Origin of the sequence: Agarivorans sp. QJM3NY_29 (assembly GCF_050870835.2) — a bacterium.
Classification (GTDB): Bacteria; Pseudomonadota; Gammaproteobacteria; order Enterobacterales; family Celerinatantimonadaceae; genus Agarivorans.
In genome coordinates, this window is sequence record NZ_CP194036.2 from 1,912,402 (window position 1) to 2,027,744 (window position 115,343).

Annotated in this window: 112 protein-coding genes, 1 tRNA gene, 2 pseudogenes and 1 riboswitch (2 of these 116 only partly in view); of the genes and pseudogenes, 82 read left to right on the forward strand and 33 right to left on the reverse strand. The window is 42.2% G+C overall.

Going from position 1 to position 115,343, the window contains the following annotated elements; genetic code table 11:
- From cysN to ACRRS0_RS08930, 28 genes are all read left to right on the forward strand, one after another.
- On the forward strand, positions 1–35 hold the final stretch of the coding sequence (gene cysN / locus ACRRS0_RS08795; protein WP_432453581.1) for a sulfate adenylyltransferase subunit CysN. Its footprint begins 1,387 nt before the window's first position; the window shows 35 of its 1,422 coding nt (coding positions 1,388–1,422); its start codon lies off the left edge, out of view; it ends in the stop codon at positions 33–35.
- Positions 35–1,765, forward strand: coding sequence for an SLC13 family permease (locus ACRRS0_RS08800; RefSeq protein ID WP_432453580.1), 1,731 nt, complete (start codon positions 35–37; stop codon positions 1,763–1,765). The genes cysN and ACRRS0_RS08800 overlap by 1 nt, the downstream gene beginning before the upstream one ends.
- A 109-nt stretch (positions 1,766–1,874) precedes the next feature.
- A complete protein-coding gene (gene cysC / locus ACRRS0_RS08805; RefSeq protein WP_432453579.1) occupies positions 1,875–2,480 on the forward strand; it encodes an adenylyl-sulfate kinase in 606 nt (201 codons plus the stop codon).
- 88 nt (positions 2,481–2,568) lie between these two features.
- Positions 2,569–3,543, forward strand: a complete 975-nt coding sequence (locus ACRRS0_RS08810) for a DHH family phosphoesterase (protein ID WP_432453578.1) — start codon at positions 2,569–2,571, stop codon at positions 3,541–3,543.
- A 326-nt stretch (positions 3,544–3,869) separates the two neighbouring features.
- Positions 3,870–4,325, forward strand: a complete 456-nt coding sequence (locus tag ACRRS0_RS08815; protein WP_432453577.1) for an outer membrane beta-barrel protein — start codon at positions 3,870–3,872, stop codon at positions 4,323–4,325.
- 9 nt (positions 4,326–4,334) lie between these two features.
- Positions 4,335–4,841: a transcription/translation regulatory transformer protein RfaH gene (gene rfaH / locus ACRRS0_RS08820; RefSeq protein WP_432453576.1), complete on the forward strand. Its 507-nt coding sequence runs from the start codon at positions 4,335–4,337 to the stop codon at positions 4,839–4,841.
- A 259-nt stretch (positions 4,842–5,100) separates the two neighbouring features.
- Positions 5,101–7,761, forward strand: a complete 2,661-nt coding sequence (locus ACRRS0_RS08825) for an SLBB domain-containing protein (protein ID WP_432453575.1) — start codon at positions 5,101–5,103, stop codon at positions 7,759–7,761.
- 73 nt (positions 7,762–7,834) lie between these two features.
- Complete coding sequence (locus tag ACRRS0_RS08830) at positions 7,835–8,830, forward strand: Wzz/FepE/Etk N-terminal domain-containing protein (RefSeq protein ID WP_432453574.1); 996 nt, start codon at positions 7,835–7,837, stop codon at positions 8,828–8,830.
- A 45-nt stretch (positions 8,831–8,875) separates the two neighbouring features.
- On the forward strand, positions 8,876–10,000 hold the full coding sequence (wecA, locus tag ACRRS0_RS08835) for a UDP-N-acetylglucosamine--undecaprenyl-phosphate N-acetylglucosaminephosphotransferase (RefSeq protein WP_432453573.1): 1,125 nt from the start codon (positions 8,876–8,878) through the stop codon (positions 9,998–10,000).
- A 180-nt stretch (positions 10,001–10,180) separates the two neighbouring features.
- On the forward strand, positions 10,181–11,278 hold the full coding sequence (gene rfbB, locus ACRRS0_RS08840; RefSeq protein WP_432453572.1) for a dTDP-glucose 4,6-dehydratase: 1,098 nt from the start codon (positions 10,181–10,183) through the stop codon (positions 11,276–11,278).
- Positions 11,278–12,174 carry a glucose-1-phosphate thymidylyltransferase RfbA gene (gene rfbA / locus ACRRS0_RS08845; protein ID WP_432453571.1) on the forward strand — a complete coding sequence of 299 codons (897 nt, stop codon included), beginning with the start codon at positions 11,278–11,280 and terminating at the stop codon, positions 12,172–12,174. The genes rfbB and rfbA overlap by 1 nt, the downstream gene beginning before the upstream one ends.
- Positions 12,171–13,043, forward strand: coding sequence for a dTDP-4-dehydrorhamnose reductase (rfbD, locus tag ACRRS0_RS08850; protein WP_432453570.1), 873 nt, complete (start codon positions 12,171–12,173; stop codon positions 13,041–13,043). Before rfbA ends, rfbD begins: the two co-directional genes overlap by 4 nt.
- A gap of 11 nt (positions 13,044–13,054) precedes the next feature.
- On the forward strand, positions 13,055–13,603 hold the full coding sequence (rfbC, locus tag ACRRS0_RS08855; RefSeq protein ID WP_432453569.1) for a dTDP-4-dehydrorhamnose 3,5-epimerase: 549 nt from the start codon (positions 13,055–13,057) through the stop codon (positions 13,601–13,603).
- The gene (locus tag ACRRS0_RS08860) at positions 13,600–14,649 is read left to right on the forward strand and encodes a DUF1972 domain-containing protein (RefSeq protein WP_432453568.1); all 1,050 of its coding nucleotides are present in this window, start codon (positions 13,600–13,602) and stop codon (positions 14,647–14,649) included. Before rfbC ends, ACRRS0_RS08860 begins: the two co-directional genes overlap by 4 nt.
- Before the next feature lie 103 nt (positions 14,650–14,752).
- Positions 14,753–15,811, forward strand: coding sequence for a Gfo/Idh/MocA family protein (locus ACRRS0_RS08865; protein ID WP_432453567.1), 1,059 nt, complete (start codon positions 14,753–14,755; stop codon positions 15,809–15,811).
- A gap of 3 nt (positions 15,812–15,814) precedes the next feature.
- Positions 15,815–16,273 (forward strand): acyltransferase, encoded by a 459-nt coding sequence (locus ACRRS0_RS08870; RefSeq protein ID WP_432453566.1) that lies wholly within the window; start codon positions 15,815–15,817, stop codon positions 16,271–16,273.
- A gap of 10 nt (positions 16,274–16,283) precedes the next feature.
- Complete coding sequence (locus tag ACRRS0_RS08875; protein ID WP_432453565.1) at positions 16,284–17,411, forward strand: DegT/DnrJ/EryC1/StrS family aminotransferase; 1,128 nt, start codon at positions 16,284–16,286, stop codon at positions 17,409–17,411.
- A 2-nt stretch (positions 17,412–17,413) separates the two neighbouring features.
- Positions 17,414–18,940 (forward strand): asparagine synthase (glutamine-hydrolyzing), encoded by a 1,527-nt coding sequence (gene asnB / locus ACRRS0_RS08880; RefSeq protein WP_432453564.1) that lies wholly within the window; start codon positions 17,414–17,416, stop codon positions 18,938–18,940.
- The gene (locus ACRRS0_RS08885) at positions 18,934–19,374 is read left to right on the forward strand and encodes an adenylyltransferase/cytidyltransferase family protein (RefSeq protein WP_432453563.1); all 441 of its coding nucleotides are present in this window, start codon (positions 18,934–18,936) and stop codon (positions 19,372–19,374) included. The genes asnB and ACRRS0_RS08885 overlap by 7 nt, the downstream gene beginning before the upstream one ends.
- Positions 19,375–19,409: 35 nt before the next feature.
- A complete protein-coding gene (locus ACRRS0_RS08890; RefSeq protein ID WP_432453562.1) occupies positions 19,410–20,390 on the forward strand; it encodes a sulfotransferase in 981 nt (326 codons plus the stop codon).
- Positions 20,390–20,989, forward strand: a complete 600-nt coding sequence (gene hisH / locus ACRRS0_RS08895; RefSeq protein WP_432453561.1) for an imidazole glycerol phosphate synthase subunit HisH — start codon at positions 20,390–20,392, stop codon at positions 20,987–20,989. The genes ACRRS0_RS08890 and hisH overlap by 1 nt, the downstream gene beginning before the upstream one ends.
- Positions 20,967–21,695, forward strand: coding sequence for a HisA/HisF-related TIM barrel protein (locus ACRRS0_RS08900; RefSeq protein WP_432453560.1), 729 nt, complete (start codon positions 20,967–20,969; stop codon positions 21,693–21,695). Before hisH ends, ACRRS0_RS08900 begins: the two co-directional genes overlap by 23 nt.
- A 41-nt stretch (positions 21,696–21,736) precedes the next feature.
- Entirely contained in the window at positions 21,737–22,843 is a 1,107-nt protein-coding gene (locus tag ACRRS0_RS08905) for an N-acetyl sugar amidotransferase (protein WP_432469369.1), read from the forward strand.
- Between the two features lie 67 nt (positions 22,844–22,910).
- On the forward strand, positions 22,911–24,083 hold the full coding sequence (locus ACRRS0_RS08910) for a hypothetical protein (RefSeq protein ID WP_432453558.1): 1,173 nt from the start codon (positions 22,911–22,913) through the stop codon (positions 24,081–24,083).
- A complete protein-coding gene (locus tag ACRRS0_RS08915; RefSeq protein ID WP_432453557.1) occupies positions 24,080–25,216 on the forward strand; it encodes a hypothetical protein in 1,137 nt (378 codons plus the stop codon). The genes ACRRS0_RS08910 and ACRRS0_RS08915 overlap by 4 nt, the downstream gene beginning before the upstream one ends.
- Positions 25,216–26,142: a glycosyltransferase gene (locus ACRRS0_RS08920; RefSeq protein ID WP_432453556.1), complete on the forward strand. Its 927-nt coding sequence runs from the start codon at positions 25,216–25,218 to the stop codon at positions 26,140–26,142. The genes ACRRS0_RS08915 and ACRRS0_RS08920 overlap by 1 nt, the downstream gene beginning before the upstream one ends.
- Positions 26,143–26,357: 215 nt before the next feature.
- Positions 26,358–27,632, forward strand: coding sequence for a hypothetical protein (locus ACRRS0_RS08925; protein ID WP_432453555.1), 1,275 nt, complete (start codon positions 26,358–26,360; stop codon positions 27,630–27,632).
- 371 nt (positions 27,633–28,003) lie between these two features.
- Entirely contained in the window at positions 28,004–29,170 is a 1,167-nt protein-coding gene (locus ACRRS0_RS08930; RefSeq protein ID WP_432453554.1) for a nucleotide sugar dehydrogenase, read from the forward strand.
- 74 nt (positions 29,171–29,244) lie between these two features.
- Here ACRRS0_RS08930 and ACRRS0_RS08935 read toward each other — a convergent pair whose 3' ends face one another.
- The 3 genes from ACRRS0_RS08935 to ACRRS0_RS08945 are packed head-to-tail and all read right to left on the reverse strand — an operon-like array spanning position 29,245 to position 32,998.
- Positions 29,245–31,395: a YjbH domain-containing protein gene (locus tag ACRRS0_RS08935; protein ID WP_432453553.1), complete on the reverse strand. Its 2,151-nt coding sequence runs from the start codon at positions 31,393–31,395 to the stop codon at positions 29,245–29,247.
- Positions 31,388–32,296, reverse strand: coding sequence for a capsule biosynthesis GfcC family protein (locus tag ACRRS0_RS08940; protein WP_432453552.1), 909 nt, complete (start codon positions 32,294–32,296; stop codon positions 31,388–31,390). The genes ACRRS0_RS08935 and ACRRS0_RS08940 overlap by 8 nt, the downstream gene beginning before the upstream one ends.
- 33 nt (positions 32,297–32,329) lie before the next feature.
- A complete protein-coding gene (locus tag ACRRS0_RS08945) occupies positions 32,330–32,998 on the reverse strand; it encodes a YjbF family lipoprotein (protein ID WP_432453551.1) in 669 nt (222 codons plus the stop codon).
- A 408-nt stretch (positions 32,999–33,406) separates the two neighbouring features.
- Between ACRRS0_RS08945 and ppiC the strand changes: the two genes are divergently transcribed.
- Positions 33,407–33,685, forward strand: coding sequence for a peptidylprolyl isomerase PpiC (ppiC, locus tag ACRRS0_RS08950; protein WP_432453550.1), 279 nt, complete (start codon positions 33,407–33,409; stop codon positions 33,683–33,685).
- A gap of 92 nt (positions 33,686–33,777) precedes the next feature.
- Positions 33,778–34,149, forward strand: coding sequence for an AAA family ATPase (locus tag ACRRS0_RS08955; RefSeq protein ID WP_432453549.1), 372 nt, complete (start codon positions 33,778–33,780; stop codon positions 34,147–34,149).
- A 73-nt stretch (positions 34,150–34,222) separates the two neighbouring features.
- Here the strand turns inward: ACRRS0_RS08955 and ACRRS0_RS08960 are convergent, their stop codons facing one another.
- Entirely contained in the window at positions 34,223–36,004 is a 1,782-nt protein-coding gene (locus tag ACRRS0_RS08960; RefSeq protein ID WP_432453548.1) for an AMP-dependent synthetase/ligase, read from the reverse strand.
- A gap of 710 nt (positions 36,005–36,714) precedes the next feature.
- On the opposite strand from ACRRS0_RS08960, the gene galE (ACRRS0_RS08965) reads away from it, so the two are divergent.
- From galE (ACRRS0_RS08965) to galK, 3 genes are read left to right on the forward strand one after another with little or no spacing between them, the layout of a single operon-like run.
- The gene (gene galE, locus ACRRS0_RS08965; RefSeq protein WP_432453547.1) at positions 36,715–37,734 is read left to right on the forward strand and encodes a UDP-glucose 4-epimerase GalE; all 1,020 of its coding nucleotides are present in this window, start codon (positions 36,715–36,717) and stop codon (positions 37,732–37,734) included.
- A 54-nt stretch (positions 37,735–37,788) separates the two neighbouring features.
- Positions 37,789–38,871: a UDP-glucose--hexose-1-phosphate uridylyltransferase gene (locus ACRRS0_RS08970; protein WP_432453546.1), complete on the forward strand. Its 1,083-nt coding sequence runs from the start codon at positions 37,789–37,791 to the stop codon at positions 38,869–38,871.
- Positions 38,864–40,033 (forward strand): galactokinase, encoded by a 1,170-nt coding sequence (galK, locus tag ACRRS0_RS08975; protein ID WP_432453545.1) that lies wholly within the window; start codon positions 38,864–38,866, stop codon positions 40,031–40,033. Before ACRRS0_RS08970 ends, galK begins: the two co-directional genes overlap by 8 nt.
- A gap of 187 nt (positions 40,034–40,220) precedes the next feature.
- Here the strand turns inward: galK and ACRRS0_RS08980 are convergent.
- Positions 40,221–40,296, reverse strand: a tRNA-Arg gene (locus tag ACRRS0_RS08980).
- A 358-nt stretch (positions 40,297–40,654) separates the two neighbouring features.
- The gene (locus tag ACRRS0_RS08985; RefSeq protein WP_432453544.1) at positions 40,655–41,797 is read right to left on the reverse strand and encodes a flagellar assembly protein T N-terminal domain-containing protein; all 1,143 of its coding nucleotides are present in this window, start codon (positions 41,795–41,797) and stop codon (positions 40,655–40,657) included.
- 105 nt (positions 41,798–41,902) lie between these two features.
- Between ACRRS0_RS08985 and ACRRS0_RS08990 the strand changes: the two genes are divergently transcribed.
- The 3 genes from ACRRS0_RS08990 to ACRRS0_RS09000 are packed head-to-tail and all read left to right on the forward strand — an operon-like array spanning position 41,903 to position 43,749.
- A complete protein-coding gene (locus ACRRS0_RS08990) occupies positions 41,903–42,487 on the forward strand; it encodes a FlgO family outer membrane protein (protein WP_432453543.1) in 585 nt (194 codons plus the stop codon).
- Positions 42,468–42,944 (forward strand): LPP20 family lipoprotein, encoded by a 477-nt coding sequence (locus ACRRS0_RS08995; protein ID WP_432453542.1) that lies wholly within the window; start codon positions 42,468–42,470, stop codon positions 42,942–42,944. Before ACRRS0_RS08990 ends, ACRRS0_RS08995 begins: the two co-directional genes overlap by 20 nt.
- 58 nt (positions 42,945–43,002) lie before the next feature.
- Positions 43,003–43,749: a FlgO family outer membrane protein gene (locus tag ACRRS0_RS09000; RefSeq protein WP_432453541.1), complete on the forward strand. Its 747-nt coding sequence runs from the start codon at positions 43,003–43,005 to the stop codon at positions 43,747–43,749.
- A gap of 814 nt (positions 43,750–44,563) precedes the next feature.
- On the opposite strand, the gene flgN is transcribed toward ACRRS0_RS09000, so the two are convergent.
- The 3 genes from flgN to flgA form a co-directional block, all read right to left on the reverse strand.
- Entirely contained in the window at positions 44,564–44,983 is a 420-nt protein-coding gene (flgN, locus tag ACRRS0_RS09005) for a flagellar export chaperone FlgN (protein ID WP_432453540.1), read from the reverse strand.
- Positions 44,984–44,990: 7 nt separating this feature from the next.
- Positions 44,991–45,314, reverse strand: a complete 324-nt coding sequence (flgM, locus tag ACRRS0_RS09010) for a flagellar biosynthesis anti-sigma factor FlgM (protein WP_432453539.1) — start codon at positions 45,312–45,314, stop codon at positions 44,991–44,993.
- 76 nt (positions 45,315–45,390) lie between these two features.
- A complete protein-coding gene (gene flgA, locus ACRRS0_RS09015; protein WP_432453538.1) occupies positions 45,391–46,071 on the reverse strand; it encodes a flagellar basal body P-ring formation chaperone FlgA in 681 nt (226 codons plus the stop codon).
- A 174-nt stretch (positions 46,072–46,245) separates the two neighbouring features.
- On the opposite strand from flgA, the gene ACRRS0_RS09020 reads away from it, so the two are divergent.
- From ACRRS0_RS09020 to ACRRS0_RS09135, 24 genes and pseudogenes are all read left to right on the forward strand, one after another.
- On the forward strand, positions 46,246–47,157 hold the full coding sequence (locus ACRRS0_RS09020) for a chemotaxis protein CheV (protein ID WP_432453537.1): 912 nt from the start codon (positions 46,246–46,248) through the stop codon (positions 47,155–47,157).
- Between the two features lie 18 nt (positions 47,158–47,175).
- Positions 47,176–48,000: a CheR family methyltransferase gene (locus ACRRS0_RS09025; RefSeq protein ID WP_432453536.1), complete on the forward strand. Its 825-nt coding sequence runs from the start codon at positions 47,176–47,178 to the stop codon at positions 47,998–48,000.
- A gap of 182 nt (positions 48,001–48,182) precedes the next feature.
- Entirely contained in the window at positions 48,183–48,581 is a 399-nt protein-coding gene (gene flgB, locus ACRRS0_RS09030; protein ID WP_432453535.1) for a flagellar basal body rod protein FlgB, read from the forward strand.
- The gene (gene flgC, locus ACRRS0_RS09035; RefSeq protein ID WP_432453534.1) at positions 48,581–49,000 is read left to right on the forward strand and encodes a flagellar basal body rod protein FlgC; all 420 of its coding nucleotides are present in this window, start codon (positions 48,581–48,583) and stop codon (positions 48,998–49,000) included. Before flgB ends, flgC begins: the two co-directional genes overlap by 1 nt.
- 10 nt (positions 49,001–49,010) lie before the next feature.
- Positions 49,011–49,682 carry a flagellar hook assembly protein FlgD gene (locus ACRRS0_RS09040; protein WP_432453533.1) on the forward strand — a complete coding sequence of 224 codons (672 nt, stop codon included), beginning with the start codon at positions 49,011–49,013 and terminating at the stop codon, positions 49,680–49,682.
- Between the two features lie 30 nt (positions 49,683–49,712).
- Complete coding sequence (gene flgE / locus ACRRS0_RS09045; RefSeq protein WP_432453532.1) at positions 49,713–51,050, forward strand: flagellar hook protein FlgE; 1,338 nt, start codon at positions 49,713–49,715, stop codon at positions 51,048–51,050.
- A 156-nt stretch (positions 51,051–51,206) separates the two neighbouring features.
- Positions 51,207–51,953, forward strand: a complete 747-nt coding sequence (flgF, locus tag ACRRS0_RS09050) for a flagellar basal-body rod protein FlgF (RefSeq protein WP_432453531.1) — start codon at positions 51,207–51,209, stop codon at positions 51,951–51,953.
- Positions 51,954–51,969: 16 nt separating this feature from the next.
- A complete protein-coding gene (gene flgG / locus ACRRS0_RS09055; RefSeq protein WP_432453530.1) occupies positions 51,970–52,758 on the forward strand; it encodes a flagellar basal-body rod protein FlgG in 789 nt (262 codons plus the stop codon).
- Positions 52,759–52,784: 26 nt separating this feature from the next.
- On the forward strand, positions 52,785–53,459 hold the full coding sequence (gene flgH, locus ACRRS0_RS09060) for a flagellar basal body L-ring protein FlgH (protein WP_432453529.1): 675 nt from the start codon (positions 52,785–52,787) through the stop codon (positions 53,457–53,459).
- A gap of 26 nt (positions 53,460–53,485) precedes the next feature.
- Complete coding sequence (locus ACRRS0_RS09065) at positions 53,486–54,586, forward strand: flagellar basal body P-ring protein FlgI (RefSeq protein WP_432453528.1); 1,101 nt, start codon at positions 53,486–53,488, stop codon at positions 54,584–54,586.
- A gap of 2 nt (positions 54,587–54,588) precedes the next feature.
- On the forward strand, positions 54,589–55,599 hold the full coding sequence (gene flgJ, locus ACRRS0_RS09070) for a flagellar assembly peptidoglycan hydrolase FlgJ (protein WP_432453527.1): 1,011 nt from the start codon (positions 54,589–54,591) through the stop codon (positions 55,597–55,599).
- A gap of 5 nt (positions 55,600–55,604) precedes the next feature.
- Complete coding sequence (gene flgK, locus ACRRS0_RS09075) at positions 55,605–57,578, forward strand: flagellar hook-associated protein FlgK (RefSeq protein ID WP_432453526.1); 1,974 nt, start codon at positions 55,605–55,607, stop codon at positions 57,576–57,578.
- 6 nt (positions 57,579–57,584) lie between these two features.
- A complete protein-coding gene (gene flgL / locus ACRRS0_RS09080) occupies positions 57,585–58,796 on the forward strand; it encodes a flagellar hook-associated protein FlgL (protein ID WP_432453525.1) in 1,212 nt (403 codons plus the stop codon).
- Between the two features lie 407 nt (positions 58,797–59,203).
- A complete protein-coding gene (locus ACRRS0_RS09085) occupies positions 59,204–60,022 on the forward strand; it encodes a flagellin N-terminal helical domain-containing protein (protein ID WP_432453524.1) in 819 nt (272 codons plus the stop codon).
- A gap of 610 nt (positions 60,023–60,632) precedes the next feature.
- Entirely contained in the window at positions 60,633–61,448 is an 816-nt protein-coding gene (locus ACRRS0_RS09090) for a flagellin N-terminal helical domain-containing protein (RefSeq protein WP_432453523.1), read from the forward strand.
- Between the two features lie 78 nt (positions 61,449–61,526).
- The gene (locus ACRRS0_RS09095; protein ID WP_432453522.1) at positions 61,527–61,979 is read left to right on the forward strand and encodes a flagellar protein FlaG; all 453 of its coding nucleotides are present in this window, start codon (positions 61,527–61,529) and stop codon (positions 61,977–61,979) included.
- Between the two features lie 23 nt (positions 61,980–62,002).
- The gene (gene fliD / locus ACRRS0_RS09100; RefSeq protein WP_432453521.1) at positions 62,003–63,448 is read left to right on the forward strand and encodes a flagellar filament capping protein FliD; all 1,446 of its coding nucleotides are present in this window, start codon (positions 62,003–62,005) and stop codon (positions 63,446–63,448) included.
- A gap of 19 nt (positions 63,449–63,467) precedes the next feature.
- Positions 63,468–63,875: a flagellar export chaperone FliS gene (gene fliS / locus ACRRS0_RS09105; RefSeq protein ID WP_432453520.1), complete on the forward strand. Its 408-nt coding sequence runs from the start codon at positions 63,468–63,470 to the stop codon at positions 63,873–63,875.
- 13 nt (positions 63,876–63,888) lie between these two features.
- A complete protein-coding gene (locus tag ACRRS0_RS09110; protein ID WP_432453519.1) occupies positions 63,889–64,194 on the forward strand; it encodes a hypothetical protein in 306 nt (101 codons plus the stop codon).
- 20 nt (positions 64,195–64,214) lie between these two features.
- Positions 64,215–67,163 carry a motility associated factor glycosyltransferase family protein gene (locus ACRRS0_RS09115; protein WP_432453518.1) on the forward strand — a complete coding sequence of 983 codons (2,949 nt, stop codon included), beginning with the start codon at positions 64,215–64,217 and terminating at the stop codon, positions 67,161–67,163.
- The gene (locus ACRRS0_RS09120; RefSeq protein WP_432453517.1) at positions 67,156–67,536 is read left to right on the forward strand and encodes a hypothetical protein; all 381 of its coding nucleotides are present in this window, start codon (positions 67,156–67,158) and stop codon (positions 67,534–67,536) included. The genes ACRRS0_RS09115 and ACRRS0_RS09120 overlap by 8 nt, the downstream gene beginning before the upstream one ends.
- 146 nt (positions 67,537–67,682) lie before the next feature.
- Positions 67,683–67,970: pseudogene (locus ACRRS0_RS09125) on the forward strand (ISAs1 family transposase); the annotation flags it as partial.
- A gap of 46 nt (positions 67,971–68,016) precedes the next feature.
- Positions 68,017–69,176, forward strand: a protein-coding gene (locus ACRRS0_RS09130; RefSeq protein WP_432453516.1) for an IS3 family transposase whose coding sequence is annotated in 2 segments (ribosomal slippage) — positions 68,017–68,266 and positions 68,266–69,176 — 1,161 coding nt in all. Because the reading frame shifts where the segments join, the coding sequence is not laid out codon by codon here.
- Between the two features lie 43 nt (positions 69,177–69,219).
- A pseudogene (locus ACRRS0_RS09135) lies at positions 69,220–69,513 on the forward strand (ISAs1 family transposase); the annotation flags it as partial.
- A gap of 175 nt (positions 69,514–69,688) precedes the next feature.
- On the opposite strand, the gene ACRRS0_RS09140 reads toward ACRRS0_RS09135, so the two are convergent.
- Genes ACRRS0_RS09140 through pseB form a run of 8 tightly spaced genes read right to left on the reverse strand, consistent with a single transcriptional unit; the run spans position 69,689 to position 77,076 of the window.
- Positions 69,689–70,444: a hypothetical protein gene (locus ACRRS0_RS09140; RefSeq protein ID WP_432453515.1), complete on the reverse strand. Its 756-nt coding sequence runs from the start codon at positions 70,442–70,444 to the stop codon at positions 69,689–69,691.
- A gap of 3 nt (positions 70,445–70,447) precedes the next feature.
- Complete coding sequence (gene pseI, locus ACRRS0_RS09145; RefSeq protein WP_432453514.1) at positions 70,448–71,491, reverse strand: pseudaminic acid synthase; 1,044 nt, start codon at positions 71,489–71,491, stop codon at positions 70,448–70,450.
- A 1-nt stretch (position 71,492) separates the two neighbouring features.
- Positions 71,493–72,164, reverse strand: coding sequence for an HAD family hydrolase (locus tag ACRRS0_RS09150; RefSeq protein WP_432453513.1), 672 nt, complete (start codon positions 72,162–72,164; stop codon positions 71,493–71,495).
- Entirely contained in the window at positions 72,157–73,107 is a 951-nt protein-coding gene (locus tag ACRRS0_RS09155) for an ATP-grasp domain-containing protein (RefSeq protein WP_432453512.1), read from the reverse strand. The genes ACRRS0_RS09150 and ACRRS0_RS09155 overlap by 8 nt, the downstream gene beginning before the upstream one ends.
- Positions 73,082–74,224 carry a UDP-2,4-diacetamido-2,4,6-trideoxy-beta-L-altropyranose hydrolase gene (gene pseG / locus ACRRS0_RS09160; protein ID WP_432453511.1) on the reverse strand — a complete coding sequence of 381 codons (1,143 nt, stop codon included), beginning with the start codon at positions 74,222–74,224 and terminating at the stop codon, positions 73,082–73,084. The genes ACRRS0_RS09155 and pseG overlap by 26 nt, the downstream gene beginning before the upstream one ends.
- A 4-nt stretch (positions 74,225–74,228) precedes the next feature.
- A complete protein-coding gene (pseF, locus tag ACRRS0_RS09165; RefSeq protein WP_432453510.1) occupies positions 74,229–74,933 on the reverse strand; it encodes a pseudaminic acid cytidylyltransferase in 705 nt (234 codons plus the stop codon).
- Positions 74,930–76,078: a UDP-4-amino-4,6-dideoxy-N-acetyl-beta-L-altrosamine transaminase gene (gene pseC, locus ACRRS0_RS09170; protein WP_432453509.1), complete on the reverse strand. Its 1,149-nt coding sequence runs from the start codon at positions 76,076–76,078 to the stop codon at positions 74,930–74,932. The genes pseF and pseC overlap by 4 nt, the downstream gene beginning before the upstream one ends.
- A complete protein-coding gene (pseB, locus tag ACRRS0_RS09175; RefSeq protein ID WP_432453508.1) occupies positions 76,075–77,076 on the reverse strand; it encodes a UDP-N-acetylglucosamine 4,6-dehydratase (inverting) in 1,002 nt (333 codons plus the stop codon). Before pseB ends, pseC begins: the two co-directional genes overlap by 4 nt.
- 326 nt (positions 77,077–77,402) lie before the next feature.
- On the opposite strand from pseB, the gene ACRRS0_RS09180 reads away from it, so the two are divergent.
- From ACRRS0_RS09180 to ACRRS0_RS09190, 3 genes are all read left to right on the forward strand, one after another.
- The gene (locus tag ACRRS0_RS09180; RefSeq protein ID WP_432453507.1) at positions 77,403–78,881 is read left to right on the forward strand and encodes a sigma-54 dependent transcriptional regulator; all 1,479 of its coding nucleotides are present in this window, start codon (positions 77,403–77,405) and stop codon (positions 78,879–78,881) included.
- 101 nt (positions 78,882–78,982) lie between these two features.
- Positions 78,983–80,026 carry a sensor histidine kinase gene (locus ACRRS0_RS09185; protein ID WP_432453506.1) on the forward strand — a complete coding sequence of 348 codons (1,044 nt, stop codon included), beginning with the start codon at positions 78,983–78,985 and terminating at the stop codon, positions 80,024–80,026.
- 1 nt (position 80,027) lies between these two features.
- Positions 80,028–81,362, forward strand: a complete 1,335-nt coding sequence (locus ACRRS0_RS09190) for a sigma-54-dependent transcriptional regulator (RefSeq protein ID WP_432453505.1) — start codon at positions 80,028–80,030, stop codon at positions 81,360–81,362.
- Positions 81,363–81,427: 65 nt separating this feature from the next.
- Here the strand turns inward: ACRRS0_RS09190 and ACRRS0_RS09195 are convergent, their stop codons facing one another.
- Positions 81,428–81,619 (reverse strand): PEP-CTERM sorting domain-containing protein, encoded by a 192-nt coding sequence (locus tag ACRRS0_RS09195; RefSeq protein ID WP_432453504.1) that lies wholly within the window; start codon positions 81,617–81,619, stop codon positions 81,428–81,430.
- 663 nt (positions 81,620–82,282) lie between these two features.
- Between ACRRS0_RS09195 and cmk the strand changes: the two genes are divergently transcribed.
- The 6 genes from cmk to pyrF all read left to right on the forward strand — a co-directional run bounded on the left by cmk (position 82,283) and on the right by pyrF (position 87,393).
- Positions 82,283–82,963: a (d)CMP kinase gene (gene cmk, locus ACRRS0_RS09200; RefSeq protein WP_432453503.1), complete on the forward strand. Its 681-nt coding sequence runs from the start codon at positions 82,283–82,285 to the stop codon at positions 82,961–82,963.
- A gap of 105 nt (positions 82,964–83,068) precedes the next feature.
- The gene (gene rpsA, locus ACRRS0_RS09205) at positions 83,069–84,742 is read left to right on the forward strand and encodes a 30S ribosomal protein S1 (RefSeq protein ID WP_432456190.1); all 1,674 of its coding nucleotides are present in this window, start codon (positions 83,069–83,071) and stop codon (positions 84,740–84,742) included.
- Between the two features lie 109 nt (positions 84,743–84,851).
- The gene (locus tag ACRRS0_RS09210) at positions 84,852–85,136 is read left to right on the forward strand and encodes an integration host factor subunit beta (RefSeq protein ID WP_432453502.1); all 285 of its coding nucleotides are present in this window, start codon (positions 84,852–84,854) and stop codon (positions 85,134–85,136) included.
- A 93-nt stretch (positions 85,137–85,229) separates the two neighbouring features.
- Entirely contained in the window at positions 85,230–85,520 is a 291-nt protein-coding gene (locus ACRRS0_RS09215; protein WP_432453501.1) for a LapA family protein, read from the forward strand.
- On the forward strand, positions 85,520–86,689 hold the full coding sequence (gene lapB, locus ACRRS0_RS09220; RefSeq protein WP_432453500.1) for a lipopolysaccharide assembly protein LapB: 1,170 nt from the start codon (positions 85,520–85,522) through the stop codon (positions 86,687–86,689). Before ACRRS0_RS09215 ends, lapB begins: the two co-directional genes overlap by 1 nt.
- 5 nt (positions 86,690–86,694) lie before the next feature.
- Positions 86,695–87,393: an orotidine-5'-phosphate decarboxylase gene (pyrF, locus tag ACRRS0_RS09225; RefSeq protein ID WP_432453499.1), complete on the forward strand. Its 699-nt coding sequence runs from the start codon at positions 86,695–86,697 to the stop codon at positions 87,391–87,393.
- Here pyrF and rrtA read toward each other — a convergent pair.
- Positions 87,382–87,957 (reverse strand): rhombosortase, encoded by a 576-nt coding sequence (rrtA, locus tag ACRRS0_RS09230; protein WP_432453498.1) that lies wholly within the window; start codon positions 87,955–87,957, stop codon positions 87,382–87,384. The two genes, pyrF and rrtA, sit on opposite strands and share 12 nt — an antisense overlap.
- Positions 87,958–87,996: 39 nt before the next feature.
- Positions 87,997–88,659 (reverse strand): 7-cyano-7-deazaguanine synthase QueC, encoded by a 663-nt coding sequence (queC, locus tag ACRRS0_RS09235; protein WP_432453497.1) that lies wholly within the window; start codon positions 88,657–88,659, stop codon positions 87,997–87,999.
- 66 nt (positions 88,660–88,725) lie between these two features.
- Here queC and queE point away from each other — a divergent pair, with 66 nt between their 5' ends.
- On the forward strand, positions 88,726–89,400 hold the full coding sequence (queE, locus tag ACRRS0_RS09240; RefSeq protein WP_432453496.1) for a 7-carboxy-7-deazaguanine synthase QueE: 675 nt from the start codon (positions 88,726–88,728) through the stop codon (positions 89,398–89,400).
- Positions 89,401–89,454: 54 nt separating this feature from the next.
- Complete coding sequence (gene galE, locus ACRRS0_RS09245) at positions 89,455–90,468, forward strand: UDP-glucose 4-epimerase GalE (RefSeq protein WP_432453495.1); 1,014 nt, start codon at positions 89,455–89,457, stop codon at positions 90,466–90,468.
- Positions 90,469–90,512: 44 nt separating this feature from the next.
- Here the strand turns inward: galE (ACRRS0_RS09245) and ACRRS0_RS09250 are convergent, their stop codons facing one another.
- Positions 90,513–90,920 carry an H-NS family histone-like protein gene (locus tag ACRRS0_RS09250; protein WP_432453494.1) on the reverse strand — a complete coding sequence of 136 codons (408 nt, stop codon included), beginning with the start codon at positions 90,918–90,920 and terminating at the stop codon, positions 90,513–90,515.
- 178 nt (positions 90,921–91,098) lie between these two features.
- Positions 91,099–91,270, forward strand: a riboswitch (Lysine riboswitch).
- A gap of 59 nt (positions 91,271–91,329) precedes the next feature.
- On the opposite strand from ACRRS0_RS09250, the gene ACRRS0_RS09255 reads away from it, so the two are divergent.
- A complete protein-coding gene (locus ACRRS0_RS09255) occupies positions 91,330–92,898 on the forward strand; it encodes a Na+/H+ antiporter NhaC family protein (protein ID WP_432453493.1) in 1,569 nt (522 codons plus the stop codon).
- A 43-nt stretch (positions 92,899–92,941) separates the two neighbouring features.
- Positions 92,942–93,526 (forward strand): thymidine kinase, encoded by a 585-nt coding sequence (locus tag ACRRS0_RS09260; protein ID WP_432453492.1) that lies wholly within the window; start codon positions 92,942–92,944, stop codon positions 93,524–93,526.
- A gap of 21 nt (positions 93,527–93,547) precedes the next feature.
- Here ACRRS0_RS09260 and ACRRS0_RS09265 read toward each other — a convergent pair whose 3' ends face one another.
- The 4 genes from ACRRS0_RS09265 to ACRRS0_RS09280 form a co-directional block, all read right to left on the reverse strand.
- Positions 93,548–93,928 (reverse strand): MerR family transcriptional regulator, encoded by a 381-nt coding sequence (locus ACRRS0_RS09265; protein ID WP_432453491.1) that lies wholly within the window; start codon positions 93,926–93,928, stop codon positions 93,548–93,550.
- A gap of 100 nt (positions 93,929–94,028) precedes the next feature.
- A complete protein-coding gene (locus ACRRS0_RS09270; RefSeq protein WP_432453490.1) occupies positions 94,029–95,285 on the reverse strand; it encodes an outer membrane protein transport protein in 1,257 nt (418 codons plus the stop codon).
- A gap of 442 nt (positions 95,286–95,727) precedes the next feature.
- Complete coding sequence (locus tag ACRRS0_RS09275) at positions 95,728–96,447, reverse strand: DUF3379 domain-containing protein (RefSeq protein WP_432453489.1); 720 nt, start codon at positions 96,445–96,447, stop codon at positions 95,728–95,730.
- Positions 96,440–97,006, reverse strand: coding sequence for a sigma-70 family RNA polymerase sigma factor (locus ACRRS0_RS09280; RefSeq protein WP_432453488.1), 567 nt, complete (start codon positions 97,004–97,006; stop codon positions 96,440–96,442). Before ACRRS0_RS09280 ends, ACRRS0_RS09275 begins: the two co-directional genes overlap by 8 nt.
- A gap of 142 nt (positions 97,007–97,148) precedes the next feature.
- Between ACRRS0_RS09280 and ACRRS0_RS09285 the strand changes: the two genes are divergently transcribed.
- Positions 97,149–97,433, forward strand: coding sequence for a YfcZ/YiiS family protein (locus ACRRS0_RS09285; RefSeq protein ID WP_432453487.1), 285 nt, complete (start codon positions 97,149–97,151; stop codon positions 97,431–97,433).
- Between the two features lie 7 nt (positions 97,434–97,440).
- Here the strand turns inward: ACRRS0_RS09285 and ACRRS0_RS09290 are convergent, their stop codons facing one another.
- Genes ACRRS0_RS09290 through ACRRS0_RS09315 form a run of 6 tightly spaced genes read right to left on the reverse strand, consistent with a single transcriptional unit; the run spans position 97,441 to position 104,271 of the window.
- Positions 97,441–99,051 (reverse strand): BatD family protein, encoded by a 1,611-nt coding sequence (locus ACRRS0_RS09290; protein WP_432453486.1) that lies wholly within the window; start codon positions 99,049–99,051, stop codon positions 97,441–97,443.
- Positions 99,052–100,866 (reverse strand): vWA domain-containing protein, encoded by a 1,815-nt coding sequence (locus tag ACRRS0_RS09295; protein WP_432453485.1) that lies wholly within the window; start codon positions 100,864–100,866, stop codon positions 99,052–99,054.
- Positions 100,866–101,870 carry a VWA domain-containing protein gene (locus ACRRS0_RS09300; protein WP_432453484.1) on the reverse strand — a complete coding sequence of 335 codons (1,005 nt, stop codon included), beginning with the start codon at positions 101,868–101,870 and terminating at the stop codon, positions 100,866–100,868. Before ACRRS0_RS09300 ends, ACRRS0_RS09295 begins: the two co-directional genes overlap by 1 nt.
- Positions 101,863–102,408, reverse strand: coding sequence for a DUF4381 domain-containing protein (locus tag ACRRS0_RS09305; RefSeq protein ID WP_432453483.1), 546 nt, complete (start codon positions 102,406–102,408; stop codon positions 101,863–101,865). The genes ACRRS0_RS09300 and ACRRS0_RS09305 overlap by 8 nt, the downstream gene beginning before the upstream one ends.
- Positions 102,401–103,315 (reverse strand): DUF58 domain-containing protein, encoded by a 915-nt coding sequence (locus ACRRS0_RS09310; protein WP_432453482.1) that lies wholly within the window; start codon positions 103,313–103,315, stop codon positions 102,401–102,403. Before ACRRS0_RS09310 ends, ACRRS0_RS09305 begins: the two co-directional genes overlap by 8 nt.
- Entirely contained in the window at positions 103,315–104,271 is a 957-nt protein-coding gene (locus ACRRS0_RS09315) for an AAA family ATPase (protein WP_432453481.1), read from the reverse strand. The genes ACRRS0_RS09310 and ACRRS0_RS09315 overlap by 1 nt, the downstream gene beginning before the upstream one ends.
- Before the next feature lie 178 nt (positions 104,272–104,449).
- Here ACRRS0_RS09315 and fadI point away from each other — a divergent pair, with 178 nt between their 5' ends.
- Positions 104,450–105,757, forward strand: a complete 1,308-nt coding sequence (fadI, locus tag ACRRS0_RS09320; protein ID WP_432453480.1) for an acetyl-CoA C-acyltransferase FadI — start codon at positions 104,450–104,452, stop codon at positions 105,755–105,757.
- A complete protein-coding gene (gene fadJ, locus ACRRS0_RS09325; RefSeq protein ID WP_432453479.1) occupies positions 105,757–107,880 on the forward strand; it encodes a fatty acid oxidation complex subunit alpha FadJ in 2,124 nt (707 codons plus the stop codon). The genes fadI and fadJ overlap by 1 nt, the downstream gene beginning before the upstream one ends.
- 54 nt (positions 107,881–107,934) lie before the next feature.
- Here fadJ and ACRRS0_RS09330 read toward each other — a convergent pair whose 3' ends face one another.
- Positions 107,935–110,724, reverse strand: a complete 2,790-nt coding sequence (locus ACRRS0_RS09330) for an insulinase family protein (RefSeq protein WP_432453478.1) — start codon at positions 110,722–110,724, stop codon at positions 107,935–107,937.
- Between the two features lie 156 nt (positions 110,725–110,880).
- Between ACRRS0_RS09330 and sixA the strand changes: the two genes are divergently transcribed.
- Complete coding sequence (gene sixA, locus ACRRS0_RS09335; RefSeq protein WP_432453477.1) at positions 110,881–111,345, forward strand: phosphohistidine phosphatase SixA; 465 nt, start codon at positions 110,881–110,883, stop codon at positions 111,343–111,345.
- Between the two features lie 186 nt (positions 111,346–111,531).
- Positions 111,532–111,741, forward strand: coding sequence for a DUF1107 family protein (locus ACRRS0_RS09340; RefSeq protein WP_432453476.1), 210 nt, complete (start codon positions 111,532–111,534; stop codon positions 111,739–111,741).
- A gap of 30 nt (positions 111,742–111,771) precedes the next feature.
- On the opposite strand, the gene smrB is transcribed toward ACRRS0_RS09340, so the two are convergent.
- The gene (gene smrB, locus ACRRS0_RS09345) at positions 111,772–112,311 is read right to left on the reverse strand and encodes an endonuclease SmrB (RefSeq protein ID WP_432453475.1); all 540 of its coding nucleotides are present in this window, start codon (positions 112,309–112,311) and stop codon (positions 111,772–111,774) included.
- 62 nt (positions 112,312–112,373) lie between these two features.
- Between smrB and prmB the strand changes: the two genes are divergently transcribed.
- The 4 genes in view from prmB to ACRRS0_RS09365 are tightly spaced (at most 54 nt apart) and all read left to right on the forward strand, a layout consistent with a single transcriptional unit that may run on beyond the window.
- On the forward strand, positions 112,374–113,297 hold the full coding sequence (gene prmB / locus ACRRS0_RS09350; RefSeq protein WP_432453474.1) for a 50S ribosomal protein L3 N(5)-glutamine methyltransferase: 924 nt from the start codon (positions 112,374–112,376) through the stop codon (positions 113,295–113,297).
- An 11-nt stretch (positions 113,298–113,308) separates the two neighbouring features.
- Entirely contained in the window at positions 113,309–114,397 is a 1,089-nt protein-coding gene (gene aroC / locus ACRRS0_RS09355) for a chorismate synthase (protein WP_432453473.1), read from the forward strand.
- Positions 114,398–114,451: 54 nt separating this feature from the next.
- Positions 114,452–114,979, forward strand: coding sequence for an elongation factor P hydroxylase (locus tag ACRRS0_RS09360; RefSeq protein ID WP_432453472.1), 528 nt, complete (start codon positions 114,452–114,454; stop codon positions 114,977–114,979).
- 13 nt (positions 114,980–114,992) lie between these two features.
- Positions 114,993–115,343 carry the start of an ATP-NAD kinase family protein gene (locus ACRRS0_RS09365; protein ID WP_432453471.1) on the forward strand. The gene runs 813 nt beyond the window's last position, so 351 of the gene's 1,164 nt are visible here — the first part of the coding sequence; its start codon is at positions 114,993–114,995; its stop codon lies off the right edge, out of view.

Below are 115,343 nucleotides of genomic sequence, written 5' to 3' on the forward strand. Positions count from 1 at the left end.
GGGATGCGAAAGACCTTCGCGAATTGTTAAAATAATGTCGATACAAGCAATTCTAGTGCTAGTTATTTTTACTGGCACTATTGCTGCTCTGATTCGGTATCAGCAATATCCGGCTAAAATATTTGGCGGGGTTATGTTGATATTGTTTATATTAAACTTAGTTAGTTCTGAGCAAATATTGGCCAATATCGCAAATCAAGGATTGATGACGCTGGTATTGCTGATGCTTTGTTCGATCGCCTTAGAAAAAACCCGCTTATTACGCTTATTAGCGGCCTCGATTATTAAGCCTTCGTTGCGGGCAACTTGGTTGCGTCTTTTTGCAAGCACTGTGCTGTCGTCGGCTGCGCTCAATAATACTGCTGTGGTGGCTACGTTGTTGGCGCCGATCCGTAATAACCCTTACCATAGCGCTAGTAAGTTGCTGTTGCCTCTGTCTTATGCGGCGATATTAGGTGGAACTTTGACCCTCATCGGTACCTCTACCAATTTAATCGTGAACAGCTTATTACTTGAAAGCACCGGCCAAGAACTCGGATTTTTTGATTTTACATTGATTGGCCTCGCCGCTGTGGTTTGTTGCGGACTTACCTTGGCATTTTTCTCTCGTTATTTACCCGATCATCAGCGTGAGGTCGATAGTTATCAAAGCTATTTTATCGATGCCAAGATCCAACAGGACTCGGGTCTCATTGGTAAAAGTGTCGAAGATAACGGCTTAAGGCACCTCGAATCATTATTTTTGGTGGAAATCGTCCGTCAAGGGAAGTTGATTAGCCCCGTTTCTCCCAGTGAAGTGCTTAGTCAAAATGATCGTTTAATATTTAGTGGTGATGTCACCAAAGTCATGCAATTAAATCAATTCTCGGGATTACAAACTTTCGCGGATTCAAATGGTTTGTTGGGGACCAATTTAACCGAAGTCGTGATTCGGCCTGAAAGTATTTTGGTGGGTAAAAGCCTTAAAAGAATGGGGTTTCGGGCGCTATTTGATGCAGCTGTCGTGGCAATCAAGCGTGACGGCGAACAAGTGTCTGGAAAGCTTGGAGAGTTAGTCTTGCAAGCGGGTGATTTTTTAGTACTTGCTGTAGGAGACGATTTTAAATCTCGGAGCAACTTAACTAAGAATTTTATTGTAGTTAGCGGTGTTGAACCAGATACACGGCTTAATGGTTGGTCTGAGCTGATCGCGATTGCTGGCTTTGCTATCGCCGTCATCTCCGCGGCAGTTGGTGTACTGAGCCTATTTAAGGCGATGGTATTGCTGCTGGGTGGTTTATTGTTTTTTCGTTGCTTAACCCCAAGTGAGATAGTTCGACGTTTTCCTAAAGACATCTGGCTGATCGTCGCTTCTGCGCTTACTTTGTCACAAGCTTTATATAATGTTGGTCTGGTCTCTTTACTTACCGAAAGTTTTGGTCAAATCTTAAGCCCTCAGTGGGTGATGGTGACCTTAATCATTATGTACTTATTAACCTGGTTGTTTACGGAATTAGTCACCAATAATGCAGCTGCTGCTTTGATGTTTCCGGTGGCCTATGGTGTAGCAAATGCAATTGGTGCAAATCCAATGACCTTTATTATGACCGTTGCCTTTGCCGCCAGCGCTAGCTTTGTGAGCCCTTATGGTTATCAAACGAATCTCATGGTATATAACGCCGGGCGATACAACTTAAAAGATTTTGTAAAACTGGGCTTACCGGTGGCGATTGTATACGCAGTCGTGGTGATTGGCTTAGTTCCATTATTGTTTCCTTTACACTAGCAGAAGAGTGCAAAGAACTTTAGTGGGTGATAAGTCATCCAAATTACAAGCTATCGCTGACTTGAGCTATTTACAGTTCGAATTTTTATTTAATATTTTTGAGGTTGTTATGAACAATAAAAGTGAAAATGTAGTTTGGCATCATCACAGTGTAAGCCGAGATTTACGGATCACTCAAAAGGGACATAAGCCTTGTGTGCTTTGGTTTACCGGTTTAAGTGGCTCGGGTAAATCTACAGTTGCAAATGAGGTCGATTATTTATTACATCAGCGAGGTGTTCATACTTATGTGCTCGATGGTGATAATGTTCGCCATGGACTAAATGGTGACTTAGGGTTTTCAGATAAAGACCGTGTAGAAAATATTCGCCGTATTGGTGAAGTTGCCAAGCTTTTTGTCGATGCAGGGATGGTGGTTTCAACTGCGTTCATTTCGCCGTTTAAAGCAGACCGAAGTATGGTTCGTAAGCAGCTAACGGAAGGTGAGTTTTTTGAAGTGTTTATTGATACACCGATCGAAGTCTGTGAGACGCGTGATCCAAAAGGTTTATATAAGAAGGCTCGTGCAGGAGAGATAAAAAACTTTACCGGAATTAGTTCTGCCTATGAGGCTCCGGAACAAGCCGATGTACATGTGAAAACCGAGGGTAAAACGGTTGAAGAATGTGCCGCGGTGGTCATCCAAGCCTTGCTAAAAGCAGGTATCATCGACTAGGGCGTTGAATTTGCTTGAACTCCAAATAAGCAATTAATGAGCTATATTTTGTTCGCGTGTCGAAGTGCTGACTCAAGTAGAGGTTGTTGTGCGATATATCGATATTTTTAACGGTGATGCCGATGGTATCTTGGCTTTGTTGCAATTGCGCTTAGCCGAGCCCCGGCAAAGTTTGTTAGTCACTGGGGTGAAGCGAGATAACCAGTTAGCTGTAAAACCACAATATGAAGAAGGGGATGTGGTCACCGTTCTTGACTTATCTTTAGAAAAAAATATTGAAGGGGTGAATCGTGCACTTAAGGCTGGTGCGAGAGTGCATTACGTTGACCACCATCGGCCTGGAAATATTCCGGAGCATGAGTTGTTAACCACCCAAATAGATACTAGCGTTGATGTCTGTACTGCGTTATTAATCGACAAGCAACTCAATGGTCGTTTTCATTTGTGGGCGATTACTGCTGCCTATGGAGATAATTTACTTGAGGTGGCTGAGGGCTTGGCTGTCGCCCAAGGTTTAAGTCTTCAACAGAGAACGCAATTAAAAGACTTAGGTGTACTGATTAATTATAATAGTTACGGGCACTCTATTGCTGATTTGCATATCGCACCAGCAGCGCTGTATCAAGCTTTATTGGCTTATTACTCTCCTTTTGATGCGATAGCTGACCTAAGTTCGCCATATCATCGTCTAAGAATTGCCTATGCTGAGGATATGCAAAAAGCACAACTCGCCGAAGTTTATTATAAGAGCGATATCTTAAAAGTCGTTAAATTGCCTGACCAAGCATGGGCGAGACGGGTAAGTGGTGTGTTAGGAAATGATTTGGCCAACAGTGACCCTGAGCGGGCTCATATCGTACTCAGTCAGAGCTGCAGCGGTGATTTTATGGTGAGCCTACGAGCACCCAAGAATAATAAACAGGGTGCAAGTCAAATATGTAGCACATTTAAAACAGGTGGTGGTAGAGAAGCCGCTGCGGGTATTAATTGCTTACCAGCTGACAATATAGAGGCGTTACTTACTGTGACGGAACAGTTTTATGCTAGCTCAAGCGGTGAATAATTAGGCGAATTACTTGTTTGTTATTCACACATTCACTAAAAATATGTTTGAGACTTAAATTTATTTAATGAATTTGTAAATAGTAAGTTTGCCTTTAAAAATACCGGGGCTCCATAACTATTTGATTTAATTGTCTATATCTGTTTTCTTTAGGTTTTAGCTCAGCTTTTATTGATATTTATCGGCGGTCTGCTTTACTTTATCCCTCAATTCAGTGTGATATACTTCCCGCGATTTCAATTTGAGTTTAGGGAACGTTCTCTGTGATGTGTTTTAAAAAAACGCTTTGTTTAGTTGTTGTTAGTGTTAGCTTTTTTTGCAGCGCAATGGCAAATGCTAGCTACTATGGCGGCGCGATATTGAGTTATTCTTCGGCTGAATATACTGCCTCAGCAGGGGCGGAGAATGCAGACGGTAACCCGTTTGTTTTACAAGCTCAAGTTGGACGATTTTTTAATGATTATATCGCCTTAGAAGGTCGTTATGGTTTATCTACTGGGCGTTCTGATGGTATATCAATCGATAGTTTAGCTTCTATATTGGTAAGAGCGAATCTGCCAGTATCAGAGCAAACGGCCATGTATGCACTGGTGGGCGCTTCCTCGGCTAAACTAAACCAGCAAAATGTTGGTAGTAGTACCGAAAGTGGTACCAGTTTTGGCTTAGGCGTGCATTATGCGTTTGACTCTTCGCGTGCGATGACGATTGAGTACCTCAGTAGTTTGAATAAAGATAAAACTAAGGTCGCAGGGCTAAGCTTAGCCTTTCAGTACCGCTTCTAAACTTTCGATATGAATCAGCTACAAGCTACTTGGTACCTACTTTATTGCAAAGCGGGTCAAGAGGCTCGCGCACAATTGCACCTCGCTAATCAAGCTTACGTTTCCTATTGTCCTTATATCTGTGTAGAGCGAATTAATAAAGGAAAACTTAGACACAAACAAGAAGCGCTATTTCCTAACTATTTGTTTGTGCAACTGAATGAAGAAAGCAATTTTAACGCTGTACGCTCAACTCGAGGCGTGATTGATTTTGTTAAGGTTGGCCGAAACTATCAAGTGGTTGCTGATGACATAATTGCTCAAATAAAAAGTAGTGAGCACGCCCACAGTCAGCCAACGATTGAGCAGGTATATCAGCCAGGGATGAAAGTAGCTGTTCAGCAAGGTGCTTTTCAATCACTTGAGGCAATTTATCAGCGAGCCGATGGTTTAGAGCGCTCGGTAATTTTGGTTCGTTTATTGAATCAGCAAGCGTCCTTAGTTGTTAACAATAGAGATATTTGTCTCACCTGTTAATTTTATGTTGCAAAAATATAACCAAGCATGGATGGCGAATTGGGGGCCGAAACCTAAGGGCGGTAGCGTTTTTAATTTGATGTTCTATCTAAAGTACTATATTTCAACAAATCAATTTATCTACTTAGAAAATGAGCGTATTAATCACTTTGTAAGTTTACGTAAGCAAGGTAGTTGAAGTAATATGTAGCCAGTTATTATTAACGTTTTAATTTGATTGAAACTCCGCAACCTAGTTTGAGAAAGAGAATATAACGGAATGAAATTTGGACTAAAAAGTCTTATCGCGATCTGCTTGGTAGCTTGTTCACAGAATGTTTTCGCTGTAAATGTAAGCCCAGAACAGATGCAGATGCTTAAGGCGCTTCCCGCAGAGCAACAGGCGGCACTTGCGAAGCAATATGGCGTGGATGTTTCTCAACTTAACTCGTCAAATGCATCTCAGGAGGAAGTTTTGGCTGCTCCAAAACTTCCCGAAAAACGCAATACTCAGGAAGACGAAGAGCAAAATATAGCAAAAAAGAATAGTGCGGGGCAGGTTGAAGAACTACAACGCTTTGGTTTAGACGTATTTGCGACCCAACCGGCAACTTTTGCTCCCTTAAGCAATGTGCCAGTAACCGATAATTATCGACTAGGGCCTGGTGACACCTTAGTTGTTCAATTATTTGGTAAAGAAAACAGTAAATTTGAATTTCGGGTGAATCGTTATGGCTCGATTAGTTTTCCCGAATTGGGCCCGGTTAATGTCGCGGGCTTAAGTTTTTCAGAAGTAAAAGAGTTACTCACTAAGACGATTTCGGAGAAGAAAATTGGAGTGCGCAGCAGTATCACCATGGGTGAACTGCGCAGCATCGAAGTTTTTGTGCTTGGCGAAGCCTATCAGCCGGGTAAATATTTAGTCAGTTCTTTGTCGACGATGACACATGCCTTATACGCCAGTGGAGGGGTTAATGGTAAGGGCAGCTTAAGAGATATTCGTTTACTTCGAGACGGTAAGTTAGTGAATCGTTTGGATGTGTATGATTTGCTGATTAATGGAGATACTTCTGATGACTTGCAGCTACGTTCTGGCGATGTGATTTTCATTGCCCCTTTGGGGCCGACTGCGAGCATAGATGGAGAAGTTGTTCGCCCTGCAATTTATGAGCTAAATGACCATGAGACAGTAAAAGATCTTGTCTCTATGGCTGGTGGATATACAACCAAAGCTTATAAAAATTCAGTCAGTTTTGAGCGGATTACTAAAGAAGGTTTAATTGATTTAAATACCCTCGATTTAAACGACAAAACAGATTTATCTAAAAGACTGAATAATGGCGATTTTTTAACTATAGACGCTATCGTTAAACATACAAAAAATTATGTTTCAGTGAAAGGTAACGTGGTTCGCGAAGGCCGTTTTCAGTGGCGAGCAGGTATCAAAGTGTCAGACCTGTTTCCGAGCATTCATCGCAGTTTGTATCAAAGTAGTGACCTCAATTATGCCTTGGTCGTGAGGCGTAAACCGGATCAAACGATTCAAGTTCTACAAATCAATTTAGGTCTGGCGATTAGTAATAAACAATCACAAAGCAATATTGAATTAAACGCCGAAGATGAGATATTAGTCTTCACCAAATATGACCTCGCTAAGTTTGACGATGCTTTTTCCATCGCGACTAACGAAAAGGATGTATTGTCAGTTGATGCTGCCGAAATTAATGCCAAGGTAGAAGAGACAGAACACGCGCAGAATAAAACCGTTGGTAACATCCAAGGTGATGACGGTTATGACTTTGAGCGTGCATCTCAGTTAACTCGTATACCCGTGGAGCAAATTAAAAAAGCATTTGCATCCACCCGAGAAAAGTTACTTGCACCAGTGTTAACGCTGCTGCAGGGGCAGTCATCTATTGATGATGATGCCCATCTCGTAGAAATATTTGGTGAAGTGAAATTTCCTGGCGTTTATCCCATCACGGATAAAAACACCATTAAAGACTTAATTACGGCAGCTGGCGGACTAAATAATGGTGCTTATGCGCAACATAGCGAACTTTCGCGCACTGTTGTTCGGGATGGCCATGCGAAAGTTAACGTATTGCGTTTAAATCTTAATGATGCCTTGCAAAATAATCCGGCGGATAATTTGGTGTTGCAGTCGCGTGACCGACTCAATGTATTGGCGGTTCCTAATTTACGTAAACAACGTACCGTGAATATACAAGGGGAAGTGCGTTTTCCTGGAACATACGTGATTAAACGCGGTGAGACTTTGGGGGCAGTGATTAAGCGTGCGGGAGGCTTAACCGACTACGCTCACGAAGACGGTGCGGTATTTACGCGTGAGGCGTTGCGTTTACGAGAACAAAAACAGATTGACTCCTATGCTGAGGCGATTCGCCAAGAGGTGGCGAAGAAGAGTTTACGGCAAACCGGACCCGGCAGTTTTTCTTCATCGGCATCGCCTTCCGAGCAGTTGGCTCTAATTGAAGAGATGAGTTCAACCAAGGCTTTGGGGCGAATGGTGGTTGATTTACCGGCTATTTTGGCACATGACGATTCCAAGGATTTTATGTTGGAAGATCAAGATTTACTTTATGTGCCGCAATATCGCAATACAGTCACGATTATGGGTGAAGTACAAATCTCGACATCTTATTTGTTAGACGAGAAGTATAGTTATAAAGATTATATTAATTTTGCTGGTGGGACTAAAAAACAAGCCGATGAAGATCGGGTGTTTGTGGTTAAAGCAAATGGAGCAGTCTATAAACCCGAATCAGGATTTTGGTTTAAAAACAACTCTCAAGATTTACAACCGGGTGACACAATTGTAGTCCCTATTGATACCGACTACCGTGATGCGCTAAGTATGTGGACGGCGGTAACTCAAATTATGTATCAAATAGGTGTTGCGGTTAACGTTATTAAGTAACTGTACATTATTTCGGGCCTTGGTTTGCGCTAAGGCTATTGCTTTATCTAACTTATCGGTATTTGACTTAACTATGAACAGCAGTACGCCACAGCAACATCAGCAGCGGTTTCAAGATTATCCGCCTCAGTTTCAGCAGCAAGAGGATGAAATTGACTTACGTGAGTTATTTGCTGTTATTTGGCGTGGTAAATGGCTAATTTTAGCCTGTACCACACTTTTTGCGGTGGCAGCGGTTTTTTTTGCAATTAGCCAACCCAATATTTACCGTGCAAACGCCTTGTTGGCGGCGACTAATCAAGAAAATAACAAACTCAATAGTATGGCTTCGCAGTTTGGTGGTTTGGCATCGTTGGCGGGGATTAACCTTGGCAGTGGAGGCGGAACCGATCAGACAACGCTGGCCATCGAAGTACTCAAATCCAGGCAGTTCTTTAGTGAATTTGTTAACAAATACCAAATAAAACCACAGTTGATGGCGGCCTTATCATGGGATCCAATTAGCGAGAAATTAGATTTAGATCCGGAATTGTATGACGCCGGCTCAAAGACCTGGGTGCGCGAGGCCAAACCGCCGCAACAGCCAGAACCATCCATGCAAGAAAGCCATGAGTTCTTTTTGAAGGAAATTCTGAGCGTTTCTACTGATAAAGAAACCGGTTTAATCACTCTTGCCGCGGAGCATATTTCGCCAGTGGTTGCCCAACAGTGGGTGAGTTGGTTGATTGAAGATATTAACCAAGTGATGAAACAACGTGCTCGTTTAGAAACCATGGCAAATATTAATTATTTAAAACAGCAGCTGGAAAAAACGTCGGTTGCGCAGATGCAGAGTGTTTTCTATCAATTGATTGAAGAGCAGACCAAAACGTTAATGTTAGCCGAGGCCAATGAGGACTTCGTGTTTAAAGTGATTGATCCACCTGTTGTTGCAGAAAAAAAAGTAAAACCTAAACGAGCGTTAATTTGTGTATTAGGGACCTTGTTGGGTGGAATGCTTGGTGTGATGCTGGTACTTATTCGCCATTTTTCTCGAAGCGAACAACAAAGTACAGAAAACAATGAGTAAAATACTCTTGATAGCTTTAAGCTTAAATTTTATAGGTTGGCAGGGATGAGCATCTTCGTTTTGTCTTTATTTGTAGCATTTGGTGGTACTTTTAGTGCGATTAAATTGTTAAAACCGATTGCGGTGAAACACCAGCTGGTGGATAAACCAAATGAGCGAAAATTGCACGTAGGCGCCATTCCGCTGATTGGTGGGATTGCGGTATATGTGGGTTTTGTATTGTCACTGATGGTGATTGCTCACGGCTATGATGTTTCTTTCAAGTATTTTTTACTGGCTTCTGGTGGGATCTTGTTAGTCGGAATGCTGGATGATAAATATGATTTAAGTGTACGCCTCCGGATGTTTTGTCAAGCCGTGGCTGCTAGTGTCATGATGTTTGCCAGTGGAGATAGAATTGAAAATTTAGGTAACTTACTTGCTTTTGGTGATATTCATTTAGGATGGATTTCTATCCCCTTTACTTTGTTAGCGGTTATGGGCGCGATTAATGCCTATAACATGGTGGATGGTATCGATGGCCTTGTGGGTGGCGTAACTTTTAGTAGTATGTTGTCGTTGTCTTTGCTGTTTATATTGGAAGGCTATTTAATTGAATCATGGATAGCAATGTGTTTGGTGGTATCGCTGATCCCTTATCTTATTTTTAACCTCACTCGCGCCGATAACCCCAACGGTACAAAAATTTTTATGGGGGACGCGGGTTCAATGTTTGTAGGCCTGAGTGTGGTTTGGTTACTCGCCATTGGCTCTCAAGGCGAATCAGCAGCATTTAATCCAGTGACTTCACTATGGGTTATTGCGATTCCTCTGATGGATATGGCCGGAGTGATGATCCGTCGTAAACGTAAAGGCTGTTCTCCTTTTAAGCCTGACCGAGATCATCTTCACCATATTTTCATGCGTGCAGGCTTTAACTCCAAACAAACACTTATTTGTATTACTAGTTTAAGTTTTACTATTTCTATGTTTGGCGTGCTACTCGATCATCTTAACGTACCTGATTGGTTTTCTTTTGGGCTGTTTCTCGTGGTTTTTGCGGGATACTTGACGGCTTTACGATATATTTGGCGTTTGCTAAAAGCATTTCGAAAAATCGAAGCATTCCGGCGAATGCGACGCGTGAATCAAATAAAGCTATCGAGAAGTTATAAGCACAAAAGCGTTTAGAAAAATATATAGATTACCCACTGGAATGAGAGTCCAAAATTAGGTGCAGTCAAGGTATTGCAAGGACTGGTGAAAAATCGTCTGGAATAAAATGGGCTATCAAAGTAAAAATTTCTCACGTGTTTAGGAATATCTTCTAAATTTTCAAAAATTTGACTTATGTATAGAAAGGTTTAATCAGTGAAAATTCTTGTAACCGGTGGTGCGGGCTTTATAGGCTCAGCAGTCGTTCGCCATATTATTCAAAATACTTCAGATTACGTAGTCAACGTCGATTGTTTGACGTATGCAGGCAATCTAGAGTCTTTAACTGTTGTTGAATCAAATGAGCGCTATGAGTTTGAGCAAGTCAATATATGCGACAGTGCTCAGTTGGCGCGGGTGTTTGCTGAGCATAAACCTGACGCAGTGATGCACTTAGCTGCGGAAAGTCACGTTGACCGCTCTATCACAGGGCCTGCTGCGTTTATTGAAACCAACATAGTTGGCACATATACCTTACTTGAAGCCACGCGTGATTATTGGAACAAGCTAAATGATGTAGCTAAGCAAGCTTTTCGCTTTCACCATATCTCAACCGATGAAGTGTATGGTGATCTACCACATCCAGATGAAGCAGAAGTGGGTACAGAGCTCCCCATGTTTTTAGAAACAACCTCGTACGAGCCTTCTAGCCCTTATTCTGCCTCTAAAGCGTCAAGCGATCACCTGGTGCGTGCATGGCTGCGAACATATGGCCTGCCAACGATGGTAACTAATTGTTCGAACAATTATGGGCCTTATCACTTCCCTGAAAAACTCATACCACTTGTGATATTAAATGCTTTAGAAGGTAAACCGCTACCTATATATGGCAAAGGTGACCAAATCCGTGACTGGCTCTATGTAGAAGATCATGCCCGTGCGCTTTACACCGTAGTTACCGAAGGTAAGGTGGGTGAAACTTACAACATTGGTGGGCACAACGAAAAGCAAAACCTAGAAGTCGTACAAACGATTTGTTCCATTTTAGATGCGTTAGTACCGAAAGAAAGTGCCTACTCAAGCCAAATAACCTATGTGCAAGACCGCCCCGGTCATGACAGGCGTTATGCAATTGACTCGAGTAAGATGCAAAGAGAGTTGGGATGGTTGCCAGTTGAGACTTTTGAAACGGGCTTAAAGAAAACCGTTCAGTGGTACCTCGAGAATACAGAATGGTGTCAAAACGTGCAAGATGGCAGCTACCAACGTGAACGCTTAGGTGTAGAGAATATTACCGAAGAGGATCGAAAATAATGAAAGGGATCGTTCTTGCAGGTGGCTCGGGAACGCGCTTATACCCTCTAACGCGCGGAACGTCTAAACAGATGTTACCAATTTATGATAAGCCTATGATTTATTACCCTATTTCAACTCTAATGTTGGCGGGTATTCGCGATATTTTGATTATTACCACCCCAGAAGATCAAGCTGGCTTTAAACGCCTTTTAGGAGATGGCTCAGATTATGGTATTAATCTAGAGTATAAAGTTCAACCAAGCCCGGATGGTCTAGCACAAGCTTTTATTATTGGTGAAGAATTTATTGGTGATGATTCTGTATGTCTAGTGCTTGGTGACAATATCTACTACGGGCAATCTTTTAGTGGACAACTCAAGCGCGCCAGTGAACTAACCTCGCAAGGTTTAGCCACTGTGTTTGGCTATCAAGTGAAAGACCCTGAGCGATTTGGTGTGGTGGAATTCAATAGTGACATGAAAGCAGTTTCTATAGAGGAAAAACCGCAGCGGCCAAAATCAAACTATGCCGTAACAGGTTTATATTTCTACGATAATCGCGTAGTTGAATGGGCTAAGCAGGTGAACCCCTCTATTCGTGGTGAACTTGAGATTACAACGTTAAATCAAATGTATTTAGAAAATGGAACTCTTAACGTTGAACTACTTGGCCGTGGTTTTGCGTGGTTGGATACAGGCACTCATGAAAGCTTGCATGAGGCATCATCGTTTGTGCAAACCATTGAAAATGTGCAAGGGCTTAAGGTCGCTTGCCTTGAAGAGATAGCCTGGCGTAATCATTGGTTAAGTGATGAAGTATTGCTTGAAATCGCGAAGCCAATGATGAAAAACGAATATGGCCAATACTTGGCTGAGTTGGTTGGGGGGCCAAACAGCTGTGAGGTGAAGAAATGAAGATATTGATAACCGGAAGTAAAGGGCAAGTTGGACATTGCTTAGTGAACCTGTTGTCAGAGCGTAGTAGTACTGAAGTAATAGCTTATGATCGGGACGAGTTAGATATCACAGATGAGCAGCAAGTGAAACAAATGGTTGCAGAGCTTAAACCTGATGTGATCATCAATGCCGCTGCGCATACGGCAGTAGACAAGGCTGAAACTGAAATCGATATGAGCTATGCCATCAATCGAGATGGCCCACTTTACTTAGCTAAAGCTGCTCAGTCATTAGATGCATTGCTGCTGCATATCTCAACTGACTATGTATTCGATGGCGACAAAGCAGCCCCTTACCTTGAAACTGACATACCTAATCCCAAAAGTGTATATGGTCAAAGTAAGCTAGCTGGTGAACAAGCTGTCGCTAACTATTGCTCTAGATACGCTATTTTGCGAACATCCTGGGTGTTCGGAGAACACGGTAATAACTTTGTAAAAACAATGCTGCGCCTCGGCAAACAACGGCCAGAGTTACGCATTATAGGTGACCAATACGGTAGTCCGACGTATGCTGGTGATATTGCTAAAGCACTTGTGGTAATTCTGGATAATTTTAGTGGTTTAGTCTTATCTGGAATATACCATTTTTCAGGGCAACCATACGTTAGTTGGTATCAGTTTTCTAAAGCGATTTTTGATGCTGCAGTGCAAAATGAAGTGATTGATGAGGCTCCAATAGTCAACGAAATTGGAGCTAATCAATATTTGCTACCCGCACCGAGACCTGCAAACTCACGTTTAGATAGCACCAAAATTGAAACTATATTTGATGTTAAACCAAGTGATTGGATACATGCTCTCAACAATATAAAAGCCTATAGTTAGGGTGAATAATCATGAAAGTTATTAATACAAAAATCCCAGAAGTAAAAATAATAGAGCCACAAGTGTTCGGTGATGAACGTGGCTTTTTTATGGAAAGTTGGAACAAAAAAAAGTTCGAAGAATTGGTCACGGGCAAACCGACTACTTTTGTTCAGGACAACCATTCTAAATCGAGTAAAGGTATTCTACGTGGTCTTCACTATCAAACAGAAAATACTCAAGGAAAGCTAGTTCGAGTAGTTTTAGGTGAAGTGTTTGATGTAGTGGTTGACGTTCGAAAAGGTTCCGCTACATTCGGGCAATGGGTAGGAGAGTATTTATCTGAAAAGAATAAACGTATACTTTGGGTGCCTGAAGGTTTTGCTCATGGGTTCTATGTGACATCGAATGAGGCTGAATTCGTTTATAAGTGTACAGATTATTATTCACCCCAACATGAACTTTCTCTCTCTTGGTCTGATTATTTTATTAATATAAATTGGCCTCTTGATGGTGAACCTAAGCTATCACAAAAGGATAAAGAAGCAATGACATTTAAAGAGTTAGTTAATAAACTATGAAAACGATTTGTGTTATTGGTACGGTTGGTATACCTGCTTGCTATGGTGGTTTTGAATCTTTGGTTGAAAACTTAGTTGATAATGCAAGTGAAAAAATAAAATATAGTGTTTTCTGTTCATCAGATAATTACGCTGAAAAAATAAAAAACCATAATGGCGCTAATCTAATATATATACCTATTAAGGCTAATGGTGTGCAAAGTGTGGCATATGATATTTGGTCATTGATTAAATGTCTGAAAATTCGTCCTGATATTGTGCTTATATTAGGTGTCTCCGGATGTATTTTTTTACCTATATTTTCAAAGTTATCTGATAGTAAAATTATTACTAACATAGATGGTTTGGAATGGCGAAGAGAGAAGTGGAATAAATTAGCAAAGAAATTCTTGAGAATTTCGGAATCATTAGCAGTAAAATATTCGAGTTCAATAGTAACTGATAATAGAGCTATTTTTGATTATGTACTTGATGAATATGGTGTTGAGAGCACTGTTATAGCATACGGAGGCGATCATGCGCTACGAAATATTGAACCGGTTGATGCAGAGCATGACTATGGTTTGGCTATATGCAGAATTGAACCTGAAAACAATATTGAGATGATTTTGAAAGCATTTTCGAGAACAAATCAACGCTTAAAGTTTATTGGTAATTGGGAGGCTAGTGAATATGGGATAAGGTTGAAGAAAGAATATTCACGCCATGAAAATATAGAAATAATTAATCCAGTTTATGACCTTGATACTTTGTATTCTTTTAGAAAAAACTGTTCTATGTATATTCACGGACATTCCGCTGGTGGTACAAATCCATCCTTAGTTGAAATGATGCATTTTTCAGTTCCCATCATTGCTTATGACTGTGACTTTAATAGAAATACAACACACAATTATGCATTTTTTTTCAGTAATAGTCATGATTTACGAAATAAGATTGAAAAACTCGATAAGAATTGGAATTTATCTTGTAGCAAGTTGTTGAAAGTTGCTCGTGAGAATTACACATGGAAGCGAATCAACGAACAATACGAGAGCCTCTATTAATCACACCATATAGGTTTTCTTTAGGTAACAGTATCGAGTTTTAATACCTTGCGTGGTGACTTATTAGGACCATTACTTACATAAATTAGGTTAGGAGGTGAAAATGTTAAATTTAGCTTTGGTTGGCTGCGGTCGTATCGCAAAAAGACATTCCGAGTTACTTGGATTTGGACAAATCGAAGGTGCACGTTTAGCTGCTGTCTGTGATATTGTCAAAGAAAAAGCTGAGAAAATAGGCAACAAGTTTGATGTACCTTACTTCACAGATATGCATGAAATGGCAGGAAGTGAAAACATAGACGCGTTTGTCGTACTTACAGAAAGTGGTAACCATGCAGATAACGTAGTTGATCTTGCTTCATATGGGAAGCACATAATCGTTGAAAAACCGATAGCACTAACCTTAGAAGATGCGGATCGGATGATTGAAGCCTGTGACTCGGCCGGAGTAAAGCTTTTTGTTGTTAAACAAAATCGATTCAATGTTCCAGTAATGAAATTGCGTGAAGCTTTGGAAGATGGTCGTTTTGGTAAATTAGTTTTAGGGACTGTACGTGTCCGTTGGTGTCGCCCCCAAGCATATTACGATCAGGATTCTTGGCGAGGAACTTGGGCGATGGATGGTGGTGTGTTAACTAACCAAGCAAGTCACCACATCGATTTGCTTGAATGGATGATGGGTGAAGTCGAGAGTGTCCATGCTATGAGTACAACCGCATTAGTCGACATTGAAGCCGAGGATACTGCGATTGTAAATGTTCGTTTTAAAAACGGTGCTTTAGGTATCATCGAAGCTACGACAGCTGTTAGGCCTAAGGACTTAGAGGGGTCCATTTCTATTCTAGGCGCAACTGGAACTGTCGAAATTGGTGGTTTTGCTGTAAATGAAATGAAAACATGGAATTTTTCTGAATCGCAAAAGGGTGACGAAGACATTCTAAGTGAGTATTCTGTAAATCCGCCCAATGTCTATGGGTTTGGACATCAAGCTTATTATCAACATTTTGTTGATGCAATTGAAAATAACACTAAGCAGCTTGTTGATGGTCTTCAAGGCCGAAAAAGCCTGGAATTGATTAATGCCATATATGAATCTATCGAGAGCAAAAAAGAAGTTTATTTGAGATTCAAACCGAAGCGATGTCGTTTAGGTAAGGAATAATAAATGTTTACTCAACGAGAAGTGACTATTAGAAATGTTACTTTTGGCAAAAAAGTCAAGGTGATTGAACCCGTAAACCTTTATGGCTGCTCCTTAGGTGACGACGTGTTTATTGGACCATTCGTTGAAATCCAAAAAGGAGTTGTGATTGGAAATCGAAGTAAAGTTCAATCTCATTCATTTATTTGCGAATTGGTTACAATCGGTGCTGATTGCTTTATTGGTCACGGTGTAATGTTTGTCAATGACCTTTTTTCATCAGGAGGACCTGCAAATGGAGAACAGTCGAAATGGTGTTCAACCTCGATTGGCAATAACGTATCAGTCGGTAGTAATGCGACAATTTTACCAGTATCAATATGTGATCATGTGGTAGTTGGTGCAGGAGCTGTCGTTACAAAAAATATCGCAGTATCTGGAATATATGTGGGTAACCCTGCCAGATTAATCAGAAAACTATAATAGGTGCTATATGAATAAGGGAATACCTTTTAATGATTTGTACGCGCATTATCAGTCAATTAAAACTGAAATTGATAATGCTTTACAGGATGTGTTGGAAAACACTAGTTTCGTCAGAGGCCCACATGTTGAAGCTTTTGAAGCTAACTATGCTGAGCTAATGCAAGTAGAGCATTGCGTCTCTTGTGCTAATGGCACTGATGCGTTGTACATAGCAATGAAAGCTCTTGGTTTAAAAGAAGGTCAGGAAGTTATTGCTCCAGCCCACTCTTGGATCTCAACTACAGAGACGATTACTCAAGCCGGAGGAACAGTCGTCTTTTGTGACACTCAAGTGGATACTTTCACTATCGATCCCGAAGAGATTAGAGCCAAGATTACTGATAAAACAGTAGGTATAATCCCTGTTCATTTGTACGGCCAAGCCGCAAATATGACTGAGATAATGGCTATTGCTAAAGAACATTCATTGTGGGTTCTAGAAGATTGTGCTCAGGCGCATTTGGCTACCCATAAGAACAAGCAAGTTGGTACTTTCGGAGATGTTGCTAGTTTCTCGTTTTATCCAGGTAAAAATTTAGGGGCTATGGGAGACGCTGGAGCTACGACGACCAACAATAAAAAACTTGCTGATCAAATGGCAAAATTCGCGAGACATGGGGGCTTAACAAAGGGTGTTCATGAGATTGAAGGTATTAACAGTCGGTTAGATGGACTTCAAGCCGCAATACTAAATGTTAAACTCAAGTATTTAGTAGGTTGGACGAAAGAGCGACAACGTGTCGCGGCTAGATACACTGAGCTACTTGGAGGAATTGAACAAATAGAGTGCCCAAAAGTTGCAGATGGTAATGAGCATGTTTGGCATCTATATGTTGTGAAAGTGGAAAATCGCGGTGAGCTCGTTGAATATCTAAAGCAGAATAATGTACACACGGTTATCAATTACCCTGTAGCTTTACCGTTCTTAAAAGCGTATGAACGCTTTAGTCACAAATATGATGATTTTCCAAACGCATATAATAGTCAACGGCAAATTCTGTCACTTCCAATTTATCCCGAAATGCCAGATGAGTTTGTAGTTAGGGTTTGCGATAAGATCCGTAATTTTTATTCAACAAATCAGACAAGTAGCTAAGTATGTGTGGGATATTTTTTGCAAAGTCACTTCAAAATATTACAGAGTCCTGTTTTGTTAAAGCTTTAAAAAAACAAGAATGGCGTGGGCCAGATGCTATTGGGTATCTAAACATTGGTGATGTTCATCTTGGACATGTTCGATTGTCAATATTAGACCTGACATCGTCAACAAATCAGCCTATGTCTTCTAAGTGCGGCCGTTATAAAATTATTTATAATGGCGAAATTTATAATCATTTAGATATCAGAAAGCGTTTAGATCTTACATGTGATACCGATTGTGATACTGAGACTATTATTGAAGGCTTTGCATCAGAAGGTAAAGCCATTTTCTCTATGCTAGATGGTATGTTTGCGCTAGTGATCTACGATCTTAAAGAGAAAAGCTGGTGGGCAGCTCGAGATAGGTTCGGCATTAAGCCTCTCTTTAGTGCAAGTACCGACCAAGGATTCTTTCTATCATCTGAAACTATTTCAATTAGAGAAATGTTCGATTGTTCCGTTAGTAGTGAATCTTTAGCTGAGTGGAGTTTGATTCGGCGGCCAATGCCAGGGAAAACGTTCTTCAATGAAATTGATGAAGTTCTACCGGGCACAATCCTAAAAAATGGTGATGTAGTCGATGTTCTTACAATAGATAGTTCTTCTACAGAATCGGAAATCGATCAAGCTAAAGTTGAACAGTTATTAAGGGATTCAGTGAAATTCCATGAGTTAAGTGATGTAACTAACGTGTGTCTCCTATCTGGAGGAATTGATAGTTCGCTTATTACAAAACTTAGCTCAGCGCGAAAAACTTATACTATAGGCCTAGAAGCGCATAACGAGATAGCCGAAGCTAAAGAGACTGCTAGTATATTAGGAAAGTCGATTGAATCCTTAACTCTATCAGAAGAACAATTGACTGAAGTATGGAAGCACCTCATTAAATTGCGTGGTGAGCCTTTGAGTGTGCCAAATGAAGGTATGATTTATGCGATCTGTAATCAAATGACAGCCAACGAAAAAGTCGTTTTGACTGGGGAAGGCGCGGATGAATTATTTTTTGGTTATGATCGGATCTTCAGAGCATTCATTCACATCGATGGTGAATTTAGTCTAAAGCAGTTTCTTGAACTGTATGGGTATGCACCTAAAGAGCTATGCACTAAAAGACTTGAAAGTTATCTTCTCGATTTGAAAGCCAATAAAAAACCAATTGAGTTCCTTGAAGACTTTTTTCATAAGGTTCATTTGACGGGGTTGTTGAGAAGAATGGATACTGCGAGTATGGCAGCATCGAAAGAGGCTCGTGTTCCATTTGTAAGCTATGGTCTGGTCAGCTATTTATATCGTGGGAATCCATCAGATAAGATCAACAATACTTATTCAAAACTTCCACTGAGAAAAATGTGTGAAAACTTAGGGTTGTATGGGCCTATTAATCGAAATAAAATTGGCTTCAGTTCTACTTTTGGTGCTCACAATAGTCGTTTCGAAGAATATGAAAAATTCAGAGCATTTAATTTAGAGGTACTCGGATGGTAGTTGGATATACAACAGGTGTTTTTGATCTTTTTCATGTCGGGCATGTAAGGGTTCTCCGGAATGCAAAGGCCATGTGCGATAGGTTGATTGTAGGGGTTACTAATGACGAACTAGTTTCGTATAAAAACAAAAAGGCAGTAATACCGTTCGAAGAGAGACTAGAAATAGTTTCAGCGTGTGAATATGTAGATTTAGCAGTGGAGCAATCCACAATGGATAAAATGGACGCTTTTAACCGTTACAAATTTAACATTATGTTTGTGGGCGATGATTGGTACAAAACTGATAAATGGGATCAAATAGATAGGGAATTAACAGTTGCTGGTGTGCGTTTAGTATATTTCCCTTATACGAAATCTACATCTTCTACATTAATAAACAATACTCTTCTTTCTTTACGCTCTGAAGCTATAGATAGCAAGGAACTAAAGTGACATTAGAAGCTTGGTAAGATGGAGGAGTCTTTTTGGTGGAAAAAAAATCTTTACTGTTTGTAGCAGGACTTGGTTCTACAGGCTCTAGTGCTCTATGTGATGTTCTATCAGAGTATAGCGGTGTCTTGTGTCCGAGTCAGGAATGGCGAATATGGGTCGATCCGGATGGATTGATTGATCTTGGTAATAAGCTCAGTGGTGAAACGAGTATGTTTCATATTACGTCGAGTATTAATCGCTTTACTGAGCTTACTAAGCGATTAACGAAACCCAGCTTCGGTCCATACAGTAAGTTGAAACTAAAAGGTTACTTGAAAGAAGCATATATACAAATTGAAAGCGACCTAAAGAAAGAGTTCGGCTACGAAGGTTATAAAGGCCTGTGGTATGGAAATTCGCAATCATTTTTAGCTTCGGCTAACTTTGTGATGAATCGAAAATTCTGGAAGAAAAACCTAATAAATAAACAAATGTGGCTAACTGATTTTTCAACAAAAGAAGAAGCTTTTTCAATCATTGGTACTGTTGTGGAAAAACAGTTATTCAAACATTTAGAGAAAACAGGTAATAAGCATTTTGCTATCAATGAAAACTTTAGCATTTTATTTTCAAATTCAATTTTGGAAATGCACCGCGATGCTAAGATAGTGGTCGTTATTCGTGATCTCCTAGATGTTTACGCTGATTCTTTTAGAGTCGGTTGGCTTGCAATGCCGTATGAAATTGATAAATTCATAAAATGGCAGAAAAGAATGTATCTTCAACTAATTGAGTTAAAATCAAATAACCCTGATAGAATTCATATTGTAAGTTTTGAAGCATTATGCAATAACTATGATGATGAATTGGTTAGATTGAAAGAATTTATTCCTGAACTACTGGAACAGCGTGTCACCCTGAAATTTAAGCCGGAAGTTTCTCAAAAGAACATCGGGCAATGGCGAAATTCACATTGTTGGCTAGAAAAATATAATGATGAGTGTCAAAGTATAATTAAAATGTTGGACTTGTCATAATGAATAGATTTGTAATTCTTAACTTACCGGGCGCTAATATTTTAGCAGTTGAATATTGGTTAAAGCGCTCAAGTAAGAAGTATGTTGTTTCTTGTAACCCTCAAGATATAACTCCAGATATATGTTTAGTTTTACCAGGAGTAGGAAGTTTTGATTCCTGTATGTCATTTCTGGATGAAAAAAATCTTATAGGTAAAATTACCGAACATTACCAAAATGATGGTTTTATGATCGGTATTTGTTTGGGGATGCAAATATGTTTTGAATCCAGTGAAGAGGGGAGCCTTAAAGGGCTATCTCTTTTATCAGGACTAGTAAAAAAGATACCTAAAGGTAAAGAAAAAGTTCCTAATATCGGTTGGAGAGACCTAGGAGATATAGGCAACTTTTATTTTATGCATTCCTATGCCGTCCCTGATATAGAAGTTATAAATAATCAGAATGTGGGAGATAGCATTTTTCTTGGACATAATATGAATCTATTAGCTAGCTTCCGCTCAAGAAATGGCTTCTTTTTTCAATATCATCCAGAAAAAAGTTACGAGTTCGGTGATCGATTACTAGAAGAAATTATTAATGAATCAGAGAATAGTCGCTAAAGTAACCATTTTTAACGGTATTGCTTACCAAACAGAAAAATTCAGACCAAACATTTACTTAGGTTGTCCGATAAACATATGCAATATTCTTTCTGATCAAGGCTGCCAAGAACTTGTGTTGAACTTTGTCCGCTCCGCGCCCAATATGAAGTTTGTTGAAGATATCCTATCAGTGTGTCGCTCGCCCGTCACAGTAGGAGGTGTGTGTGATCAAATCGAAGATTATACAAGATTGGTTTCTTCCGGTGCGGAGAAAGTAATTGTTTCGGATTCAGTGTGGGCTGGCACGAATAAGGTATATATGTTGGCTGAAAGATTTGGAAGACAAGCTGTTGCTGTATCTGTCGATTATATCGAGAATGCTGGTGAGCGTTATGTTGTTGGTGGACAGTATCGAAAAGACCGTATTGGCAAGTTAACCGAGCTTCTCGATACTATCCCAATTGATTTTGTAGGGGAAATTATCTTGAACAATGTGAGTAGGGATGGGCAAGAAACAAGTTTAGACTTAGACGTAATCAACTATTTAAGTAAAGAAGTGAGGGAGTTACCGATTCTTTTATCTGGTGGTTTGAAAGATTTCAGTAGTGTTAAAAAGACGGAATTTCTAGATGGAGTGGTATCAACAACAGCAATAAGCCTTTATTCTCAATTGAAATCACCACTTACTCACTATCCTGCAAAGTTTAGTGTAAAAGGGCGTTAAATCAGATGAGTAATAATTATACTGTATGTTCTAAGTGTGTAATGGATACAACCGACTCAAGTATCACATTTGACTCAGATGGTGTTTGTAATCACTGTAAAAAATATGAACAACTTAATATTATCACTAAACAAGAAACCAAGATTTTTAAACAACAACTTGCTGAAATTGGAAGTCGAGAAGGCAAGTATAATTGTATTGTCGGTGTTAGTGGTGGATTAGATAGTTCATACTTAATTTTACATGCTGTCCGAGATTTAGGCCTTAAACCTCTAGCTGTTCATATTGATAATGGTTGGAATAGTGGCCTAGCAAATATTAATATTCACAAACAGCTTGATATACTTGGTGTTGACTTGTATACCGAGGTAATTGATTGGGAAGAATTCCGACTAATGCAGTTAGCTATCCTAAAAGCAGGAGTGCCGGACCTTGAAGCTCCGACGGACTTATTTATTAATTATGCTCTAAGGAAAGTTGCTAAAAAGTTTAATATAAAACACGTTTTGTCTGGTACTAACCCTCAAACAGAAGGCGTAATGGGTTCTGATTGGTCTTACGGTCAGCGAGATCCTATTTACTTAAAAGGTTTATACGAGAGATTTAGCGCTACTACACCGGTAAAGTTGCCTTTTAAAAACTGGTATAAGAGCTTATATGACCAACTCGGTGGTGGTTTAAGCATTGTTCGTCCTCTGAAGTACACTGAGTACTCAAAACGATTAGCAGTTAGCCGGTGTGAACGAGATTTAGGATGGGTAGAGTACCCAAGAAAGCACGGTGAGTCGTTTATAACTCGTTTTTATCAAAATTACTTTCTTCCCGTCCGTTTTGGTTTTGATAAACGCAGAGCACATTATTCCGCTCTTATTTTGAATGGCGACATGAGTAGAGAAGAGTGCTTATATAAACTCAAAAATGAGGATATCACTGGCAGAGAAACTCAAGCTGAAATACATTATTTTTGCAAAAAGTTGAGAATCACTCAAGCGGAATTTGATCTTTATATGATCCAGGGAAAGAAATACCATATCGACTACCGTACAATGAAGGACAGCTTTATATTTAAGTTTGGAAAAAAGACCAAAGATATGGGTTTTTTTTCTAAGGGTTTTATAGATTATGTTAGAAAAATAATTGAACACTAATTAGTGTCGAAATCATCATAGGATTTATAGATGGTTTCATCACTTCGGTATCAGTAGGATTCAATCAATGATTGAACTGTTTAAAAATAAGTATGTTTTCATGCTTTCATCAGTTGTAGCATCTGGAACATCTTATTTTCTTAATATTACATTAATACTTTTACTTGCAGATAAATCTCAGTATGCTAATTATCTTTCTTTAAACGCGTGGGCGATATATCTCTCCACGTTTATATATTTATCAATTATGGAGCTTTATATTAGTCCGGAAGGAAAAAGTGTTGATATATCTAAGTTATTTAACACATCATTTTTTACTTTGGTTGCATTGTCATTTATCATTATTTTTTTGTATTTTTTGGCTGGAAGCAACTACTTATCTTTCTCAATAATAACAACCTCTATTTTTTACGCCTTTATTAAACTGTTAGCTCAGTATTTTCTTTTTCGTAAACAAACAGAAGGAGTTGTTTTTCTAAGGTATGGTAGATCTTTGTTAATAATCATTATGGTTTTCATTTTGTATTTAGTAAAAAATATAGGCGAAGTTATTGTAACGTCAGAAGATCAGTTGTATATACAAGGGGGGATTTGTGCTCTTGTTATCTGTTTCGCTATTTTTATATTTAATATTAAATTTTATTTTAATGAAGGTTCCTTTTTTGAAATATATAGAAACTTTAAAGGGCGTATTGTAAAAAGAAATTTCTCTATGTTATTCGACATGATACACATGCCGATTCTGTACCATGTAATTAGTCATAATAGTAATCTCATGAATGCTACTTTCATTTATGCTGTAGGGGTGGTTTTACCTCTGGCTTATGTTGTGTCTGTCATATTAAAAGAGCAAGTCATAGTGAAACTAAATGGAGGAAAGTTAAGTTCAGTTGATAGAATTTCGAAAATGATGATTTTTGTTGTTTTGTTTTTTTATGTTTTTATAATGGCGATACATAGTTACGATGAATATTATCAACTAACATTTCTAATATTACTTGGAAGTTTAATCACTTTTTCTGGTTGTGTTGGGCTTAATATATATAGGAAAGGACTTGAAAAGTACGATCTGGCTAATAATTTATTTGTAATGGTATTTCTTTTGTTAATATCAAATTCATGGATAGATATTTCTCCACAAATGCAGGTTATCTTATCCATCTTTATTGTGTCTCTAAAGTTCACAGTACAATTGTTGTTGTCCTTATTTGGTAAAGAGAAGGTAGGGTGTGGGCAGTGAAGTATATTTTTATTTCTGTTAATGAAAACTTAAACTGTGGGCTTTTGAAATCACAGTTTATAGAACCCATAATAAACCATTTTGAAGAGAATTTTGAAATAGTCAGTATCAACCGACCATTTTATTCACAAGAAATGGAAGGTGTGAGTCAGTTAAATATTCTGTTACCCCAAAGCGTTGTTGCTTACAACTTCCTATGTGTATTATATAATTTATGGGCAATCTGTTGTGCATTGATTTTGAGAGTGAGGTATAATGTTAATAGCGATACTAAACTTGTTGCAAGAGGTTACCTTTCTGGACTAGTAGCTTATTATGTGAAGCGGATTTTCAATATAGACTATATTTTCGATCCAAGAAGTCTTTATCCGCTTGAGTGTATTACTGCAAATCGAATGAAGGTTAATTCAATATCTTACCGTTATTGGGTTGGAGTCGAAAGTAAAATAATAGGTTTGGCCGCGCGTACTTCTTGCGTATCTTTAGGTATGGCTGATTATTATTCTAGACATTATAATGTCGATAACATTGTAATGGTTCCTTGTTTTAGAACAGAACATGGTGGATTTGATAAAAACAAAGATGTTTCATCTCTTAAAGATAGTCTAAATTTGAACCAAAAAAAGAAAACCATCTTATATTACGGTAGTTTAAATAGCGGTTGGAATAATCTTGACTTATATACAAGCCATATATTGAACGAATTTGGTAGAGATGTACAGTTTCTAATTGTCTCACAAGACAGAGATAAGATACTCTCAAGTGAGTTAGGTTCACTCGAAAATGTGCGCGTCTATTCCTTAGATACCTTACCTGAAGGTATCACCATTAATGATATATTTCATTGCGCCGATTATGGGATGATATTTATGGATGAGTCTCACGATTGGTTTACACGGTTAAGTGTTAAGTTTGCTGAATACACTTATTTCGGTCTACCGGTAATTACAAACAAATGGGTGGGTGAAGCTGTTAGGCTTATCAATGAATATCAACTCTATCCCTCAAAAGTCATTGAAAGTAACAAGTGCATCCTTGTAGTGCCAACAGTAGAAAATAAATCCAGGATAAGTCATTGGGCTTTTGATTACTTCTCTCCAATTAATATTAATAAGTACACAGGAAATTACTAATGAATATTGCAGTTTTATTGTGTACTTACAATGGTGAGAAGTATATTAAGCAACAATTAGAATCTATAATTTCACAGGAAGTCATGCCGTCAGTTATATCTGTGTATGACTGGGGTAGTTCAGATCAAACAGTTCAGATATTAGAGACATTTTTATCAGAAGTTATTGCTTTATCAGAGGTTAATGTAGAGGTTAAAATAGTTCTTAAAAATAGCCCAATTGGAGTCGCCGCAGGATTTAAAATTGGAATTCTAGAAATGACTATGTCCTCTATGAGTTTTGATTACATCGCATTATGTGACCAAGACGACATATGGTTACCAAATAAGCTATCTGAATATAGTAATGCAATTAAATCGAATCCTTTAGTCGATTTGATTTTCTCAGATGTAAGTACTATTGATTCATCAGGAGTAACTCTGATTAGCGCTAGAAATCATGTTTCTCCATATTTTACACCCAACTTAGAACGTTTTGATGAGAGTGTTGTTTTCGCAAATCCCGTAGTTGGTATGACTATTTTGATATCTAAAAAACTATCTGTTATTTATGCAAATACTAAGTTTGAATCAGAAATAATGCACGATTGGAGTTTAGTTTTAATTTGTAAGTTTTTGGATTTGAAAACAATTTATATTGATAAGCCTCTAGTATTGTACCGCCAACATTCCAATAATGTCCTTGGTAATAGCTCTAAGAGTTCTAAAATATCACTGTTGCTTAGTATGCCTAAAAGGGTTCGGGTTTTGAGACAACAATATGATGATTTCAACTCTAAATTGTTAACTAACAGAAAATTTGATTATTTATTTTTTATTAAAAATGTATCTAAATCAAAAGTTATTACTCCTATTTATAAATCGGTTATATTGTTTTTTCTCATTTTGGATTTTCTACTCGTGAAAATCAGAGGTGATAAGTGTTAGTGTAAGCTATAAATTAACAGGAAGGTTATAGTTTTCAATGATCTATCTCTTATAAAATTATAAGCTACTTATGATTATGTTAGCCAATTATATTCCATATGCTTTTGGGTGAATGCTAGCTCGGTGAGGTGCGTTTTTTACCTTATTAGGAGCGCTTTCTTTAATTTTCACGGTTGATGGTCTATCTTTGATGAAATCTATTCCAGGATACTAAGTTGGAACTACTATTTTTTATTTTGATTTTGTTTGTGGTTTGCTTTTATATATGGTTTTTCCCTTTTAATAGGCGTAGTCAAACACATATAAGTATAATAGCTGAACCCGCTACTTTCAGCTTGATTATATTATGTGTTACAGCGTGGATTGGTGTAATAACTATATATTTTCTTCGTGAGGGTCATTACTTTAATAAGGTTGTATTTAATTATACAAAAAATGATGGACTGATCCTTATTTTTGTTACAGCAGCCGTATTTTTGATGTCATATGTCAGCAAAGTTAATGTTAGGTTTCTTCGTAAAGTTCATCTTTACTCTCAATCTAAAATTGACGGGGTTGATTGGCTTATCATCATCATCATATCTCTCATTTTTTCATATTATTTATACGTTGATGGGCACTTTATTTTAGGTATGTTTCAAGCAAAAAATCAATATGCAATAATGGCGTTAAGAAAAGCAAGTACCTCGGCAGGGAGCGACTATTTATTTAAGAAGGTTGTCTTAGAAGGTGTTTTTTGGGTCTCGTTACTTTACTATTATTCAGTATCTAATAGGACTAAATCATTTACTACATTTCTCTATATAGTTACATTTATTTTTAGTTTGTTTTTGCTGATTTCGCTAAAAAAAATATCATTAGTAATGTTGTATTTAAGTATATATCTAGTAGTTAATTATAATAGTAAGTTTAGTTTTGTAAAATTATTTAAGTTGATTTTATATTTTATCCTGTTTATGTTTTTTGTCTATTTTTTACTTATCAAAAATGTCGATCTAGAATATATGTTATCCCCATTTAGAGAAGGTTTGATTGGCAGGATATTTATTAGTGAGGTATCGTCTCTATATGCCCATATGGAGATATTTCAAAATAATCACCTTGGTCTTGAATCTCTTTCTCGGTCCTTTTCAAAGCTTTTGGGTATTGGTTTTTCCCCTCGCTCTGGGGAAATAGTAATGGCTACAGTCAATCCTTCCTGGGTTGAGATGGGTATTGGAGGAACGTATAACACTCTTTTTTTAGGAGAAGCTTTCGCCAATTTCTCATATTATGGCTTGGTCTTTTCTATCCTTTATGTTCCTTTGTTTTACCTATTTATTGTACGTAGCATAGTGATCTTCCCAGTTAAATTTCGGGTTCCGTTTCTAATATATCTATCTTTAAACGTTAACATAATGTCGGGTTTTAATGACTTTATTTATGATCCATTTCTTGTGCTTATTTATTTTGTTTTTATGCTAAGAGCTTTTTTAGTAAAAAAACGCTAAAAAGGTAGTTACTCCGCATATTTTAATTGAATCGTTAAGACGTTAGATTTTCATAAAATATGAACGGTCGTTTTGTTAATATCGTTGTATTATGTATCGTGAAGTAATTTACAAAAAACTTGATAGGTTCGTTTGTAAGTATTGCTCGAAGGGTTACTCAACATCTGGTTGAACATCAAACACACCGCGGAATTATAATAGCGCCTCGCTATCAATGGTAAGTTAAACGCCAATTTTTATCTGCGTTTAACTTTAGTTATATCGGAGCTTAAGCTATGAGTATAACATGACTATATCGATTTAAAGATTTCTCACTATAGTCAAAAGACTGTCATAAAAACCGTTTATAGATTGAAATTAAGGATATTTGAATGAAAATTGCTGTTGCCGGGACCGGCTACGTGGGTTTATCTAACGCGATGCTGATTTCTCAACATCATGAGGTGGTTGCTGTCGATATTGTTCCTGAGAAAGTAGAAATGCTTAACAATCAGCGCTCGCCAATTGTAGACGTAGAGATAGAAGCATTTCTGACCAACGAATCGTTAAGTTTTACCGCAACGTTAGATAAGCAATTGGCCTATAAAGACGCTGATTATGTCATTATTTCTACACCGACTGATTACGACCCCGAGACTAATTACTTTAATACTCAGTCGGTTGAAGCGGTGATTAAAGATGTACTTGAGATTAACCCTTCAGCGGTGATGGTGATTAAATCTACGGTGCCGGTTGGTTACACTAAGTCTATTCGCGAAAAATTTGCAGTAGATAACATTATTTTTTCTCCGGAATTTTTACGAGAAGGGCGGGCTCTTTACGACAATTTGCATCCTTCTCGGATTGTGGTGGGCGAGGTCTCGGAGCGCGCGGAAACTTTTGCCAACTTGTTGGTCGAAGGTGCAATAAAAGAGAATATCGACGTATTATTGACCGACTCAACTGAGGCAGAAGCGATTAAACTATTTGCCAATACTTATTTGGCGCTTCGCGTGGCTTATTTTAACGAGTTAGACACCTATGCTGAGACACATGGTCTGAGTAGTCGTCATATTATACAAGGTGTCGGTCTAGACCCTCGTATTGGCAGTCATTATAACAATCCTTCTTTTGGTTACGGGGGTTATTGTTTACCTAAAGATACCAAACAGCTATTGGCCAACTATAAAAACGTACCCAATAATATTATTGGCGCAATCGTGGATGCTAATACTACCCGTAAAGATTTTATCGCTGAGTCGATTGTGAAGCGTAACCCGCAACGAGTCGGAGTATATCGCCTGATCATGAAGTCGGGGTCGGATAATTTCCGGGCCTCGAGTATCCAGGGGATTATGAAGCGAATTAAAGCTAAGGGTATTGAAGTGGTGATTTATGAACCGGTAATGGAGCAAGATGAGTTTTATCGCTCTACGGTTATACGTGACCTAAACCAGTTTAAACAAAGCTGCGACGTGATTATTGCTAATCGGATGGTGGATGAAATTAAGGATGTAGCCGATAAAGTCTATACCCGCGATCTATTTGGTAGCGATTAGTATTTTAATTACATTTGAATAAAAAGGCGCTTAGAGCGCCTTTTTTATTATTTTAGATAACCCGCTGATTTGTCTTAGTGAGTCCCAACGCTGTTTCTTCCTTTGGCTTTGGTGAGGTCGTACAAGCTGTATTTGCGTATTAGTTTTTGACCACCGTCACGCGTTAAGGGAACCCAGCTAAAGGCTGCATACTTGGTGCTGGAGCGAGTAAGCATCATGTCGAAAGGAATTTTAATGTAAAAGCCTTTGTTAAAGCTGCCTTCACCATAGTCTTTCGCGCTTACATCTGTTTTGGTGAAAAATATACCTGCGATGGTGCCATTGTCGAATTCTCTTGATAAATTAACGGTAAAACCGCGATCTCCTGAGAGGTATTGACCCGCAGATAGCTCGGTATGGATGTTGTACCAGGGAGTCTGCCAATAGAGTGCCGCATGGCCTGTGGTTACTTCGTAATCTCTGAAGCCGAAACCGCGGTTAAAATCACGCTGTTTCACTCGGTTCATATCCACCCCAAAGGCAAAAGCGCTATTATAGGGCCGATACAGCCATTCACCACCAATTCCACCATACATAAATTCAAGGTAACCGCCATAATATTGTGCATAAAGGTTTTTACCATAACTATCGAACCAAGTGAGTTGTAAGTTAGATAAACCTACATCACTGTCGGTGAGGTATTCGCGAATATAGGTGCGAGAGCGGGGGATTGCGCCAGTGCTTTGATCAACTTTGTAATTGAATTTGTCGTAGTTATCGGCAACCGTCCACGAGGTGACTCCGTCAGCTTTAAGCTTATCAGTCAGTTGGTACTCACCGGCTAAATGTAGCGATAAGGCATAAAAGTAGAAAGTTTCGGGGCTACCGAGGCTTTGGGTTAAACCGGGATATAAGGATACATTCCAAGGTTTATGTTTGACCTCGGTGATAGAGCGTTTGTCGTTCGCTTGATGCGTATCTTCAAGCGCTTGTGTTTCGGCATACTTTGATGTTTGTAGCGGATCGAGTTGGTTGTTGGCCACTTGTAAAAATTTGTCCCGCTGGATGGTGGTTTGATAAAGCGGTAAATTTTGAGCATTTTCTATGATGTTAAATTCAGTGACAGACTCCGGCAGTCGATTACTGAGTACTCGGGCGATCCGCTGATCCGCTTCGCTACGGTCACGATATTTTATTTGCTCCCCAGTAATATCGGCTTGCTTTTCTGTGACGACCACTTGTTTTGCTAGTAGGCCCGCATTATCTGCAAGCGCCTCGACCAGTTCATCATAATCGGTGGTTGTGTGATTTGGCACTGTTTGGGCCTTAATCGGCTCTGGTGGTGCATCAAGTTTAATTTGATTGGGGACAGTTTGATAATTGGTGCGTAGCGTAAAACCTGCCATCACGGTATTGCCGCGCTCGTAACCGAGGCTGAATTGCACATAGTCTCCCCAAGAATATACCGCGCCAACATTGATTGGCAAGCTTTGAGTAAATTGGTTACTTAAGCCTTCGTTTTGATAGTCATTCGAGTCATATTCGAGCTTGAGACTCAAACCCTGAATCGGCGTTTGATACTCTAGGCCAGCAAATAGGCCCACTTGCTCACCGCGGAAAAAATTACCAAAACCGACTTGCCCGCCTTGATCGTCATCAGTCCGAGTCCATTCGGATCGATTACAGGCTCCCTCTTTAAGCTTACAGAAGGGATTGCTGATGCTGCTGCCATGGGCCAAGTAGCCCCAGCCCATACCGAGCGTGAAATCAACTTTACCCCAGCGTTTACTCGCGGCGAGATATTCACTAGAGAATAAGCCTGTTCCACCAATATCTCGGAATCCAACGGCGACTTCAGGTAAATAATAGGATTCTTGCCAAAGCCTAAACTTGGCATCGAAGCCCTTATCTTTATAGCTTTGATCGCCACTATAACCAGGGTAGGAGCTATACAAACGGTTTTCTACCGAGGTGTAGCGAATTACCCCTTCGAACCAAGGCACTGGCGTGACTGCTACGGCGCCCCGAATGTAAGGGTCAACGTAATTAATATTAAACGCAAACTCGCCCTCTGGACTCATTCTTGCCGACGGCATTTGCATCAGGCCTGCACCGCCATAGTCTGATTGGCTGGGGGCTGCCAAGCTAATATTGCTGCAGAGCGCACAACTGATGGCGATGCTGACCAAGGAGATAGTATTGTTGCTTGCTATTGCGTTTATTCTGGGAGGGTTGAATTTATTCACCTTGAGCGCTTCCTATGTATTGGTTCTGTAAAAGCTCAAGGTAGAGCTGGTTGATTTGTTGGTATTGCTTTGAAAACAGCTGAGATTTGGCTGGCACATAAATGATGCTACCTGGCGCAATTGGCTGGCTTTGCTGTTTGTTCCAATAAGCGATTGGCAGTTGTTGAATACTGCTATCGGGTTTAATCAGCCAAACATAGCTATTGTCTGCAAGATCGAATGGCTGGTAAGCACTTAGGTACTTGGTGATATCTTGTTTGGGCTGGTGTGCCAGTTGTTGTGTTGGAATAAATCCAGTCATGCGGACAGTGCTTGGCCGAGTTGGAATGACCAATTGGTCATGCGCCTTAAGCAAGTAGTTTTGCTCTGGTGCCGCAAACACGCGATCGGGGTGCACAGGTACCGTATAACGATTGGTGGGAATTATTGCAGAAACTTGTTGTTTGACTAGGCGCCATTGCTCGGCATATTTATCTTGCTCCATTTGTTGCTCAATTAATGCCAACAATTGCGCTTTTTTATCTTGGTAAATGGCTTGGTTGGTCGGACGTAGCCAAGCTATGGCATACCAATAATCACTGTCGCTGAGTTCAACTTGCATCATCACTTGGCTTAAACGTGAGTCAACGGGCAGAGTATAGTCTTGAGTTGCTTGGCCTTGTTGAACGCTAACCACCATCGATGTGGCTGTTTGCTTATTAGCTGGCACTTGACTTAAAGTTTCGGCGTCGCTTGTTACTATATGAAGGCTGGCAAGGGCTAGGCCTACATAAAGCAATTGGCTGGCGGCTTGAAAGGCTTTGTTATAAACCCGACGGCTCAGCGGTAAGTCCTTTGGTTGAGATGAAATAGCCAGATTTGGAGAGCAGCTCTCCTGTCTTTGGTTACGCAATAAGCGCATAAAATTCTTCCTTGTTAGCTCTGCAATGACGAATTAAATATCATCGTAATAAGGCATTAGCGTTTCTAAAAATATGATTGGTTGGTCGGGGCCAAGCTGTTGTTCGCTGCGCCAAACCACTTGTTTGTGATTGCTTTGTTCGACCCAGTACTGATTCGTGGTGTGAAAGTTGAGGCTGGGCACTGCTAATTGTTCGCTGATCCGTTGTACTCTTCGCTCGCTACCCGCGATCATTTGTGTGCTGGTTTCATGTGCTGTGAATGTGGAACGACTTGGTACGCTAAATAAACCTTCAGAAATAAAATCTCGGGTGGCTGAGAACGTGGCTTGTTTGCTTGCCAAGATTAATCCTAAAGTGAATGGATTTTGCCCTTGGTAGCGTACCCCGCTATTTGCAAAAGGGAGGCCGTCACTGCGAATGATTTGTCCGTTGCGAGTTACCAGGGTTATCCCGTCGGTGGCCGCCCAAACTCTTTCATCTTGATTGGCTTTGGCAAGGGCGATATAGGTTCGAGGATGCTCGCCGTATTTAATATAGAGGGCAGCGAAGCCCAAATCGAGACGTTGTTGTTCAGTGAGTTGCGCTTCAGGGAGGCCGTTGATGGCGATATCGACTAGTTCTTGACCACTTTTATAGTCTTGAGTACACCCTAACATGGTGCTTGAAAACAGGGCTGAAATTAATAATTTGCTTAAACGCATTTCCATTGCCTAAGGCTGTAAATATCGGCTTAGCTTAGCATTAGATGACAGCCGCTAAAAGAGTATGCTGCTGATTATCTTGACTCTTTAGTTATTTTGTTGATTGTTTACGCAATGCTTGTTGGTCTTGGGGGCAGATTTGAGTTGTAAGGGGGAGCGCGGGACTATTGATCGCCAAGCTGCTAAACTTTGTCGATAGTTTATCGTAATAACTGAACTTGGGATAAGCCTTAGCGCCAATACTGCTTTTAAACTCTTGTTTGCCTTAAATTGGTTTGCAATCTCGGTATTGTGAGTCAATTTATCTTGCTGAGAACTTTAAGTTTGGTATTCGCTCACAGCCTTCAACAACGCGATTGCTATCGCTTTGTTGACGCTCATTATTCTAAGTGATGGATAGGAACATAGATGGCAAGTACCGCAGCTGCTTTACATATTTTGGTAAAGCACAAACAACAAGCAGAAGACATTATTCAGCAACTAAAAAAAGGGGCAAAGTTTCAGAGCTTAGCGAAGAAATATTCATCTTGTCCTTCGGGGAAAAAGGGCGGTGATTTAGGTGAGTTTCGTCGCGGCCAAATGGTGCCTCAGTTTGATAAGGTGTGTTTTAGTGGCGAGCTATTGGTGCCTCATTTGGTGAAAACCAAGTTTGGCTGGCATGTGGTTAAAGTGCTTTATCGAACCTAATTCGTTTATTTGGGCGCATGGTTTAAGATGAAGGGAGCGAACCATGGCGGTTTTTATCTAGGTTGGTCGAGCTAGCCTGAGGTTTCTCTGATATGCAGACTTTAACATTGATCCGCGGCTTACCTGGTAGCGGAAAATCAAGCCTTGCTGCTAGCTTAGCTGCGGTGCATCTCGAAGCCGATATGTACTTTGTCGATGCGCTGGGAAACTATCATTATCGGGGCGAAGAAATTGCACAGGCCCACCAGTGGTGTCAGCAGCAAACCGCGGCTTATTTAGCTTTAGGTAAGGATGTGGTAGTGGCTAATACCTTTGTTCGGCAATGGGAAATGGCGCCTTATCGCGCGTTGGCTAAACAATACGGTGCAACGCTCAAGATTATTTGCTGCACCGCAAATTATTCGAATATTCATGGCGTGAGTCTAGATACCATTGAAAAAATGCGTCAGCAATGGGAAGCCTAGTTTATCTCATTCTTCACAAATGAATCGACTGATAAAAAAGACGCCATTCGCGTCTTTTTTATCGCTTGTATATTTATGCGGGAGCCCGCTCTGCATACATGGCATTAATTTGTTCGGCAAAGCGATTCTCGATCACGGCACGGCGTAGTTTGAGGGTAGGGGTTAATTCACCTTGCTTCATACAGAATTCTCGAGGTAACAGGGTAAATTGTTTAACTTGCTCAAAGCGAGCGAGGTTGGTTTGTACCTGCTTGAGTTTGCTGGATATGAGGGCTTTGATTTCAGCATGTTCTAATAACTCGCTACGATGTTGCCATTTTATCCCGAGCTGTTTGGCGTGTAACTCCAAGGCTTCAAACGCGGGGACGATTAGCGCCGAGACAAAATGTCGTGCATCGGCAATAATTGCCACTTGCTCAAATAAGGGTTCGCGGATCAGTGCGCCTTCTACTCGTTGCGGTGCTATATACTTACCACCCGAGGTCTTCATTAATTCTTTGATTCGCTCGGTCAATACCAGATTACCTTGCGTATCGATGGTTCCCGCATCGCCAGTATGCAACCAACCCCCAACAATCGTTTCGGCGGTTGCTTCTGGTTTATTAAAGTAGCCGCGCATGACGGTAGGGCCTTTGAGTAAAATTTCTCCTTGCTGGGAAATTTTAACTTGTAAGCCTTCGAGTGCTTGGCCAATCGAGCCCAGCTTTTGATGTCCTTCAGTGTAACAGGCGATGGTTGCGGTGGATTCGGTCATACCATATCCATAAACAATGGGAACTTCTATGCTTTGAAAGAACCGATTGATGTCATCGGCCAAACGCGCACCCGAGCAGGGGAGGATCCGCGCGGGTCCAAAGAAGCCGCGAATTTTGCTTAATACTAATTGGTCGGCGATTTGGTAGCGAAGCCTTAACCAAGGCGACTGCTTAGTTTGGTTTTGCTTGGCCTGCAGGCGGCTTTGGGCCACCGACATCGCCCAATAGAACAGGGTTTGGCGTGGTTTGGATGTCGTCGCGACTTTTTGCAAAATAGCTGCGTGAATTTTTTCGTATAAACGCGGTACGCTGCACATCAGTGTGGGTTGGGTTCTTGGTAAGGCTTGTTGTACCTGTGAAGGGTCTTCCAAATAGACGTTGGTTGCACCTTGAGATAGAACGTAATAGGTCCAGGCGCGTTCAAAAACATGACTAAGCGGTAAAAAACTTAATGAGGTATCGTTGCTTGTGACTTTGATCCGTTGTTGATGCATGGCAAAGGCTGCGGAAAAATTCGCATGATCGAGCATCACGCCTTTGGGATCGCCTGTTGTGCCAGAGGTGTAGATCAGCGTTGCCAAATCATCTGTTCGAAGGTTTTTTTGGCGAGCGTTAAACTGTTGTTGATCGGCGCTGTTGGCTAGGCTTAGTAGCTGTTGCCAGCTAAGAATGTTGGGCTGTTCCGTATATTCGCTGTCTTCAAAACAAATTACGGTTTCGATGTGTCCAGCTGCAAGTAACTCCACACCAGATTCAACTTGTTCGGCTTGCCCTACAAACAAGATCTTACAATTGGCATCAGCTAAGATGTATTGGCTTTGTTCTAGGGTATTGGTGGGGTAGATGGGTACCACGCAGCCGCCAGCCGCCAAAATACCGACATCCGCAATGGTCCATTCTGGCATGTTGGGCGACATAATCGCCACCCGTTCACCCTGCTGGTGACCTAAGTGAATTAAACCTTTGGCAATTTGAGTCCATTGCTGAGAAAAATCTTTCCATGAAAAACATTGCCAAGCTTGGTCCCGCCAGATCTTGAGCGCGACTTGTTGCGCTTGTAATTGCGCTTGCTGGCTGAGCAAGGTAACGATGTGTTGCATGTGTTCTTACCTGTAAATCGATGAAGGCAAACTGCCCAAATGTGGCTGCATTTTAGTGAGATTTAGTTCGGCGAACAAGTGTAAGCTAAAGTTATTTTGGAATAATGTTTCATTTAGTGAAATAGCAGCATAAAAGCTTCGCTATTTTAGTTGAGCTTGGGGGCTTGAGCGATGAGGCTTATTCCGAGTGCCATCCATTCACGGGCTAAATTTACAGAGTTGTTCAATCGAATTTTTCGAAACTGAGCCTGCTCCCAGTCTTTTGACTAGTGAATACATGCCATCACTGTTTTGAGTCTATGCTCTGCATATGTTGAGTGAGTTTGTTTCACGATTCTTCAACAGATGAGGCACTTAAGGTAAACGTTAACATTGCTGGGCTTGTTTGTTTTGCTTTGGGATTGGGCGTGGCAGAGAGTTAGTTGTGTTAAATATGCCTGATGAGCTAGCTCTATAGTTCTCGCTTTAATACTCATTTGTAACAACTTCATCATTACATGCCCTTTGTTGTAGCAAAAATGTTTCGCCATCTTTAATTATTATCTCCAACTTTTAGGAAAGGATGACCGAGATCTCAACTCTTGAATGAATGGAGTGGAAACGTTTACCCTTTCATGTTTCAATAACGCAATTGGTAAGCTGAGTTATGTATTCTACTCAAGTTGAGTCGATCTACCTTCAGCTGCAGCGCATTGTAAATGGAGTATGTGATGAAAAAGATCTTGGTGACTGGCGGTATGGGCTACATTGGCAGTCATACTTGCGTGCAGATGATAGAGGCTGGCTTTACGCCGATCATCTTGGACAACCTAGCGAATAGTAAGCCAGAAGTACTCCTACGGATTGCCCGTCTTAGTGGTCATAAACCGATGTTTTACGAAGGTGATGTACGCGATCGTCGCTTATTAGACCAAATTTTCAGTGAACATCAAATTGAGTCCGTGATCCATTTTGCGGGACTAAAGGCGGTGGGAGAGTCGGTGCTAAAACCGTTTGAATACTATGATAACAATGTTTATGGCTCGTTAGTTTTAGCGGATGTGATGCGCCAGTCAGGTGTAAAAAGCCTGATTTTTAGCTCTTCTGCGACAGTTTATGGCGAACCTGAAAATATGCCTATTGATGAAAGTTTTACGACCGGCGCGGTAACAAATCCCTATGGTCGAAGTAAATACATGGTGGAAGAATGCTTGCGAGATATTCAGCAAGCCGCGCCTGATTTGAGTATTGCCTTGCTACGTTACTTTAATCCAGTTGGTGCTCATCCGAGTGGTTTAATCGGGGAAGACCCTCAGGGGATCCCTAATAATTTAATGCCATTTATTGCTCAAGTGGCGGTAGGACGCCGGGAAAGTTTGTCTATATTTGGCGATGATTACCTCACCGCCGATGGTACTGGGGTGCGCGATTACATTCATGTCATGGACTTAGCCGATGGGCACATCGCGACCTTAAAGGCGGTGGCTCAAACGGCCGGCTTGCATATCTTCAATTTGGGCACAGGAAAGGGAAGTTCGGTCTTGGAAATGGTGAAAGCCTTTGAGGAAGCCTGTGGACATCCAATTCCCTATCAAATTTGCCCTCGTCGCGGCGGTGATATTAGTGAATGTTGGGCCGCGACCGATAAGGCGGCACAGTTATTGGGCTGGAAAGCTAGTCGAAGTATTGAGCAGATGAGTGCTGACACATGGCACTGGCAATCGAAGAATCCTAATGGTTATGAGCAATAAACATTTATTTAGAGTGCGTCTAGATCGACGCCTTTAACGGAGTAGAGAACAATTATGTTAGATCAGGTATTTGACCCAACTGAACATCCGCATCGTCGGTATAACCCCTTAAGTGGCCAGTGGATTTTAGTTTCGCCGCATCGGGCTAAGCGCCCATGGAGCGGTCAAGATGAAACGCCCTCAAAGGAAGCACTGGCCAGTTATGATGCGGGTTGCTTCTTGTGCCCTACTAATACGCGTATCTCTGGGGACAAAAATCCAGACTACCAAGGCACTTATGTTTTTAGTAACGATTTCGCTGCTTTGATGACCGATTCTCCTGATGTTCCAAAATCAGACAACCCTTTGTTTGTGAGTCAGCAAGCACGGGGTTTAAGTCGAGTGATTTGTTTCTCGCCAGATCATAGTAAAACCTTACCTGAGTTGCCAGTGAGCGCGATCCGTAGCGTTATCGATACATGGAGTGAGCAGATTGAAGCGCTGGGTAAGGACTATTTATGGGTACAAGCCTTCGAAAATAAAGGCGAAACCATGGGTTGTTCTCAACCACATCCGCATGGGCAAATTTGGGCGAACAGTTTTTTACCCAATGAAATTGAGCGCAAAGACCAACATTTGCGAGCCTACTATCAGCAGCATGGTCGCAATTTACTCTTGGATTATGTGACTCAGGAGCAAGCCAAAGGGATCCGCACCGTGGTTGAGACTGAACATTGGTTAGCGTTGGTACCTTACTGGGCGGCTTGGCCATTTGAAACCATGTTGTTACCCAAAACTCATATTCGCCGGATGAGTGAGTTGTCGAACGAACAGCGTGATGATTTGGCTCTTGCCATTAAAAAATTGACCAGCCGTTATGACAATTTGTTTCAGTGTTCCTTCCCATATTCGATGGGCTGGCACTACGCCCCTTTCTTTAAAGACGGGGATACCTCAACAGAACATTGGCAGTTGCATGCTTTGTTCTATCCACCTTTGCTGCGTTCTGCCAGTGTTCGCAAGTTTATGGTGGGTTATGAAATGTTGGCGGAAAGCCAACGAGATTTGACTGCGGAACAAGCCGCCGCTCGTTTACGAGATCTAAGTGACGTGCATTATAAACAACAAGATCAACCACAAGGGGTTAACCATGACTAATCGCACTCAACGATTGATTGACAAAGTCTCCGCGGCTTTTATGGAAATGACCGGGGCCTCTGCGAGTTATTTTATTCAGGCGCCAGGGCGAGTGAATCTAATTGGTGAGCATACCGATTATAACGATGGTTTTGTATTGCCCTGTGCCATTGATTATCAAGCCGTCGTCGCGGCAGCACCGCGTAGTGATAGCATGGTACGAGTGATATCGGTAGATTATAATAATCAAATTAATGAGTTTGATATTACTCAGCCGTTGCAGTTTGACCAAAACTGTATGTGGGTGAACTATGTTAGAGGCGTGATTAGCTGTCTATTAAATAAAGGCTATCAATTGGGTGGTGCCGATATTGCCGTGAGTGGCAATGTCCCACAAGGCGCGGGTTTAAGTTCATCGGCTGCTTTAGAAGTGGTTATTGGACAAACCTTTAAGACTCTATTTGATTTAGCTATTACTCAGCAAGAAATCGCTTTAATTGGTCAGGCCGCGGAGAATAACTTCGTCGGTTGTAATTGCGGCATTATGGATCAGCTGATTTCGGCAGAGGGACAGGCCAATCATGCATTATTAATTGATTGCCGCTCTTTAGAGACTACCGCAGTCGCCATGCCCGAAGAAATGGCGGTGGTGATTATTAACTCCAATAAAAAACGCGGCCTGGTTGACAGTGAATACAATACTCGCCGCGAGCAGTGTGAAGCAGCGGCACGCGGTTTGGGGGTAAGCGCTTTACGGGATGTGAGCGAAACCTTATTTAACGAGAAAGCAGCGACGCTTGAGCCGATAGTAGCCAAACGAGCTAGACACGTCATTACTGAAAATACCCGTACTTTGGCCGCAGCCGAGGCCCTAAAAGCCAATGATATGGCTAAGCTGAGTGTGTTAATGGAGCAATCACATGCCTCGATGCGTGATGATTTTGAAATTACCGTGCCTGAGGTGGACGCGCTGGTGGATATTGTGAAGCAACAAATTGGCGCGCAAGGCGGAGTAAGGATGACTGGTGGTGGCTTTGGTGGTTGCGTTGTTGCTCTTATGCCACCGTCTTTGGTCGATGGTGTATGCCAAGCGGTCGAGCAATATTATCAGGCTCAAACTGGTTTAAAAGAAACTATTTACGTGTGTAAAGCGATGACGGGCGCGGGAACTATCGTGTCATAGCTGTTCATTCGTTGACTGCTCTATTTGGCGCGGGGTTAGCGATGAGCCGTTGTTATCATTTACTTGGTGTTTTTCAACATAAACCTCGACGTCGTTCGAGGTTTTTGATTTTCTAAGTTGTTATACATCTACGAGTCTCGGCAAAATTTTAGTTTGCGCCGAAGATCTTGAGGAAAGTAAAACGAAATGGCGTCCCCTGCGAGATTCGAACTCACGTCTAAGACTTAGGAGGTCCTTGTTCTATCCAACTGAACTAAGGGGACGGGATGGTTCTGCAAACCCTATATTACAGTACTTGGTGTTGCGGCGTTCATTATACCCAGCTTTAAACGTATGAAAAGCTTCGGCTAACTGTTTGATTACTTCGTCGCCAAGTTAAAAGCTAGGGATTTTACGTTTCCCAGAGCATTAGCATAAGATGAACTACAAGTATGTCACTTGGTTTTATAAGCCAAGTACGCTCAAGCTTTCTTTCAAGGAAAAAGGACCGGGATCTTTGGCTCCTTCGGAGCGGGTCGAACATTTAGTTAAGTCATTTTTTCATCGTTCGTGGCTTAGCCTCTGTTCAATGGATCTTAAACGATTGGTATGGCAATCATCAAAGACAAACAGCGCTAACTTTTATTGTTTACTCACCAAATCGCCAAGTTGGATGTTGGCAGTCATGGTTGGATCGACGGCGACCACAATGGCACTTTGTTGGTAAATCTGCTCAATGCGTACCATGCTATCGGCAATATGTTGTTCTTGTCTGGGAATGTCCCATTGTCCCCAATGATAATTTTGATGGATCAGACTTAATAACATCCCCGGATTTAGTTGATTGGCATGACCTAGGTTAATTTGCCAGCGGTCCGGTCCGAGAACCTTCACGATACTCCCCTGTAAAGGCTGGCAGGCGAGTAAGGCATCCACCTCCGAAATCACCGTTTGCAGGGTATCATTCACCGTTTGCCCATAGGCTGAGCGCCAAAATTTAGCCGAGTGAGGTGAGACAATTTCACGTGCGTCAAATTCCCAAGGGGCATTCACCGAAAAACGTTTGTTGTAAATCTCTTCTAGGTCGATGGCGTTATAGACTCGCACATTAATAATGAAATAGCGTTGGGGGTAACTAAAGTTAAAGTGTTTGGGAGCGTAGTCTTGATCTAGCGAAATATTTTCCAGCTCGATCCCTAAAAGGTATTGGGCACCATAACGATGAGCAATATCTTTAATCGCAATAAAGTCATGCACTCCCGGTTGATGGTAGTTTAATGGTAATTTGGGAGGGTGCTTAATATTAAACTGACTCCCTAACTGGCGGGCAATATCATAGGTCCGTTGCTCCACGGCGGGTGATATTTCGTGAATTTGTCCTACTCGTACTTGATTCTGTTGTTTTAAGTAAGGAGGGAGTAACAACAGGTTTTTACTAAAGCCACTGGCTTTACATTGGCCTGTTGCTGGGAAAACATCGGCCTGTAAAACCACAAAGTACTGCTGTCCCCGACGGCCTTCATCTAATACTTTTAAGTTATGCAACGAGCCTTTCGAGACAACTTCCAATTGATCAAGGGTGAGTCTGCCTTCGGTCACCTGACTAATACTGGTTACCGAGGCGCCAGAATACAGAAGTAGCTGTTTGACCGCTTCTTGGGTGGCATTGCTGCGTGCCTGCTCAACATCTTGGCTGATGATGGTCGCGTGACCTTTTGCCTCGTACCACACTGCTTGACTGGGAATGCTAACTAGCATCGCGATCATTAAAATTAATAGTTTCATAAGGCCCTCCTCGTCACTAACAAGCAATAACTGTACCTAAAAAAAGCGTTATTTTTTTGACTGGAATGGTTATTGCTTAATAGTGTTTAGTCGGAGGAGATTACTATGCGTTATACGACTTTACTACTGGCGGTGCTTGCGTTACAAGGATGCAATACCAGCTTACACCATATTACTAATTATCCTTATGTTGAACCAAGGGAACAACAAGATGCAGTATTGTACGCACATGTCGATAATCTTTCTAAGCAGTTAACCGATGATTTAGAGTTGAGTGCTACAGATACGGTCGCGATTAGTTCAGTGGTTGATTTGGACAACTTGCAATCCAGTGATGGATTTGGGCGGCAAATTGCAGAGGCAATGTTTGCCGCTTTATCCCGAGAGGGGATCCATACGGTTGAGGCAAGACTCACCGGACGTTTACAGATGGACCCCGGCTACGGTGAATTTTCTTTATCGCGCGATGCAGAACTTTTACGCGAACAAATGCAAATAAGCTATGTGGTGGTTGGTAGTTTTCAACGAACAACCTCTGGCCGGCATGTGAATTTGCGGCTAGTTAATTTAGCCAGTCAACAGGTGGTGTCGGCCGCTTATCAATTTATTCCAAATAGCGCAGGAGCAAGCTCTCCTCGAGTCACAAGCATGAATGGGAGCTTACAACGCCATGAACAAACTGTACTTTAAAATATGGTCTTTTAGCTTAGCACTATTGTTATTGCTATCTTGTACTCCGACGACTCAGGTCAAGCAGGTTGAATGGACTTATCAGCCTCCTGGCGATTTTACAGTAGTGAATGCGGTTGGTTATGCGCCAATTAGCCAACAAAGGGGAGCCGATAAATCAACCAAGCAATTACGGGCGATGAAAGCCTCTAAGCTGGATGCTTACCGTGAATTATCCGAGCAAGTTTATGGGCAACACATTGATAGTACCGCTACTGTGAGTGATTTGGTGTTAGGCAATGAACGTTTAGCGGCTTCGGTGGCTGGGGTAATTCGAGGTGCGAAGGTGATTAATGCCTATGCTGTTGATGATGTGTATGTGACCGAATTACAACTTGATTTTAGGGAGGTATATCGGGTTACTATGTCAATGGCTCCAACTCGGCACCTAGAGAGTCAAAAAACCATACAATTTTAGTAAAGAATTTCGCTTTCATGCCGATATCTTAAGCGTAATGGACGATTAAGGACGTGACATGAAAGGTATTATACTGGTTGCCATGACCACCTCGATGTTGTTGGGGTGCTCCAATAGCTCTTCGATGCAGAAAGTGATGGTGGTGGATCCTTCGAATAACGTAAGTCCGGCTAAAAATGCGCGTTATCTAGAGGGACTGGTGGATGAAGATGGCCAACTGTTTTTAAGCAGTGCACCGAGCCGCTTAGCAAATCCGCCAGAGACTATGAAGAGTGACCCTGATGCTAAAAAAACATTGACCGATTATGTCAATATGATGTCACAGCGTTTGGTTTCTAGCTCTCAATTTGTAAACGCAGACACACCAATCGGGGTTGCCTCATTTGTGCCTCTTGATAACCTACGTACCACCGACCTGTTTGGTATGCAAATTGCCGAAAGTTTTGTGTATGAGATGCAGCAAAGTGGCTTTTCTGTGATTGACTATAAAACCACTGGCTTTATTCGTATTACGCCTGAAGGTGATTTTGTTTACAGCCGAAATGTGAAAGAGTTAGCTAAACGTTTACCAATAGAATACCTGTTAGTGGGCACTTTTAGTAAGTCTAACGATGGGATCTTAGTGAACGCGAGAATTGTTGGTGCTCAATCTAAAGTGGTGGTTGCATCGGCGCAAGAATGGATCCCCAATGAAGTTTACCAAAGTAAAGTGCCAACTCCAGTGAAGCGCGATGGTGTGATGATCATCGAAGCGCGTAAACAAGCTGCGAGTAAACCGATGGCTCCAATGGGGGAGCGGGGGTAGCGTTTCTCGTCTATTACATTCATGGAAAACCGCACCTTGCAGTGCGGTTTTTTGTTTTTAAAGTCTGCCTATCTTTCTCGATTGATTTTTGTCCAATATAAAAAGTGTTTTAACTAAGCCTGAAATATGAAATTCAGTCAGTGAAGCTCTCTTCATAGAGCGAATGTTACATTTTACTGGGTGATACTTTTTGCGGTGACTTTCGATATATTTGCCCTCTGTTCTGTTCGTCTGACAGCTTTTGATTTGAATAATCAATAATCAATAATCATGGTCATACTCCTATTTTTAACGGCATTAAAATCTAGCGCTTAAGTTGCTACCAATGGTGGCTTACCATTGATGGTTATCAAGGGGCATAACTATTAATGGATAAAGGACTATATCGATGCTGTCGGAACACTTTGGTTTATCGCTGACAAAGCTCGCAGTGCATCTGAAGTAGTGAAGCTGATTAATCATAGTCCGCCGCTTCATCATTTAAACGTACGAACATTGTGCCTCAGGTGGATCGATTTTCAGTCGGCGTTAGTGGGTCATTTTTACATCGGCGGTAACACTTGATGATATCTCCTATTTTATTCAGCGAATGGAGCTCTCATGGTGAAGAGATAATATATCGTAGAACAATTAGGTCTTATGGATTAGAGGGAATGGCAGATGATATTTGTTTGCCGTAAAACCTCTGGTACATTTTACTATTGGCGGAGTATATTTGTGGGATTTGAAGTCAATGAAGCTAAGCTAGCGGTTTAATTTAGGGGAGCTTATGGGAGTAAGGGGTCTAATTACATGGTCGTTCGAGTAATTACAGCTAGGCTTTAAAGCCTTTTCCCATACGCTGTGAGCTATGTTTTTTGCCTAATTTATCGTAAGTTGTGGCATTTTGGTTTTGTAGCTGGTCAATCACCGCGCTCAGTTGGCGAACTTTTTCGTTGCTTGCTTGAATAATTTCGCCATTAATAGTGTTTAACTCTTGGCACTGCTTGAGTAATTGTTGGATCCGCTCAACTTGCTCGGCTAACTCAGGAACGTCAATTAATTGTTGAGTTTGTTCCGACGATTCTAAATCATGATCAGCTTGAGTGATTGCAGTTAAAGCTTGTTCTTTTTGAGACGCGATTGCGTATAAGGCAATTGTATCATCACCAGCTAAGGCGTGCTTTTCTTGTTCCAAAAGAGAAAGCAGCAAATTAAGTTGCTGCTCTTGAGTATTCAGTAGGGCTACGATCATTGGCTAATTATCCAAAAGCTTTATTAAACTCACTTTCAAAGTCACCCATTTTTTGGGCTACCTTATTGGCATCAATTTGATAAGTACCATCGGTCACAGCTTGCTTGATTGATTCTAACTTAGAACTTCTGCTGTCAGAATCGTTAAGCAAATTCTGCTGAATACGGTTGAGTTGTTGTGCTTCGTTGGTAAGCATAACTGAATCCTGGGCTGCAGCAGAGCTAGCAGTTGAACGTTGTTCAGTGCTTTCTTTCGTCCCTTTGTCGGTGACTCGGTTAGAGTCAAGCTGACTTGGACGGCTTCCACCTAAGTTATTAATGTTTAAAGCCATAATGGCGCCCCACAGTTAATCAATTTTCGTATTCAATATAGCTATCGGCTTTCAATGTCAAAACTTGAGAAAAAATTTAAAGTTTTATCTCAACTAAACCTAAGGCCTTTATCCGACCAGTGACTAGGCGTTGTGACTTATTGTTTCTTACTTTTATGGTATCACCGATACTACCACTAGATAAAGCCGTTCCCTGAGTGCTAACACTTAAACCGCCTGCACCGGCAGAAATTATCACAGCATCTCCTTTACATATTAAGCAAATATCGCGCCCATTTATTATTTGGTCTTTTCTTAAACTCCGTTTAAGCTTAGCACCTAATAGCGAGTTAAGTTCGGTAAAGTAGTTTCCGCGTAAGCGATTTTCCGGTAAATAAGATAGACTTAAGTGTTGTTTAGTCAGTACGGCTCCTTGTTGAAGAGGACCGTTGGCAATCACAACCAATAATAATACTTGTTTTCTGACAGGGATGTATAATCGCCAATTGGTTTCGTCTGTGCAACTGACGAGAACACTAGTATTACGCCTTATCTCACCGTTTGCTAAGCTGTAGCTAAAGCCACTAGGGCAGTTAGGTATAGCGATGCGTTCATCCAATTGATTAGCGGTTAACTCAATTTTTTGATCGGGCTGGTGAGTGATGTGAGAGTCGACAAAATTGATAGCTGATTGTTCCAGCTGCTGGTGTAACTCGCTAGTGTGAGCTATAAGACTAAAGAAAATTAATAGTAACGCGGTGATAAATTTTTTTAGCATTTCTTATATGATACCGATTAAAGCAAAGTAACAATTGGCTTTTTTGTCTATGCTTAACAAGTTGGCACTAGGTTAAACAGCGTCAAAAAAACGGCTATTAAGTAAGATTAAGTATTAGTATACAGGGGTAAGCAAAGTTAATGCCCTTTTCTAGGTCTAAGGAGTGACAAACGTATGGCGGGTATTTTAGATTCGGTAAACCAACGGACTCAGTTGGTTGGGCAAAATCGCCTAGAATTGTTGTTGTTTAGGTTAAATGGTTCTCAGCGCTACGGTATTAATGTTTTTAAAGTCAAAGAGGTATTACAATGTCCTCCGCTAACGGCATTACCTAAGCTTAATCCTGTGATCCGCGGTGTGGCACATATTCGAGGTCAAACCATTTCCGTTATCGACTTAAGTTCAGCGACTGGCGGCCGACCTATCGAAGATCTTTCTAAGTGTTTTATTATTATTTCTGAGTATAACCGTTCGGTCCAAGGCTTTTTAGTGGGCTCAGTTGAAAGAATTGTCAATATGAATTGGGAAGATATTCTGCCACCACCAAAAGGAGCTGGTAAATTTAACTATCTGACCGCGGTTACCGAAGTAGAAAAAGAGTTAGTTTCTATTTTGGATGTCGAAAAAATCTTGGACGAAATTTCTCCGGTAAGCACCACGGTTAGCCAGACGATCGTGGATGAAGCAACCGAAAATGTTAAAAATGATAAAAAAGTATTAGTGGTTGACGATTCATCGGTGGCGCGTAATCAGGTGAAAAAAGCGGTGACATCTTTGGGGGTTGAGGCACTTCTTTGCCAAGATGGGCGTGAAGCTTATGAATTATTGGTGAATATGGCAAAAGATGGGCCGATTACTGATCAAATAGCGTTAGTTATTTCTGATATCGAAATGCCAGAGATGGATGGTTACACGCTGACAGCTGAAGTGCGCTCTCATCCAGACTTAAAGAATTTACATATAATCTTACATACTTCGCTCAGTGGAGTATTCAATCAGGCGATGGTAAATAAAGTTGGTGCTAATGCCTTCGTTGCTAAATTTAATCCTGACGAGTTGGCTGCGGCTGTTCGTCAATCGTTATAGAAGAGTGTGGACGCATTTGTGAGAACAATCACTGACGATGTATATAAACAGTTCTGTGGCTTTTTAGAGAAGCAATGTGGAATTGTATTAGGCGATAACAAACAGTATTTAGTGAAAAGTCGTCTGTCTCCGCTAATGGCTCAGTACTCTATCGCAAGTTTAACCGAGTTGGTTCAAAAAGCGATGAGTTTACGCGAGCGAGATCTCCGTGCTTCGGTGGTCGATGCGATGACAACCAACGAAACCTTATGGTTTCGTGATACTTATCCTTTTCAGTTATTGGGAGATAAGCTTTTTCCTGAATTCCAAAAACTCACTCGACCAGTTAAAATTTGGTCGGCGGCTAGTTCATCGGGACAAGAACCTTATTCAATCATGATGACCGCTCTTGAGTATCAAGCGAGAAAGCCAGGTGCTTTATCGATGGGTGTTCAGGTGGTTGGGACCGATATTTCGCCGTCAATGCTGGAACATTGTAAGCGTGGAGAATACGATTCTTTAGCTTTAGCGCGTGGTTTATCGCCTGAACGTAAACGTCAATTTTTTGAAGCCAGCGGTGACGGTCGTTTTCGAGTGAATGACAAAGTTAGAAAAAATGTCAATTTTCGCCCCCTAAATTTACTCGATAGTTATTCATTAATGGGTAAGTTTGACATTATTTTCTGTCGAAATGTGCTTATCTATTTTAACGCTGAAGTAAAATCTAAGATTTTGAATCAATTTGCTCAGGCTTTAAATCCTAATGGCTATTTGATGCTGGGCGCTTCCGAGTCAATTACTGGTTTAACCGATCGATTTAATATGTTGCGATGTAATCCCGGCATTGTATATCAACTGAAATAGTTTCAACGATAGAGCGGCAGAATAGGCAACTCTTGCCGCTTTTTGCCGCTAAAGGTCCTTAAGTATTCAGTGCTTCGCCTTACTCAGGCTTTACTTTCCTATTTACTCTGTATTCCCAACGTCAAAAAAACACTGGCACAGCTTTTGCATTTTTCCATTTGTAATTGTGCGAAGAGGTGTGTATGGCAATAACTTTCGATAAAGCATTAGGTGTTCATCAGTATACGGTTGGGGTAAGAGCTCGGCGGTCTGAGGTTCTCGCGAGTAATATCGCTAATGCCGATACACCTAATTATAAAGCACAGGATATTGACTTTAATAAGGCTTTTGCAGCCGCGAAGGCTGGACAGCACAGTGGCATGCAGCTTACCAATGATCGTCATATGGGCGGTGGTAGCAGCCAATTTTCAGAATTAGGTTTTCGCATCCCTAACCAGCCCGACACGGGCGATGGTAACACCGTCGATATACAGCAAGAAAAAGCAGATTTTATGCAAAATGGTCTGGAATACCAAGCTGGTATCGGCTTTTTGTCTAGTAAATTTTCTGGTTTACGTAATGCGATTAAAGGAGGTCAATAATGAGTTTCTTCAACGTGTTTGATATCTCGGCTTCAGCGATGAAGGCCCAGTCGGTGAGATTGAATACTACCGCCAGTAATTTGGCGAATGCTGACAGCATCAGCTCTAGTATTGACCAAACCTATCGTGCTCGAAAGCCAGTGTTTGCTGCAGAGTTAGAACGTGCGGGTAACGCTCAAGGCGAGTCGGCAAAAGTTAAAGTTGCTGGTATTGTCGAGTCGGATGCCCCTTTGCGTAAAGAGTATTACCCAGAACATCCCATGGCGAATGAAGATGGTTATATCTTTAAACCAAATGTTAATGTGATTGAAGAAATGGCCGATATGATGAGTGCCTCGCGCTCCTATCAAGCGAATGTGCAGGTCACTGAAGCTGCGAAGCAAATGCTAAATAGCACTCTCAATCTGGGTAAAAGTTAAGGAGTAGGTCGTGTCTACTATTGATCCACTACAAGGTAACCGTTGGCAACCTGAGTCGATTGTTCCGGAAAGTAATAATAATCAGTCATTAGGGCAGGAAGACTTTTTCGCGCTATTGACCACCCAGTTGCAATATCAAGATCCGAGTAAGCCAGTTGATAACGCTGAAATGATCGCGCAAATGGCTTCCTTCCAGACTTCTGAAGGTATCGCCGAGCTGGGAACCAAATTTGACACGATGAACTCGATTATGAATTCGTCTGCAGCTTTGCAAGCCTCAACGCTAGTGGGGCAAAAAGTATTGGTACCCTTGGACTATGCCCACAATACGGGCAGTGGTTTTGAAGGGGTAGCGGTGACAGGCGCTGCAACGACCAATGTTAAAGTGACGATTGAAAATGAAGCTGGAGAAGTCGTTACAGTTATCGATTTAGGTGAGGGGAGTGGCAATATGAACTTCTCTTGGGACGGTACTGATTCCAACGGGAATCAAATGCCAGATGGAAAATATAACGTCAAAGTAAATGGCGTTCAGGGCGGTAAAGAGATCAGTTTACCCACCGCAACTTTCGCGAATGTAAGTAGTGTAAGTTTGGCTGGTGGTACATCTGGCGTAGTCGTCAATTTAGAAGGTTTGGGTGGTATCGCGATGAGCGATGTCCTTGAAGTTGCCAAAGCCTAGTAAAGTATATAAACGATAGGAGATTGAGAGATGTCATTTAATATCGCGTTGAGCGGCATCAATGCCTCGCAAAAGGATCTTGACGTAACCGCGAATAACATTGCGAACGTCAATACCGTTGGTTTTAAAGAGTCGCGGGCAGAGTTTGCCGATGTGTATGCAACATCGATTTTCTCAAATGCTCGTACTGCAGTGGGTAACGGAACCAAAACGGTGGATGTTGCACAGCAGTTCCACCAGGGAAGTTTGAACTTTACCCAGAATGCTTTGGATTTAGCGATTAGTGGAGAAGGTTTTTTTGTTACGGCTGCTGATTTGACTACCCAGACTCGCGAATTTACGCGTGCTGGTGCCTTCAAATTAAATGCGGATAACTTTATTGTGAATTCGCAAGGCCAGTATTTACAGGGATATACGGTTAATAACAGTGGTACTCCTTCGGCAGTGAGTATGGCGGCGACAAACGCCATTCAGATCAGCGCTGAAGTTGGTACACCGACCCAAACCAGTGAAGTCAATATGAGCTTTAACTTGCCCTCTAGTGGCACGACTCATGATATTGGTGACTTCGATCCTTCTGATAGTAATACTTATACCTCAGCAACTTCGGTGACTGTGTACGATTCTCAGGGTGGGTCTCATGTTGCGGAAACCTTCTTTGTAAAAGATTCCTCTGTGGCAAATACTTGGCATAAGTTGATCTATGTTGATGGTGAACCGACCGACGTGAGTGGAGGCACTGCTCATGTGCCAAACGCGGGTAATACCAACGCGACGATTCCGGCTTCGGCTACTTTAACATTTGATAGTACGGGGGCCTTAGCATCAACAGTGCCTGCGGTTATTGAAACGGTCGCTTTAGGAACTGCGCCACCAAATGGCCCTGGTGGGGTTTGGGATGCGGCGACGGGTTCGGTAGATTCTACGCAAACGCTTATCTTTAATTTGAACGGACCGACTCAGTATAACGCAGCTTTCGAAGTGTCTAGTCTTTCGCAGGATGGATCGACAGTTGGTAAATTAACTGGGATTGATATTGGGCCTGACGGTTTAGTGGTTGCGTCTTATAGTAATGGTCAAACTTCGAATATTGCTAAAGTTTCAGTGGCTAAGTTTGCGAACAATCAGGGCTTATCACAAATCGGTGATACATCCTGGCAACAAACACAATTAAGTGGTGAAGCGATTGCAGGTGAAGGTAACTCTGGCACTTTTGGTAAAATTAACTCGGCTTCCTTAGAACAAGCCAACGTGAACCTCACTGAACAGTTAGTTAACTTAATTAGTGCGCAACGAAACTTCCAAGCGAACTCTCGAGCACTGGAAGTGAATTCAACTCTACAGCAAACTATTATTCAAATTCGATAATCATATCGGATGACATAATAATAAAAAGGCAGCCTTCGCTGCCTTTTTATTTACTTGATTTATATGGTTTTTTATTGGCTTTGTTATAAGTTTTTATTGTTTGGCACCATAATTGCTCTATTTCTCATGAGTCAGCTATTTGACGAAGGGAATAAGATGGACCAATTACTTTATATATCGATGACCGGCGCAAAACAAAATATGCAGTCGCTCGCGGTGCGAGGCAATAATCTAGCGAATGCGAACACGACTGGCTTTAAAGCCGATCTAGAAAACGCACGAGCGATGCAGGCATTTGGCCCTGGTTTACCGTCGCGAGTATTTGCCATGACTGAGACCCCTAGTCAAAATTTTGCCAACGGTATGTTAAAAACCACGGGTCGTGATTTAGATGTTGCGATTCAGGGAGAAGGTTGGATTTCGGTTCAAGATAAAGATGGTCAAGAAGCATTGTCTAGAAATGGCAACTTTACGATCTCGGCAGCAGGGGTTCTACAAACCATGCAAGGTCAGCCGGTGTTAGGTAATCAAAATGCACCGATTATTATCCCTTTACCTGTTGAAAAGCTTGAAATTAGCGAAGATGGCACCATCGAAATACGACCTGAAGGTGCGCCAGGTGATGCCCTGGAAGAAGTTAACCGAATCAAATTGAGTAAGCCTTTTGCTGGAGATTTAAGCAAAGGCGGTGATGGTTTATTTAGAAGTACCACAGGTGCTGTATACCAACCAGACGCTACGGTTGAACTGACTAAAGGTGCATTAGAAGGCAGTAATGTAAATCCAGTCCAAGAGATGACTCATATGATTAGCATGCAACGCCAATTCGAAATGCAAATAAAAATGATGAAAACTGCTGAAGAAAACGAAAAAGCGACTAACAGTTTGTTGCGCTTAAGCTAGCAATAAGGAGTGTACTATGCATCCCGCATTATGGATCAGTAAAACTGGCTTAGATGCCCAGCAAACCAATGTATCGGTTATTTCTAATAACCTCGCTAACGCCAGTACTATTGGTTATAAAAAAAGCCGAGCGGTGTTTGAAGATTTACTTTATCAAACTGTGAATCAGCCTGGCGGGCGTTCTTCACAAAACACCAAAATGCCTTCCGGTCTAATGATTGGCGCTGGCGCAAAGGTGATTGCCACCCAAAAGAATCATGATCAAGGTAATGTGCAAACCACGGACAATTCCTTTGACATGATGATCGACGGTCGTGGCTTTTTCGAAGTATTAATGCCTGATGGCACGACTGCTTACACTCGTAATGGTCAATTTAGTTTGAATGACGAAGGCACGATAGTGACTCCGGGATCTGGTTATCCGCTGCAACCCGAAATCCAAGTACCAGCCGATGCACAAAGTTTTACGGTGGGTGAAGATGGTGAAGTGAGTGTTCGCTTGCCCGGTCAAACCGATAGTCAGGTAATTGGCCAAATTACCCTGAGTGACTTTGTGAATCCTTCGGGCTTAGAGCCTCAAGGTCAGAACTTATATTTAGAAACTGGTGCCAGTGGTGCACCGCAAAATGGGATTGCTTCCGAAAATGGCCTTGGTTCTATTCGCCAAGGAGCCTTAGAAACATCCAATGTTAATGTTACCGAAGAGTTGGTGAATTTGATTGAAGCACAGCGTGTTTATGAGATGAACTCAAAGGTTATATCTACCGTCGATCAAATGTTAAGTTTTGCAACTCAACAATTGTAAACACAGATCAGAGAGAGGGATGACTGATGTATAGATTAGTCGTAGCGTTGATGAGTATAACGATGGTGGGATGTGCAAGCGTCAATCATGCCGTGGTTCCCGATGACCCGACTTATGCACCTGTTTATCCAGAAGAAGTTGCAATAGAAGCGCGCGTGACTGGTTCGTTATTCGCTGAAGCTGTTGCAAATAACCTATATGCAGACAAAAAAGCCCATCGCGTTGGTGATATTATTGTGGTTAACCTTGCAGAACGAACTCAAGCAAGTAAGTCGGCTAGTAATGATTTAGCCAAAGATAAAAATTTCAATCTCAATCCAATTACCGTACCGGGCGGGGTGGCAACCATTGGTGGCAACCCAATTGAGCTTGGCTTAACTCAAAATAGTGCCTTTACTGGGGAAGCAGATGCCGCTCAGAGCAACAGTTTAGCGGGTAATATCTCAGTGAATGTGGTCAAAGTATTGGCCAATGGCAACATGCTCATTAGTGGTGAGAAGTGGCTGATGCTTAATAATGGCAATGAATATATTCGCTTAACCGGGATTATTCGTTCCGATGATGTGTCACCAGACAATACCATTCCTTCATTACGTATTGCCAATGCGAGAATTCAATATGGTGGTACTGGTGATTTTGCCAATACGACCGAACAAGGTTGGTTGTCTAAGTTCTTTAATAGTCCTGTATGGCCGTTTTAAGCGTCGTTAGCTCGAGGAGTCGTCCCATGTTTAAACGCAGCATTATGATGTTCAGTATCGCTTTGTGTTTGTTGGCAAACACCGTGAGTGCTGCGCGACTAAAAGATGTCGCCGATGTCGCAGGTGTGCGAGCCAACCAACTCACGGGCTATGGCTTGGTGGTTGGTTTACCTGGCACTGGTGAAAAGAATAGTGAATTTGCTAAGCAATCATTTGCGACGATGTTACGCAACTTTGGCATTGTATTGCCTGCGGGCACAAATTTAAAAATTAAAAATGTCGCGCCAGTTGCTGTATATGCAGAGCTTCCCGCTTTTGTGAAACCGGGGCAGACCATTGATATCACGGTATCTGCGATTGGTGAAGCGAAGAGCTTACGTGGCGGCGCATTGATTCAGACTTTTTTAAAGGGGGCCGATGGTGAAGTGTATGCCTTGGCTCAAGGCAGTCTTATTGTTGGTGGTTTTGGCGCTGAAGGTGCGGATGGCTCCAAGGTGATCTCTAATACTCCAACGGTTGGGCGTATTCCCAATGGTGCGATTGTTGAACGAGCAGTGCCTTCGCCATTTATGAGTGGTGATACCATCACTTTTAATCTGAAACGTTCTGATTTTACTAGCGCGAAACGTCTTGCCGATACCATTAATAGTTTGGTTGGGCCTAATACGGCGACACCGATGGATGCATCTTCGGTACAGGTTTTCGCGCCTCGAGATCCTGGGCAACGAGTCGCCTATTTATCAACTTTAGAAAATCTTACTTTTGAACCCGCATCAGAGTCAGCCAAAATTATTGTCAATTCACGTACTGGTACCATTGTAATTGGTAAAGATGTGCGCTTATTACCGGCTGCCATCACTCATGGTGGGCTGACGGTGAAAATATCTGAGACCCCGGTTATTTCGCAGCCAAATGCATTGTCTGATGGCGAAACGGTAGAAACGACAGCGAGTAACATTGAGGTGACTCAAGAAGATTCTCGGATGTTTAACTTTGACACCGGTGCATCATTAGATGATTTGGTTCGAGCGGTTAATCGGGTGGGGGTTGCGCCTGGTGATTTGGTCTCCATTCTGGAGGCGCTGAAGCAAGCTGGTGCCATTCAAGGCGAGTTATTGGTGATTTAATCATGGCAATGGACGCAGTCAAACAAAGTGCAAACTACAATGACTTGGCCAGTTTGGATGAGCTCAGAAGTGCAGCTCAGAAGGATCCGAACAAGGCCTTAAAACAGGTTGCAAACCAGTTTGAAGCATTGTTTATGCAGATGCTGTTAAAACAGATGCGTAAAAGTAATGCCGCGTTTGAAAGCGATTCACCACTGAATAATCGACATACCCAAACCTACCGAGACATGCATGATAGCCAAATGGCCTTGGAATTATCGTCTTCTGGCGCTCTAGGTTTAGCGGATCTTATCGTTGCGCAACTTAACCCCTCGGCCGCAAATATTACGCCTGCCTCGGTATTACGAGGGGGCCAGGAGATTGATTTAACGACTCGCTCGCTTGAGCAGCCTTCAGCACTTGGCAAGGATATTGCTATATCGACTCATGTAACGGCAGCAAGTAGTGAAACTTTAGAGAAAACTCACGCTAATCTGGATATAGACTCGAGTCAAACGGGTTCGGAGTCATCGGAACGGCAAACATTTGCCACGCCGAAAGAATTTATTGAAACCCTATTGCCGCTTGCTAAAAAACTGGCTGTGGATAAAGGGGTGGAGCCAATGGCGATTGTTGCACAGGCGGCTTTAGAATCTGGCTGGGGTAAAAAAGTGATCACCAATCATGATGGAACAAGTAGCTATAACCTATTTGGAATTAAAGCAGATAGGCGCTGGCAGGGAGATAAGGCAATGGTAAACACTTTGGAGTTTAGGGATGGGCAAGCTAGACAAGAGCGCGCTGCGTTTCGTGCTTATGATTCCTATGAAGCCAGTGTGAAAGATTATTTATCTTTTATCGATGGCCCTCGTTATCAGCAAGCCTTAGCCAATGGTATGGATGCTAAGCAGTATGCGCGTGAGTTACAAGCCGCCGGTTATGCGACCGACCCTCAATATGCGAGTAAAATTAGTCAAATTTTGGATGGTCAGCATTTTGATGATTATCGTAACACCTTGGTTGAAGGGGAGTAGATAGCATGGCAATGAATGACTTACTCACCATTGGTTCGTCTGGGCTTGCTGCCCATCAGCGTTTGCTGATGACCACCGGTAGTAATATTGCCAATGTGAATACCCCAGGCTATAGCCTACAGCGAACTTTTTTTACCGCCGATACCTTGGGAGGCGTGAGAGATGGAAATACTTCTCGGGTACTCAATGGTTTTGCTCAGGCACAAATGTTCCGCGATACCTCAACCTTGGCAAACCGCAATGCCTATTTAGATTCGGTGAGTCAAATTGATGCCATTGTGAGTGATGATGCCTTATCTCTTAGTTCGAAATTTGATGATATGTTTACTCAGTTGCATGCGACCACCGATAATCCGACTGCGTTATCAACCCGAGAACTAGCCTTAGCTCAATTTGACGCACTCACCGAACGCTATCGAACATTAAATGAGCAATACCAGCTTCAAGAAAAAAATATTAGTCAAGATTTGGTCGAAAAAGCCAATGAATCGAATGCTTTGATTGTGAACATTGCCGACATCAATAAAGAAATTGTAGCATCTGGCGGAAACCCGTTAGATGGTGATGTAGCGGTATTATCTGATAAACGAGATCAAGCGATTAATGATTTAGCCGAATTGATTGATATTAATACGATTGTGCAAGATGACGGTTCAACGTTGGTATTTATGCGCACTGGTCAGGCTTTGGTGTTGCAAGATGATTATACCACATTGAGCATGGTTGACGGTGACCCCGATAGTACCCAAAAAGAGATGACTATTTCTCTTGCTGGTTCGAGTCGAATAATAGGCCGCGAAGAAATCGGTAGTACGATTGGCGGCTTGATGGAGTACCGGAAAACAACGTTGGATGTGAGCCGTAACCAGCTTGGTCAGTTATCTATTTCGATGGCTGATGCTTTTAATGCCCAAAATAAATTGGGTATGGACCTAAACGGTGATATTGGAACAGATATATTTACCTTACCCACTTTTGCCGGAAAGGAATTTTCAACAAATACTGCCTCGGGTTCAATCTCTGGTTCTTTTATCTCAGGAAAAGGCAGCGAGGTTACGCCTTACGATTATCGGATAAGTTTTCTCTCGGCAAGCACTTTTGAAGTACAACGTTATGATGGTGATAGTATGGTGGGGGCAGTGGTTACGGGGTCTATTCCGCCAACGGCCTTCGAGCTTGACGGGATGGAGTGGGATTTTTCTTCGGGGCCCTTTGCGGCAGGTGATAAGCATTTAATTCAGCCGACGCGTGATGTGGCCGCACAAATGACGGTGAGTATGAGTCAACCTGAGAAGTTGGCGCTAGCCGCGCCTGTGCGGGTTGAGCGTGATTTGGCGAACCGCGGCAATGCTTCAATTAGTATCAATTCGATTTATGATACTGACCCTACAACGTCTGCTTTCACCGCTCCGGGGGGCTACGATGTTGCAGGGCCGCATCAAGTGGTGGTGAATGCTGCGGGTGACTATGAAATTTATGACGATGCCGGCACTTTGTTGGCAACCGCCGCAGCGGCAACCGCTGGTCAGCAACTTTTTGCTAATGCCGTTCCGCCTTTAACGCCGGGTTATGACATTAATATTGATGGTGATGTGCAAGAAGGTGATGTGTTCAATTTTGACTATAACACCGATGGTTTCAACGACAATTATAATGCCTTACGCTTAGTTGATTTACAGCAAATGGATTTGGTTAGAAAAAGCTTAGCCAGTACTGGTGACAATAAAATGACCATGAATGATGCCTATGCTAGCCTGGTGAGTTTTATTGGTGGTAAAACCAGTGAGGCTCGAGTGTCGGCGTCAGCTGCTACATCTTTGTTGGAGCAGAGTACCCAGCGGCATAACTCTATCTCGGGGGTGAACCTTGATGAAGAAGCATCTAACTTGATCCGCTTTCAGCAAGCTTATGCTGCATCGGCACGTGTCATCAGTACAGCCCAGGAAACCTTTCAAACACTATTAAGTTCATTGAGGTAATTTATTATGCGTGTATCAAGTATGAACTTGTATCAAAATTCTTTGAATGGCGTGCTTAATTCTCAGCAACAAGTTGATAAAATGAATGAGCATTTAATCACCAATAAAAAGTTGCTGACTTCTGCAGATGGCCCTTCAGATATGAGTAAGTCAATGTTTTTGAGCACCGAAATCACTCTGACTGAACAGCATTTAAAGAATGGGACCTTGCTTGAAAATGCATTGAACTTTGAAGAGTCAGTACTAGGTGGTATGACTACGGCTATGCAACGAGCCAGAGTATTGGGGGTTCAAAGCGGTGATGGTATTAATGGTCAAGCAGAGCGAGACTCTTTAGCTCAGGAGTTACGGCAGATTCAAGCTCAACTGTTGGATTTTGCCAATAGCCAAAATGCTGATGGTAGTTATGTGTTTTCCGGTTTTCAAACTCATAAAAAAGCTTATATTTATGATGGAAGTGAATATATTTATCAAGGTGATTCAGGTAAAAGTGAATTAAAGGTTTCTTCTTCTGTTTATATTCAAAACAATGATACAGGGAAAGACGTTTTTGATGATGTTTTTGAACGCTATAAAACTAATGATACTAGCGTGAACATTTCAACTGTCGTCAATGATCAAAAGGCGTTTGATTCTTTTTATAATCAAAACTATGATCCAATAACACCTGCTAATAATAGTTTTCAGGTGCAAACTAGCGCTGGTGTTCCTGATACTTATGAAATATTAGATAGTGGTGGGGCCTCGTTAGTACCGCCAGTTACTGGAAATTATGTGGATGGACAGGAAATTAATTTTAATGGCTTAGCTATAACAGTAACAGGTGCGGTAGGTGCGACTGAAAGTTTTGAACTTACTGCACCCAACAAAAATAATGTGTTTAATATGGTGGGTGATTTCATACGGGCCTTGGAAGATCCCACTGTGCAAAGTATTGATTTCACTGAAGCTCAAAATGATTTTTTAGTTGGTATTGATAACGCCATGGAGAAGGTGGGTTTAACACTAGGCTCCATTGGTGCGCGTGGTAATGCCCTGGATTCGGTTAAATCGGCCGCTCAATCGATGGATATAGTGAACAAATCCTCACGTGCGAGCTTGAGTGAAGTGGACTTCGCTGAGGCGGTCAGTGACCTTCAGAAAGCCGAACTAGCACTGAATACGTCTTACTCTTCATATAGTCGAATTAGCCAGCTATCACTATTTAATTACTTATAGATTTAAAGTTATTTCAAATTCATGTAGAAAAATGAGCTAAAGAATATTGGAGTTCTGCCGATATGAGATTTATTGCGAGGATTTCGTAAATCACCAATAATAAAGAATGACTATTGGATTGGTGAACTCTGCTGAAGCGGGAGTTAATATTTAGGCGGTTTAACTATCCCACAATTCTTTTTTAATTATAAGGTAAAGTTTTCTCTGCTGTGGCCGTTACAAAGGTTGCTTCAATATTGAAGCAACCTTTTTTTGTTTTTTGTTTTTTTGTTTTCAAAAATAAAAAGATAAAAATAAACGCTAAAGAATATTGAAGGGTTGCCGTTATATAGGGTAAGTCAGAAAAACAAAATAACTGACAACTAATAAGACCTATAAATGGTTAAAATATAGATAGGAGAAATACCATGGCTTTATATGTTAATACTAATGTGTCGTCTTTAAACGCACAGCGACAACTTTACAACTCAGGTAATGGTTTAGATACCGCATTCCAGCGTTTGTCATCTGGTTTCCGCATTAATAGTGCGAAAGATGATGCGGCAGGTCTACAGATATCAAATCGTATGACTACACAGATTCAAGGTCTTGACCGTGCGGTAATGAACGCACAAGATGGTATTTCGGTTGCGCAAACCGCTGAGGGTGCAATGGATGAAGTTACTAATATGTTGCAACGGATGCGTGTTCTTGCTATCCAGTCTCAGGACGGGGTTAATAGTGCGAGTGACCGTAGCGCTCTGAATGCGGAAGTCAATCAACTTAAAGCTGAAATATCAAGAGTCGGTACAACCACAAAATTTGGTGGTATTAACTTACTTAACGGAAACTACAGTGCTAATTTCTTAGTAGGGGCTAATGCGGGGGAAAACATATTACTCAAAATTGATACAACTATCACTACTGCCGCGTTAAGTATTAACGCTATATCAGTGGGCGATCCTGCCGCAGCTTCTGGCGCAATGGCCAAAATTGATTCAGCATTGAAAAGCATTGATAGCGAGCGGGCCGATTTAGGTGCAATTCAAAATCGCTTTCAATCTACTATTCGTAACCTGTCTAATATTTCTGAGAATATGACTGGTGCGCGTTCGCGGATTAAAGATACTGATTTTGCGGTTGAGACAGCCAATCTGACCAAGAACCAGATCTTGCAACAAACCTCGACTACGATTTTGGCTCAAGCAAATCAACGTCCTCAGGCTGCGCTATCTCTCCTTGGATAATAAAAAAGAAAGGACGGTGGAGGTTCAATCCACCGTCCTCAGACTGCAGTAAGCGCGATGATTATTTTAGGAGGCTCAATTCCTTTATTATAAAAATGCGCTCTAGTTTCGCTCTCATCTCCTATCGTTTCGAGCGACATGGTCAAGTGTGTGGATAGCACGCTTGGCCATTTTTTCGCAGCGGTTCAGGCTGCTCTTTAAATTAAGCAATATATGCACCAACTTTTGCGGTGTTTTTTTGACTTAGTGTTTATGGTGCCAATTATAGTTCTTTTTTTGAGCGATTGTTGGCGGGGTGCTCGGCTGTTTTACTTAGAAATCGTTAAAAACTAGAGTTTCTAGGCCTAGTCTTAAATTATTTTTTGCATTGTTAAAGCCTTGTAGTGACGGGCTTTGCCGCCCAAGTGGCAAGTTTTTTCCTCTTTTCCTTAAAATTTTCTAAAGCTTTTTTAGCTACTGCCGCTACAGAGATTGAAGTTATTAAAACTTTGGTCCATTTAAAGGTTGTCTTGGTTAGGTTCAAACCAAGGGTTCAACAATCACTAGATGGTTATAAATTATCAGGTTATTAGTTCAGGCCCGATAATTAACATTTTAGGAGGCTCAAATTATGGCATTAGTCGTAAATAGTAATGTGTCGTCATTGAACGCACAACGCCAACTGTATAATTCAGGCAACGGTCTTGATACAGCTTACCAGCGTTTAAGCTCTGGTTTTCGTATCAATAGCGCCAAGGATGATGCAGCTGGTCTACAAATTTCAAACCGCATGACTTCACAGATCCAAGGCTTGGATCGTGCCGTGATGAATGCACAGGATGGTATCTCTGTAGCGCAAACCGCTGAAGGCGCAATGGACGAAGTGACTAACATGCTACAACGCATGCGCGTGCTAGCCGTTCAGTCTCAAGATGGTGTCAATAGTGCTAGTGATAGAAGCGCATTAAATGCGGAAGTTAATCAGCTAAAAGCGGAAATTAGTCGTGTAGGTTCTACTACTAATTTTGGTGGAACTAAATTGCTTAATGGCGCTTATAGTTCTAATTTTTTAGTGGGTGCTAATGCTGGCGAAAATATTCTTGTTAAAATTGACACGACTATTACTACTGCAGCGCTGAGTATCAATGCCCTATCAGTAGGTACTGCCGGTGCGGCTTCTGGCGCAATGGCCAAAATTGATTCAGCATTAAAAAGCATTGATACCGAGCGTGCTGATTTGGGTGCCCTGCAAAATCGTTTCCAATCTACTATCCGTAACTTATCGAATATTTCTGAGAATATGACTGGTGCACGTTCACGGATTAAAGATACTGATTTTGCAAAAGAAACGGCTGAATTAACCAAGCAGCAGATCTTACAGCAAACCAGCACCTCTATTTTGGCTCAAGCAAACCAACGCCCACAGGCTGCGTTAACTCTTGTATAGTTAAAATTTTAGTAGGTAGAAACACGCAGCCGCACTTATACTCAATAGGTGTGGCTTGCTTCATTTAAGGAGTCAGATATGGAAGGCAATGTAAATAGTATTACAGCGTTTTCTGCTTCTACTGTAGCGGCGACGGAACGCCCTGAACTGAAACAAAGCGAACAGCTCAAGGGAACGAATGAGCCTACTTCTCGTAGCGAAAAAATTGAGTTGGCACGAAAATCGCTGCAAGAAGAAAATAAGGTTGCTAAACAGCAGGCAGAAGAACGAGTAGAAAAAGACCAAGATAGAGCATCGGTTGAAGATGTAGTTAAGTCGATTAATCAAATTTTGGAAGTTCATAACCGCGATGTAAAATTTGTGGTTGATGAGCGAGACGGACAATTTTTTACGTCAGTTTTAAATCGTTCTACCGATGAACTGATAAGAGAAATTCCTAGTGAAGAATATCGTCAGTTGTCTGAGCGCTTACGAAAGTTCCAGGATGCGATTGGTGAGACCACCGGGTTATTTGTGGATAAGTTAGTTTAGTTTTTATTATGTAGGTGACCGAAATGAGTGGAATTTCAGCAGCGGGTATAGGTAGTGGCTTAGACTTAGAAGCTTTAATTGAAGTGTCTATTGATGCGATGCGGGTACCACAGGAAACTCGCTTAGCTGAACGGCGTGAAAGTTTAGATGTGACTTTGTCTGCTGTTGGTGCGGTAAAATCGGCTCTAAGTAGCTTTAAAGATATTTTAGATGATGCTCGTAACCCAAATACTTTTTTCCCCCGTTCGGCCTTTGTTGATGGCGTATTGGCTAGTGCAGCTTCTTCAGAAGATGAAGAAAGTAGTTCTTCAAATTACAGCGGGGCCTATTCTGTGGCTTTAGGTGAAGGTGCTGCAAATGGTACTTATGATGTTGAAGTTCTGTCGTTGGCGCAGGGCTCACGCTTAACCGGACAAACTGAATATGCTTCTTCCTCGGCTGTTATTGCTAGTGCTGATGGCGAGCTAACCTTTGGGGCTGGGGCTGAAAGCTTCACTGTAGCGGTTACCGCTGGGATGCGTTTATCAGACTTACGTGATGCAGTAAATAATGCCGGTGGTAATTTTGGCGTTACCGCTAATCTAGTCAACACCGGGAGTGGTACTCGCTTATTATTTGACTCCAGTGTATCAGGCGCTGATGATGATGGCGATCCCAACAACGGAAACCCCAATGATTTGACCATTACGTCTACAGGTGCAGCCAATCCAGATCTTGATACTTTTATAGCGGATTTAAATGTGACTCAAAGTGCTTCAAATGCCAAGATGTCAGTCAATGGTATTGAAGTGGTAAGTGATACCAATACCTTTAGTGATGTTATTTCAGGAGTGACATTTACTGCCAATAGTTTGACGACTTCTAGTACCAAGTTAGAAATCAAACCTGATGACAATGCTGCTGTAGACAGTATCCAACGTTTTGTTGACGCTTACAATAAAATTATTAAAGAAATCGAGAAATATAGTAAGCCCGATGAAGTGCTTGAAGGTGAAGATAATGAGCGTAAAGAATTGAGTGGTGACGCCATGCTTCGCTCAATGAAATACAGTTTAGGCCGGATGAGTACTACTGGTTATTCTGATCCTAATGATGCCAATCGAGTAACCACCTTTTATGCTTTGGGCATAGAAATGGGCAATGATGCCCAATTGACTTTGGATGAGTCTAAATTAAATAAGTGGATTGATGGTGACTTGAATAAACTTGGCGAAATTTTTGCAGGGGATGGGGGAGTAGTTGATACATTTTACGGTTTTGTTGATAGTTTCGAGCAGTCAGGAGGTATTTTGGCGACTCGAGAGGACACTACCCGTTCACAATTACGCGACCTTGACCATGCGGACTTAGCGCTAAAAGAGCGAATGGCCGAATATGAGTCAACTCTTCGAGCAAAATACACAGCGTTTGACCAGACAATGGGAACGCTGAATAGCCAAATGTCGTACATTGCTGCGCAGCTTGGCTAACAATGATGGGAAGTGAAGTATGTATAAGCATGGGATTAATCAGTATCGTCAAGTTGGAATAAAAGATCAGATTGCCACAGCCGATCCTCATAAAATAACCCAAATTTTAATGCAAACTGCATTAGAAAATCTATCCGTTGCTAAGGGCTGTATTGAACGAAACGAAGTGGTGAATAAAGCGAAGCCTTTAGCAAAAGCAACTTCGATTATTACTTCATTACGCAATACGCTTGACCATGAAGTAGGTGGCGAAATATCTGCTAATTTAAATGACTTATATAGTTATATGCTAGAGTTACTCTCTGAAGCATCAATGAGTAATGATGCCGAAAAAATAGCAGAAGTCATTTCTATTTTCCTGCCGATAAAATCTGCTTGGGATCAGATCCCAGATTCAGCCAAACAGCAAGCTTACCAGCAGCGCTAAGGTAGAGTGAATTTTGGATTCTTTAAATCATGTTCTCTATAAAGGTGAAGCGTTGCTCAAAAAAATTCACCAGGGTTTAAACTCAGAGCATGTTGAAATTATTATACTTGACGAGCTTTTGGCTGAGCATCAAAAATTATTTACTGACTATTTTACCCTGAACAATGATTTCAATGCCGATGATAAGAAGATTATTCTCGCGTATGTCGGCAAGATGAAGATATTGCTTGATTTGGTAAGTACAGAGAAGAATCACTTACAAGCTCAGTTAGGTACCTTAGAGCGTTCGAAAAAAATTAATAAGGCATATGGTAAATAACTACTTATTGGCGTATCTAAATGTTAAAGAATATTGATTTTCAGATTTCAAGCAACGAACAAGAGCAAAAACAAAATGAAGTCCAGTTGTCTCCTTTAATTCAGCGGCGTCTGGACAATAATCTAAAAGCCTTTGCGTACTTTGATCCAAGTTTAGCTCAAGCGCTAGCTACTCATCATTCACTTAGGTTTTCGCCTTTTATCACAAAATTTAAACGGGTCAGCGTTTTGAATATCTCCAAGGGGAGAGCGCTTTATAACCCGATTCCGCAAAAACAAGTTGACCTTCAAATTAACGTTTTCTGTCAAAACCCGCTGGTATTTGACCAGACTAAAAAGCACTTACAGGATGAGGTGGAGCCTTTTCCTGGTATAAGCTTAAATAGTCTATTACCTCACGCTAAATTGCATTATGAGCCAATTTCTAAGAGTAGTGAAAACCTTGTTATTTTAGGATGTGGCTTAGGTTTACATATTAAACCGTTACTTTCTACTGCGGCATGGAAAAGAGTCTTATTGGTTGAGCCTGAAATGGACTTGCTACATGTTTCTTTGCTGAGTGCTCAATGGCGTGAGCTGCTTGCTCAAGTTAAAAATTCAGGTGTGAATTTTACTATTATTTCAGGTAGGAAAGGTTCTGATTCTATCTTCGCGATTAAAGAGTGGATGCAGCATCATGAAATCACTAAGTTTCATATTTTTCGCCATTATGACTATTCGATGTTTAATGGCTTTGAATTTGACACGCTTTCGGGGCGTTCTCCATTTTCTGAGTCTTTGTTGAAATATTCTGAAGAATTAGAGAAAGAAAGTAGTTATGAATTTTCTCAACCATTAGCGCATTATTTTATTCACAATGAAGATAATGCTAAGGTAGTAGAAACATATAACCGGAAATGTTTATCATCCATTTTTGATAAAAATTTATGCGCATTTAAGAAGTATTTTCCTGAAATTTACGATTTTTCGTCTAATTATAAGCTGTCTCGTTGGCAGCTACTGAGTACGGGTAAGGAGCAGTTTAACTTATTTGATTTAGAGCGGGCATCGATGTTTTGCTCAGAAGATCCACACGTTGCCAGTTCGCAATATTTTGAACACTATTCAGCACACCCAAGAATAGACTCCTTGGATGCACGAGAGCCACTACATAAACCTAGCCCTTTTATACACTATGATAAGGCAAAGGCATTGAGGGCCTTAGTTCGAGATGTTCCTGATAACAAAGAAACTCAAACTAAACTGCCTTATAAGCTACCTTCTTTTATTATGTATGGCTGTGGTCTTGCCTACCAGGTGGAGTTACTGTTTAAAAGACACGATATCGATAATTTTATCTTGTACGAACCTAATGTAGAATTTTTTCTAGCTTCATTATTCACTATTGATTGGAGCTCTATACTAGAAAAGGCTGACGAGAGAGGTAGTAAGCTCTATCTGAATATTGGAGACGATGGTACACATATGTTTGATGATATACATCAACGTTTACAATCGTATGGAATACATATTCTTTCTTATACTTTTTTTTATGTCAGTTACTATCATCATCAAATGCATGAAAATGTGCTGTTGACTCGAGAACAATTTAAAGTATTGCTTAACGTTGGAGAGTTTTTCGATCATGCATTTTATAATTTGAATCATACACAGGACTCTTTTTCTCATAATCATCCTTATATGCTGAAATACAAACCAAAAGGTTTGTCCCAAATTCTGAAAGCTACACCGGTGTTTATCATTGGTAATGGTCCATCTTTAGATTCTAGTGCAGACGTTATTAAGTCATATAAAAATAAAGCCATTATCGTGTCTGTTGGTACTAGTTTAAAAGCACTTTATAATTTAGGTATTAAACCTGATTTTCATGCTGAAGTTGAACAAACTAGAGCGACATTACATTGGGTTTCTCAAGTCCCCGATCCCGATTGGTTAAAGAGTATTGACCTAATTAGTGTTAATGGACTGCACCCTGAAGTTGTAGATATGTTTGGTGATCCGTTGTTTTGTCTTAAAACCGGCGAGGCTGGAGCTTGTGCATTTTCTGCCATCTCGGATGAGGTTAAAGAATTCTCTAGTCTACTTTATTCATATCCGACAGTGTCTAATTGTGCACTATCATATGTATTAGCTTTAGGCTTTAGACAGGTATATTTATTCGGTGTAGATCTTGGTTTTGTCGACCCTAAGTGCCATCATAGCAAGCACTCTGCTTATTTTAATTCGAATGATAAAGGCAAGGAGCTTTATGATTACAGTGCACACGGTACTGGCATAAGGGTTCGGGGAAATTTTGCTGATAACGTATTTACGAAACATGAATTTAAATTTTCAGCGGAGATACTATCTAAGGCGATATCTGAGTTTCCTGACGCTGAGATTTACAATACTTCGAATGGTGCCTTCATTGAAGGAACTACGGCTTTGCAGTTAGATCAGGTGCTTTTATTGAACGAAAATATCGATAAGGTAGCTATGATACAGAATATTAAGGCTGAAGCTTATAATGCAGATACAAAAAAAATCGTAAATAAGTTTGACCAACATTATAAGTTTGATAATTTTGAGCGTCAATGTAATGAATTTTTGAGTTTGATAGACGCCGATGTTGAAAGTTGGGAAGAGGCTTTGGACTTTCTAGATAAACAGGTTGATTTTGTTAAGAAATCCTCTTTAGATGTGCACTCTTTATTTTACTACTTACTAAGGGGAAGTTGTTCTTTTTGTTTAACCTATTTGACACATTTGGCTTATTTTTCTGATGATGAAGCTTTATGTATGCAGAAGTTCGAGGAAGGGAAGGATATCTGGCGAGAATATGTAGCAGCCGCAAGAGATAAGGTCATGAACGATTTTGGTGAGTTTGATAGAACGCCTCTGCCTTATCCTGGTGTGGGGTTTGATTCTCTTCCTGCATTAGAAATTTTAAAGAAACAGAAAGCTAGAATGGACGGTAATGGTAATGAATGATGTTCAAGAGTTAATGAGATCTTCAGCAGAGGATGCACTTAAATATTCAATTGATAATTTCTCTGTTAATTTAGATTATTCTATTGATAGTGTTGGTTTAGTTGATGATATTATTCAAGAGATAGGACAGGGACATATATTAGATCAAGATTTGTTCACTTTATCGTATATCTATGGTGCTTATTTAGGTGAGGTTTATAAAAGAAAAAGGCAAGGAGAGTGGACTTTTGTAGAAGAGACTGATAGTGAACCACCACAAGTTTTTTTTAAAGATGGTGATAAGACATTTGCTTTTCCAAGTAAAGTTTATCACGTATTAAGTAAAACACATGAAGAAAGCTTAATCGAATATATGAAATTGCTGTTGAGGTGAATTTTAATGCTCAACGTGGCCTTGTTGATAAAATCCAAGTTCAAGGTGCAGCAGGGTGAGATCTCGAATGTTTTTTAAGCAAGCGTAAGCGATTTGACCTGATGTTCGAGCTGTGATCTTATACTCCCTTTTTCGGGAATCCCTCCATGACTATCGACGTATTTACCCAACATTTCGGCTGTATCAAAGACCCTCGTCAAAGCGCTAAAGTAAGTTACCCGTTGTTCGACGTACTGTTCCTCACCGTATGCGCAACTATTGGCGGAGCCAGTGGCTGGGAGGATATAGAGGACTTTGGCGAAGCCCACTTCAACTGGTTACGTGAAAAGGGGCTGTTTACTTCAGGCCTACCAGTACACGATACCATTGCCCGATTGATTTCAAGGCTCGACCCCGCGCAGTTCCAACAGTGCTTGTTCTGGTCTAATTCCATCGGACACTTAATTTTGAGACAGTATGTTAATGAATTAAGAGGTCTATATGAGTTTGAAAAAATCACACAAGAGTTATCCACAAGAATTTAAAGATGAAGCGGTACTAATGGTGTTGGAGCAAGGTTACAGTGTTGCTGATGCTGCAAAATCTCTAGGGGTTGGCACTAGCCTGCTTTACAAGTGGAAAGAAAGGTACGAAGTCCAACGGCAAGGCATCACCCTAGAAGAGTCTGAGCGTGATGAACTCAAGCGATTACGCAAAGAAAACAAAGAATTACGCATGGAGAAAGAAATACTAAAAAAGGCAAGCGCCTTCTTTGCGAAAGAAATGAAGTAAAATGTCGCTTCATAAAAAAACACTCAAATCAGTTCCCTGTTGCGCAGCTATGCCGAGTCATGAACGTAAGTAAATCAGGCTATTACGATTGGCTTAAACGCCCTGCGAACGTGATAGGCCTTGATACTTTGAAGCTTTATCGCCGTGTTCGCCAGTTATTCAAGAAAAGCCGAGGTAGCCTAGGGGATCGTGAGATGGTGAAGAAATTGCGCAAGGAAGGCTACCAAGTAGGCCGCTATGCTGTCCGTACAATGATGCAACGCTTGCGGCTGAAAGTGACCCAACGGCAAGCTTATAAAGTGACAACGCAGCGTAAACACTCTGACGCAGTCGCTGATAACCTGCTAAATATGAACTTTAACCCAAGCGCTGCTAATCAGGTTTGGGCTGGTGATGTGACCTACCTAAAAACAGGCGAGGGTTGGATGTATTTAGCAGTCGTGATGGATTTATACTCTCGCAGAATTGTTGGCTGGCATATTGATAAACGGATGACTACAGACTTAATTTCCAAAGCACTCATTAAAGCCTACAACTTACGGCAACCACCTAAAGGCTTAGTCTTTCACAGTGATAGAGGCTCACAGTACACCAGTAAACAATATCGTAAGCTATTAGTTGGTTTTGATATTCGAGCCAGTATGGGCGATGTAGGAGCGTGTTGGGATAATGCTGTTGTTGAACGATTCTTCGGAAGTTTAAAACACGATTGGCTGTTTAAAGTTAATCAGCCAACACGAGAATTTATGAAGCAAGATGTGGCTGCTTATATGAAGTATTACAACTTAGAGCGGCTTCATTCGGCCAATGGTGATTTATCACCGGTGGCGTTTGAAAATTCTCAACTAAAAGTGTCCAGTTTGGGTTGACCAGTACAGCTTTAGCAAGTGGATGCTAGCGGTGAGTGAGTAAACCAATGGGCAGCTAATCGCAGTAGATGGCAAGGTGCTCCGCAGCTCCTATACACGGGATGACCGCAAGTCTACGATACACATGGTCAGTGCGTTTGCCACCGCTAATGGCGTTGTGATGGTGCAAGTAAAAACCGATGCCAAATCCAATGAAATTACCGCTATCCCCGAACTACTCAATGCACTGGAGCTCAAGGGGGCGCTGATATCGATAGATGCCATGGGTTGCCAAACCGATATCGCGAAAACGATAACAAACAAGGAAGCCGATTACTTGCTGGCAGTGAAAGGCAATTGTCCACGTCCCCTAAAATGACACAAATTTAAATGGAGTTTTCTACACTCATTAACGTCCACATCAATATAACGGCGGACTGACGCCCAATGAATCGGAACGATTGTTCTGGTTAAACTCTAAGATCGTGGCCAATATTAGTTGACCACTTGTACATATTATTTCCTTGCTAAGGCTAATTAAATATAATATACGACATAAGGGGGTTGTATGGGCTTCGAATTATGCTGTAATTGTTTGACCCTAAAACTTCTTGAAAAGCAATTGTCTCTCCAGGAAAGGTCTTGCAATTTAATTCATCAAATCCAATGATTGCTCCCTTAACTAAATAGGGCTTGATTGCTTTCAAACATTCAACAGTAGGTTTATATATATCAAAATCAAAGTAAGCGAATGAAATTAACGTTTCAGGATTGTTTTCAAGATACTTATGTATAGTGTTTGTTGCATCACCTTTAACTAGTTCATATTTTTTGATGTGAGACATTGGACTTTCGCTTTCGTGATAATCAAGAATTCCCATTAAATATTTATCATAATCATGTGAGACGCTGTAGGAGTTTTTTCTGATGATATCATTATTTCCATCCTCAGGACTAACTTCAGGGAATCCATCAAATGTATCAAAGCCAATGAGTTTTCGGGAGTAGTTAAAAGGTTCATACATCCCTCTAAGAGAAGAAAGTAAAGATAAATTTTGCCCCCAGCGTACCCCAAACTCCATTATAACACCATGTATTGGAAGCATCTTTTGGTACATTTCATTGATAAAGAGCATTCTGGATAGGTTTTGTCGACTTAAGAAAAGGCCTAAATTATTTAGTATCTCGGCATCAGGTAATGGGTTTTTATGAAAATAGTCAAAAAAATCTTTGCGTATATTTAGTTCGCTGTCTGATGATTGGCCTGTTATTTTAATTTTATTATTCATTGGTTACTCGTAATGTTCATGAGTTAAAGGCATGCCAAAAAAGAGATCTTTTTTAGCTTTGCTTCCTATTACTTTTTTAAGATGTTTGGGTTTTAAACCTGCCGAAGGCCGTATTGAACGAACATGTTCAGATGTAATTGTTTCTCCTTGTTTTATGTCTTTTACTATGTACAAAGAACGTCTGTGACATTTTGTCTTAGATTCGGAGCCATTGCGCTCAAAATTAACGCAACCTATAGCTTGTTTAGCTAACTTACAGTTTTTAACTAAGCTTTTTAATTCATCTTCTTCTAAAGAAAAGCCACAATCAGGCCCACCATCTTTTCTTGAAAGGGTAAAGTGTTTTTCAATTACCGTTGCTCCAACGGCTACGGCAGCAATGGACACGCCTATATCTAAGCTATGATCAGATAAGCCAACTTGTGTCTTAAATATATTTGATAAAGCAGGAATAGTTGCTAAGTTTGATTCCTCTGCTGGAGTGGGATAGCCACTGATACAATGCAATAATACTATTTCATCACAGCCGTTCTGTCTGGCGGTGTTAAGTGCATCATCAATTTCAGATAGGCTAGCATTACCCGTCGACATGATTAGTGGCTTCCCAGTCTTTGCTACACGCTCAATAAGAGGTAAATCGACAAGTTCAAATGACGCAATTTTATAGGCAGGTGTATTTAGCTCTTCAAGAAAATCAACAGCGGAATGATCGAAAGGTGAGCTAAAAATTGTAATGCCTAATTTATTCGCTTCCTCAAACAGTTGTTTATGCCACTCCCAAGGTGTGTGTGCCTCTTGGTATAACTCATAAAGCTTATAGCCGTCCCAGAGACCTCCATGAATTTTAAATTCCTCAGCGTCATGATCAATTGTAATTGTATCGGCAGTGTAAGTTTGTAATTTTACGGCATCAGCTCCAGCCTCCTTTGCCGCTTTTATTAGAGAGATAGCCCTATTTATATCACCATTATGATTGCCTGACATTTCGGCGATGATATAAGGCGGTTCATCTGGCCCAATTTTTTTTCCATTTATAACTATGTACATATTAAGTCTCGAAGAAAGTGTGCATTGATTGGCAGTGCTGGTTTGCTGGGTAGTTTTGGCTGTCAGGGATGTTTTTGAAACGGCCTTGGAGTAAACGGATTGAGTAAATCCCTAGCTTATTGGCTGGTTTAATATCATGTTCTGGATTGTCTCCGACTAATATGCAATTTTCTGCTGGGCATTTTAACTTACTTAATGCTAACTCGAAGCCTTTAGTAGAGGGCTTTGGTGCATCTAAGTCCCAGCAATAAATGAAATGATTAATGTATCTTTTAAGCCCGAGCGCAGCGATTTTGTTTTTTTGCATTTGACCTAACCCATCGGTAACTATAGCGGTTTTTATACCTTGCTCTTGTATCTTAGTCAGTGTTGCTTTGACCATTTCTGATAATTGAATAGTTGGTTTGTGAGACCGATATAATAATACCAACTCTTCTATATTAGGCATTGCTTCAATGTGTTTCAAGGTATCTAATAAGCTATCTAAACACCCTACTCTGCCTTTAGTGTGAAAATAGTTGCATAGGTGTTGGTAGCTTTCATCTGTTGAAACACCATAGCTTGCTAACTCCTTAGCAATGGCATAGAAACCACTTAACACATAGTCTTGCTCAAGATATAAGGTGTCATCTAGGTCAAAAATGATGGCATCTACTTGATTAAGATTAAGCATTTAGGTACAGGTCTTCACTATAGCGTAGCATTTTCAGCCCAATTTTTAGTTTGTTTTCTCTATACAAAGTTTCGTTGTCCCCGACTATGCTTGCCATAAGTCTTTCAGTTGATGCTAGTCCAGCTTGAATGCTTAGATTCGACGCTCCTCCAAACCTAGGGTTCACTTCTATTATGTATACGTTGTTTGCGTCCATAAAAGCTTGAATGGTTATGTGGCCGAAAAAGGGTATAAGTTTACTGAGGTTTTTTGCTATTTGGCTTAATAATGGGGCATCAACTACTTGGCTTATGGAGGACTCTCCGTTAATTACTTTTATTCGTTCTCTTGTCACAACGCTGACTAAGTCACCTTTATTGTCGTAAAAGGCATCAATGGAATATTCTTTGGCGCTAATAAGTTCTTCAAAGGTTAATTCTGACGTGCTGTAGCGTAATAGTAGGGTGTCTAGGTTCTGCTTGCTTTGAATTATGAAAACGCCAGCAGAGGCGGAGCTTTTGGCTAGCTTAGCAACGCAGGGCTGGAACGATTGTGGAATATCCGTGATTTTTCCTGGAATCGGCAGATTGTTACGATCACAAAACTCCCGGAACAAGTGCTTATTTGTGCATATTTCTATGGTTTTTGGTGGGCTCATTAACAGCACTATGTTTTTTTCTTTTAAAAAAACATAGTGCTTAGCAAAAAACTCTAAGTCGCCATCTCTGGTTGGGAGTATATAGTTAATAGATTCTTTTTGACAAAGTTCAACTAGTGTCGATAGATAATCTGGGTCGTTTAGTTTGGGAAGTAAGATATGGTTATGTGAAAAGTATAGTGCTGCAGCATCGGCGCTAATATCGCTGGTTAATACCTTCACGCCATAAACATTTGCGTAATGTGTTAATGACTTTACTAACAGAACTTTGTTAGATGCGCTAGTTATAAGTATTGTCGGAGTCATGATTCATATCTTCAATGTGTCTAATAGTGTTGTAAGGACCTTGTCCGTCTAATAGATTCAACATTAACTTTGATTGTTTATGTAGAGCCTTCTTATCGTTTATGGCTAGCTCTAGAGCTTTTGAGTAGCTAGCTTCTTGAGTATTATTACAATCTCCGAGCCAGCGTATTATGTGTTTTTTATCTAGTGTTTTGGCTAGTAAAGCTTGGTTGCTGGCTATACTAGCGGTAATTGCTGGCAGCCCTAGAGTGCAACATTCCCAGATGGTACTTCCGTTAGCACCAATAAATAAGAAAGCCTCAGACATTAACTGCTCCATGTTATCTACTTGAATTTTAGCCGTCAGCATATCACTTCGGCTTTGGCAGTAGCGCTCTATCTTGTTTTTATTCGGATTGTTAACTCCAAGTACGACGGTGCAATGTAACCTATTGCTTTTTATTAATTTTATTGTTCCTTTTAGCGCTTTAAGTGTTTCGTTTTTACTATCTACTCCACCGAAAAACATCAGTATTGTTTTTCTATTTATACGCTCATTGAATGGCTTTAGCATCGTTTTTTGCTCAGCAAATGACTTTCTGACGAAGGCAAATTGTGGACCCAATAAGGTTTTACATTTCGAGTTAATTAAACCATCGTAACAAGCTAGTTGTTCGGGAAATATACTTGAGTTTATAAGGAAGTCGCAATTGAATTTTCGGTCTGCTAAGTCATCAATTTGAATTAACTTGTGACAGTATGGGCTCAATGATATGTGCCACTGCTGCTCTATAGCGTAGTGGTCTACGATTAGCCAATCAAGAGTTTTTATTTTCTTTTCGATTAAAAACTGTTGGATGGTACTTTGGGATTCTTTTATTTCATCTGTATAGCCTGATTCTAGCCAATTCGCGTGACTACAGTGGTTATTTAAACTCTGATGCTGTACTGAAGTTAAAGCTAACAGTTCGAACCCTTGCAGAGTAATTAACGAGTTTAAGTTACCTATTAGCTCTCGACACAAAAATGTTACTTCTATCCCCGTTTCTTGGAGTGCTTTAGCTAGGCTTATACAGCGATATACGTGCCCTGAGCCGATTTGTATTGATGCGTCAACTCTAATTATGCAATTTGGCATTGGTTTAGCTTTTAGATTGCTTCGAAGTGTTGATTTGGGCTTGGTATAGTAAGCTGGCTAGCTCCCAATCATCTGGTGTATCCAAGTCTACTACGAATTTCCTAGGCAATTTGAAGGTTATAGCAGATTTTGAAAACATAGGTATATCACTAAGGAATGCTTCTGGAAGCCCCCAGTAAAATTGTCCTACATCATGATATGCTGGCTCCAAATCTTGCGAACGACAGCTGAAATTTTCAGGTTGAAACATTTCTGCGCGATTGTCTGGAGTTAATTTTATTGCTCGCTGTATTGGAAATGGAAATTCACAAACAGGGAAACAATAGTTGGCATTTTCACTACTACTGATAAGCTGATAAGCCTGTTGTATTTTAGATGGTTGAATGAAGGGGGCTGTAGCATAAATGCAGCAAACATAGTCTATAGGTTGATTAAACCAAGAGATTGCATGTTTGAGCACATCGCCAGTAGTGGCAAAATCATTAGCAATGTCTGCTGGTCTGATGAATGGTACCTCTGCACCGTATTCTAGAGCCACTTCTGCTATCTCGTGATCATCTGTCGAAATTATAACTTTGTCGAAGCAACCACTAGCTAGAGCTGCTTCTATACTGTAAGCAATTATTGGCTTACCATGGAATAGCTTGATGTTTTTCCTAGGGATCCGTTTGCTTCCACCGCGAGCTGGAATTATTGCAATATTTGTCATGTTAATGCCTTGGCTAGCGTTGCGACTATAAAATCTTGTTGTTGATTAGTTAGTGCTGGGAAAAGCGGTAAACTTAAGGCTGCTTGGTAATACTTTTCAGCATTTGGGTAATCCCCCAATTGATGACCTAGTGCCTGATAATAGGGTTGAGTATGAACTGGGATATAATGTATGTTCACGCCAATCCCCGCGGCTTGCATCGCCAGATATACAGACAATCGTTGTTCTGGCTGCTGTAGTTGAATAACGTATAGGTGTCTGGCTGATATCCCATCAGGGTGTTGTTTTGGTGCTGTGACTGCGAGTGGCATTAACAGTTTATCGTAGTGATTGGCTAGTTCGTTTCTCCGTGTGACCCATTGATCAATACGTTGAAGTTGTGATAAGCCCAAAGCGCCTTGTAGCTCAGTCATTCGATAATTAAAGCCCAAGTCCAATTGCTGATAAAACCAGGGACCGTCGGGTTCTTGGGTCATTTTGTTGGGGTCACGGGTTACCCCATGGCTTCTTAATAACGCGATTTTTTGCGCTAAAGTATCTGAGTTTGTTAAGGTCGCACCGCCTTCACCGGTGGTGATTATTTTTACAGGGTGAAAACTAAACACCGTAATATCACTAAACTCACAACGACCGATTGGCTGATTTAAATATCGAGCGCCAATGGCATGTGAAGCATCTTCAATGATCTTGAATTTGTATTGCAGACTTAAACGATGAATAGCCTTTATATCACAAGGTTGACCACACATATGAACGATAATAAGCGCTTTTGGCAAACAATTATTTAGCGCCGCTTGCTCGAGTTTATTTTTGAGCTTGTTAGGGCAAATGTTGAATGACCTAGGGTCAATGTCAACAAAATCTACTTGAGCACCGCAGTAAAGAACACAATTGGCGGATGCGACAAAGGTAATTGGGCTGGTCCAAACTATGTCACCGACACTAATATCGAGGGCACGGCAAGCCAGATGCAGAGCACTGGTTGCCGAGTTAACCGCTAGTGCATACTTTGCTCCGGTATAAGCACATAAGGCCTGTTCAAATTCAGGAACTTTAGGTCCTTGGGTTAGGTAGTCAGATCGCAATATATCTACAACGGCATCAATATCCTGCTGAGATATCTGCTGTTTACCATAAGGAATCATGATTCTGCCAATTGATCGAAAGCTAAAATTTGTTCTGAATCGAGAAAATTTGGATTAGTTTGTGAGTGGTATTCAAAGCCTTGCGGGACAGGGGTTCCTGTCTCATCAATTAGATTTCGAGAATAGTTGTGGTCATCATTATAAAATTTAATACTGGGGCAAATTACGAAATGGTCTTCAAATTCCAAAGTGAGATGAGAGTCATCACCGGGACACATAATCTCATGCAGTTTTTCTCCGGGTCGAATACCGATAATCTTGATCGGCAAATCAGAAGCATAGGTTTTGGCTAAGTCGACAATTTTCACCGAAGGAATTTTGGGAATAAAAATTTCACCGCCATACATACGGCTAAAGTTTTTTAGAACAAAGTCCACGCCTTGCTGTAAGGTAATCCAAAATCGAGTCATATCTTGATGTGTAATGGGTAAGTGGTCACTTCCATTTGCGATTAATTGCTTGAAAAATGGTACAACTGAACCGCGAGAGCCGACTACGTTGCCATATCTCACAACAGCAAACCGCGTGTTACCTTGACCGACCATGTTATTAGCAGCTACAAATAGCTTGTCAGAGGCTAGTTTTGTGGCTCCATAGAGGTTGATCGGAGCCGCCGCTTTATCTGTAGATAAAGCAATTACTTTGGCCACGTTGTTTTCTATGGCCGCTTTTATTACATTTTCGGCCCCATGAATATTGGTCTTAATACATTCCATAGGATTGTATTCGGCGGCAGGAACTTGTTTGAGGGCGGCTGCATGAATCACATAATCAACATCATTCATTGCTTGGATTAAGCGTTCTCTATCTCGAACATCGCCGATAAAGTAGCGCATGCAGGGAGCATTAAATACCTGTTGCATTTCGTACTGTTTAAGCTCGTCACGCGAATAAATGATTAAACGCTTTGGTTTGTATCGCTCTAAGATGGTTTTTGTGTATTTTTTACCAAAAGAACCGGTGCCACCGGTAATCAGGATAGATTTATTATCAAACATAATGATTCCATTTGTTCGCTAGCGAATAGAAGCTCTAGAAAAATGATAAGGTCATTTAATTGAACAATAAGCAATAAGTGCTCCATTTTACTACATAAAACTGACTTGGTAGTGTGTTTTTGATGTGTATCGCTAGGTTTTTATGTTAGCGAATATTTTTGAGCGCTTTTTTTGAGCGCTTTTCTTTGCAAATCAAAGGCGCGTCATATTTTTGTCGGTTTTGCAGCTTGCGGCTTGCGAATTTTTGACGCCTGTTTACAATAGTTGCAATCGATATAGAAAATGTGATGTCGCAAGGTAGCTGAGATTATATGCAGAGATTAGGGATGCAAGCATCCAAAATGGTTTTAGTGTTGGATGGAGAGCCGACGCGAGCAAAAGAGCTTGAAACGGTGCTGGGTTTTATTGGTCAACAGTTTAGCATTTGTGAGCGTAGCTGTATTGAGCAGCAACTCAACGGCATTGAAACGGTTATTGTTATCAGTAATGAGACCCCTCAGGCATTTGATATTATCAGCCAGTTTCCTCAGTGCCCTTTTATTAGTGTTGGTGACGGTGACGCGATTGATACAGTTCCAAATTTAATTGGCCATTTAGACCGTCCTTTTAGTTATGAGCAGCTGACTCAGCTATTACACCATTGCGATGCTTATCTGACTCATTTACCCGGTAAAGTCTCGCCAGCGAAAAGCGAAAGGTTAAAGCAAAACTTGATTGGTAAAGGGATAGCTATTCAAGAGATCCGCCATCTAATTGAACAGGTAGCAAGTAAAGAAGCCAATGTACTGATCCTTGGTGAATCAGGTACCGGTAAAGAGGTGGTTGCGAAGGCGATTCATGACCATTCACCGCGTAGTGGTGGTCCGTTTGTTCCAATTAATTGCGGGGCGATCCCTCCTGATCTGCTCGAAAGTGAGTTGTTTGGGCATGAAAAAGGCGCATTTACCGGCGCCTTTGCTATGCGTAAGGGGCGTTTTGAATTAGCCGAAGGGGGGACGCTGTTCCTCGATGAAATTGGTGATATGCCAATGCCAATGCAGGTTAAATTACTGCGAGTATTACAGGAGCGCCAGTTTGAGCGAGTTGGTGGTAGTAAAGAGATTCACGCTAATGTCAGAGTCGTGGCGGCTACTCACCGTAAATTAGAACGAATGATCGAGCAAGAGAAGTTTCGAGAAGACTTATATTATCGTTTGAATGTTTTTCCTATTGAAATGCCTTCGTTACGGGAACGCCAAGATGATATTCCACTATTATTGCAGGAATTAGTCAATCGCCATGAGGAAGAACATGCTGCTGTAGTGCGTTTTACGCAACGAGCGGTGGAGTCCTTGATGCAACATCAGTGGCCGGGTAATGTTCGTGAGCTATCGAATTTAGTCGAACGCTTGTTGATTTTGCATCCAAATCAGATCGTTGATGTGAATGATTTACCACCTAAGTATCGGCATATTGAGGCTGATGTTTACGAACCCAATTATAGTCCTGAGTTAGCCGAACGAGATGCCTTGCTCGCGATATTTAGTGATGAAGATGCTTCGGTATTTTCAGAGCCAAACCCAGAACTGTTATTTCCGGTCGAAGATGAGGTCGAATTGGCGGACGATGGCTGGGGAGGGGGGCAGCAATTACCAGATGAAGGTGTCAACTTGAAAGAGTTGTTGGCTGAATTGGAAGTCGACCTGATCCGTCAAGCACTTGAGCAGCAAGATGGGGTTGTGGCTCGCGCCGCGGAGCAACTAGGGATGCGCCGAACCACCCTCGTAGAAAAGATGCGAAAATACGGTTTAAATAAAGACGGTTGAGTTATTTCCCATGTAATGCACTGAATAATAGTCTTTTTTTTGTGGCATGATATTTGATTGTACAAGTACTGATAACGGTTTTATGACGCGGAGCAATTGTCATGCCTTCAGTACTTATACAACAGCAACCAGCTAGTCTTTCTGAGCATAATCTTGCTCAAATTTTTGATGTAATGCCCTCTGGCTTGATCTTGCTAGACAATAAAGGTTTTGTCTCTCGCGCTAATCCTGTCGCTAAACAACTGCTGGGAGATGATATTGAGCAGCGGCGATGGGCAGAAGCCGTTCCCAAATTATTTGCACCGAAAGCCGATGATGGTCACGAGTTATCTCTGGTTGATGGGCGGCGAGTTAAGTTGAGCTTGTCCCCATTACAAGATACGCAAGGCCAACTCATTGTTCTCACTGATATGACTCATACTCGGCAATTGCAGGCGAATGTTGCAAAGCTCCAGCGAATGTCAGCACTTGGTAATATGGTTGCGTCATTAGCCCATCAAATTCGAACCCCACTCTCCGCAGCAATGCTATATGGCTCAAATCTTTCTAATAAAACCTTATCCGATGCGTCTCGAGAAAGCTTTCAAATCAAAATGATGGCCCGTTTAAATGATTTAGAAACGCAGGTCAATGACATGTTGTTATTTGCTAAAAGCGGCCAAAAAATGGTTGTGAGTACGGTGTCCGTTCAACAACTATTGGAGCAGTTGCAGGCGGCAACTGATGCTTGTGTTCGCCAATATAAAGTGCGGTTGAGTATCGTTTGTTGTCCGCAAGAGATCGATATTTTGGTGAATGCGAACGCTTTGGTGTCGGCGCTCGCGAATCTTATTGAAAATGCAGCGCAACTTAGTGAAGAAGGTCAAGAGATCCGAGTCTCGGCTGGATTGAGGGAGCATATGTTGGTGATTGCAGTAGAAGATCAAGCCGGAGGGATAGCTATGGACCAAGCGGATAAGATTTTTGAACCCTTTTATACGACCAAGCAAAATGGTACAGGTTTAGGCCTCGCCGTTGTGAAATCGGTGGTTAAGGCTCATCAAGGTGATATTTGTTTAGAGGATACTCCATTAGGGACTCGTTTTTTGGTGAGCTTACCACTTGCTGAACCTTATCATCATGAGCTTGCTGTGGGAGGGCAATAATATGAGTCAATCTAGAATTCTCATCGTAGAAGATGATTCTGGTCTTCGTGAAGCTTTGGTGGATACTCTGTCTTTGGCGGGTTATTTATGTAAACAGGCGAATAGTGCTGAGGCGGCCTTACTCACGCTCGCTGATGAACCGATTGATCTGGTGATTAGTGATGTGCAAATGGGCGGTATGGATGGTTTGAATTTATTAAAGAATATCAAACAGAAATGGCCACAACTCCCAGTATTGCTGATGACTGCTTATGCAAAAATTGATGATGCGGTTTCGGCGATGCGTGATGGCGCGATCGACTACTTATCAAAGCCCTTTGCACCTGAAGTTTTACTCAATCAGGTTGGGCGTTACGCGCCATCAATTAAGGTTGAAAAGCGGGAGCCTATCTACGGTGATCCATCTACCGAAGCCTTATTAGAGTTGAGCAAAAAGGTGGCTGCATCAGAAGCCTCTGTCTTGATTAGTGGCCCTAGTGGTGCAGGTAAAGAAGTACTGTCACGTTATATTCACGATAGCTCGGCACGCGCCGAGCAGCCCTTTGTCGCGATTAACTGCGCGGCTATTCCGGAAAATATGTTGGAAGCCACGTTATTTGGTTATGAAAAAGGCGCTTTTACCGGGGCGATTAAAGCCTGTCCTGGCAAGTTTGAGCAGGCGCAGGGCGGGACTATTTTGTTGGATGAAATCAGCGAGATGGATCTTGCTTTGCAAGCCAAGTTACTGCGGGTGTTGCAAGAGAAAGAAGTAGAGCGTTTAGGCAGCCGCAAGATGATCCAACTTGATGTACGTGTTATCGCAACCAGCAACCGAGATATGCGTGAGATTGTTAGTCAAGGACGATTTAGAGAAGACTTGTATTATCGTTTAAACGTGTTTCCATTATCGTGGCGGCCTCTGAATCAGCGTCCCGGCGACATATTACCTCTGGCGCAGCATTTGCTGTTTCGTCATAGTAAACGTCACTGTGAGCTGAGTTTAAGTGCCCAACATAAGTTATTAAACCATAGCTGGCCGGGCAATGTACGAGAACTGGACAATGTAATGCAAAGGGCGCTTATCTTGGCTAATGCCGAAATAATTGATAGTGACTGCTTGGTGATCGAGAACCAATTAGAACCCAGTCAAATACAATCGGTACTGGCTGAATCAACCGCCAATAGCGAGCCTTTAGGTAATGAATTGCGTCAGCAGGAGCAACAGATTATTTTAGAGACGCTAAAATCCTGCAAAGGAAAGCGTAAAGATGTGGCCGAAAAGTTAGGAATTAGCCCAAGAACCTTACGTTATAAACTGGCTCGAATTAAAGACTCGGGGATTGAGTTGCCAGCTTAACTTTAAGTGCATCGGCCTACCGGTGTTGGTAGGTTGAAGACTTAAGCACCAACATCATGCATGCGCTAGGCTGTTTGCTTAAGCCTAAAACCGCCAAGGAAAATCAAAGCAAGTGCCATAAGCAGGATTGTTTGTGGCTCAGGAACTGAGCTTGTGCCTATGCTGAGAGTATAAAGTTGGAAATACTCGTTGCTGTGGGTTGCGCCGTCTTGTTCTCTGACTTGAATTTTGTTGAAGGGGGCGTTGATAAAACCCATAAATAACTCAATATTGAAGAAGCGGTGGTGAACATCGTTTGGCCGATATTGCTCTCATCATTGAAAAAGTTGATGGTGAAGGTACTGGCTTTCGAGTCGTCTTCATCGCCAGAGGCAAGCGCCTGAAATAGTATGTCAAAGTTTTCATCGTCATTAACGCCCTAGGATAAGCCATCTCAGACCCTCGTTGAGGTGTAAAGATATGTGGACTGGTTGCGGGGTTACCAACAGCAATTGGCATTGTTGATAGTGATGTTGCCACTTTGACTAACAAGATATTGATTGGTTAAGCCAGAACCTCTTGCGAATTGCTCCTGCTGCCACGTATTGCCGCCAGAGGCTGTGGTGGTAATATTGGCAGAAAGGGGGTGTGAAACAAGTAACAAAACTGTCGCGATCAAAGGAAACTTTTCATCGAAAATTAATCATCTTTATTGAATTTTTATATAAGCTTTTTAATTTATAGTTTCTTTTGTTTTTACGTGTTATCTAAATCAAAATCATTGATGTATAAGGTTTTTATTCTGGCTGGCTCGTAACTTTTTATTAAAATGTGCTTGTTATCAAAAAAGCTGAAGCGAAATATTTCCATTTCACGTACAATGAGGCGCATTTTTAGCTGGGGCCTTTTAGGCTCATGTTGTTTCATGTTGAGGGGGACTGATGACTCAAAACGTTCCGGTAGTGACTATCGATGGTCCAAGTGGGGCAGGTAAGGGAACTCTATGCCAACGTTTAGCGAAGCATTATCAATGGCAATTGTTAGATAGCGGTGCCATTTATCGGGTATTGGCGCTTGCGGCCATTCATCATAACGTAGAATTAGACAATGAAGAGGCCTTGAGTTTATTAGCCGCACATTTAGATGTCCGTTTTGAAGCGCAGGATGGTCAAACCATCGTGATTTTAGAAGGTGAAGATGTCTCTTTGGAAATTCGCCAGGAAACCGCGGGGAATGCAGCATCTAAAGTGGCCGCTTTTCCGCGAGTAAGGGAAGCGTTGCTGCGGCGTCAACGTGGCTTTAAAACTGCCCCCGGTTTGATTGCCGATGGTCGCGATATGGGAACAGTGGTATTTGTTGATGCTCCCGCTAAGATTTTTTTGGACGCTAGTGCGGCAGAACGCGCGCAACGACGTTATAATCAGTTGCAAGATAAAGGCTTTGATGTTAGTTTTGACCACCTTTTGAGCGAAATTGAAGAACGAGACCAACGAGATAGAAACCGTTCGGTTGCTCCTTTAGTTCCTGCTCAAGATGCGTTAGTCATTGATTCTACGTCACTTTCTATTGATGACGTCGTTTCAATGTCGATAGGTTTTATCGACAAACAATTAACCCAGTAATCACTGGGACTTGGTGCGCCTATAACATGGATGAAATAGGTGTTTATTATTAACCCCATTTAGCGGGATTGCTGAGTGGCCGTTTCTATATGTGTAAATTATAAAATGACTGAATCTTTTGCTCAACTCTTTGAAGAGTCTCTACAGAATTTGGAATTTCGTTCTGGTTCTATTGTTAAAGGTACTGTAGTAGGTATCGAAAACGGTATGGTATTAGTAGACGCTGGCCTGAAGTCAGAATCTGCAATTCCTGCCGAGCAGTTTAAAAATGCTGCTGGTGAATTAGAAATTGAAGTCGGCGCGGAAGTTGATGTAGCCCTTGACGCAGTAGAAGATGGTTTCGGTGAAACTGTTCTTTCTCGCGAAAAAGCGAAACGTCATGAATCGTGGATCCAACTTGAGAGTGCGTACGAAGAGCAAGCAACGGTTGTTGGTATCATCAATGGCAAAGTTAAAGGCGGCTTTACAGTTGAAGTTAACACCATCCGTGCATTCTTGCCTGGTTCACTAGTTGACGTTCGCCCAGTTCGCGATACCGCTCACCTAGAAGGCAAAGAGCTTGAATTTAAAGTTATCAAGCTTGACCAGAAACGTAACAACGTTGTGGTATCTCGTCGTGCTGTTATCGAAACTGAAAACAGTGTTGAACGTGATCAACTTCTTGAGAACCTACAAGAAGGTCAAGAAGTTAAAGGTATCGTTAAGAACCTTACTGACTACGGTGCATTCGTTGATCTTGGCGGTGTTGACGGTCTTCTACACATCACTGACATGGCTTGGAAACGCGTTAAGCACCCAAGCGAAATTGTTAATGTTGGTGATGAAATCAACGTTAAAGTACTTAAGTTTGACCGTGAGCGCACACGTGTATCTCTAGGTCTTAAACAGTTGGGTGAAGATCCATGGGTAGCAATTGCTAACCGTTACCCAGAAGGTGCTCGTCTTGAAGGTCGCGTAACTAACTTAACTGACTACGGTTGTTTCGTTGAAATCGAAGACGGTGTTGAAGGTCTAGTTCACGTTTCTGAAATGGATTGGACTAACAAAAACATCCACCCATCTAAAGTTGTTAACGTGGGTGACCTTGTTGAAGTTATGGTACTTGATATTGACGAAGAACGTCGTCGTATCTCGCTTGGTTTGAAACAGTGTAAAGTTAATCCATGGGAGCTATTCGCTAGCACTCATGATAAAAACGACAAAGTTTCAGGTAAGATCAAGTCTATCACTGACTTTGGTATCTTCATCGGCCTTGACGGCGGTATTGACGGCCTTGTTCACTTATCTGACATCTCTTGGGATGCTCAAGGTGAAGAAGCGGTTCGCGACTTTAAGAAAGGCGACGAAATCGAAGCTGTTGTACTACAAGTTGATGCAGAACGTGAGCGTATTAGCCTAGGTGTTAAGCAGCTTGCTGAAGACCCATTCAACAACTACCTTGCAGATCTTAAGAAAGGTGCTCTAGTTAACGGTACCGTGACTGAAGTTGATGCGAAAGGTGCAACTGTTGAACTAGCTGGTGGTGTTGAAGGTTACTTACGTGCTGGTGATGTAAGCCGTGACCGTGTTGAAGATGCTTCACTGGTTCTTTCTGTTGGCGACAAGCTTGAAGCCAAGTTTGTTGGTGTTGACCGTAAGAATCGCGTAATCAGCCTTTCTATCCGTGCTAAAGATGAAGCGGATGAGAAAGAAGCAATGGCTACTCTGAACAAGAAAGAAGATGCTCAGATTGGTAACGCAATGGCTGACGCGTTCAAATCAGCGCTTAAAGGCGAATAATCAACAAATCTTATAGATTTAATTGATTGAATATTGGGGGGGACTTGTCCCCCCCAAGTTCTTTATCTACACTGGTATAAGTTCCCTTTATCAATAGCTTGGAGAATCCATGACTAAATCTGATTTGATTGAAATACTCGCGAGTAAACATATTCAATTTACCAGTAAAGAAATTGAGTCGGCGATTAAAGAAATTCTAGAGCAAATGACTAGCTCTTTGCAGGAAGGCGATCGGATTGAGATCCGTGGTTTTGGTAGTTTTTCTCTGCATTTTAGAGCACCACGGGTTGGGCGAAATCCTAAAACGGGTGAAAAAGTCGAACTCTCTGGAAAGCACGTGCCTCACTTTAAACCCGGTAAAGAATTAAGAGAACGAGTAAATATAGGTCTATAGTATTGTTTGTTGTACAAATAGACGATCTTGGCTGGTTAAATTAAGGTGATTACTGCATAATTTCCCTAGCTTTTATTTGGCTTAGGAGGTTGTGTGAAGGCGATATTTTCTACCTTACTTTTAGTTGTATTGTTTGTGCTTGCTTTAGCGCTTGGCGCTCAAAACGAACAGATCGTGAGCGTAAATTATCTTATTGCAGAATCAAGTATACGGCTATCATGGTTAATGGCTGGCCTCTTTATTAGTGGCTTCGTTTGTTGCTTGTTGTTCTTGTTAGCTTTTTATACCCGTATTCGGATAGAAAAAGTCAGCTTGAAGCGACGTTTAGTTAAGCAGCAGAAACAGTTGAATAAGTTGCAGAACGAGACGGTCAAGGATAATTAATGCTTGGCTTGTTGTTTTTGCTATTACCTGTTGCTGCGGCCTACGGCTGGTATATGGGCCAGCGCAGTGTTCGACAAAATCAACAACAACAAGCCAATCATGTTTCTAAACAATATGTTGAAGGTTTAAATCTACTCTTAGCCAATCAGTCTGACAAAGCGGTCGATTTATTTATTGACTTGCTTCAGGTTGATGCCGAAACCATCGATACTCACCTCGCCTTAGGTAACCTTTTTCGACAACGCGGAGAAGTTGACCGAGCTATTCGCATTCATCAGAATCTTATCGCCCGAGAAGGGATCGATATTGAACAGCGTAACTTAGCCCTACAACAACTTGCGAAAGACTATCTTGCCGCAGGTTTATTCGACCGCGCAGAAGCCTTATTGTTGGAATTGCAAGACGAGCCTGACTATCGGCAGTTGGCACTTAAGCAGTTGTTGAATATTTACCAGCAAACCCGAGAGTGGCAGCAAGCCATCGATATTGCCAAGAAACTTAGCCCTAAAGATCTTTCAGATGTGGCGCAACAAATCGCTCATTTTTATTGTGAACAAGCTCAAGAGTATGAAACGGCAGGCAAAACCTCCAAGAGTTTAGCCTTGCTTAAGAAAGCCTTATCTAGCGATAAAAATTGTGTTCGTGCAAGTCTCCATTTGGCGCAAATTCAAGCCAGCCAAGGGGATTATAAGACTGCGTTAAAATATCTTAATCAGATCCCAGAACAAGATATTGATTTTGCTCCTGATGCTTTAGCCATTTATAAGCGATGTAGTGAGCAGTTAGCAAAGCCTGAATATTACCGAGAATTTTTGGAATATAGCCTTGCGATTAAAGGGAGTGCTAGTGTGGTCGTTGAGCTTTCCGCGTTATATCAAGAAATGAATGGTGCTGAACAAGCTCAAGATTTCTTGGTTGACGAATTAAAGCGCCACCCTACTATGAAAGGATTTCATCATTTAATGGGGCTTCATCTTGATTCTGCTGAAGAAGGCCAAGCCAAGCAGAGCTTACAGGTACTAAGAAGCCTCGTGACCCAACAGTTAAAAATTAAACCTCATTATCAATGTCGACGTTGTGGATTTTCGTCGCATTCTATTTATTGGCACTGTCCCTCGTGTAAAAGCTGGGGCACAGTGAAACCGATAGTCGGGTTAGATGGAGAATAGAGTTAATGCAAGATCCGAAAGTATTAGTCGCCTTAGATTATGCCGATCTAAAGCAATGTATGGCCTTTGTTGAACAATTAGAGCCCGGCTCTTGTCGACTCAAGGTGGGTAAAGAAATGTTTACCTTGTTTGGTCCGCATTTAGTGAAAGAGCTTCATCAACGAGGGTTTGAGGTGTTTCTTGACCTTAAATTTCATGACATCCCCAATACAGTGGCTAAGGCTGTTGCAGCAGCGGCTGAGCTCGGGGTGTGGATGGTGAATGTTCATGCTAGCGGTGGCCGCAGAATGATGGAAGCAGCCAAAGCGGCATTAGTGCCATTTGGTGACAAAAAACCTAAGCTAATAGCGGTTACGGTGTTAACCAGTATGGAGCAAGCCGATTTAGCTGAGATAGGGATTGATTTAGATCCGCAGCAGCAAGTTGAGCGCCTTGCGACCTTAGCCAAGCAGTGTGGTCTTGATGGGGTGGTCTGTTCTGCGCAAGAAGCCGCTGCATTGAAGGCGATGTTAGGTAATGATTTTTCACTGGTTACGCCTGGTATTCGACCAGAGGGGAGCGCTCCAGGCGATCAACGACGAATCATGACACCTTCGCAAGCGATGGCTGTCGGTTCCGACTATTTAGTAATTGGCCGACCGATAACTCAAGCAGAATCGCCGGCACAAATGTTGTCGTCAATTAACCAGCAGCTATTGGACTGAACGGTTTCGCCATAAAGGCAGCCATGATAGTTGTGCTAGGCTAAGGCCAATTAAGGTATAGATGAGATGAGCATCAATAGCGATATCGATGCCTATCATTTGTTTTATCCATGGGTCAGCACCATAGATTTGTTCGAATAATAGTTTCATCGCTAAGCCTAGCACAACAACCATCCCAATTTTTGCTCTGCCCTTGATGATATCAATACAGGCCGCATAGGCGATTAAGCCATGGATGAGAGCTGACAAACCAACATACTCGCTATAAGGTCCATAAAGTAGGGCATAGCCCCCTATACCAGAAATAATTAAACTTAATTGTAAAAACTGCCGGTTAGAGAGGCGATCATTGTAACAAAAATAAATGAGGATGAGGGCCGCAATATTCATCAGCCAATGGGTAAAATTGTTATGGCAAAAGTTACCACTTAGTAGGCGCCAATAGTGACCACCTAAAATGGCGCTACGTTGCCAACTGGCGGTATCGGCATGGGGTAACAATAACCACGAAACACTTAACATGAGCCATAAGAACCAATGTTGCTTTAGGATTAGTTTAAACATTAAAGTCCATAGTTTGCAGGGTTAAAGCGCGCAATTGGATTATCCCATCTCATAGTCTAGCGGATCGGTGACTTGATTTAAGTGAAAGGCTTCTAGTCTTTCCTGACAGGCGCCACACTTACCGCAGGCTTGCTCTCTGCCATTATAGCAAGTCCATGTTTTGCTATAATCTAGTTTCATCGCTAAGCCATCTGCTAGGATTTCTACTTTGGATAGTTCTAGGTAGGGGCTTATTACCTCAACTGCCTGATAGTTGGCGATAAGACTAACATCATTCATTTTTTTGACAAATTCTGGACGGCAGTCAGGGTAGATGGCATGGTCTCCAGAATGCGCGCCGTAAAAGACTTTTTTCGCACCGATTGAAACGGCATAAGCTATTGCTAACGACAGTAAAATCATGTTGCGGTTAGGGACCACTGTCGATTTCATGGATTCTTCTTGATAATTGCCTTCCGGTATATCGATGTCTGAAGTGAGCGAAGAGCCAGCAAGTAACTGATTGATACTACTAATATCGACAATCTTATGGTTAATTGCTAAGTCTGAGCAAACATTTTTGGCAAAGTCGAGCTCTTTGAGATGGCGTTGTCCATAATTAAAGCTTAAGGCATAAGCTTGTAAGCCTTGCTGTAAAGTTTTATGCAGCACGGTATAAGAATCCATTCCACCAGAATAGATAACAACGGCTTTTTCTTTCATTGTTTGCTCTTTAAAATGTGTTTTAATACAGAGTTAGATTCTCGCTTATTATCTATTAGGATACAAATGTCGCAACGCTATTTACCGATCAACGAAATTTTTGAAACCATTCAAGGAGAAGGTTACTACACTGGCGTTCCCGCTATATTTATTCGGTTGCAAGGATGCGATGTTGGTTGTTCGTGGTGCGATACAAAGCATACTTGGGGGCTTGAACCCACACAACAGTGCGAGTTTGGTGAGATTATCGGTGTGTCTGGGGATAAGCCGCGTTGGGCCAATGCTTCTGTAGAGAACTTAGTGGCACAATTACAAACGTATTCGGCAACGCATGTGGTGCTTACTGGTGGTGAGCCCTGTATTTATGATTTGAGAGACCTTTGTGAACGCTTGTTACAACGTTCTTATACGGTGCAAGTTGAAACCAGTGGCACTTACCCTATTTTAGTTAGTAGCAAGGCTTGGGTCACTGTATCTCCCAAAGTGGCGATGCAAGGAGGCAAGCCTATCCTTGAGCAAGCTTTGTTGCGGGCTGATGAAATAAAGCATCCCGTGGCCAGAGAAAAAGATATTGAGAATTTGCATGAATTGTTGTCTGGCGTGTCTGGTGATAAAGATTTGACGATTTGTTTGCAACCGATAAGCCAACAAGCTCGTGCCACTCAATTATGCATTCAAACTTGTATTAAGAATAACTGGCGTTTGTCATTACAAACCCATAAATATCTGGGAATAGATTAATCTGTCTATTGTTACTTTCTAATTAAATAAATTTCAGCGTAATTAAGGATTATTATGGCTATATTGGTTACTGGTGGTGCCGGATATATTGGCAGTCATACTGTCGTTGAGTTATTGACCCAAGGTGAAGAGGTTATTGTGGTCGATAATTTGTGTAACTCACATCTTGCCGCACTCGACCGAGTGGAGCAAATAACAACAAAAAGACCTATTTTCTATCAACTTGATGTTATGGATAAATCGGCATTAGATGCCGTTTTTAGTAAGCATGATATTAGTGCGGTTATTCATTTTGCAGGCTTAAAAGCAGTGGGGGAATCGACAACGATACCCTTGCATTATTATCAAAATAATGTATCAGGAACCTTAACTTTATGTGAAGTGATGGCAAAGTATCAGGTTAAAAATTTAGTATTTAGTTCTTCTGCGACGGTATATGGCGACCCACACGAGGTTCCCATCTTAGAAAGTTTTCCGACTGGTGCGACAAATCCTTATGGTCGTTCTAAATTGATAGTAGAGCAAATGTTAGGGGATTTATATGCGTCAGACAATAGTTGGAATATTGCTTTGTTACGCTATTTTAATCCAGTTGGTGCACATCCATCGGGTTTAATCGGTGAGGATCCAAATGGTATCCCTAATAATTTGGTGCCTTATATTACGCAGGTTGCAGTGGGTCGCCTAGCACAATTGAGTGTCTTTGGTGATGATTATGATACCGTTGATGGTACTGGGGTGCGTGATTATATTCATGTGGTTGATTTGGCCAAGGGGCACTTGAAGGCGCTTACGAAGTTAGCAACTAAACCTGGGTTAGTCACCTATAATTTGGGCACGGGACAAGGCTATAGCGTGCTGGAAATGATTAAAGCTTTTGAAGCAGTCTCAGGTGTGACGATCAACTATCAAATTTCAGCTCGTCGTCCCGGAGATATTGCGAAGTGTTACTCTGATCCGAGTCTGGCCAAACAACAGTTGGATTGGCAAGCAGAATTAACCTTGGATAATATGGCTGAAGATTCTTGGCGCTGGCAGCAAGCAAATCCGCAAGGATTTAGTGCTTAACTATAATAAATAAAAGCGAGCTTTAAAGCTCGCTTTTCAATTACTTAAATAAGGAAATCCGCTTTGGTTTTGCCTTCATTTTTAATCGCTTTTTGAATCGGTGAAGGTGTGCGGCCTTGTCCGGTCCAAGTTTTCTCTTCGCCATTTTCGTCTACGAATTTATATTTTGCAGGTAATGGCTCGCGTTTTTTTCTTTCTTTAACGGGAGCTTGTTCAATCATCGATAATAATTCATTCGGATCGATGCCATCTTGTTCTAGTAAGGCTTTGTATTTTTCTAATTTTTCTTGTTTTTCTCGTTGTTGCTGTTCTTCTTCAGCGCGAACTTGGTAACGTTCATCTAAAATAGATTTAAGCTTGTTGTAGCTTTCTTCTATCTGTTCAATTGATAATTCTTTAGTCGCCGCTTTCAGGCTTCTAGCATTTAAAAATACTTTGATAAAATCGGTCATGTTTGTCCCGCTTATATTAATTAGCTTTATTTAATCGACATCTAAATTTTAATTAGATCTATGCGCTTGTCAATTATGTCTTTATAAATAATGAAATGAACATTTAAATAGGTCGCTTTTTCCTTTTAAAGTTTAGGTTGAAAATTCTGTATATAAGGGTAGAATCCAGCTCCTAATGCTAGTATGTAGAGGTGCTCTGACCAAAAGTAGTACAAAATGGGGTGATGCCATTGGTTTTGTACAAAAGGGGTCAGTGCCGAAGTAATAGGTGCTATCAACGCCGATTGCTGGTGCAGTATTTAATAAATGCTGCATTGTCATAGTAAAAACTATGGAGAGCTACAGGGTTTTTAGCTGCATCAAGTGCGGCGGACTCGGTTTGTTCTCAGAAATAATAGACCGAGAAGCCATGCAAACACTTTCTTATTCAGATTCTTTATTGTCAATTTTGCCGCCAACTATTGCCTTATTAGTGGCACTAATAACCCGTCGCGTTATTACCGCCCTATGCTGTGGTATTTTAAGTGGCGCATATTTGCTCAGTGATTACTCCATTAATGATAGTTTTGTTTATCTATCTCAACTAGCTGTAGGCTTGGTTTGGGATGAGGGCGAAGCTAATTTCTGGAATTTGCAAATCATTCTGTTTTTATTATTGCTGGGGGGGATGACCAGTTTAATGAGTGCAGCTGGCTCCACTCAAGCCTTTGCTGAATGGGCAAAACGAAGAATTAAAACTCAGCGCCATGCCACCATCGCCACTGCTTTATTAAGCTTTGTGGTATTTGTAGATGACTACTTTCATAGTTTGGCGGTTGGCAGTGTCGCTCGTCCGCTCACCGATCAGGCGGGCGTCTCGCGCGCCAAGCTTGCTTATTTATTGGATTCCACTGCGGCGCCGGTATGTGTATTGATGCCTTTATCGAGTTGGGGCGCTTATATCATTGCTTTGGTTGGAGGCTTGTTAGTCAGTCATGGAATCACCAATATTACGCCCTTAGCGGCTTTTGCTACCATGATTCCCTTAAATTTTTATGCAGTTTTTGCTTTACTAATGGCCCTAACTGTCGCCTATTTTAATCTGAATATTGGTCCCATGAAGCAACATGAAGATGCGGCCGCGGCGGGGCAGTTATTTGACCCAGCCAAGGGCACGCCACCAGGCAGCATAAACCATGACTTTCAAGCGAGTAATGGCTCACCTTTAGGCTTGGTATTACCGATCATCATATTAACGTTGGTCACTTTTAGCTGTTTTGTTGTAACTGGTGCAGCAACTATTGAATCGCAGGTCTCCTTTAGCCTGTTACTGGCATTGGAAAATACAGATGTTACTTTATCGCTGGTGATTGGAGGTGCTGCCGCATTGTTGCTAAGTATGGGCTTTGCTGCCAAACAGAGTTTAAGCCTGCAGCAGATTATTAATGCTCTCTGGCTTGGTATTAAAGCGATGAGCCCGGCGATTGCTATTCTGTTGTTTGCTTGGTCAATTAGTGGTGTGATTGGTGATATTGAGACGGGTAAATACTTGGCCTCGAGACTCACTGGTTCGATAGATCCAAGCATGTTACCAGTGTTGCTGTTTATTCTTGCTGGTGTGATGGCTTTTGCTACGGGTACCAGCTGGGGGACATTTGGTATTATGCTGCCCATTGCTGCAGACATGGCGGTGGCCAGTGATGTGAGTCTCATATTGCCGATGTTGTCGGCGGTGTTAGCTGGGGCGGTTTTTGGTGATCATTGCTCGCCGATTTCGGATACCACTATTTTGTCATCGACAGGTGCTGCCTGTCATCATTTAGACCATGTGGCGACTCAACTTCCCTATGCTTTATTAGTTGCATTGATCAGCATTGCTAGTTACATCGTGATGGGAATCACCGGAAATGTGATGGCGGCCTTATCGATTGGTCTAGGCTTATTTGCTATCTCCACCGCGGGTTTATATTATCTGCAGCAAACACCTGTCAAAGCTTAAAGGCTAGGCAGATCGAACAATAATTTTAGGGACTTTGTTGTAGATGGCTTCATTACATTTTAAATATGCGGCAATGAATTCGGGAAAATCGACTCAATTAATTCAGGCTCATTTTAATTATCAGGAGCGAGGCATGAACCCATTGGCTTTGCTTCCTGCAATGGATACAAGAGATGGTGAAGGGATCATCAAGGCTCGAGTCGGCTTGTCACTGCGTGCCGAAACTTTTTGCACACAACAAGATCTGTTTGAATTAGTACTTACTAAACAGCGCCAACAGTCTTTAGATGTGGTGATAGTTGACGAAGGGCAGTTTTTAAGTCGCGCTCAAGTCTACCAACTTGCAAACGTTGTTGATGAGCTAAATATACCAGTCATGGTTTATGGTTTGAAAACGGACTTTTTAGGGGAGTTGTTTGAGGGGGCTTATCATCTGTTATGTTTGGCAGATAAACTTGAGGAACTGAAAAGTATTTGTTGGTGCGGCAACAAAGGGCATTTCAACGCCAGAATAGATCTCAATGGACAGGTGGTTCATGAAGGTAAACAGATCGAAATTGGTGGTAATGAGCGTTATGTCTCTTTATGTCGTAAGCATTTTATTCAAGGGAATGCGGGAGAGCATTAAGGCTTATTGATCTTTGGTGGGTCATTTAGAGAGTGCGTCGTGGCAACGGCGCTCAGCAGATTTAAGTTCCATTAATACAACTTGAATATCTTCTAATTGCTGCAATAAGCTGTGTTTTCTCGATTTTATTTTTTCGATCAATTGCAATACCTCATCACTGTTATTTAGTTTGGCATCGTAAAGATTAAATAATTCTCTGATTTCACTTAGCGAAAATCCTAAACGTTTACCTCTTAAAGTGAGTTTGAGTCTTAATTTGTCATGTTTGTTATAGAGACGTTTGTTGCCAAGGCGCTGTGGCTCAAGCAATCCTTGGTCTTCATAATAACGAATACTGCGGGTACTAATGGCAAATTCTTTGGCAAGTTCACTTATGGTAAATAATGTTGAGCTACGACTCATGTTTCCTCTGTTAACGGTTACTTTTCGAGGGGAATTAACGGGCTTGCTCAAGCCTCAGTAAAAGGTAGCCAGACTTAACTGACTACCTAAATTTAAATGTCTAGAAGCTATGGTTATATTGCATCGCAAAGATGTAAGCATCGCCTTTTGAGATAAATTCTACACCTTCTTCGTTAAAGCCACCTTCTTTACCTTGTATATAAGTAAACCCGGTATCGAAGCTACTGTACTCACTTAAGCTATAGGTAAATCCTAGTCCGTAATTGTAGCGATCATTATCGGGGATGCTGATGGTTTTATGAGTGCGCGAAGGACTTTGGTCGTAAGCCATTCCTGCGCGTAACTGCCATTGTGGGTTCAGGTACCAAGTGCCACCCAGTGCAAGTCGATAAGAGTTACTAAACTTCTCGTCTTTTTGCAACATCGTCGTGCCTTCAGAGTTGGTTGCTCTGATCTCCTGAAAGGTGCTCCAACCGGTCCATAAGTAGCTGTAATGAATTGCAAAGGCCTGATTTAATCGGTGATATCCAGAGAATTCAAAAATGTCGGGCAGGTTCAGGGTGAGCTCTCCCGGGATCACTTGTCCCCCAGTACCATAGGGGTTACTACTTAAGCCTTCAGGGATCTCTGAAAAGTAATCCCCGTCAAAGTCCAAGTCGACTTTAGAACGATAACTCACTCCAAAACGGTGGTCTTGATTAATTTCCCACATTGCACCAATGTTCCAGCCATACCCCCAACCATCACCCTCTACTGAGGCTGCGGTACCCGTCGCGGGAAAGGGACTACTACTACTGCCAAAGTTACGGATCAGCTTGGCGGTACCGTAAACAGCATTTACGCCGGCGCCAATGCTAAGCTGGGAATTAATTCGATAAGACACATTTGGGTTAAAGCTCATTGTCACCAGTTCGGTGTTACCACCGATCTGACCTGCAGCATAGTCACTGGGGTATTCGGTTGAAAGCCCAAAATTGGTAAATAGGCCAACTCCCCAAGCCCACTTGTCATTCAAGGGTTGAATGAAATATCCAGCAGGGACCAGTGCACTAGGAGCGACATCTTGATTGCTTAAGGCATTATCAAGACTAGCTACGCCATTGTTACCTTTTACATAAACGTCGGGCGAGATGTAGCTGAGCGCTCCGGATACGGCAATGCTGTCAAACATCGACATGGCTGCTGGATTACGAGCGAGAACTGCAGCATTGTCGGCGATTGCAGCTTCTCCGGCAAAAGCGCGGCCTAAACCGCTTGCGGAGTGTTCAACTAACTGAAAACCTGCCGCGTGTATCTGTGTTGCGGTTAGTGCACTTGATGCGGTGATAAGCGCGAGTGGCAATATCCTTATCTTCATCGTTTCCCTCTCTAATACGGCAAAAGTTTATCGTTATGGGTCTTGGTTAAGCTTTGCTTATCTATTTTGCTCCATTTTTTCAGGCTAAAAACGGTTTAGCTGAACTTTTAAAGCAAACAAACACCGTGAATGATTGTTTGCTTAAGTCGCATTCTTCGACCCTACTTGCTCTGTTTTGTATCAAGCGCTGACAAACAGTTGCAAATAATCTCGAAAGATAAGCAGGCCTCTAGTGAGCTGACCTCTGACCAGATTAAGAGAAAATGAACAAAATGTTAAGATGATGTTAATTGAGAATGTTAAAAGTTGGAGCTAACGCACAAAGTTAAACAAGTGTTTGATAATGATATTGGCCGATGTGGAGTGCTTGAGCTTGCCTCAATAAAAGAAATACTTCTAATAAAATAGTAAGTTAAGCTGAGTTCTCAGCTTAACTTGATGACTAAATCGATTGATTAAGGTCTTGAGTTAAAATTTCTACCGATTTTTCTATTGGTTCGTTGCGCTCACCAACCACGACTAAGCTGGCGTTTTGTAAGCGGGTGACGGTGCCGCGCATCTTTTTGTCAGCAAAATTTTCTTCCATCGCTAACTCTGTGGATTGAGGAACCACAAAGACATTAATGTTCGAGCCCATCTTGCCTTTCATCACCATATGAAAGGCTGGGCTGCCACCATAGGAGCAATGATTCACATAAACCACTTCACCGGGCAGTTGTTTAAAACTGGCTCCGTAGCGTTCAAGCTTGGCATTTACGGTTTGCAGGGATGGTTGCTCATCGACCCCGTTAATAAAGGGCATTTCTTCGTAAACATGGTTCAGGGCTATTTGCCCAATGTCTCCGGGAGCGGTTGTGTGCCAGTTTATCAAGCTAAAACTTAAACCCAGAACAAAGGCGACAGAGGCGGCCATTGCCATATGGAAGCGGGTTTTACGGCGGTAACGCGATTGTGAATCGTCAAAACTCTGGCGTAAAATGAGCCGTTCAGCAAGCCCTTCTGGAACCTCCACGTTGAAAGCTTGTTCCAGTTTATTTTCGAAGTGCTGCATTTCGTCATAAAGTTTTTTGTTTTTAGCCGTTTGATTGGCTTCCTGAATGAACGCTTCATCACGCTCACGAGGATTGGTATACAGCTGGCGGCGGAATTCTAGCTCATCCATTACTTTGTCCTCGATTTTGGTTATCTTCTAAGGCGTCTTTTAACTGATTACGCGCACGGAATAAGCGAGTCATAACGGTGTTCTTATTTAGCTCTAACATCTCGGCGATTTCATCTCCATTAAACCCGCCGATGAGTTGTAGTAGCAAAGGCTCTTTATATTCCGGTGCGAGTTTATCAATTTGTCGCCTTAACCACTCATTTTCAATTTGTTGCTCACTCGAAAGTGAGTGGGCATCAGCGACCGAATGGTCTTCAATATCCACTAAGTTCAATTGCTTACGTTCAAATCGGCGTGCATTTTCACGTCGCAATATAGTGATCAACCATGATTTAGCGGCCTTTTCATCCTTTAAACTATCGAGCGAACGCCATGCTCGGAGAAAAGTCTCTTGCACAATGTCTTCAGCGATATGTTTGTCACGAACTAACCAGTAGGCGTAACGGTATACATCTCGATTGTATGCCTGAACGAGGGCTTCATAACGTTTTTGTTTTGTTTGCATACCCGATACGACCGAGGCACTAGGATTTTTCTTTCGAAAAAAATTAATTTGCATGTAAATTCCTAGATAATACCTTACCTACTAATCTGTTATGATGACTCACAATAAAACATCCGAGGCTCATGTTATCGTCGCTCCAGTTTCCATGTAGATGGAGTGTTATAACTAAGGCTGACCGTAAAATAAAGGAAAATAGATGAAAACTAAGTTAGAAGAATCTAAAACTTGCTGTTGTGTCGATGTTGGCGCAGTGATTGATGGTGAAGACTGTAGTGTTGTGTTAGAAGAATTATTCGCCGATAAAGCTCAGGCAGAAAGTCGTTTAAATCTGCTGATTGAAAAAGCGCGTAAGGCAGAGTCAGATCCTTGTGAGATAACGAGTGAATTCACAGAAATAGAAGGTGGTGTTCAACTTAATGCATCATTTACCTTCTGTTGTCAGGCAGAAAGCCTAATTTTTCAATTAGGCTTAAACCGCTAATTGTGATTCATGGATTGAGCGAGGCAAGTGATTGATGGGCTTGCTTTGCTTGATTTTCTAGCGTGTTTTTCATAGCTAAGCAACGCTGATAGTAGTCCTTTAAATCTAAGTCTGGTTGATTCTCTTTGCCCCAGTTGATCGCGCTCAGCTCTGCTTGTAGATCCGAAAACTGTTTTGTAAGCTGTTGTTGGCTTACCCAGCGATTTAGCATCTGTTCGGCTAGTTGTGTTTGATTTTGTTGGCAGTATGAGCTAAAGCTTGACCATGAGTCTGAGGGCTGCTCTTTGGCTTGAGTGTGTCGGTCTTTAGAGACCTTATGCTTATGACTCTGTGGTTGATAACGCCACCAAATGAAAATGAGCGCAGCGAGGGTGCTTAACCACGCCAAGGCAAAGAACCAAGTCCATAATGACGTCTTACTCGCTCGCTCGTCGCCCTGTGCTGTGGTGATGGCGCTGGTCGTGCTTGCGGGTGGCATCGAGTTAAGTTGGCTACTCATTGGTGCTGGACTCACTTTAATTTCTCGTTTCTCAATTTCAGCATAGGCGAGCTTATCTTTACTTAGGTCCCACCACGGCAGCTTCCATGCGGGTAGCGTTAATTGGCCACTATTGATGGGGATGAGCGCTACGTGCAGGGTACGCTGCGCAAAAACGATGCCGTCTTTAACGATGGTTCTATCTTGATAGGGTTCGGGGTATACCCGAAAATTATCACCATAATCGAGTTCAATCTCTGGGAGTTGTTTTTCGGTGATACCAGCGACGGTGAGATTAATGATCCGAGTAAAGGCCTGGCCTTGTTGGTAGTCACTTTGTAGCGGCTGAACTTCTTCGCTGAGTAGCAAATCGCTGGACGGTAGCCAAGTTCCTGGAAAGTTAGCTGGCGGTGGGTTTACCTTGAGTGATAGGTTTTGCGCTTCAATATCAATAGGTCTGGTACGATAGTTTCCATCATTAACCAAGCCGCTTAAATGTGCCCCCTTGATGTCAAATTGACCTGCCTTTTCTGGGGTGATCAGCCATTGGCGGATCAAGGTTCGATAGCGTTTTCCATCGACGATTTCTAAGTCTTGTTTGTCATCCCCTAGTTTGTCTATTTTAGCGTTTAGCATGTTAGGGGCAATAATGTTGGCTTGGTCTAAACTATTCGCGACCCAAATTTTACTGGTGTAGCGAACCGGTTGTCCTAAGTAGACTTGGTGCTGGTCGATGCTGACCTCCATGCGCACTTGATCGTTACTGGGATCTAGTTTGTCGATAACTTTAGCTTTTAACTTAATGGGAATGGTCGCTTGTCCGCCAATCGTAAAGGAAGGGATCAAATAACTACCTTCTTCACGCACCAACAGGGTGGTCGTCCAGCGGGTTTGGGTGGAAGACTTTCCGTTAATACTGGTGTGTTGGCGGCCAGTTGCGGTGCTACCTACCACAAAGTTTTGTCTTAGCAAGACCGACGGGTCAAATTCGTTAACTGGCAGAGTATCATCGGCAACAACCTCTAAAGTAAAGGCTTGGCCTACTGCCACAGGGTTTTGACTGACTGAGGCGGTGACTTTAGTGGTGGCATAACTGCTAAAGCTAAGTAAAAGAGTGAATAGTAAACTGAGCGCTTTCACTTACCAATTCTCCTGATTGTTGCTGGGTTGGCGACGACGTTTTTGATATTCGAGGTACATTTTGTTTCGTAGCAGTAAGCTGGGATCATTGGGTAGTGTATTGAGCCATTGCTGTAACTCTTTTTGGTCGAGCGTTGCTTGGTCTTGGGCATTTGTCGGATGAGCCTGCTGCGCTGTTGATGTTTCTGTTGGTTGTTCTTCACTGGCTGGTTGCTCTGCTGCTGACTGTTGGGTCGAGTCTTGGTCCGCCTGTTGTGGATCTTGTTCTGTTTGTTGCGCGGCTGTTTGTTGTTCGGTCGATTCTGACTCTGAGGAAGACGAGGACTGTTGCGGCGTTTGTTCAGATGACTGCTGCTGGGCCTGCTCTGAGTCTTGAGCTTGCTGGTCTGACTGTTGTGCTGATTGTTGCTGTTGCGACGGTTTAGGTTGCTCAGAATCTTGCTGTTGCTGTTGCTGTTGCTGTTGCTGTTGCTGTTGCTGTTGCTTTAATTTTTCGATTAAAGCCTTATTCTCGGCCGCTTCAGGGAATTTAGGCTGCAAACTTAAGGCTTGCTGATAGGCGTTAATGGCTTGTTGATAGTCACCCAATTGGGCAAGCGCATTACCTTGATTAAACCAGCCTGTGGCGCTATGGTCTTGCGCAAATAGCTGTTGGGCTTGCTGATATTTCCCGGCTTTGTAGAGTGCCGAAGCTTGCCATTGTGGATCGCGAAATTGTTCTGCGGCTTGCTGATAGTCACCTTGCTCGAAAGCCTGTTGTGCTTGTTGAGCTTGATTTTGCCATAAATCGATGGCGAAACTGGTTTTGGGCACGCCCAAGCAGGTGATGAATAAACAAACCAAAAGTAGGTCTGCGCGCCGGAGGTTGAGCAACAGCAATAACATGATTAACGGCAATAGCAGATAGCCAATATCTTTGCGGCCTTGCGTTTGTTGGTTAGCACTTTGCTGTGAGTTCGCTTCTCGGTGACGTAAGGATGCTAAATTTTCAATGTCGCTATTATCGGCACTGATAAATTGGCAAATACCGCCAGTTTGCTGGCATAAGGGGAGGAAGTTTTCGGCCTTTATTTCTGGGATCACAATGCTGCCGTATTGATCCTTAAGCATGCTGCCGTCTTCTAAGGGAATGGGGGCGCCTTGTTCGGTGCCTACCGCCAACATCGAAAAACGCAAGTGCTGTTTTTTTAGTATGTTCAGACTATTTTGTATTTGCTGTTCACTTAGACCATCGCCAATTACCACCACATCACCTTGGTTATATCCCGCTTGCTGGATCAATTCGGCAGCTTTACTTAAAGCAAGGGGCAGCATGGAGCCATGCACTGGCATTAATTCTGGTTTTAAATGTGGCACCAAGTTGGCTAAGGTATTGCTATCACTACTCAAGGGGCTCAGCACAAAAGCATCGCCAGCGTAGGCGATTAAAGCGGTCTCGCCGTCTCGCCATTGTTTGAGTAGATCGAGGGCTTTAAACTTCGCTAGTTCGACCCGGTCGGGTTTTACGTCACGGGCGCGCATCGAGTAGGACATATCCATAATTAATACCCGAGCGCTGCCATCTCGATAGAGCGGGATATTATCTGTCACGATACTGGGTCCAGAGAGACTGATAATAATGCAGCCCAATAGACTCGCTAAATGCCATTGTGAATGTTTTGTATGGCTGGGTTTACTGAGTAAGTATTTCGCCATACCGGGGCTCAGTAGTTGTCCCCAAGCCGATGATTCTCGACGTTGTTTGTTGATTAACAATCCCAGTAATATGGGACTAAGCAGTAACCACTCGGGGCGTAAAAAGCTAAGTGACCACACTAATTTGGCTCCTTGAAGTGAAAGCGGCGATTGAATATTGGACGGGCCAGCATTGCCAACAATAGGATGATCACAAAGGCAAGCGGCCAATAATATAACTCGTACTGTGGCCGGTAATATTGCTGAGCTTCAGAGATTGGATTGAGTGCGCCAATGGTTTGATAAATTTTCGCCAAATCTTCGCTGCTGCGTGCGCGATAGTATTTACCGCCAGTGAGTTTGGCGATTTGTTGCAGGGTGGCTTCGTCTAAGTCATGCGAAGGATTGACTTTACGTGTTCCAAACAAAGTTTGTTGGTAGAGTTCGTCGGCACCAATACCAATGGTATAAATCACCACTTTGTTTTTTGCTGCAATTTCAGCCGCTTGTATAGGCTCAACGGTGCCTGAAGTATTTTGGCCATCGGTTAGCAAAATTAATATCCGCTGTTCCGCGGGATGATCCATGAGTTGCTTGATGCCTTGACCAATCCCCTCGCCGATGGCGGTTCTATCACCCACTAAACCATGAACTAGCTCATCGACTTGAGTAAGTAAGGAATCTAAATCGAAGCTTAAGGGGGAGGCGAGGTAGGCGTGGTCTGCGAATAAAATCATGCCAATTCGGTCACCATGGCGCTGATCAATGAATTCTTTTAATAGGTGTTTTACGACCGTTAAACGGTCTACGCTTTGCCCCTGTAATTGCATATCTTGTACTTGCATGCTTCCCGACATGTCTACCGACAATAGTAGGTCTCGACCTTGTTCGTTAATCCCTTGCGTTTGTTCATCTAACCAAACCGGACGGGCGAGGGCGACCACTAAGCAGCACCATACCAGCCATTTAACGCCTCGCTTTAAGCGGGAGATTTGCGGCTGGAATACTACTTGTGTTTGGGCATATGGAAGGCTGGTATTGAGCAGCTGTTCCACTTGACCTTGTTGCTGGGCTGGTCGATTTCGCTCGATCAGCCATAACAGTGGTAAACATAGGAAGGCATAGGGCCACAGGAATTCAAACATTACTCGCCTCTTTACGACTGGCTTGGTTGGTGATTCCCAAAGGGGGTGAGATTTTACCTGTCAATAAAGTTGCCCAACTGAGCGGAGGAGCAACGTGTTTTAACCAGTACTCACATAAGTGCAGGGTTGCAGGTTCCAAAGCGATGGTTTCTGCGGTATAGAGTTGTCGCTGCCATTCGGCCTCTAAGGCGGTAAACTTACCGGGGGCGCGGGTGAGTTTGCTATCTAAGAAAGCTAACCAAGCCTGGCCAGTGAGAGAGGCGACCTGATGTCGTGGAAAATAACTAAGGGCCACCCGCTTCATTAGGATATTTAGCTGGACCAAATCGATGCTGGGATAGCTTTTTAATTCACGCAGCGCGGTTCGGCGCGTGCTGGTGAGTGTCCAATAGCGCCAGCTAATGAATAATAGGAGCGCTAAAACTACCAGACTTAAGCCTGCGACCAACCACCAACCAACAGCGGGTAAACCGGTTTCCAATTGGCTGGGCAAAATAATATCTTTGAGTGCGGCGAGGGGATTGTTTTGCTCAGGCATAGTCTTGCCACTCTAAGGCTGTTGAAAAGTGCTGATGAGGAATTCGAGCTTGCTGTAACATGGCTTGAATGTGTTGCTGGCGTTGACTCGCTCGCTGTTGATATTGCTCCCGAAAGGCTTTGTTATTCGGCTGCAGGTAAGCACTCGAAAGCCCTCGGCTCACTTTTAATTGTTGAGCGCCAGATGTGCTGGGTAGGGCTTGCTCCAGTGGATCGCTGATTTGCCAGGCAAATACTTGATTGTGGTTAGACAAACGTTGGAGTTGCAGCGCGGCGTCTTGGTCAAAGTGATAAAAGTCGCTGATAAGATGCACCTGATAACCAGTTTTAACTAGCTGGCATAGGGTGTCTAGGCTCGTATTCGGTTCCGACGGCGCTAATTGGGCGTGATTGAGCTGTTCAAATTGATGATTGTGTTGCTGGCAGATCACTTGCAATTGATTCAACCAGTGGCTTTTACTGGCGGCGGGTTTTTCATTGTGGCTGTGTTGCCCAAGATGCAACATCATGGCTACTCGCTCACCTAGGCCTTGGGCATACCAACCCAAACAGGCAGCCAGTTCACTGGCAAATACTGACTTTAATTTATTGCCGCTGCCAAAATACATTGAATGCGATAGATCTAAGAAAATAAACACCGGATGTTCACGATCTTCCCTAAACAGCTTGGTATGAGTCTTCCCCGTTCGTGCAGTAACTCGCCAGTCGATACAGCGAATATCATCGCCCGGTTGATAATGCCGAACTTCATCAAACTCCATGCCTCGTCCGCGAACCTTGCTTAAGCGGTTGCCATGGCGATGACTGGTAATCTGCCGCCATGGCGGCAGATTGAGATGCAGGGCGCGGGCCTCAATTAACTGCTCAATTGCCAATGTCACCGGTGACTGACGATTGATTTTATTCATTAAGCAAAGGCCACCAATTCGAGTAAACGAGCAATGACAGTATCGGCTTGGATCCCTTTTGCCTGTGCTTGATAGCTGAGTAATAAGCGATGTCTAAGCACTGGGTAGGCGAGTTGTTGGATATCTTCTGGGCTGACAAAATCTCTTCCGTGTAACCAAGCTCGTGCTCTGGCTGCTCTGGCGAGGGCAATACTGGCTCGCGGGCTGGCACCAAATTCCAACCATTGACTAAATTCGTCGGTATAGCGTTCTGGTTGGCGAGTTGCGACCACTAAGTCAACAATATATTGAGTGAGGGAGGGGGCGATATGCACTTCGAGAATAGCACGACGCAGGGCAAATAGTTTTTGCTGGGTGAGTGCTTCTGGTTGACGCAGATGAACCTGCTTGGCTTCACGCTCGGTGAGCTGCAAAATTTTCAATTCTGTTTCTGCATCAGGATAGCTCAAGCATAACTTAAACATAAAACGGTCGAGTTGCGCTTCGGGAAGCGGGTAGGTCCCTTCTTGCTCAATCGGGTTTTGGGTGGCCATCACCATGAATAACTTCGGTAGCGCATAGCTTTTACTGCCTACGGTGATTTGTTGTTCAGCCATGGCTTCTAACAATGCCGATTGCACCTTAGCAGGGGCGCGGTTAATTTCATCGGCGAGCACTAAATTATGGAAAATAGGCCCTTTTTGAAAACTGAAGCTCGCGGTTTCTGGATGAAAAATGTCGGTACCAGTTAAATCTGCGGGTAATAAATCAGGAGTAAATTGAACCCGGTGAAAGTCACCTTCAATACACTCCGATAAGGCTTTGACAGCTCGGGTCTTTGCCAGTCCTGGAGGGCCTTCAACCAGTATGTGACCATCGGCGAGTAGGGCGATAAGTAGTTGATCAATAAACTCTGTTTGGCCAACAATGCTTTGATTAAGATAATCGCGAATGGCTGATAAATTGTTATTGCTCATTGCATCCTCTAAATTGTCTGTCGCTTGCGGATAATAAAGCACTCTTGCTTAGGTCTCAAAAAATTTCCTTTAAATTTGGTAATTTAATATCAGTTTTAAGCGCTTGTTTGAAATTTGTAAATAAAAGGTTAATATACTGTCGTGAGGTCTGACCTCTTCATCGATGAAGGATACTTGAATGCACCAACAACAATCTTTAAGCACGGCCAATGGCGCTCGTATCGCCGTAGTCGCCGGTTTGCGCACCCCTTTTGCTCGTCAAGCGACAGCCTACCATGGTGTTCCTGCAGTTGACCTAGGAAAAATGGTGGTGAATGAATTAATTAAACGCGTTGATCTGGATGTGAAGCAGATCCAGCAGCTGGTGTTTGGTCAGGTGGTGCAAATGCCCGAAGCACCAAATATCGCTCGTGAGATTGTGTTAGGTACTCAATTGGATGTCTCAACCGATGCTTATAGCGTGTCGCGCGCCTGTGCCACCAGTTTTCAGGCAGCGGTTAATGTGGCGGAATCGATTATGGCCGGAACCATTGATTGTGGCATTGCAGGGGGCGCTGATTCTTCCTCGGTATTACCCATAGGGGTGAGTAAAACCCTGGCCAGAAGTTTGTTGGATTTGTCGAAGGCTCGCAGCGTTGCCCAGCGCTGGCGTATTATAAAGAAGCTGCGTTTTAAAGACATGTTGCCGGTTCCGCCAGCCGTCGCAGAGTACTCGACTGGAATGTCTATGGGGCAAACGGCGGAACAAATGGCCAAAAAACACGGTATTGCACGTGCCGCTCAAGATCAATTAGCCGTACGTTCCCATCGTTTCGCCCATCAAGCTTGGCAAGAAGGCAAACTTGATGGAGAGGTGATGGCCGCCTATTCAGAGCCATATCGTAGCTTTCTGAGTCGGGATAATAATGTGCGTGGTGATTCCAATGAGGAGAAATTGGCTCAGTTAAAGCCGGTCTTTGACCGTAAACATGGTTCCGTTACTGCGGCCAATGCCAGTCCGCTGACTGATGGCGCTGCGGCGGTACTGTTGATGCGCGAAGATAAGGCCAAACAAATGGCTTTGCCTATTTTAGGATATATTCGTAGTTATGCCTTCTCTGCTATTGACGTCCATGAAGACATGTTGATGGGCCCCTCCTATGCAACCCCTATCGCCTTAGATAGAGCTGGAATTAGCTTACAAGATCTGGACTTGATTGAAATGCATGAGGCTTTTGCGGCGCAAACTCTGGCCAATATTAAAATGTTTGCCAGCGATGAGTTTGCCAAGTCGATCGGCCGTGAGAGAGCTTTAGGTGAAATCGATATGGATAAATTTAATGTACTGGGTAGCTCTATTGCCTATGGGCATCCCTTTGCAGCGACAGGGGCTAGAATGATCACCCAGATGTTAAATGAATTGGGCCGCAGAGGGGGGGGGTTAGGCTTAACCACTGCCTGCGCCGCGGGTGGTTTAGGGCTTGCAATGGTATTGGAGGTTGAATAATGGAAGCGGCAAATTTTAGTTTAAGCATCGAAGCGCAGCTTGGACTGTTAAAAATTGATGTTCAAGGCGATAGCATGAATACCCTTAAAGCTGAGTTTGGCCCTCAGTTAGATGTCATCTTGGCTGAATTGGAAGGGCAAAGCCAGTTAAGAGCTTTGGTTATTTATAGTGGAAAACCGGATTCTTTCATTGCTGGCGCTGATATTAGTATGCTCGACGCTTGTGTGACTGAACAAGCCGCGCAAGCTCTCTCTCAGGCTGGCCATCAAGTATTCGCGCGTTTAGCTGGCTTACCTTTTCCGGTGATTGCGGCAATTCATGGTCCTTGTTTGGGAGGCGGTTTAGAGCTGGCGCTTGCTTGTGATTATCGTGTTTGTAGTACCGCAGAAAAAACTAACCTTGGCCTACCAGAAGTACAGCTAGGCTTGCTTCCTGGTGGTGGAGGTACTCAGCGTTTACCTAAATTAATTGGTTTACAGCGGGCTTTGGAAATGATGTTAACCGGTAAGCAGCTTCGCCCTAAACAAGCCTTGAAAAGTGGATTGGTGGATGAAATTGTGCCGCAGAGCATTTTGCTGGAAGCGGCCAAGAAGTATGTGGGCAAGCCAAAACGGAGGCCGAAGGCTAAGTTGAGTTTGTTATCACGATTGTTGGAAGGTAATCCCTTGGGCCGTCAATTGTTATTCTCGCAAGTGAGCAAACAAACCTTGAATAAAACACGGGGCAATTATCCGGCACCGCCGCAGATTATCGCCTGTGTACGATCGAGTGTTGAGCAAGGCGCTGAGCGGGCTTATCAACAGGAAGCTGAACGTTTTGCAAGTTTAGTGATGAGCCCAGAATCGGCCGCTTTACGTCGTTTATTTTTTGCCGCCAATGCGCTAAAGAAAGAGCAGCTGTTTGCTGGGGTTTCTCCCCATCCAGTTGAGCGAGTTGCAGTGCTAGGCGGCGGCTTAATGGGAGCCGGAATTGCCTTTGTCTCTGCCACTAAAGCTAAGGCTCAGGTTCGGATTAAAGATGTCAGTGAAAAAGGCGTGACGGGGGCTTTAAATTATGCCTATCGATTGCTCGATAAAAAGCGGCGACGTCGCTTCATTAGTCATGCTCAATTGCAAAAACAAATGAGTGCGCTGAGTGGAACCACTGATTTTAGTGGTATGAGCAATGCTCAAATGGTTGTTGAGGCGGTATTTGAAGATTTAGCGTTGAAGCAGCAGATGGTTGCTGATATCGAGCAACATTGTCAGCCGAAGACTATTTTTGCCAGTAATACTTCATCCTTACCGATTGCTCAAATCGCGGTAAATGCGGCTCGCCCAGCGCAGGTGATTGGTTTGCATTATTTCAGCCCGGTAGAAAAAATGCCCTTGGTCGAGATTATTCCGCATCAAGGCACCAGCGAGCAAACCATTGTGGATACCTTGCAGTTTGCTCGTCAGCAGGGGAAAACGGCGATCGTGGTGAAAGATGTGGCAGGTTTTTATGTGAACCGTATTTTGGCCCCTTATATCAATGAAGCGGCCCGCTTGTTATTAGAGGGACAAGCGGTTGAACACATCGATAAGACCATGCTTGATTATGGTTTTCCTGTGGGGCCGATGAGCTTGCTCGATGAAGTTGGGATTGATGTTGGCTCGAAGATTGCGCCGATCTTGGAAGCCGAATTTGGCGCTCGATTTAAAGCCCCAGAGGCTTTTGCAAAATTGATTGAAGATAAGCGTTTAGGCAAGAAAAATGGCCGTGGCTTTTACTTATACAGCAAGCATAAAAGAGCCAAAGCGAAACCGGTCGACCACGCGGTGTATAAGCTGCTTGGAGTGACGCCACAGCCGGCGATTGAAGCCTCACAGGTGAGTGAGCGTTGTGTTTATATGATGTTAAATGAAGCGGCTCGCTGTTTGGACGAAGGAGTGATCCGCAGTGCTCGCGACGGTGACTTAGGCGCCATATTTGGCATTGGGTTTCCGCCTTTCTTAGGAGGGCCATTTCGCGCCATGGACCAGATCGGTATTACAAGATTAGTCGATCAGCTCAGAGCGATGGAAGCGAACTATGGGGAACGATTTAGGCCCTGTGAGTCTTTGCTGAAGATGGCAGAGCAAGAGTTACGCTATTATCCGTAAAGAGCGGCCCAGAGCCCAAGCGAAGGCTTGGGCTCTGCAGCGTTTGGATTTCGCCTAGTTATAACTATACAACTTAGATGCTTGCTGAAATTTGACCCGACTGGTAATTGTATCACCGGTTTCTAAACGATGGGTATTCAGGGCATCCTGATTTTGATTTCCTCCACCATGACTATAAACCACCACCCGGTCACGCTTTTTACTCTTTAAGCTCATCATAAAGCGGACTAGATCCCGTCGTTCTAGTTTTTCAATACAAGCGGCCGCTGCTTGGCGCTGATTAAAGCTGAGATCTTTATTACCAATGCTGACCCAAAAGCGCTGAGCGCGGGTGCGCATGTTACTTTCCCGCTCTAGTATTTGAGCAATTAAACCCTGTTTACTATGACGCCATTGGGCATCACTTAGTTCAAACATCAGTACAGGGAAATCATCGAGAAAATCGTTGATGGCATCAAGCAAGGTTTGTGGGCGACCATGCGGGGATTGCACATAAAAAATAATCCCAGGGTGGCGATTTAGGGGAAGATTACCGGTGCCAACGATGTAGCCCAATTGCTGTTTGGTTCGTAATTCGTTGAAGAAGGTAGAAGTCATTATATGATTACTGAGGGTATATAGGGCGATATTTTCAGAGCTTAGATCATCACTTTGGTAATAAATCATTAAGGCAGAGTCACTTTGTTGGCAATCAACCTCATATAGCAGTGTACCTTGACCTTGAATACTAATCAGTTTTCGCGGTGTTTCTTTTGAGGGGATGGTATTTGGAGAGACCTCTTGTAGGATAAATGTGCCTAACTCAAGGATTTCTGATTGCGGCCAATTTCCATAGGCAAGCATTTCTATATGAATGTTTTGGTAGAGCGTTTTCACAAAATCAGGCAAGTGTTCTAACTCGACGTCGTTAAGTGCAGCTAATAATTCGCTGGGTGGCGGATTGTTTGGTTGTAGTAAAGATGTGAGCTGACTGAACAGTTGTGAGATTGGTTTTATTTGAGTTTGATTTTGCCAATGCTTACGCAATTGCTGCTTAATGATGTCAAAACGGGCGCGTTCAAAGTGACCAAACTTGCGATTATTTAAGATCATTTTAAGCAATAGAATTTGTTTATCGCTAAAACCGGATAAATGTAAAGTATAGCCCCCCTGATGAGCATAAAGCTGATAAGACATTCCAGCTATCTCTGCTTGATAAGTCATTTCGCTGAGATGATCGAGCATCAACTCAACCATCAGCCGAGTACAAACAATATTTCGAACCGAGGCGACAGCATAACTAGAGTCAACCGATAAATAGAGATGGCCCTTAGGCACTTTAAACTCGGGTTCATTGCTGAACCATAAACGAAAACCAGCTTGATCGATTAACAGTTGTGGTTTTGCTTCGTGACCATCAACTTTGGTGAGTGGGGCCTTATTGTAGCTGAGAAAAGGGTTGCTGCTGGGGAGTTGCAAACCATTCAGTAATTTTGGGCTAGTCCAGCGCGCTAAACGCTCAGCTTCGATGCTTTTGACTGCATAAGGGGTGAAGTACCATTTTGCTACTTTGTCACATTGTTGATTGGGGGATACCACATTGATCCGCATATTGTGTGGTTCTAATTTACTTAGGCAGTGCTTGATTAAATCGTGATCATAAGACTCCATAGCATAGTCTGCGTATATCACGTCTTCTGCGGGGTAGTGCTGGAGATTAATTGCCAGATGTGAGACGAAGTCGATTGCTCTCGATTTTTCTTGATATAAAAAAGCACGTTCAAAAACTTGTTGTTTTTCTTGATAGCGCCAAGCTTGCAAACCTTGTTGGTTGATGAGCTTTAAATAACTAAAAGTGGCATCAATGATTTGATCAATACATTCGACACCTTGATCGGTCAGACTATAGCTAATCGAAAAATCTTTAAAATTATGACCGCTAATCCCCCCACCGGCTGCCATCGAATTAATTAGGCCTGCGTGACGTAATAAGGCCACTAAGCTGCCAGGTCCTTCATAGCCGAGTAAATGGGCGATATAGGTGAGCGGTTTAGTGCGATAGAACTTATCCATATTGCTAAAAGCAAAACTTAAGCTTAATTTTTTTACTTCTTTGACTGCTTGAATATGGCTTTCTATGCCGAGTTGTTCAGCCAAATATAAAGGGGGGAAGCTCAGTGGTGAGACATTTAAGCGTTGGATTGGACTAAATAATTGTTTGACATAAAGTTCCAAGGTATCTAAAGCTTGAGGGCTAATTAATGCAAGAGTCATTAAATCTGCGGAATAGTGGCTTTGATAAAAGTTAATTAAATCATCGCGAATCGAAGACTCAGCATTGTCGCTTAAGGTATCAAGGTTACCTACCGAGAATTGACTAAAGGGGTGCGCTGGATTAACCGTTTCTTTGTGTACTTGGTAAATTCGACGTACATCATCTTTGAGTTTGAGCTGGTATTCAGAATTTACCGCTTGGCGTTCACGTTCCACTAAATCGGGATTAAAACAGGGGCAAATGAAAAATTGACTAAAGCGGTCTAATGCTTCATCGAACCATTGATGTTCAATGTCGAAATAGTAGTTAGTATGTTCGGTCCCTGTCCATGCGTTGTTGCTGCCACCATGACGATTAATGAAACTTTGATATTCGCCAGCCACAGGGTAAGAATCCGTACCCAAGAATAACATATGTTCGAGGAAGTGCGCCAAGCCCTCTCTCCCCTTTGGATCGTTAAAATAACCAATGTTTACCGCCAGAGAAGCGGCTGACTTTTGCACGCTTTCATCTTGAATTAACAGCACCTTAAGACCATTGTCGAGGGTGATTGAACGATAATTTTTCGGATCATTGGGGCTGATACGCAAGGCAAGTGTCCTTGTTGAAGTGAGTCATATGATTATCAGTCTCTTGCGAGGAGCTTGCAAACTCTGATGGATGTTTTGTGGCATTTCAATTAAATTAGCAGCCGAAGAATCAAATATACGCGTTTATTCACCCTTATTAAAAAGAAGAATCATTCTATGCAAGTTTTTATTATGCGCCATGGTGAAGCAGAGATGTTTGCTAACACGGACAGCGAACGGGCGCTTAATCAAGCAGGCTTACAAGAAGTTGGCAAAATGGCGGCGTACCTAGCACCTAAACTGACCAAGCTTGACTATGTCTTGCTCAGTCCTTATTTGCGTGCGCAACAAACATGGCAGTGTTTGGCTGAATACTTACCTGAGCCATCTAGATTAATTGAAATGGAAGAGTTGACGCCTTCAGGAGATGAAGCGGCAGTGATTGGTTTAATTCATGAGCTCGGGATTGAACAACCGACAGCAACCGTGCTTGTCGTATCACATTTACCCTTGGTGGGTTATCTGGTGGGGGGGCTGGCTGCGGAAGCTGGTGCACCTTTGTTTAGTACCGCGGCCGTGGCTGAATTGAGCCTTACGGATAGTCATGATTTAGTTTCCTTACAACATCCAATTAGCTTGTGATATTCGGTTTTATATACTCCGTCAGTGTTGTTTGACCAGTTTATTGTTTAAAATCACAAAGGTTCCTAGTTTTTTGTACTTTTGGGATCTGGCTCGCGGAACCATTAATTAAGCTGCGAAAGTCTTAGAACAAGCTAAACTCTACTTGTATCATGATTGTGTTGAAACAAGTAGTGGACGCCTCAAATGAAAATATTTTCACGTTATTCGCCAGTTAAAATAGCTCGTTATGTTAAAGCATTTTTTAAAGGACGCTTGTATATCCGAGGACGCGGAGCTTATCAATTTCAAAATGGCAAGTTAGCCACACTACCGAATTATAAAACAGGCAAGCATCGGCAAACCGTGGCTGAAGTCAATCAACAAATTGATGACTTCAGAAAAAAAGCGGCTTAAAGCCGATCTGTATTTGATGAAAAAACCACTCTAAAGAGTGGTTTTTTCATATCCGGACTGAACCAATATGAGTAAGGCACTGGAGCCGCCGTGGTCTTTCGGCGCTTGATGAAAGGCTAATACCGCAGGATGCTGAGCAAGCCACTGAGGCACCTTGGTTTTCAGTATCTGTTGTCCATGACCATGCATTACCGAGGCAACATGGTAATGTTGTTGTTGGCATTCCACCAGCAGAGCGGCGATTTCTTGTTTGGCCTGACGCTGTGTGAGTCCGTGTAAATCTAACAAAATTTCAGGTTCGTAATCGCCCCGGCGTAATTTTTTTAGCTCATAGGGATCACAATCTGTACTTTGCCAGCGCATTGGTCCTTCGTCGGGCAGTAGCGGATGGTATTCATCAGAAAAGAAGAATTGCGCATTATTTAACAGAGCGCGTTGCTGTTTTTCCCTTTGTTGGCTTTTTTGCTTGATTCGTGTGGGCTCAAGACTTATTTTATCTTGTTTTATCTGGCGAACCCCTTTGAGGGCTTCCTTGAAGGCTAAAAAATCTTCGTCAGTTGGTTTTTTCATTTATTAATATCAGTTGTGCCTGAAGCCATTTATGGGTGATTGTACTTAATCTGGAGGCCAAATTGGAAAAGATATTTATCGAAGAAGCAATCGATGACTTACACACTATTCAAGATATGATCCGCTGGGCGGTGAGTCGATTTAATGCTTCAGGCGTTTTCTATGGTCATGGAACAGATAATGCGTGGGATGAAGCTGTGCAATTGGTGTTACCAAGCCTTCACTTACCCTTAGATGTTGATCCCGAAGTGCGACATGCTCGATTGACTCGTCAAGAACGTGGCCTGCTGGTGGAATTAGTGGTGAAGCGAGTTCAAGAGCGTTTACCCGTTGCTTATTTAACCAACAAAGCATGGTTTGCTGGACTCGAGTTTTATGTGGATGAGCGGGTATTAGTGCCTCGCTCGCCCTTCGCTGAATTGATTGAGACTCAATTTTCTCCTTGGTTAATTGAGTCTCCGCAGCGAATTTTGGACTTGTGTACGGGGAGTGGCTGTATTGCGATTGGTTGTGCTTATGCCTTTGCAGAGGCTGAAGTCGATGCAGTGGATATATCTGAAGATGCGCTTGCAGTCGCAGAAATTAATATTCAAAACCATGGATTAGAGCAGCAAGTTACGCCAATCTTGTCGGATGGTTTTAAGGCACTACAAGGCTTAACTTATGATTTGATTGTGAGTAACCCGCCTTATGTTGACGCCGAAGATATGGGCAATTTGCCTGAAGAGTTTAAACATGAGCCCGAGTTAGGCTTAGCTTCTGGGTTTGATGGTTTACAATTAACCAAACAAATCTTGGCTGAAGCAGCAGCACATTTAAACCCGAACGGCTTATTGATTGTTGAGATCGGTAATAGCCAAGTTCATATGCAGCAGCAATTCCCAGAAGTTCCTTTTACTTGGATCGAATTTAGTAATGGCGGGCATGGGGTTTTCATTATTAGTCGTGAGCAATTGTTAGACTGCGGCTCGCTATTTAAACAGTAAGGATAGAGTGAATGGCAGGAAATAGCATCGGCCAACTTTTTAGGGTGACGACTTTTGGTGAAAGTCATGGCGCAGCATTGGGCTGTATTATTGACGGTTGTCCTCCAGGCTTAGAAATCAGTGAAGCGATTATTCAGCAAGATCTGGATCGTCGTAAACCAGGTACCTCTCGTTACACCACCCAACGTCGTGAAGCGGATCAAGTAAAGATATTAGCAGGTGTTTTTGAAGGCAAAACTACTGGTACTTCAATTGGTTTAATGATTGAAAATACCGATCAGCGTTCGAAAGATTATTCGAACATTAAAGATATGTTTCGACCGGGGCATGCCGATTATACCTACCATCAAAAATATGGTACTCGTGATTATCGGGGTGGTGGTCGTTCTTCGGCACGAGAAACTGCAATGCGGGTTGCTGCTGGGGTGATTGCGAAACAATATCTTAAGCAACAGTTTGGCGTGGAAATCCATGCTTACTTGAGCGAATTGGGTCCAATTAAAGCCGAAATTATTGATTTTGAACAAATCGAGCAAAATCCATTTTTCTTTCCCGATGTGAGTAAGCTCGATCAATTAGATGAGTTTATGCGAGACCTTAAAAAAGAAGGTAATTCTATTGGCGCCCGTTTAAGTGTGGTGGCTACGCAAGTACCTGTAGGACTTGGTGAACCCGTGTTTGATCGATTGGATGCCGATATTGCGCATGCATTAATGGGCATTAATGCGGTTAAAGCGGTAGAAATTGGTGATGGTTTTGCCGTCGTCAATCAAAGAGGCAGCGAACATCGAGATGAAATGACTCCCGAGGGCTTCAGTTCGAATCATGCTGGCGGAATTCTGGGGGGGATATCCTCGGGTCAAGATGTGATCGCCCATATTGCGTTAAAACCAACCTCCAGCATTACCGTTCCGGGTAAAACTATTGATAAATATGGTCAGCCGATCGAAGTTGTCACCAAGGGGCGTCATGATCCTTGTGTGGGGATCCGTGCAGTGCCAATTGCCGAAGCGATGTTAGCGATTGTATTAATGGATCATTGCTTGCGTCAAAGAGGGCAAAATGGCACGGTAAACACCGAAACGCCCATTTTGCGCTAAGTTAAATTTTGACGCGATATAGAGCCCTTAAGTTATCGACTTAGGGGCTTTATTTTGCCTAAACTGAGAGGCTCAGTGATGATTCTTGATGATGTCGAACAGTTGATTGGTTTGTTTAATCAAACTTTTGTGTCTTTTAATACGATTTTGGTCGAAGGCGACGAAGAACCAATTTACTTACCCGCCGATCAACGCTTTAGTCAACATCGGGTGGTATTTGCGCATGGCTTTTACGCCAGTGCCTTACACGAAATTGCTCACTGGTGTATTGCTGGTAATGCTCGACGTCAACTGGAAGATTATGGTTACTGGTATCATCCTGATGGTCGTGATCAATCGTTGCAGCAAAAGTTTGAACGAGTTGAGGTAAAACCACAAGCTATCGAATGTGCATTTTCTAAAGTGGCGGGTCGTACTTTTCAAGTGAGTGTAGACAACTTATCGGGTTATCAAAGCGATCGGCAAGCTTTTAGCCAAGCGGTACAGCAGCAGTTTTTAGATTTTCAAAAACAAGGTTTTCCATCTCGTGCTCAACAGTTTATTGAGGCTTTAGCAAAGCTACGAGCATCATTAAGCGGGTAACTCTGAGGGACTCATGATTAAAATTGGTTTGTTGATTAATCCGGTGGCTGGCATCGGTGGTAGTGTTGCTTTGAAGGGATCCGACGAAGTGGTTGAGCGCGCTTTAGCGATGGGAGCAGAAAAGAAAGCGATGCAGCGTGCGGTTCAGGCTTTGCAATGTTTAGTACCTTTGGCGGAGCGTTTTTGTGTCTTGACCGCATCGGGTGAAATGGGCGAACAAGTATGTCAGCAATTGGATTTTAATCATCGCGTACTCTATCAAGCCCATTCGCCAAGCAGCGCTGTGGATACCAAGGAGGCTGCTGCCCTGCTCAGCGAACAACGACTGGATCTACTGGTTTTTGTTGGTGGAGATGGCACCGCC

What these genes read in the sequence shown, in the direction of transcription:
- ACRRS0_RS08930 (WP_432453554.1), top strand. Translation starts at nt 28,004, where the DNA reads ATGAAAATTGCTGTTGCCGGGACCGGCTACGTGGGTTTATCTAACGCG.
- ACRRS0_RS08955 (WP_432453549.1), top strand. Translation starts at nt 33,778, where the DNA reads ATGCAGACTTTAACATTGATCCGCGGCTTACCTGGTAGCGGAAAATCA.
- pyrF (WP_432453499.1), top strand. Translation starts at nt 86,695, where the DNA reads ATGCAAGATCCGAAAGTATTAGTCGCCTTAGATTATGCCGATCTAAAG.
- flgN (WP_432453540.1), bottom strand. Translation starts at nt 44,983, where the DNA reads ATGATCGTAGCCCTACTGAATACTCAAGAGCAGCAACTTAATTTGCTG.
- ACRRS0_RS09000 (WP_432453541.1), top strand. Translation starts at nt 43,003, where the DNA reads ATGAAAGGTATTATACTGGTTGCCATGACCACCTCGATGTTGTTGGGG.
- ACRRS0_RS09300 (WP_432453484.1), bottom strand. Translation starts at nt 101,870, where the DNA reads ATGTTTGAATTCCTGTGGCCCTATGCCTTCCTATGTTTACCACTGTTA.
- ACRRS0_RS09095 (WP_432453522.1), top strand. Translation starts at nt 61,527, where the DNA reads ATGGAAGGCAATGTAAATAGTATTACAGCGTTTTCTGCTTCTACTGTA.
- ACRRS0_RS09180 (WP_432453507.1), top strand. Translation starts at nt 77,403, where the DNA reads ATGCAAGCATCCAAAATGGTTTTAGTGTTGGATGGAGAGCCGACGCGA.
- queC (WP_432453497.1), bottom strand. Translation starts at nt 88,659, where the DNA reads ATGAAAGAAAAAGCCGTTGTTATCTATTCTGGTGGAATGGATTCTTAT.
- wecA (WP_432453573.1), top strand. Translation starts at nt 8,876, where the DNA reads ATGAGCATCTTCGTTTTGTCTTTATTTGTAGCATTTGGTGGTACTTTT.
- ACRRS0_RS08905 (WP_432469369.1), top strand. Translation starts at nt 21,737, where the DNA reads ATGGATACAACCGACTCAAGTATCACATTTGACTCAGATGGTGTTTGT.
- flgC (WP_432453534.1), top strand. Translation starts at nt 48,581, where the DNA reads ATGAGTTTCTTCAACGTGTTTGATATCTCGGCTTCAGCGATGAAGGCC.
- ACRRS0_RS08860 (WP_432453568.1), top strand. Translation starts at nt 13,600, where the DNA reads ATGAAAACGATTTGTGTTATTGGTACGGTTGGTATACCTGCTTGCTAT.
- cmk (WP_432453503.1), top strand. Translation starts at nt 82,283, where the DNA reads ATGACTCAAAACGTTCCGGTAGTGACTATCGATGGTCCAAGTGGGGCA.
- fadI (WP_432453480.1), top strand. Translation starts at nt 104,450, where the DNA reads ATGCACCAACAACAATCTTTAAGCACGGCCAATGGCGCTCGTATCGCC.
- flgG (WP_432453530.1), top strand. Translation starts at nt 51,970, where the DNA reads ATGCATCCCGCATTATGGATCAGTAAAACTGGCTTAGATGCCCAGCAA.
- ACRRS0_RS09280 (WP_432453488.1), bottom strand. Translation starts at nt 97,006, where the DNA reads ATGCAAATTAATTTTTTTCGAAAGAAAAATCCTAGTGCCTCGGTCGTA.
- ACRRS0_RS08995 (WP_432453542.1), top strand. Translation starts at nt 42,468, where the DNA reads ATGAACAAACTGTACTTTAAAATATGGTCTTTTAGCTTAGCACTATTG.
- ACRRS0_RS09120 (WP_432453517.1), top strand. Translation starts at nt 67,156, where the DNA reads ATGAATGATGTTCAAGAGTTAATGAGATCTTCAGCAGAGGATGCACTT.
- ACRRS0_RS09255 (WP_432453493.1), top strand. Translation starts at nt 91,330, where the DNA reads ATGCAAACACTTTCTTATTCAGATTCTTTATTGTCAATTTTGCCGCCA.
- galE (WP_432453495.1), top strand. Translation starts at nt 89,455, where the DNA reads ATGGCTATATTGGTTACTGGTGGTGCCGGATATATTGGCAGTCATACT.
- ACRRS0_RS09085 (WP_432453524.1), top strand. Translation starts at nt 59,204, where the DNA reads ATGGCTTTATATGTTAATACTAATGTGTCGTCTTTAAACGCACAGCGA.
- ACRRS0_RS09155 (WP_432453512.1), bottom strand. Translation starts at nt 73,107, where the DNA reads ATGACTCCGACAATACTTATAACTAGCGCATCTAACAAAGTTCTGTTA.
- ACRRS0_RS09270 (WP_432453490.1), bottom strand. Translation starts at nt 95,285, where the DNA reads ATGAAGATAAGGATATTGCCACTCGCGCTTATCACCGCATCAAGTGCA.
- cysC (WP_432453579.1), top strand. Translation starts at nt 1,875, where the DNA reads ATGAACAATAAAAGTGAAAATGTAGTTTGGCATCATCACAGTGTAAGC.
- ACRRS0_RS09210 (WP_432453502.1), top strand. Translation starts at nt 84,852, where the DNA reads ATGACTAAATCTGATTTGATTGAAATACTCGCGAGTAAACATATTCAA.
- ACRRS0_RS09190 (WP_432453505.1), top strand. Translation starts at nt 80,028, where the DNA reads ATGAGTCAATCTAGAATTCTCATCGTAGAAGATGATTCTGGTCTTCGT.
- rfaH (WP_432453576.1), top strand. Translation starts at nt 4,335, where the DNA reads ATGAATCAGCTACAAGCTACTTGGTACCTACTTTATTGCAAAGCGGGT.
- pseG (WP_432453511.1), bottom strand. Translation starts at nt 74,224, where the DNA reads ATGCCAAATTGCATAATTAGAGTTGACGCATCAATACAAATCGGCTCA.
- rfbD (WP_432453570.1), top strand. Translation starts at nt 12,171, where the DNA reads ATGAAGATATTGATAACCGGAAGTAAAGGGCAAGTTGGACATTGCTTA.
- queE (WP_432453496.1), top strand. Translation starts at nt 88,726, where the DNA reads ATGTCGCAACGCTATTTACCGATCAACGAAATTTTTGAAACCATTCAA.
- flgH (WP_432453529.1), top strand. Translation starts at nt 52,785, where the DNA reads ATGTATAGATTAGTCGTAGCGTTGATGAGTATAACGATGGTGGGATGT.
- ACRRS0_RS09315 (WP_432453481.1), bottom strand. Translation starts at nt 104,271, where the DNA reads ATGAGCAATAACAATTTATCAGCCATTCGCGATTATCTTAATCAAAGC.
- flgK (WP_432453526.1), top strand. Translation starts at nt 55,605, where the DNA reads ATGGCAATGAATGACTTACTCACCATTGGTTCGTCTGGGCTTGCTGCC.
- rfbA (WP_432453571.1), top strand. Translation starts at nt 11,278, where the DNA reads ATGAAAGGGATCGTTCTTGCAGGTGGCTCGGGAACGCGCTTATACCCT.
- sixA (WP_432453477.1), top strand. Translation starts at nt 110,881, where the DNA reads ATGCAAGTTTTTATTATGCGCCATGGTGAAGCAGAGATGTTTGCTAAC.
- flgA (WP_432453538.1), bottom strand. Translation starts at nt 46,071, where the DNA reads ATGCTAAAAAAATTTATCACCGCGTTACTATTAATTTTCTTTAGTCTT.
- fadJ (WP_432453479.1), top strand. Translation starts at nt 105,757, where the DNA reads ATGGAAGCGGCAAATTTTAGTTTAAGCATCGAAGCGCAGCTTGGACTG.
- ACRRS0_RS08885 (WP_432453563.1), top strand. Translation starts at nt 18,934, where the DNA reads ATGGTAGTTGGATATACAACAGGTGTTTTTGATCTTTTTCATGTCGGG.
- ACRRS0_RS09340 (WP_432453476.1), top strand. Translation starts at nt 111,532, where the DNA reads ATGAAAATATTTTCACGTTATTCGCCAGTTAAAATAGCTCGTTATGTT.
- ACRRS0_RS09195 (WP_432453504.1), bottom strand. Translation starts at nt 81,619, where the DNA reads ATGGGTTTTATCAACGCCCCCTTCAACAAAATTCAAGTCAGAGAACAA.
- pseB (WP_432453508.1), bottom strand. Translation starts at nt 77,076, where the DNA reads ATGTTTGATAATAAATCTATCCTGATTACCGGTGGCACCGGTTCTTTT.
- pseI (WP_432453514.1), bottom strand. Translation starts at nt 71,491, where the DNA reads ATGTACATAGTTATAAATGGAAAAAAAATTGGGCCAGATGAACCGCCT.
- ACRRS0_RS09090 (WP_432453523.1), top strand. Translation starts at nt 60,633, where the DNA reads ATGGCATTAGTCGTAAATAGTAATGTGTCGTCATTGAACGCACAACGC.
- ACRRS0_RS09250 (WP_432453494.1), bottom strand. Translation starts at nt 90,920, where the DNA reads ATGACCGATTTTATCAAAGTATTTTTAAATGCTAGAAGCCTGAAAGCG.
- ACRRS0_RS08800 (WP_432453580.1), top strand. Translation starts at nt 35, where the DNA reads ATGTCGATACAAGCAATTCTAGTGCTAGTTATTTTTACTGGCACTATT.
- ACRRS0_RS08940 (WP_432453552.1), bottom strand. Translation starts at nt 32,296, where the DNA reads ATGCGCTTATTGCGTAACCAAAGACAGGAGAGCTGCTCTCCAAATCTG.
- fliS (WP_432453520.1), top strand. Translation starts at nt 63,468, where the DNA reads ATGTATAAGCATGGGATTAATCAGTATCGTCAAGTTGGAATAAAAGAT.
- flgJ (WP_432453527.1), top strand. Translation starts at nt 54,589, where the DNA reads ATGGCAATGGACGCAGTCAAACAAAGTGCAAACTACAATGACTTGGCC.
- lapB (WP_432453500.1), top strand. Translation starts at nt 85,520, where the DNA reads ATGCTTGGCTTGTTGTTTTTGCTATTACCTGTTGCTGCGGCCTACGGC.
- ACRRS0_RS09020 (WP_432453537.1), top strand. Translation starts at nt 46,246, where the DNA reads ATGGCGGGTATTTTAGATTCGGTAAACCAACGGACTCAGTTGGTTGGG.
- ACRRS0_RS08900 (WP_432453560.1), top strand. Translation starts at nt 20,967, where the DNA reads ATGAATCAGAGAATAGTCGCTAAAGTAACCATTTTTAACGGTATTGCT.
- galE (WP_432453547.1), top strand. Translation starts at nt 36,715, where the DNA reads ATGAAAAAGATCTTGGTGACTGGCGGTATGGGCTACATTGGCAGTCAT.
- ACRRS0_RS09310 (WP_432453482.1), bottom strand. Translation starts at nt 103,315, where the DNA reads ATGAATAAAATCAATCGTCAGTCACCGGTGACATTGGCAATTGAGCAG.
- flgL (WP_432453525.1), top strand. Translation starts at nt 57,585, where the DNA reads ATGCGTGTATCAAGTATGAACTTGTATCAAAATTCTTTGAATGGCGTG.
- ACRRS0_RS09065 (WP_432453528.1), top strand. Translation starts at nt 53,486, where the DNA reads ATGTTTAAACGCAGCATTATGATGTTCAGTATCGCTTTGTGTTTGTTG.
- smrB (WP_432453475.1), bottom strand. Translation starts at nt 112,311, where the DNA reads ATGAAAAAACCAACTGACGAAGATTTTTTAGCCTTCAAGGAAGCCCTC.
- rfbC (WP_432453569.1), top strand. Translation starts at nt 13,055, where the DNA reads ATGAAAGTTATTAATACAAAAATCCCAGAAGTAAAAATAATAGAGCCA.
- ACRRS0_RS08945 (WP_432453551.1), bottom strand. Translation starts at nt 32,998, where the DNA reads ATGCGTTTAAGCAAATTATTAATTTCAGCCCTGTTTTCAAGCACCATG.
- flgE (WP_432453532.1), top strand. Translation starts at nt 49,713, where the DNA reads ATGTCATTTAATATCGCGTTGAGCGGCATCAATGCCTCGCAAAAGGAT.
- ACRRS0_RS09275 (WP_432453489.1), bottom strand. Translation starts at nt 96,447, where the DNA reads ATGGATGAGCTAGAATTCCGCCGCCAGCTGTATACCAATCCTCGTGAG.
- flgB (WP_432453535.1), top strand. Translation starts at nt 48,183, where the DNA reads ATGGCAATAACTTTCGATAAAGCATTAGGTGTTCATCAGTATACGGTT.
- galK (WP_432453545.1), top strand. Translation starts at nt 38,864, where the DNA reads ATGACTAATCGCACTCAACGATTGATTGACAAAGTCTCCGCGGCTTTT.
- ACRRS0_RS08825 (WP_432453575.1), top strand. Translation starts at nt 5,101, where the DNA reads ATGAAATTTGGACTAAAAAGTCTTATCGCGATCTGCTTGGTAGCTTGT.
- ACRRS0_RS08875 (WP_432453565.1), top strand. Translation starts at nt 16,284, where the DNA reads ATGAATAAGGGAATACCTTTTAATGATTTGTACGCGCATTATCAGTCA.
- ACRRS0_RS09265 (WP_432453491.1), bottom strand. Translation starts at nt 93,928, where the DNA reads ATGAGTCGTAGCTCAACATTATTTACCATAAGTGAACTTGCCAAAGAA.
- ACRRS0_RS09185 (WP_432453506.1), top strand. Translation starts at nt 78,983, where the DNA reads ATGCCTTCAGTACTTATACAACAGCAACCAGCTAGTCTTTCTGAGCAT.
- ACRRS0_RS08865 (WP_432453567.1), top strand. Translation starts at nt 14,753, where the DNA reads ATGTTAAATTTAGCTTTGGTTGGCTGCGGTCGTATCGCAAAAAGACAT.
- ACRRS0_RS08960 (WP_432453548.1), bottom strand. Translation starts at nt 36,004, where the DNA reads ATGCAACACATCGTTACCTTGCTCAGCCAGCAAGCGCAATTACAAGCG.
- ACRRS0_RS08910 (WP_432453558.1), top strand. Translation starts at nt 22,911, where the DNA reads ATGATTGAACTGTTTAAAAATAAGTATGTTTTCATGCTTTCATCAGTT.
- ACRRS0_RS09285 (WP_432453487.1), top strand. Translation starts at nt 97,149, where the DNA reads ATGAAAACTAAGTTAGAAGAATCTAAAACTTGCTGTTGTGTCGATGTT.
- ACRRS0_RS08830 (WP_432453574.1), top strand. Translation starts at nt 7,835, where the DNA reads ATGAACAGCAGTACGCCACAGCAACATCAGCAGCGGTTTCAAGATTAT.
- flgM (WP_432453539.1), bottom strand. Translation starts at nt 45,314, where the DNA reads ATGGCTTTAAACATTAATAACTTAGGTGGAAGCCGTCCAAGTCAGCTT.
- ACRRS0_RS09305 (WP_432453483.1), bottom strand. Translation starts at nt 102,408, where the DNA reads ATGCCTGAGCAAAACAATCCCCTCGCCGCACTCAAAGATATTATTTTG.
- ACRRS0_RS09115 (WP_432453518.1), top strand. Translation starts at nt 64,215, where the DNA reads ATGTTAAAGAATATTGATTTTCAGATTTCAAGCAACGAACAAGAGCAA.
- ACRRS0_RS08990 (WP_432453543.1), top strand. Translation starts at nt 41,903, where the DNA reads ATGCGTTATACGACTTTACTACTGGCGGTGCTTGCGTTACAAGGATGC.
- hisH (WP_432453561.1), top strand. Translation starts at nt 20,390, where the DNA reads ATGAATAGATTTGTAATTCTTAACTTACCGGGCGCTAATATTTTAGCA.
- ACRRS0_RS09260 (WP_432453492.1), top strand. Translation starts at nt 92,942, where the DNA reads ATGGCTTCATTACATTTTAAATATGCGGCAATGAATTCGGGAAAATCG.
- pseF (WP_432453510.1), bottom strand. Translation starts at nt 74,933, where the DNA reads ATGACAAATATTGCAATAATTCCAGCTCGCGGTGGAAGCAAACGGATC.
- ACRRS0_RS09150 (WP_432453513.1), bottom strand. Translation starts at nt 72,164, where the DNA reads ATGCTTAATCTTAATCAAGTAGATGCCATCATTTTTGACCTAGATGAC.
- aroC (WP_432453473.1), top strand. Translation starts at nt 113,309, where the DNA reads ATGGCAGGAAATAGCATCGGCCAACTTTTTAGGGTGACGACTTTTGGT.
- ACRRS0_RS08985 (WP_432453544.1), bottom strand. Translation starts at nt 41,797, where the DNA reads ATGAAACTATTAATTTTAATGATCGCGATGCTAGTTAGCATTCCCAGT.
- fliD (WP_432453521.1), top strand. Translation starts at nt 62,003, where the DNA reads ATGAGTGGAATTTCAGCAGCGGGTATAGGTAGTGGCTTAGACTTAGAA.
- ACRRS0_RS08920 (WP_432453556.1), top strand. Translation starts at nt 25,216, where the DNA reads ATGAATATTGCAGTTTTATTGTGTACTTACAATGGTGAGAAGTATATT.
- ACRRS0_RS08970 (WP_432453546.1), top strand. Translation starts at nt 37,789, where the DNA reads ATGTTAGATCAGGTATTTGACCCAACTGAACATCCGCATCGTCGGTAT.
- rrtA (WP_432453498.1), bottom strand. Translation starts at nt 87,957, where the DNA reads ATGTTTAAACTAATCCTAAAGCAACATTGGTTCTTATGGCTCATGTTA.
- asnB (WP_432453564.1), top strand. Translation starts at nt 17,414, where the DNA reads ATGTGTGGGATATTTTTTGCAAAGTCACTTCAAAATATTACAGAGTCC.
- ACRRS0_RS09140 (WP_432453515.1), bottom strand. Translation starts at nt 70,444, where the DNA reads ATGAATAATAAAATTAAAATAACAGGCCAATCATCAGACAGCGAACTA.
- ppiC (WP_432453550.1), top strand. Translation starts at nt 33,407, where the DNA reads ATGGCAAGTACCGCAGCTGCTTTACATATTTTGGTAAAGCACAAACAA.
- flgF (WP_432453531.1), top strand. Translation starts at nt 51,207, where the DNA reads ATGGACCAATTACTTTATATATCGATGACCGGCGCAAAACAAAATATG.
- rpsA (WP_432456190.1), top strand. Translation starts at nt 83,069, where the DNA reads ATGACTGAATCTTTTGCTCAACTCTTTGAAGAGTCTCTACAGAATTTG.
- pseC (WP_432453509.1), bottom strand. Translation starts at nt 76,078, where the DNA reads ATGATTCCTTATGGTAAACAGCAGATATCTCAGCAGGATATTGATGCC.
- ACRRS0_RS08815 (WP_432453577.1), top strand. Translation starts at nt 3,870, where the DNA reads ATGGCAAATGCTAGCTACTATGGCGGCGCGATATTGAGTTATTCTTCG.
- ACRRS0_RS08870 (WP_432453566.1), top strand. Translation starts at nt 15,815, where the DNA reads ATGTTTACTCAACGAGAAGTGACTATTAGAAATGTTACTTTTGGCAAA.